103 protein-coding genes, 1 tRNA gene and 7 pseudogenes (2 of these 111 only partly in view) are annotated in these 114,784 nt (G+C 58.4%); 36 read left to right on the forward strand and 75 right to left on the reverse strand.

Annotated elements, in window-relative coordinates; translation table 11 throughout:
- The 11 genes from rimI to dnaK all read right to left on the reverse strand — a co-directional run.
- Positions 1-198 carry the beginning of a ribosomal protein S18-alanine N-acetyltransferase gene (rimI, locus tag B0E33_RS09590; RefSeq protein WP_022999124.1) on the reverse strand. 291 nt of this gene lie to the left of the window's left edge, so only the first 198 of its 489 coding nucleotides appear in the window; it begins with the start codon at positions 196-198; the stop codon falls past the left edge of the window.
- The gene (gene tsaB, locus B0E33_RS09595; protein ID WP_416384111.1) at positions 195-887 is read right to left on the reverse strand and encodes a tRNA (adenosine(37)-N6)-threonylcarbamoyltransferase complex dimerization subunit type 1 TsaB; all 693 of its coding nucleotides are present in this window, start codon (positions 885-887) and stop codon (positions 195-197) included. The genes rimI and tsaB overlap by 4 nt, the downstream gene beginning before the upstream one ends.
- A gap of 165 nt (positions 888-1,052) precedes the next feature.
- Positions 1,053-1,610: a NifU family protein gene (locus tag B0E33_RS09600; RefSeq protein WP_031268711.1), complete on the reverse strand. Its 558-nt coding sequence runs from the start codon at positions 1,608-1,610 to the stop codon at positions 1,053-1,055.
- A gap of 190 nt (positions 1,611-1,800) precedes the next feature.
- Positions 1,801-2,295 (reverse strand): universal stress protein, encoded by a 495-nt coding sequence (locus B0E33_RS09605; RefSeq protein ID WP_031268712.1) that lies wholly within the window; start codon positions 2,293-2,295, stop codon positions 1,801-1,803.
- Positions 2,296-2,384: 89 nt separating this feature from the next.
- Positions 2,385-3,689 (reverse strand): ATP-dependent protease ATPase subunit HslU, encoded by a 1,305-nt coding sequence (gene hslU / locus B0E33_RS09610; RefSeq protein ID WP_022999128.1) that lies wholly within the window; start codon positions 3,687-3,689, stop codon positions 2,385-2,387.
- Positions 3,690-3,692: 3 nt separating this feature from the next.
- Positions 3,693-4,211 carry a GNAT family N-acetyltransferase gene (locus B0E33_RS09615; protein ID WP_077291049.1) on the reverse strand — a complete coding sequence of 173 codons (519 nt, stop codon included), beginning with the start codon at positions 4,209-4,211 and terminating at the stop codon, positions 3,693-3,695.
- 6 nt (positions 4,212-4,217) lie between these two features.
- Complete coding sequence (gene hslV / locus B0E33_RS09620; RefSeq protein ID WP_006935406.1) at positions 4,218-4,778, reverse strand: ATP-dependent protease subunit HslV; 561 nt, start codon at positions 4,776-4,778, stop codon at positions 4,218-4,220.
- 174 nt (positions 4,779-4,952) lie between these two features.
- A complete protein-coding gene (locus B0E33_RS09625; RefSeq protein ID WP_055657064.1) occupies positions 4,953-5,528 on the reverse strand; it encodes an NADPH-dependent FMN reductase in 576 nt (191 codons plus the stop codon).
- A gap of 125 nt (positions 5,529-5,653) precedes the next feature.
- The gene (locus B0E33_RS09630; protein ID WP_077291050.1) at positions 5,654-6,319 is read right to left on the reverse strand and encodes a class I SAM-dependent methyltransferase; all 666 of its coding nucleotides are present in this window, start codon (positions 6,317-6,319) and stop codon (positions 5,654-5,656) included.
- 105 nt (positions 6,320-6,424) lie between these two features.
- Positions 6,425-7,555 carry a molecular chaperone DnaJ gene (gene dnaJ, locus B0E33_RS09635; RefSeq protein ID WP_022999133.1) on the reverse strand — a complete coding sequence of 377 codons (1,131 nt, stop codon included), beginning with the start codon at positions 7,553-7,555 and terminating at the stop codon, positions 6,425-6,427.
- 161 nt (positions 7,556-7,716) lie between these two features.
- On the reverse strand, positions 7,717-9,639 hold the full coding sequence (gene dnaK / locus B0E33_RS09640) for a molecular chaperone DnaK (RefSeq protein ID WP_022999135.1): 1,923 nt from the start codon (positions 9,637-9,639) through the stop codon (positions 7,717-7,719).
- Positions 9,640-9,994: 355 nt separating this feature from the next.
- Here dnaK and B0E33_RS09645 point away from each other — a divergent pair, with 355 nt between their 5' ends.
- The 3 genes from B0E33_RS09645 (at position 9,995) to B0E33_RS09655 (ending at position 11,880) form a co-directional block, all read left to right on the forward strand.
- A complete protein-coding gene (locus B0E33_RS09645) occupies positions 9,995-10,828 on the forward strand; it encodes a glycine-rich domain-containing protein (RefSeq protein WP_077291051.1) in 834 nt (277 codons plus the stop codon).
- 19 nt (positions 10,829-10,847) lie between these two features.
- Positions 10,848-11,471: an alpha-ketoglutarate-dependent dioxygenase AlkB family protein gene (locus B0E33_RS09650; protein ID WP_077293213.1), complete on the forward strand. Its 624-nt coding sequence runs from the start codon at positions 10,848-10,850 to the stop codon at positions 11,469-11,471.
- A gap of 97 nt (positions 11,472-11,568) precedes the next feature.
- Positions 11,569-11,880 carry a hypothetical protein gene (locus B0E33_RS09655; protein ID WP_077291052.1) on the forward strand — a complete coding sequence of 104 codons (312 nt, stop codon included), beginning with the start codon at positions 11,569-11,571 and terminating at the stop codon, positions 11,878-11,880.
- Between the two features lie 61 nt (positions 11,881-11,941).
- On the opposite strand, the gene B0E33_RS09660 is transcribed toward B0E33_RS09655, so the two are convergent.
- Positions 11,942-12,412, reverse strand: a complete 471-nt coding sequence (locus B0E33_RS09660; protein ID WP_077291053.1) for an OsmC family protein — start codon at positions 12,410-12,412, stop codon at positions 11,942-11,944.
- Positions 12,413-12,493: 81 nt separating this feature from the next.
- On the opposite strand from B0E33_RS09660, the gene B0E33_RS09665 reads away from it, so the two are divergent.
- Positions 12,494-13,114: a GntR family transcriptional regulator gene (locus tag B0E33_RS09665; protein ID WP_077291054.1), complete on the forward strand. Its 621-nt coding sequence runs from the start codon at positions 12,494-12,496 to the stop codon at positions 13,112-13,114.
- A gap of 23 nt (positions 13,115-13,137) precedes the next feature.
- Here B0E33_RS09665 and ubiB read toward each other — a convergent pair whose 3' ends face one another.
- Both ubiB and ubiE read right to left on the reverse strand, forming a co-directional pair.
- Positions 13,138-14,718, reverse strand: coding sequence for a 2-polyprenylphenol 6-hydroxylase (gene ubiB, locus B0E33_RS09670; RefSeq protein WP_077291055.1), 1,581 nt, complete (start codon positions 14,716-14,718; stop codon positions 13,138-13,140).
- Between the two features lie 3 nt (positions 14,719-14,721).
- On the reverse strand, positions 14,722-15,525 hold the full coding sequence (gene ubiE / locus B0E33_RS09675; RefSeq protein WP_077291056.1) for a bifunctional demethylmenaquinone methyltransferase/2-methoxy-6-polyprenyl-1,4-benzoquinol methylase UbiE: 804 nt from the start codon (positions 15,523-15,525) through the stop codon (positions 14,722-14,724).
- A 241-nt stretch (positions 15,526-15,766) separates the two neighbouring features.
- On the opposite strand from ubiE, the gene mutM reads away from it, so the two are divergent.
- From mutM to gyrB, 8 genes are all read left to right on the forward strand, one after another.
- On the forward strand, positions 15,767-16,660 hold the full coding sequence (mutM, locus tag B0E33_RS09680) for a bifunctional DNA-formamidopyrimidine glycosylase/DNA-(apurinic or apyrimidinic site) lyase (RefSeq protein WP_077291057.1): 894 nt from the start codon (positions 15,767-15,769) through the stop codon (positions 16,658-16,660).
- A gap of 155 nt (positions 16,661-16,815) precedes the next feature.
- On the forward strand, positions 16,816-17,589 hold the full coding sequence (locus B0E33_RS09685; RefSeq protein WP_022999145.1) for an enoyl-CoA hydratase: 774 nt from the start codon (positions 16,816-16,818) through the stop codon (positions 17,587-17,589).
- Between the two features lie 175 nt (positions 17,590-17,764).
- Positions 17,765-18,031, forward strand: a complete 267-nt coding sequence (rpsT, locus tag B0E33_RS09690; protein ID WP_022999146.1) for a 30S ribosomal protein S20 — start codon at positions 17,765-17,767, stop codon at positions 18,029-18,031.
- Between the two features lie 674 nt (positions 18,032-18,705).
- Positions 18,706-19,116, forward strand: coding sequence for a rhodanese-like domain-containing protein (locus B0E33_RS09695; protein WP_077293214.1), 411 nt, complete (start codon positions 18,706-18,708; stop codon positions 19,114-19,116).
- 154 nt (positions 19,117-19,270) lie between these two features.
- Positions 19,271-20,746 carry a chromosomal replication initiator protein DnaA gene (dnaA, locus tag B0E33_RS09700; protein ID WP_077291058.1) on the forward strand — a complete coding sequence of 492 codons (1,476 nt, stop codon included), beginning with the start codon at positions 19,271-19,273 and terminating at the stop codon, positions 20,744-20,746.
- Positions 20,747-21,006: 260 nt separating this feature from the next.
- The gene (gene dnaN / locus B0E33_RS09705; protein ID WP_077291059.1) at positions 21,007-22,125 is read left to right on the forward strand and encodes a DNA polymerase III subunit beta; all 1,119 of its coding nucleotides are present in this window, start codon (positions 21,007-21,009) and stop codon (positions 22,123-22,125) included.
- Between the two features lie 38 nt (positions 22,126-22,163).
- Entirely contained in the window at positions 22,164-23,312 is a 1,149-nt protein-coding gene (gene recF, locus B0E33_RS09710; protein ID WP_077291060.1) for a DNA replication/repair protein RecF, read from the forward strand.
- Positions 23,313-23,444: 132 nt separating this feature from the next.
- Entirely contained in the window at positions 23,445-25,898 is a 2,454-nt protein-coding gene (gene gyrB, locus B0E33_RS09715) for a DNA topoisomerase (ATP-hydrolyzing) subunit B (protein WP_055657055.1), read from the forward strand.
- A 62-nt stretch (positions 25,899-25,960) separates the two neighbouring features.
- Here gyrB and B0E33_RS09720 read toward each other — a convergent pair whose 3' ends face one another.
- A complete protein-coding gene (locus B0E33_RS09720) occupies positions 25,961-28,054 on the reverse strand; it encodes a putative bifunctional diguanylate cyclase/phosphodiesterase (protein WP_077291061.1) in 2,094 nt (697 codons plus the stop codon).
- A gap of 341 nt (positions 28,055-28,395) precedes the next feature.
- Here B0E33_RS09720 and B0E33_RS09725 point away from each other — a divergent pair, with 341 nt between their 5' ends.
- Positions 28,396-28,812, forward strand: coding sequence for a septal ring lytic transglycosylase RlpA family protein (locus B0E33_RS09725; RefSeq protein WP_075281742.1), 417 nt, complete (start codon positions 28,396-28,398; stop codon positions 28,810-28,812).
- Between the two features lie 357 nt (positions 28,813-29,169).
- Here B0E33_RS09725 and B0E33_RS09730 read toward each other — a convergent pair whose 3' ends face one another.
- The gene (locus B0E33_RS09730) at positions 29,170-30,726 is read right to left on the reverse strand and encodes a cryptochrome/photolyase family protein (protein ID WP_077291062.1); all 1,557 of its coding nucleotides are present in this window, start codon (positions 30,724-30,726) and stop codon (positions 29,170-29,172) included.
- A gap of 311 nt (positions 30,727-31,037) precedes the next feature.
- Here B0E33_RS09730 and B0E33_RS09735 point away from each other — a divergent pair.
- Positions 31,038-31,114 (forward strand) — tRNA-Arg (locus B0E33_RS09735).
- A gap of 275 nt (positions 31,115-31,389) precedes the next feature.
- On the opposite strand, the pseudogene B0E33_RS09740 reads toward B0E33_RS09735, so the two are convergent.
- Positions 31,390-31,575: pseudogene (locus tag B0E33_RS09740) on the reverse strand (integrase core domain-containing protein); the annotation flags it as partial.
- A 100-nt stretch (positions 31,576-31,675) separates the two neighbouring features.
- Positions 31,676-32,608: pseudogene (locus B0E33_RS09745) on the reverse strand (IS630 family transposase).
- A gap of 95 nt (positions 32,609-32,703) precedes the next feature.
- Between B0E33_RS09745 and B0E33_RS31365 the strand changes: the two are divergent.
- Positions 32,704-32,936, forward strand: a pseudogene (locus B0E33_RS31365) (IS3 family transposase); the annotation flags it as partial.
- A gap of 345 nt (positions 32,937-33,281) precedes the next feature.
- Here the strand turns inward: B0E33_RS31365 and B0E33_RS09750 are convergent.
- The 4 genes from B0E33_RS09750 to dctP form a co-directional block, all read right to left on the reverse strand.
- Positions 33,282-34,127, reverse strand: a complete 846-nt coding sequence (locus B0E33_RS09750; RefSeq protein ID WP_077291064.1) for a beta-keto acid cleavage family enzyme — start codon at positions 34,125-34,127, stop codon at positions 33,282-33,284.
- Positions 34,128-35,104: 977 nt separating this feature from the next.
- Positions 35,105-36,379 carry a TRAP transporter large permease gene (locus B0E33_RS09760; protein WP_077291065.1) on the reverse strand — a complete coding sequence of 425 codons (1,275 nt, stop codon included), beginning with the start codon at positions 36,377-36,379 and terminating at the stop codon, positions 35,105-35,107.
- A gap of 1 nt (position 36,380) precedes the next feature.
- A complete protein-coding gene (locus tag B0E33_RS09765; RefSeq protein ID WP_077291066.1) occupies positions 36,381-36,878 on the reverse strand; it encodes a TRAP transporter small permease in 498 nt (165 codons plus the stop codon).
- Positions 36,879-36,939: 61 nt separating this feature from the next.
- A complete protein-coding gene (gene dctP, locus B0E33_RS09770; protein ID WP_077291067.1) occupies positions 36,940-37,950 on the reverse strand; it encodes a TRAP transporter substrate-binding protein DctP in 1,011 nt (336 codons plus the stop codon).
- Positions 37,951-38,096: 146 nt separating this feature from the next.
- Here dctP and B0E33_RS09775 point away from each other — a divergent pair, with 146 nt between their 5' ends.
- From B0E33_RS09775 to B0E33_RS09795, 5 genes are all read left to right on the forward strand, one after another.
- A complete protein-coding gene (locus B0E33_RS09775) occupies positions 38,097-38,960 on the forward strand; it encodes a TRAP transporter substrate-binding protein (protein ID WP_156912371.1) in 864 nt (287 codons plus the stop codon).
- A gap of 708 nt (positions 38,961-39,668) precedes the next feature.
- Positions 39,669-40,607, forward strand: a complete 939-nt coding sequence (locus tag B0E33_RS09780) for a phosphotransferase family protein (protein ID WP_167579516.1) — start codon at positions 39,669-39,671, stop codon at positions 40,605-40,607.
- Between the two features lie 12 nt (positions 40,608-40,619).
- Positions 40,620-41,792, forward strand: a complete 1,173-nt coding sequence (locus tag B0E33_RS09785) for an acyl-CoA dehydrogenase family protein (protein WP_077291070.1) — start codon at positions 40,620-40,622, stop codon at positions 41,790-41,792.
- 23 nt (positions 41,793-41,815) lie between these two features.
- A complete protein-coding gene (locus B0E33_RS09790) occupies positions 41,816-43,426 on the forward strand; it encodes an acetate--CoA ligase (protein ID WP_206051423.1) in 1,611 nt (536 codons plus the stop codon).
- Positions 43,423-44,115 (forward strand): nitroreductase, encoded by a 693-nt coding sequence (locus tag B0E33_RS09795; RefSeq protein ID WP_077291071.1) that lies wholly within the window; start codon positions 43,423-43,425, stop codon positions 44,113-44,115. The genes B0E33_RS09790 and B0E33_RS09795 overlap by 4 nt, the downstream gene beginning before the upstream one ends.
- Positions 44,116-44,234: 119 nt before the next feature.
- Here B0E33_RS09795 and B0E33_RS09800 read toward each other — a convergent pair whose 3' ends face one another.
- From B0E33_RS09800 to B0E33_RS09820, 5 genes are all read right to left on the reverse strand, one after another.
- A complete protein-coding gene (locus tag B0E33_RS09800) occupies positions 44,235-45,329 on the reverse strand; it encodes a CaiB/BaiF CoA transferase family protein (protein WP_077291072.1) in 1,095 nt (364 codons plus the stop codon).
- Complete coding sequence (locus B0E33_RS09805) at positions 45,329-46,078, reverse strand: SDR family NAD(P)-dependent oxidoreductase (protein ID WP_077291073.1); 750 nt, start codon at positions 46,076-46,078, stop codon at positions 45,329-45,331. Before B0E33_RS09805 ends, B0E33_RS09800 begins: the two co-directional genes overlap by 1 nt.
- A gap of 79 nt (positions 46,079-46,157) precedes the next feature.
- A complete protein-coding gene (locus tag B0E33_RS09810) occupies positions 46,158-47,042 on the reverse strand; it encodes an enoyl-CoA hydratase/isomerase family protein (protein ID WP_077291074.1) in 885 nt (294 codons plus the stop codon).
- A complete protein-coding gene (locus B0E33_RS09815; RefSeq protein ID WP_077291075.1) occupies positions 47,039-48,265 on the reverse strand; it encodes an acetyl-CoA C-acetyltransferase in 1,227 nt (408 codons plus the stop codon). The genes B0E33_RS09810 and B0E33_RS09815 overlap by 4 nt, the downstream gene beginning before the upstream one ends.
- Before the next feature lie 9 nt (positions 48,266-48,274).
- Positions 48,275-49,027: an SDR family NAD(P)-dependent oxidoreductase gene (locus B0E33_RS09820; protein ID WP_077291076.1), complete on the reverse strand. Its 753-nt coding sequence runs from the start codon at positions 49,025-49,027 to the stop codon at positions 48,275-48,277.
- Between the two features lie 101 nt (positions 49,028-49,128).
- Between B0E33_RS09820 and B0E33_RS09825 the strand changes: the two genes are divergently transcribed.
- Positions 49,129-50,130: an AraC family transcriptional regulator gene (locus tag B0E33_RS09825; RefSeq protein ID WP_077291077.1), complete on the forward strand. Its 1,002-nt coding sequence runs from the start codon at positions 49,129-49,131 to the stop codon at positions 50,128-50,130.
- Between the two features lie 86 nt (positions 50,131-50,216).
- Positions 50,217-50,963 carry a FadR/GntR family transcriptional regulator gene (locus B0E33_RS09830; protein ID WP_077291078.1) on the forward strand — a complete coding sequence of 249 codons (747 nt, stop codon included), beginning with the start codon at positions 50,217-50,219 and terminating at the stop codon, positions 50,961-50,963.
- Between the two features lie 3 nt (positions 50,964-50,966).
- On the opposite strand, the gene B0E33_RS09835 is transcribed toward B0E33_RS09830, so the two are convergent.
- From B0E33_RS09835 to B0E33_RS31280, 8 genes and pseudogenes are all read right to left on the reverse strand, one after another.
- Positions 50,967-52,109 carry an iron-containing alcohol dehydrogenase gene (locus tag B0E33_RS09835; RefSeq protein WP_077291079.1) on the reverse strand — a complete coding sequence of 381 codons (1,143 nt, stop codon included), beginning with the start codon at positions 52,107-52,109 and terminating at the stop codon, positions 50,967-50,969.
- A gap of 57 nt (positions 52,110-52,166) precedes the next feature.
- Entirely contained in the window at positions 52,167-53,303 is a 1,137-nt protein-coding gene (locus B0E33_RS09840; protein ID WP_206051425.1) for an ABC transporter substrate-binding protein, read from the reverse strand.
- A gap of 77 nt (positions 53,304-53,380) precedes the next feature.
- Entirely contained in the window at positions 53,381-54,394 is a 1,014-nt protein-coding gene (locus tag B0E33_RS09845) for a branched-chain amino acid ABC transporter permease (protein WP_077291081.1), read from the reverse strand.
- A gap of 1 nt (position 54,395) precedes the next feature.
- Positions 54,396-55,277: a branched-chain amino acid ABC transporter permease gene (locus tag B0E33_RS09850; protein WP_077291082.1), complete on the reverse strand. Its 882-nt coding sequence runs from the start codon at positions 55,275-55,277 to the stop codon at positions 54,396-54,398.
- Complete coding sequence (locus tag B0E33_RS09855; RefSeq protein WP_077291083.1) at positions 55,274-56,011, reverse strand: ABC transporter ATP-binding protein; 738 nt, start codon at positions 56,009-56,011, stop codon at positions 55,274-55,276. Before B0E33_RS09855 ends, B0E33_RS09850 begins: the two co-directional genes overlap by 4 nt.
- Positions 56,008-56,760, reverse strand: a complete 753-nt coding sequence (locus B0E33_RS09860) for an ABC transporter ATP-binding protein (RefSeq protein WP_228148073.1) — start codon at positions 56,758-56,760, stop codon at positions 56,008-56,010. The genes B0E33_RS09855 and B0E33_RS09860 overlap by 4 nt, the downstream gene beginning before the upstream one ends.
- A gap of 345 nt (positions 56,761-57,105) precedes the next feature.
- Positions 57,106-57,752 (reverse strand): annotated as a pseudogene (locus B0E33_RS09865) (transposase).
- A 473-nt stretch (positions 57,753-58,225) separates the two neighbouring features.
- Positions 58,226-58,807, reverse strand: a complete 582-nt coding sequence (locus tag B0E33_RS31280; RefSeq protein ID WP_208997794.1) for an ISAs1 family transposase — start codon at positions 58,805-58,807, stop codon at positions 58,226-58,228.
- 712 nt (positions 58,808-59,519) lie between these two features.
- Between B0E33_RS31280 and B0E33_RS09875 the strand changes: the two genes are divergently transcribed.
- The 5 genes from B0E33_RS09875 (at position 59,520) to B0E33_RS09890 (ending at position 61,333) form a co-directional block, all read left to right on the forward strand.
- Positions 59,520-60,014, forward strand: coding sequence for a nuclear transport factor 2 family protein (locus B0E33_RS09875; RefSeq protein WP_077291085.1), 495 nt, complete (start codon positions 59,520-59,522; stop codon positions 60,012-60,014).
- Between the two features lie 324 nt (positions 60,015-60,338).
- A complete protein-coding gene (locus B0E33_RS09880; RefSeq protein ID WP_077291086.1) occupies positions 60,339-60,572 on the forward strand; it encodes a hypothetical protein in 234 nt (77 codons plus the stop codon).
- Entirely contained in the window at positions 60,562-60,762 is a 201-nt protein-coding gene (locus B0E33_RS31370) for a hypothetical protein (protein ID WP_228148146.1), read from the forward strand. Before B0E33_RS09880 ends, B0E33_RS31370 begins: the two co-directional genes overlap by 11 nt.
- On the forward strand, positions 60,735-60,959 hold the full coding sequence (locus B0E33_RS09885; RefSeq protein ID WP_265733547.1) for a hypothetical protein: 225 nt from the start codon (positions 60,735-60,737) through the stop codon (positions 60,957-60,959). Before B0E33_RS31370 ends, B0E33_RS09885 begins: the two co-directional genes overlap by 28 nt.
- 38 nt (positions 60,960-60,997) lie before the next feature.
- Entirely contained in the window at positions 60,998-61,333 is a 336-nt protein-coding gene (locus B0E33_RS09890) for a transposase (RefSeq protein ID WP_077291087.1), read from the forward strand.
- A 13-nt stretch (positions 61,334-61,346) separates the two neighbouring features.
- Here B0E33_RS09890 and B0E33_RS09895 read toward each other — a convergent pair whose 3' ends face one another.
- The 3 genes from B0E33_RS09895 to B0E33_RS09905 are packed head-to-tail and all read right to left on the reverse strand — an operon-like array spanning position 61,347 to position 65,352.
- Positions 61,347-62,375: a carbon-nitrogen hydrolase family protein gene (locus B0E33_RS09895; RefSeq protein ID WP_167579517.1), complete on the reverse strand. Its 1,029-nt coding sequence runs from the start codon at positions 62,373-62,375 to the stop codon at positions 61,347-61,349.
- Positions 62,376-62,388: 13 nt separating this feature from the next.
- Positions 62,389-64,296: a TRAP transporter permease gene (locus B0E33_RS09900; RefSeq protein WP_077291089.1), complete on the reverse strand. Its 1,908-nt coding sequence runs from the start codon at positions 64,294-64,296 to the stop codon at positions 62,389-62,391.
- Positions 64,297-64,332: 36 nt separating this feature from the next.
- Positions 64,333-65,352, reverse strand: coding sequence for a TAXI family TRAP transporter solute-binding subunit (locus B0E33_RS09905; protein WP_077291090.1), 1,020 nt, complete (start codon positions 65,350-65,352; stop codon positions 64,333-64,335).
- 94 nt (positions 65,353-65,446) lie between these two features.
- Between B0E33_RS09905 and B0E33_RS09910 the strand changes: the two genes are divergently transcribed.
- Entirely contained in the window at positions 65,447-66,358 is a 912-nt protein-coding gene (locus tag B0E33_RS09910; RefSeq protein WP_077291091.1) for a LysR family transcriptional regulator, read from the forward strand.
- Between the two features lie 39 nt (positions 66,359-66,397).
- On the opposite strand, the gene B0E33_RS09915 is transcribed toward B0E33_RS09910, so the two are convergent.
- Positions 66,398-67,138: a sulfite exporter TauE/SafE family protein gene (locus B0E33_RS09915; protein WP_077291092.1), complete on the reverse strand. Its 741-nt coding sequence runs from the start codon at positions 67,136-67,138 to the stop codon at positions 66,398-66,400.
- Between the two features lie 557 nt (positions 67,139-67,695).
- On the opposite strand from B0E33_RS09915, the pseudogene B0E33_RS09925 reads away from it, so the two are divergent.
- Positions 67,696-68,277: pseudogene (locus tag B0E33_RS09925) on the forward strand (DDE-type integrase/transposase/recombinase).
- Between the two features lie 94 nt (positions 68,278-68,371).
- Here B0E33_RS09925 and B0E33_RS09930 read toward each other — a convergent pair.
- The 3 genes from B0E33_RS09930 to B0E33_RS09940 form a co-directional block, all read right to left on the reverse strand.
- Entirely contained in the window at positions 68,372-69,181 is an 810-nt protein-coding gene (locus B0E33_RS09930; protein ID WP_077291094.1) for an RNA polymerase sigma factor, read from the reverse strand.
- Complete coding sequence (locus B0E33_RS09935; RefSeq protein WP_077291095.1) at positions 69,178-69,579, reverse strand: SRPBCC family protein; 402 nt, start codon at positions 69,577-69,579, stop codon at positions 69,178-69,180. Before B0E33_RS09935 ends, B0E33_RS09930 begins: the two co-directional genes overlap by 4 nt.
- Positions 69,580-69,699: 120 nt before the next feature.
- The gene (locus tag B0E33_RS09940) at positions 69,700-70,323 is read right to left on the reverse strand and encodes a CGNR zinc finger domain-containing protein (RefSeq protein WP_167579518.1); all 624 of its coding nucleotides are present in this window, start codon (positions 70,321-70,323) and stop codon (positions 69,700-69,702) included.
- Between the two features lie 462 nt (positions 70,324-70,785).
- Here B0E33_RS09940 and B0E33_RS09945 point away from each other — a divergent pair, with 462 nt between their 5' ends.
- On the forward strand, positions 70,786-71,415 hold the full coding sequence (locus B0E33_RS09945) for an FMN-dependent NADH-azoreductase (RefSeq protein ID WP_077291097.1): 630 nt from the start codon (positions 70,786-70,788) through the stop codon (positions 71,413-71,415).
- A gap of 204 nt (positions 71,416-71,619) precedes the next feature.
- Here the strand turns inward: B0E33_RS09945 and B0E33_RS09950 are convergent, their stop codons facing one another.
- On the reverse strand, positions 71,620-72,009 hold the full coding sequence (locus B0E33_RS09950) for a MerR family transcriptional regulator (protein ID WP_077291098.1): 390 nt from the start codon (positions 72,007-72,009) through the stop codon (positions 71,620-71,622).
- Between the two features lie 97 nt (positions 72,010-72,106).
- Here B0E33_RS09950 and B0E33_RS09955 point away from each other — a divergent pair, with 97 nt between their 5' ends.
- The 3 genes and pseudogenes from B0E33_RS09955 (at position 72,107) to B0E33_RS09965 (ending at position 73,750) form a co-directional block, all read left to right on the forward strand.
- Positions 72,107-72,430, forward strand: a complete 324-nt coding sequence (locus B0E33_RS09955) for a hypothetical protein (RefSeq protein ID WP_077291099.1) — start codon at positions 72,107-72,109, stop codon at positions 72,428-72,430.
- 76 nt (positions 72,431-72,506) lie between these two features.
- Entirely contained in the window at positions 72,507-72,653 is a 147-nt protein-coding gene (locus B0E33_RS31555) for a GDCCVxC domain-containing (seleno)protein (RefSeq protein WP_322853565.1), read from the forward strand.
- Between the two features lie 340 nt (positions 72,654-72,993).
- Positions 72,994-73,750: pseudogene (locus B0E33_RS09965) on the forward strand (IS5 family transposase).
- 237 nt (positions 73,751-73,987) lie between these two features.
- Here the strand turns inward: B0E33_RS09965 and B0E33_RS09970 are convergent.
- The 6 genes from B0E33_RS09970 to B0E33_RS09995 all read right to left on the reverse strand — a co-directional run bounded on the left by B0E33_RS09970 (position 73,988) and on the right by B0E33_RS09995 (position 80,414).
- A complete protein-coding gene (locus tag B0E33_RS09970) occupies positions 73,988-74,962 on the reverse strand; it encodes an acetamidase/formamidase family protein (protein ID WP_077291101.1) in 975 nt (324 codons plus the stop codon).
- A gap of 19 nt (positions 74,963-74,981) precedes the next feature.
- A complete protein-coding gene (urtE, locus tag B0E33_RS09975; protein ID WP_077291102.1) occupies positions 74,982-75,677 on the reverse strand; it encodes an urea ABC transporter ATP-binding subunit UrtE in 696 nt (231 codons plus the stop codon).
- A gap of 3 nt (positions 75,678-75,680) precedes the next feature.
- Positions 75,681-76,424, reverse strand: a complete 744-nt coding sequence (gene urtD / locus B0E33_RS09980; protein WP_077291103.1) for an urea ABC transporter ATP-binding protein UrtD — start codon at positions 76,422-76,424, stop codon at positions 75,681-75,683.
- The gene (gene urtC, locus B0E33_RS09985) at positions 76,421-77,515 is read right to left on the reverse strand and encodes an urea ABC transporter permease subunit UrtC (protein WP_077291104.1); all 1,095 of its coding nucleotides are present in this window, start codon (positions 77,513-77,515) and stop codon (positions 76,421-76,423) included. The genes urtD and urtC overlap by 4 nt, the downstream gene beginning before the upstream one ends.
- Positions 77,516-77,518: 3 nt before the next feature.
- Positions 77,519-79,102, reverse strand: coding sequence for an urea ABC transporter permease subunit UrtB (gene urtB, locus B0E33_RS09990; protein WP_156912372.1), 1,584 nt, complete (start codon positions 79,100-79,102; stop codon positions 77,519-77,521).
- Positions 79,103-79,181: 79 nt separating this feature from the next.
- Complete coding sequence (locus tag B0E33_RS09995; RefSeq protein ID WP_077291106.1) at positions 79,182-80,414, reverse strand: urea ABC transporter substrate-binding protein; 1,233 nt, start codon at positions 80,412-80,414, stop codon at positions 79,182-79,184.
- A gap of 309 nt (positions 80,415-80,723) precedes the next feature.
- Between B0E33_RS09995 and B0E33_RS10000 the strand changes: the two genes are divergently transcribed.
- Positions 80,724-81,899: an ROK family protein gene (locus tag B0E33_RS10000; RefSeq protein ID WP_077291107.1), complete on the forward strand. Its 1,176-nt coding sequence runs from the start codon at positions 80,724-80,726 to the stop codon at positions 81,897-81,899.
- Between the two features lie 974 nt (positions 81,900-82,873).
- Here the strand turns inward: B0E33_RS10000 and B0E33_RS10010 are convergent.
- The 9 genes and pseudogenes from B0E33_RS10010 to B0E33_RS10045 form a co-directional block, all read right to left on the reverse strand.
- Positions 82,874-84,388, reverse strand: coding sequence for an amidase (locus tag B0E33_RS10010; RefSeq protein ID WP_077291109.1), 1,515 nt, complete (start codon positions 84,386-84,388; stop codon positions 82,874-82,876).
- Between the two features lie 5 nt (positions 84,389-84,393).
- Positions 84,394-85,953, reverse strand: coding sequence for an amidase (locus B0E33_RS31285; RefSeq protein ID WP_208997858.1), 1,560 nt, complete (start codon positions 85,951-85,953; stop codon positions 84,394-84,396).
- A 438-nt stretch (positions 85,954-86,391) separates the two neighbouring features.
- Positions 86,392-86,829: pseudogene (locus B0E33_RS31290) on the reverse strand (ABC transporter ATP-binding protein); the annotation flags it as partial.
- Positions 86,829-87,548 carry an ATP-binding cassette domain-containing protein gene (locus tag B0E33_RS10020; protein WP_077291111.1) on the reverse strand — a complete coding sequence of 240 codons (720 nt, stop codon included), beginning with the start codon at positions 87,546-87,548 and terminating at the stop codon, positions 86,829-86,831. The pseudogene B0E33_RS31290 and the gene B0E33_RS10020, both read right to left, overlap by 1 nt.
- 4 nt (positions 87,549-87,552) lie before the next feature.
- Complete coding sequence (locus tag B0E33_RS10025) at positions 87,553-88,596, reverse strand: branched-chain amino acid ABC transporter permease (RefSeq protein ID WP_206051426.1); 1,044 nt, start codon at positions 88,594-88,596, stop codon at positions 87,553-87,555.
- Positions 88,593-89,462, reverse strand: a complete 870-nt coding sequence (locus tag B0E33_RS10030) for a branched-chain amino acid ABC transporter permease (RefSeq protein WP_077291112.1) — start codon at positions 89,460-89,462, stop codon at positions 88,593-88,595. The genes B0E33_RS10025 and B0E33_RS10030 overlap by 4 nt, the downstream gene beginning before the upstream one ends.
- Positions 89,463-89,515: 53 nt before the next feature.
- On the reverse strand, positions 89,516-90,769 hold the full coding sequence (locus B0E33_RS10035; RefSeq protein WP_077291113.1) for an urea ABC transporter substrate-binding protein: 1,254 nt from the start codon (positions 90,767-90,769) through the stop codon (positions 89,516-89,518).
- Positions 90,770-90,831: 62 nt separating this feature from the next.
- Positions 90,832-92,493 carry a flotillin family protein gene (locus tag B0E33_RS10040; RefSeq protein ID WP_156912373.1) on the reverse strand — a complete coding sequence of 554 codons (1,662 nt, stop codon included), beginning with the start codon at positions 92,491-92,493 and terminating at the stop codon, positions 90,832-90,834.
- 324 nt (positions 92,494-92,817) lie between these two features.
- Positions 92,818-93,705 carry a LysR substrate-binding domain-containing protein gene (locus tag B0E33_RS10045; RefSeq protein WP_077291115.1) on the reverse strand — a complete coding sequence of 296 codons (888 nt, stop codon included), beginning with the start codon at positions 93,703-93,705 and terminating at the stop codon, positions 92,818-92,820.
- A 175-nt stretch (positions 93,706-93,880) separates the two neighbouring features.
- Here B0E33_RS10045 and B0E33_RS10050 point away from each other — a divergent pair, with 175 nt between their 5' ends.
- On the forward strand, positions 93,881-94,630 hold the full coding sequence (locus B0E33_RS10050) for a haloacid dehalogenase type II (RefSeq protein WP_077291116.1): 750 nt from the start codon (positions 93,881-93,883) through the stop codon (positions 94,628-94,630).
- Between the two features lie 486 nt (positions 94,631-95,116).
- On the opposite strand, the gene B0E33_RS10060 is transcribed toward B0E33_RS10050, so the two are convergent.
- A complete protein-coding gene (locus B0E33_RS10060; protein ID WP_077293217.1) occupies positions 95,117-96,130 on the reverse strand; it encodes an IS110 family RNA-guided transposase in 1,014 nt (337 codons plus the stop codon).
- Between the two features lie 966 nt (positions 96,131-97,096).
- Between B0E33_RS10060 and B0E33_RS10070 the strand changes: the two genes are divergently transcribed.
- Positions 97,097-98,053 carry a LysR family transcriptional regulator gene (locus tag B0E33_RS10070; RefSeq protein WP_206051427.1) on the forward strand — a complete coding sequence of 319 codons (957 nt, stop codon included), beginning with the start codon at positions 97,097-97,099 and terminating at the stop codon, positions 98,051-98,053.
- On the opposite strand, the gene B0E33_RS10075 is transcribed toward B0E33_RS10070, so the two are convergent.
- From B0E33_RS10075 to B0E33_RS10150, 16 genes are all read right to left on the reverse strand, one after another.
- On the reverse strand, positions 97,965-98,225 hold the full coding sequence (locus B0E33_RS10075; protein WP_156912374.1) for a DUF2274 domain-containing protein: 261 nt from the start codon (positions 98,223-98,225) through the stop codon (positions 97,965-97,967). The two genes, B0E33_RS10070 and B0E33_RS10075, sit on opposite strands and share 89 nt — an antisense overlap.
- A 2-nt stretch (positions 98,226-98,227) precedes the next feature.
- Positions 98,228-99,394, reverse strand: a complete 1,167-nt coding sequence (locus B0E33_RS10080; protein WP_077291118.1) for a TraB/TrbI/VirB10 family type IV secretion system protein — start codon at positions 99,392-99,394, stop codon at positions 98,228-98,230.
- Positions 99,391-100,440 (reverse strand): P-type conjugative transfer protein TrbG, encoded by a 1,050-nt coding sequence (gene trbG / locus B0E33_RS10085; RefSeq protein ID WP_077291119.1) that lies wholly within the window; start codon positions 100,438-100,440, stop codon positions 99,391-99,393. Before trbG ends, B0E33_RS10080 begins: the two co-directional genes overlap by 4 nt.
- On the reverse strand, positions 100,437-101,126 hold the full coding sequence (gene trbF, locus B0E33_RS10090; protein ID WP_077291120.1) for a conjugal transfer protein TrbF: 690 nt from the start codon (positions 101,124-101,126) through the stop codon (positions 100,437-100,439). Before trbF ends, trbG begins: the two co-directional genes overlap by 4 nt.
- On the reverse strand, positions 101,123-102,481 hold the full coding sequence (trbL, locus tag B0E33_RS10095; RefSeq protein ID WP_077291121.1) for a P-type conjugative transfer protein TrbL: 1,359 nt from the start codon (positions 102,479-102,481) through the stop codon (positions 101,123-101,125). Before trbL ends, trbF begins: the two co-directional genes overlap by 4 nt.
- A 3-nt stretch (positions 102,482-102,484) precedes the next feature.
- Positions 102,485-102,757 carry a putative entry exclusion protein TrbK-alt gene (gene trbK-alt / locus B0E33_RS10100; protein WP_077291122.1) on the reverse strand — a complete coding sequence of 91 codons (273 nt, stop codon included), beginning with the start codon at positions 102,755-102,757 and terminating at the stop codon, positions 102,485-102,487.
- Positions 102,758-102,777: 20 nt separating this feature from the next.
- Positions 102,778-103,533 carry a P-type conjugative transfer protein TrbJ gene (gene trbJ, locus B0E33_RS10105; RefSeq protein ID WP_077291123.1) on the reverse strand — a complete coding sequence of 252 codons (756 nt, stop codon included), beginning with the start codon at positions 103,531-103,533 and terminating at the stop codon, positions 102,778-102,780.
- Positions 103,530-105,962: a conjugal transfer protein TrbE gene (gene trbE, locus B0E33_RS10110; RefSeq protein ID WP_077291124.1), complete on the reverse strand. Its 2,433-nt coding sequence runs from the start codon at positions 105,960-105,962 to the stop codon at positions 103,530-103,532. The genes trbJ and trbE overlap by 4 nt, the downstream gene beginning before the upstream one ends.
- A gap of 15 nt (positions 105,963-105,977) precedes the next feature.
- The gene (locus tag B0E33_RS10115) at positions 105,978-106,259 is read right to left on the reverse strand and encodes a VirB3 family type IV secretion system protein (RefSeq protein ID WP_077291125.1); all 282 of its coding nucleotides are present in this window, start codon (positions 106,257-106,259) and stop codon (positions 105,978-105,980) included.
- On the reverse strand, positions 106,259-106,591 hold the full coding sequence (locus tag B0E33_RS10120; protein ID WP_077291126.1) for a TrbC/VirB2 family type IV secretion system protein: 333 nt from the start codon (positions 106,589-106,591) through the stop codon (positions 106,259-106,261). Before B0E33_RS10120 ends, B0E33_RS10115 begins: the two co-directional genes overlap by 1 nt.
- Entirely contained in the window at positions 106,588-107,580 is a 993-nt protein-coding gene (gene trbB / locus B0E33_RS10125; protein WP_077291127.1) for a P-type conjugative transfer ATPase TrbB, read from the reverse strand. Before trbB ends, B0E33_RS10120 begins: the two co-directional genes overlap by 4 nt.
- 427 nt (positions 107,581-108,007) lie before the next feature.
- On the reverse strand, positions 108,008-109,546 hold the full coding sequence (locus B0E33_RS10130; RefSeq protein WP_077291128.1) for an SUMF1/EgtB/PvdO family nonheme iron enzyme: 1,539 nt from the start codon (positions 109,544-109,546) through the stop codon (positions 108,008-108,010).
- Positions 109,546-111,057 (reverse strand): esterase/lipase family protein, encoded by a 1,512-nt coding sequence (locus B0E33_RS10135; protein ID WP_077291129.1) that lies wholly within the window; start codon positions 111,055-111,057, stop codon positions 109,546-109,548. Before B0E33_RS10135 ends, B0E33_RS10130 begins: the two co-directional genes overlap by 1 nt.
- A 473-nt stretch (positions 111,058-111,530) precedes the next feature.
- Entirely contained in the window at positions 111,531-111,947 is a 417-nt protein-coding gene (locus tag B0E33_RS10140; protein ID WP_077291130.1) for a CopG family transcriptional regulator, read from the reverse strand.
- 5 nt (positions 111,948-111,952) lie between these two features.
- A complete protein-coding gene (locus tag B0E33_RS10145) occupies positions 111,953-113,938 on the reverse strand; it encodes a conjugal transfer protein TraG (protein ID WP_077291131.1) in 1,986 nt (661 codons plus the stop codon).
- Positions 113,939-113,963: 25 nt separating this feature from the next.
- Positions 113,964-114,784 carry the final stretch of a relaxase/mobilization nuclease domain-containing protein gene (locus B0E33_RS10150; protein WP_077291132.1) on the reverse strand. Its footprint extends 919 nt past the window's final position, so only the last 821 of its 1,740 coding nucleotides appear in the window; its start codon lies beyond the right edge, outside the window; its stop codon occupies positions 113,964-113,966.

A 114,784-nucleotide genomic window follows, 5' to 3' on the forward strand; every position in this document is an offset into this window, starting at 1 on the left:
CGGTGCGCGCGTGCCATAGGGGCTCGCCCGGCGTGCCACCAGAAACATCGTTCCCGCGTGCGCTTTCATCCGTGCAAGCTCGTCCGTATTCCATTTGTGCTTGAAACAAAGCGCGTGGATGTCGGCAATCTTCGGTAGATCCTCGTCCAGCGCCTCTTCTATCACCGGCGGCTGGGTCCAGAACCACCAAAAACTCATTGCCGTTCTATCCTTCCCTTCGTTTGCGGCGTCGCATCGGGCGGCCGCAAATAGAGTGGCGAAGGGGATGACCTCGAAGGATCGGCGGAGATCCCCAGTTCCGCGACATCCCGAATACCCGGGAAAGTGCTGCGGGACAATATCGCGCTTTCCGGAAGTCCAAGCTCCCTCGCGATTTTTTCCGATGCCGATCCTGCCAATCTTATGTCCTTGGGCAAGTTCGCCGCAAGATCTGCGATGGTACGGACACCGGCTTCATCGGCAGCGGTGCCGGACGCATGATAAAGCTGGCAGTAGACCTCGTCTGCCTTTCCCGTCAGTGCCACCAGCACGGGACCGCCGTCATCCCCTGGTACGGCGGAACGGGCAATGGCTGCCAGTGTCGTTACGCCGACAACCGGCTTTCCGAGCACGAGACCAAAGCCGCGGGCAACCGCCAGTCCGACGCGAAGGCCGGTAAAGCTGCCGGGTCCGATGGTCACGGCAACGCGGTCGAGCTCGGAAAAGGTGGTGGACGACTCGGCCATGACCTCACCGATCATGTCCATCAGCTTCTCGGCATGGCCGCGGCCGATCTCCTCGCCGCACGCCTCGAAACACGCGGTTTCGACACCGTCGTCGAGAACGGCGGCGGCGCAATTGGCAAGGGCTGTATCGATGGCGAGGACGCGCATTCCGGTTTGGCTCATGGTTTTCGTGTCCCACATGCCACTACCCCGCCCCGGCCCGCGAGTCGAGCGGGGCTTTGGACCTAAGTCCAAAGGGGGGCTTGCCTTCCACAAAGAATGGGAGTCGAAAATATTAAAGGCCCGGACAAGAGGCCGGGCCTTTGAAATTCTTCAGGAATGCTCCGATCAGATCGGGCGGACTTCCTCGACTTCCGGAACGAAGTGACGCAGCAGGTTCTGGATGCCGTGCTGCAGTGTTGCCGTGGATGACGGGCAGCCGGCGCAGGCACCGCGCATGGACAGATAGACCACGCCTTCCTTGAAGCCCTTGAAGGTGATGTCGCCACCATCCTGCGCCACAGCCGGACGCACCCGCGTTTCCAGGAGTTCCTTGATGGTGCTGACAGTGTCCGCGTCACCTGCCTCGAAGAATTCTCCTTCCTCGATATTTTCCGCTTCGCTGGTAGCCATGACCGGCTGTCCGGACATGAACTGCTCCATGATCACGCCCAGGATGGCGGGTTTCATGTGCTGCCAGTCGGTTTCGTCCTTGGTCACGGTCACGAAGTCGTGGCCGAAGAAGACCGCCACCACGCCCGGCACGTCAAACAGTTTCTGTGCAAGAGGCGACACCCCGGCGTCGGTCCTGGAGCGGAAATCGTAGGTTCCCTCCGGCAGGACAACCCGTCCCGGCAGGAATTTCAGTGTCGCCGGATTGGGAGTGGCTTCGGTTTGAATGAACATCTTGTCTCGTCCTTGCGCTTCAGGTCGCGCCCATGTTGCCGGCTTCGTTTTGCGCCTCACCTCCATCGCAAAACGCCGATGAATGTTTCTAACGTATCTCTCGGCAGTTTGGAACCGTTAAAAACTAGATAGGTGCAGATCCTGCCTGGTCAAGCCGTCTTCTTGAATCCGGCAGCCCTGCGATCGCTCGTCAAGCCAGAGCGGCGATGGAATCATCATCCAGGTTACCCGGCACGATCGTCACCGGAATGGGGAAGGTTCCCGCGGATTTTCCGGCGATCGACGACACCAGAGGTCCCGGCCCTTCAGAGCCCGTGCTGGCCGCCAGGATCAGGATCGCGATGTCGGCATCCGCCTCGATCAGCTCCATGATCTCCTCGGCCTTTGTCCCTTCCCGCACCACCGATTCCGGTTCGGTACGGGCAACGGACCGCACGCGCTCGGCGGCTTTCGCAAGCGCCGCCTCGGCTTCTTCCTGGGCTTCCGCCCGCATGATGTCTTCAACCCCCAGCCAATGCTGGAAGTCGCCAGGCGCAATGATGAAGACCAGCGTCACGACGCCGCCGGTCCGGGCCGCCCGTTTTGCGGCATATACGATCGCCCGGTCACATTCGGGCGTCTCGTCGACCACGACCAGAAACTTCCGGCGGTGGCCTTCCTCGTTGCTTTTTCTGATAGCTACCATGGGCCGCATGCTGCCACCGGTCCGCGCACTCCGCAAGCGGCGAAATCGCCGCGCACGGAGCGCTCAACCGGTGTCTTTCCGCATGCCTCCTAGAGGATGAACTTCGACAGGTCGACGTTCTTGGCAAGGTCGCCGATGTTGTCGCGAACGAATTTGCCCGTGATCTCCACCTCTTCACCCGGACGGTCCGGCGCCGTGAAAGAAATCTCGTCGAGAATGCGCTCCATCACCGTCTGCAGGCGGCGGGCACCGATGTTCTCGACAGAGGCATTGAGATCAACCGCAATCGAGGCGATCTCGTCGATGGCATCCTCTGTGAAGTTCAGTGTGACCTTTTCCGTTTCCATCAGCGCCACATACTGCTTGATGAGGCTGGCTTCCGGTTCGGTCAGGATCGCGCGGAAATCGTCCTTGTCGAGCGCACGCAGCTCGACCCGGATCGGCAGGCGGCCCTGCAGCTCCGGCAAAAGGTCCGAAGGCTTGGCGACGTGGAATGCACCGGAAGCGATGAACAGGATGTGGTCGGTCTTGACCGGTCCGTGCTTGGTGGAGACGACCGTGCCTTCGATCAGCGGCAGCAGGTCACGCTGCACGCCTTCACGAGAGACATCGGCTCCCGCACGGCCTTCACGGGCACAGATCTTGTCGATCTCGTCCAGAAAGACGATGCCGGAATTCTCGACAAGTGAAATTGCTTCTTCCACCACCTTGTCGTCGTCGAGCAGTTTGTCGGATTCCTCGTTGATCAGGAGCTGGTAGCTGTCGCGAACGGTGGTGCGTTTGGTCTTGGTCTGGCCGCCGAACGCCTTGCCCAATAGGTCGGAGACATTCATCACCCCGACGCTGGCACCCGGCATGCCCGGCAGATCAAAGCTCGGCATCTGTGCCTGGGCCCGGACCTCGACCTCGATTTCCTTCTCGTCCATCTCGCCATTGCGCAGCTTGGTGCGGAAGCTGTCCCGGGTCGCCGGGCTTGCATTCTTGCCGACCAGCGCATCCAGCACGCGTTCCTCGGCCAGCATGTGCGCCTTGGCCTTCACCGCTTCGCGCTTCTGGTCGCGCACCAGCGTGATGCCGGCTTCCACCAGATCACGGACAATCTGCTCCACGTCGCGGCCGACATAGCCGACCTCTGTGAACTTGGTGGCTTCCACCTTGGTGAAGGGGGCATTTGCGAGCTTTGCCAGACGGCGGGAAATCTCGGTCTTGCCGACGCCGGTCGGGCCGATCATCAGTATGTTCTTCGGCAGAACTTCCTCGCGCATCTGGCCTTGCAGCTGCTGGCGGCGCCAGCGGTTGCGCAATGCAATTGCGACCGCGCGCTTGGCATCTTTCTGGCCGACGATGTAGCGGTCGAGTTCGGAAACGATCTCACGCGGAGAAAAATCGGACATTGTTTAAGACACGCCTTCTTTACTTACGAGTTCCATCAGCAGGCAGTCGCCGGTGCGTCCCAGAAGCGCTTCGATCTCCTGAAAGCCCGCCTTGCGATAGGCCTTCAGGGCCCTGAGATTGGCCGGATCCGGATCAATGATGATCCGCTCGTGACCCTCCTCGCGCAACTGGTGGACAAACGCCTGCAAAGTTCTTGTTCCAAGTCCCCGGGACAGATCTTCCTCGAATGCAATCGAGAGGTCGACACCGACGGCCTCGGCCGGCAGCCGCTCCAGCCAGGGATAATCCGCCGCAAATGCGCTTCCCTGCTGATCGCCGACAAACCAGACCTGGATATAGCCCTTGTCGATACCGTCTTCCTGGAAGATGAAGGGCCGGGTCGTATCCCTGCCTTCGACCATGTCACGGATGTTGCTCAACTCTTCGTCCGGATCGCCCCACCATTGCCGCCAGTGCGGCCGCGCCAACCAATTCGCCAGCATGGGCAAATCGTCGGCGGTGACGGGGCGAAACGAAATCATCGGCCCTTACTCGGCCGTATCCAGCGACTCGACCGTCACGCTGGCGTTCGTGTAAACGCAGATTTCGGCTGCAACCGCCATCGCCTTGCGGGCTATGGTTTCTGCGTCATAGTCGGTATCTGCCAGGGCACGTCCGGCCGCAAGTGCATAGTTGCCGCCAGAACCGATACCCATGACACCCCCTTCGGGCTCCAGAACGTCGCCGGTACCGGTCAGCACCAGCGACACGTTCTTGTCGGCCACCAGCATCATCGCTTCCAGCCGGCGCAGATAGCGGTCGGTCCGCCAGTCCTTGGCAAGTTCCACGCAGGCGCGCATCAGCTGGCCGGGGTACTGTTCCAGCTTCGCTTCAAGGCGCTCGAACAGGGTGAAGGCATCGGCGGTTGCGCCGGCAAAACCGGCAATAACCTCGCCCTTGGCCAGCAGGCGTACCTTGCGGGCGGTGTGCTTGATCACGGTCTGGCCGAGGGAGACCTGGCCGTCACCGGCGATCACCACCTTGCCACCCTTGCGCACCATCATGATCGTCGTACCGTGCCACTGGGCCGGTTCGCGCGTTTCGCTCATTCAATCCTCTTGGCAATCTTCATGGTCATCTTGTCTGCCGCCCTATGTAGGCGGCAAATCCGGTATTTCCAAGCAGTCAATGGGATGCGGCCCTGTTAAGCCCGGCTATGGAGCCGGCCGAAATCGGCTCAAGACACACATTTTCAGGGCGATTTCTGCCGGCAATTCGAAGCCTCAGTGCGACATCTCGATCCGGGTTGCCCGCAAAAGTGCGTCCACCAGCTTGTCGAGCTGGCCGCCTGCCCGTTCATCGGAAAGTTCGCCCTTGTCGTCGAACGCGCCCGCCGCTTTCGGTACGGCCACCATCTGCGGCAGGACCATTGCTCCAAGGCCGACTTCCAAAATGGTGCGCATGCCGATCAGACCGCGCATGCCGCCGAACGCGCCGGTCGAAGCTGCACCGAGTGCAAAGACCTTGGTCTTGTAGGGATCGCCCGGTTCCTTCACGCGGCTGATCCAGTCCAGGGTGTTTTTCAGCAGCGGCGAGATGCCGGCGTTATATTCCGGACAGGACAGAAAAATACCATCCTGCGCCAGGAACAAGCGTTTGAGTTTCCTGGCATTTTCCGGAACGCCATTCGTATCTTCCAGATCGCCGTCGTAGATCGGCAACGGATAGTCCTTCAGCGACAGATGCGTCACCTGAGCATCCAGGATCGCAAGTTTCTTGGCGGCCAGCGCCGTCAGTCTGCCGTTGAAGGAACCGCTTCGGACCGAGCCCGAGCAAACGAGGATCTTCGGATTGCGCATCAGAACCTACCCTACAAATGTCCGGCTCGCGCGTAGCACCGCGGTGAACCGCCTGAGGGCAAGTTTAGGGCGCTTTTCGGGAAATGGGAGTGCTTCCTGCCCGCTGTCCCCTGCCGTCTGAGCCCTCAATGGGCCTTGCGGTAAACCCAGACGCGTGCCGGAGGCAGGTTTTTCCAGACCCAGTCCGAACTGAAGACGGAGACAGAGCGGTTGTCCGGCTTCACCGGAGCGACCAGCCCGTAGGAAAACTGGATGAAGGGCGCGCCCGGTTTCAGAATTTCCAGAGCTTCCGCCAGCAGCGCCTTGCGGACCGTTTCCGGTCGCGTCAGCAGCGGCAGGGACGAGACGATGCCATCAAGCGAATGGCGCTGGTCTTCCGCAGCCGACGACAGTGTATCGCCGGCGCGCGAAAGGGTCGCGCCAAGGGCGTAGGCATCACCCTGGACAATTTTCAACCCGGGGTATCTGCGGGTCAGCAGTTCGCAAAATTCCGGGCAATACTCGATGAGCCTGAGCTGCTGGGAGGAAAATCCACGGTCCAGAATCGCCTTCGTGACGACGCCGGTACCCGGCCCGAGTTCCACAACCCTTGAATGGGGACGCGGTGTCAGAAAGGACGCCATCTTGGCGGCGAGCTCTGGCCCGGAAGGGGCGACGGCACCGGTTCTAAGCGGGTTCTGAGCCCAGGAACGGATGAATTTGACTTCATCGAGCACCTTCGCCCGAACGGCACTTGCCTTCTCAAGCTTTTCCCGAAAAGCTTCCCGGCGCGAGCTATTGCGTTTCAGCATCTTTCCTCACTCACATCCCCCACGCGGGGAATATAGGAGTGATTGCAATAAGATGCCATGGGCAAGCGCACATATTGCACGCATACGTCACCCTTTGCAGACTGCTTATGCACCGAGATTATCGATGAAATCCTTCACCTTGGAGAAAAACCCAGCCGATTCCGGGTGGTTTTCACCGGAGGATTCCTTCTCGAATTCCGCCAGAAGCTCACGTTGGCGCCGGGTCAGATTGGTCGGTGTTTCGACCGTGACCTGAATATACATGTCGCCGTGCTGGCTGGAACGCATGATGGGCATGCCCTTGCCGCGCAACCGGAACTGCTTTCCGGTCTGGGTGCCTTCAGGCACCTTCACGCGGCTGGTCGACCCTTCTACCGTCGGCACGTCGAACTGACCACCCAGGGTCGCGGTCGACATGGAAATCGGCACGCGGCAGTAAAGATCGGCGCCATCGCGCTGGAAAAGCTCGTGCGGCCTTATGGAGAGGAAGATATAGAGATCGCCTGCGGGGCCACCGCGCACGCCTGCTTCACCTTCACCTGCCAGCCGAATACGGGTTCCGTCCTCGATACCGGCCGGAATGTTGACCGACAGCGTGCGCTCCTGGGTCTTGCGTCCGGAGCCGCTACAGCTTTCGCACGGATCGGTAATCACCTGGCCGCGTCCCTGACAGCTTGGACAGGTGCGTTCCAGCGTGAAGAAGCCCTGCGCGGCACGCACGCGGCCTGCCCCGCCACAGGTGCGGCAGGTCGTCGGGCTGGTTCCGGGCTTTGCGCCCGAACCGGAGCAATCGTCGCAGGTAACGCTGGTGGGAACCTCTATCTCCACCGTCTTTCCGGTGAAGGCATCCTCCAGCGTGATATCCAGATTGTAGCGCAGGTCCGCGCCACGTTCGCGTCCGCCCGACCGGCGGCCACCGCCGCCACCCATGCCGAAGAATTCCTCGAAGATATCGGACATGGTGGAGGAAAAGTCGTGAGCGCCGGCACCGCCGCCGCCAAAACCACCGTTTTCGAAGGCCGCATGGCCGAAACGGTCATAGGCCGCACGCTTCTGGCTGTCCTTCAGCGTGTCATAGGCCTCGTTGACTTCCTTGAACTTGGCTTCGGCGGCCTCGTCGCCCGGATTGCGGTCCGGGTGAAATTGCATGGCCATCTTGCGGTAGGCGCTTTTCAGCGCTTTTTCGTCCGCCTCACGCGAAACACCCAGCACCTCATAGAAATCACGTTTCGACATCAAGATCTTCCGGTCTTGTTGTTGCACCGCTGGCGGCCTGGCAAATGCCGGCGCCAATTACGGCGAAGGCGCCGCGCACAAGTGCCCTTTCATCAGGCAGTCGAGCGACCGGCGCCAGGATTGGACCAGCCAGCCGGAACCCGGCTGGCTGGTATTTTCGGTTATGCGGATTTTTTGTCGTCGTCTTCTTTGACTTCTTCAAAATCCGCATCAACGACATCGTCTTCGGCCTTGGCTTTCGGATCGGCTTCCTCGCCGTCTTCTGCCTGGGCGTCAGCCTGAGCTGCCTGATACATGGCTTCGCCAAGTTTCATGGAAGCTTCTGCCAGAGCCTGGGTCTTGGCCTTGATGTCTTCCAGGTCTTCACCTTCAAGAGCAGACTTCAGGGAGGCGAGCGCGGTCTCGATCGCGGACTTGTCGTCCTCGGAAACCTTGTCGCCGTAGTCCTTCAGGGACTTGTCGGTGGAATGGACCAGGGATTCACCCTGGTTCTTGGCTTCCACCAGTTCCTTCCGCTTCTTGTCCTCATCGGCGTGGGATTCAGCGTCCTTGATCATCTGGTCGATGTCGCTGTCGCTGAGGCCGCCGGAGGCCTGGATGCGGATCTGCTGTTCCTTGCCGGTGCCCTTGTCCTTCGCGGACACGTTGACGATACCGTTGGCGTCGATGTCGAAGGTGACTTCGATCTGCGGAACGCCGCGCGGTGCCGGCGGCAGGCCGACCAGGTCGAACTGACCGAGGATCTTGTTGTCCGCAGCCATTTCGCGCTCACCCTGGAAGACGCGGATGGTCACGGCCGTCTGATTGTCTTCAGCGGTCGAGAACACCTGGCTCTTCTTGGTCGGGATCGTCGTGTTGCGGTCGATCAGACGGGTGAAGACACCGCCAAGCGTTTCGATGCCGAGCGACAGCGGGGTCACGTCGAGCAGCAGCACGTCCTTGACGTCGCCCTGCAGAACGCCGGCCTGGATCGCAGCGCCCATGGCCACGACTTCGTCCGGGTTCACACCCTTGTGCGGGTCCTTGCCGAAGAAGGTCTTCACGGTTTCCTGGATCTTCGGCATGCGGGTCATGCCGCCGACCAGAACCACTTCGTCGATTTCACCGGGAGCAAGACCTGCGTCCTTCAGAGCGGCTTTCATCGGCTCGATGGTGCGCTTGACCAGATCCTCAACCAGCGACTCGAACTTGGCGCGGGTGAGTTTCAGCGTCAGGTGCTTCGGACCGGAAGCGTCCGCCGTGATGAACGGCAGGTTGATTTCGGTCTGGGAAGAGGACGACAGTTCGATCTTCGCCTTTTCCGCAGCTTCCTTCAGGCGCTGCAGGGCCAGCTTGTCGTTCTTCAGGTCGATGCCCTGGTCCTTCTTGAACTCGGACGCGAGGTAATCGACGAGAACCATGTCGAAGTCTTCACCGCCGAGGAAAGTATCGCCGTTGGTGGACTTCACTTCGAAGACACCGTCGCCGATTTCCAGGACGGAAACGTCGAACGTACCGCCACCAAGGTCGTAGACCGCAATGGTTTTACCGTCGTTCTTGTCGAGACCGTAGGCAAGCGCTGCTGCCGTCGGCTCGTTGATGATGCGCAGGACTTCAAGACCCGCGATCTTGCCGGCATCCTTGGTTGCCTGGCGCTGCGCGTCGTTGAAGTATGCCGGAACGGTGATCACCGCCTGGGTCACTTTTTCGCCGAGATAGCTCTCTGCGGTTTCCTTCATCTTCTGAAGGATGAAAGCGGACACCTGGGACGGGGAGTATTTGTCGCCGTTGGCTTCCACCCATGCGTCGCCATTGTCGGCCTTGACGATTTCGAACGGGACAAGCTTCTTGTCCTTGTCGACGGTCGGATCGCTGTACCGGCGACCGATCAGGCGCTTGACTGCAAAAAGGGTGTTGGTCGGGTTCGTGACCGCCTGGCGTTTTGCCGGCTGGCCGACGAGACGCTCGCCATCGTCGGAGAAGGCCACCATCGACGGGGTGGTGCGGGCGCCTTCTGCGTTTTCAATTACCTTGGAATCCTTGCCGTCCATGACGGCGACGCACGAGTTCGTCGTGCCGAGGTCGATACCAATGACCTTTGCCATATCTGCCTCTCTTTCTAGCAAACCGGATAGACCCAAAAAGGCGTCATTCCGGCTCCTCTCAGTTGGGTTCCGGGTTCCCCCGGACATCGCGCCAGAACGCTAGGCTCATGATTTGGCGCGAAGCTTGACCGCTATATAGGTGGATGAAACTTTGCCTGCAAGACATCTGTCCACTGACATTTCACAGACCTTCCGTTCTTCGCCGATATTTCTTCCCAGATCGTTACCAGCATTGTCAGCTTTGCGAATTCCACATGCAATCGGCACATGGAGGCGAGGTTTTGCTCAAACCTTGCGGACAATACGGTTAACATCGGCCCGTCACCGCAATGGCAACGCGGAAAGGAGACCCGAATTGCAAGACCCCAGCCTCTGGAATCGGCTTCAAGCCTGCCACCCAGACGATGTGGAAGCGGATTTCCCGTTCTCCTCGCGCCTTGCCCGTGACAATGGCTGGAGCAAAAGCTTCGCGGGACGGGTCGTTGTCGAATATCTACGGTTTGCCTATCTCAGCCGGCTTGGTGAAGGCATCGTGACGCCGAGCGATGAAGTGGACCAGGCCTGGCATCTGCACCTGACCTACACCAGACATTACTGGGGCCCATTCAAGGAAGCGCTCGAAGGTCCGCTGCACCACATGCCGACAAAAGGCGGCCCGGAACAGGAAGTCCGGTTCCGGCAGGCCTATGCAAGAACACTCCGGCTCTACCGGTCGGAATTCGGCGCCCCGCCTGTGGACATCTGGCCACCGGAGGAAATCCGGTTCGGCAAGGCGCCGGGCTTTGTCCGCGTGAATGCGCAGGATGTGTGGATCATCCGCAAGCCGGACTGGCCGAACCAGCTTACAAGACTTGCCGGGAAGGCTGCGAATGCGCCCACCGCCGTCCACTGCGCCCTGCTGGCCGCCATGTCACTTCTTCTGGGCACCAGGCTGGCCTTTGCCCATGGCGAGGCGCAAGGCGATACTCTCGTCGAGCGACTGCGCAACATGGTCTGGCACTGGGCCACCATGCACACGGCCGAATTCCTGATTTCCCTGTTCATCATCGCCGTGGTGCTGATCATCCTCTTCAAGAAATCGACCGGTGGAAATTCTTCCGGGTGCAGCTCAGGCTGCGGCACCAGCAGCAGCGGTGACGGAGGCGGCGGTGGCAGCTCCGGCTGCAGCGGTTGCGGCGGGGGCGACTGACGACCGGCGACAATTGACCATGCAGGAAATTCCCATAAACGGCCTGAGCGGGCTTTATTATCTGCCGGGTTATTTCGACCGCGAGGGCCAGGAACAGCTCCTGGCACATATCCGCGCGATCGTCGCCGAAGCGCCCTTGTTTCAGCCGGTGATGCCGAAAACCGGAAAGCCCTTTTCGGTGCGCATGAGCAACTGCGGGCCGCTCGGCTGGGTGTCGGATATCCGAGGCTATCGCTACCAGCCGGCGCACCCCGAAACCGGCCGGCCATGGCCGGCCATGCCTGATGCCTTGACGCACCTGTGGAAGGACGTTACCGGCACGGCGCCACCACCCGAAGCCTGCCTGATCAATTTCTATGATCACAGTGCCCGCATGGGCCTGCACCAGGACAGGGATGAACAGATGTTCGAAGCCCCGGTCGTCTCGGTTTCCCTGGGAGACACTGCGACCTTCCGTGTTGGCGGCGTGAACAGGAAGGATCCGACCAAATCCTTCCGCCTTCAATCCGGTGACGTCGTCGTACTCGGCGGCGAGGCTCGACTTGCCTTTCACGGTATCGATCGCGTGTTAAAGGGAACTTCGACGCTTCTGAAAAACGGCGGCCGTATCAACCTGACCCTTCGGCGCGTCACGGCGGAATAGAAATGCGGGATCAACCAGTCAGCCAACTCGAGACGGTTTTTATCGTTCTGCCAGGAAGTCCGGATTGCACCGCTGATTGTCTTGAAGGCACAAATTCATGAACGTGAACATTGCGCATTTGAAGACGCTCAAGCCGGTACCAATCGAGGAATTGGAAAAGATGCATACCGCCAGGCTTCTCAGCCGCTTGAAGCGCTTGAGAAGCTTGCACGCCACATTTGAAGCCAGCGACTGGCTGCTTGAGGAGCGCAATGCGGTCGAGCAAGCCGGACTGATTGCCTTCAAGAATACTGAACTTTGGTCAACCGCCTTTGAAGAAGTGAAGCGACTACTTGCACAACGGGAACACTTGCCTCGTGGCGGCAAGGCACGCAGGCAGAGCGCTGCCCACAAAAAGCAGAACAGATAGGTTTCCAACCTACGGGTTTGCTTGAAAATGGGCTTCTTCTGCGGCCTTTCGGCATGCGCCATCAGGCTTCACGATAAGTCGCCTCGAAGCTCACCGGAAAATTCACCGAGCGGGCAATGAAGCAGACCTTGTGGATCTCGTGGTGGATCGCGTCGGCCGTTGCCAGATCCGTACCCTTGGGCACGGTGATGACCGGCTTCAGCTCAGCGCGCAGAAAACGGCCAGCACCCGAGGGCTCTGTTTCCCCCATCGCTTCCGGCGCGTCCTCGTATCCCATGACGGCAATGCCCGCATCGCTTGCCAGATGCAGGTACCAGAGCATGTGGCAGCTCGCCAGGGAGGACAGGAGCAAGTCCTCCGGATTATGGAGCGTGGGATTTCCGCCCAGTAGCGGGTCGTTCGAACAGGAGACCGGAGGCTTTCCAGCCGTTCGTATCTCCCAGGTTCGGTCATAGGACCTGTAACTCTTCGTCCCCTCGCCCCGGTTTCCCGTCCAGTGGATGAGGGATGTGTAGCCGTGCTCTTTGCTCATGCTTCCTCCGAAATGTATACATTTATACATTTTTGATTTACAGGCTGCTGTCAAGGCTCTATTGAAATTTCGGGAGGCGCCATGTCCGCAGAAAAAATCGCAGCCACGCTCGAAACCGATATCGTCTCCGGGATCTTCCGGCCGGGTGAGGAACTGAAACAGGGAGAGCTTGCTGCTCGCTTTTCGGTCAGTCGCATTCCCGTGCGCGACGCCCTGCAGCTGATGGCCGCCCGGGGCCTGATCGACCTTGAGCGCAATCGACGGGCTCGAGTGATCAGTCTTACCCACGCGGAGATTGATGAGGTCTACCATCTGCGCGTGCTTCTGGAGACCGATTGCCTGCGGCAATCAATCCGGCGGCTGGAAGCAGACGATCTTGCGAAGATTGGAGCAGCCCTTGCCCACTCCAGCATCGACGCGGCAACCGACCGGTGGGCCGACGGCGACTGGGCCTTTCACAAGAGCCTTTACATGCCTGCAAGACGCCCAAGAGAGCTGGCAATGATCGAGGATCTTCGACGGACCTGCCGCATTCATATTGCCGGCTACGGCGTTCTGCCGACACTCACCGACAGGTGGCTGAAGGACCATGAAGACCTGGTGGCAGCGATGAAGTCACGCGCGGGGGACCAGGCGGCAGACATTCTGGCCCGCCATATCGCGGACGCGCGACAGACATTGCTGCAAGCAATGCCCGGCTGAACCTTCAAAGTGCCAGCCGAGCCTCAGAAAAGCATGTAGGTCGCCACGACCGCGCAGGCGGCAATGACCCACAAGGCAACCCGCCCCGAGCGGGTGTGACGTGCCTCTGCACGACCAATTGCTTCGGCTGTCTCGTCGTCGAACCTGAGGCCGCCCTGTGTCATCCTTTCCAGCTCTTCCGACATCCGACCGATCCTGTCGGCAAAGAGCGGCATGTCGTTGGCAATGCGCGCCAGTGCCGACAGCGCATCACCGGCATCACGCAGTTTGCCGACCGGGCCAAGGTTGTCCTTGATCCAGGTGCCGACAACGGGTTCAGCCGTCCGCCACATGTCCAGATTGGGATTGAGCGAACGCGCCACGCCTTCGACCACGACCATGGTCTTCTGCAACATGATCAGCTGGGTCTGGGTGCTCATCTCGAAGAGTTCCGTCACTTCAAACAGCTGGGTCAGCAGGCGGGCCATGGAGATTTCGCTGGCATCGTGACCGTGGATCGGCTCGCCGATGGCACGGATCGCCTGGGCGAACATGTCGACATCCTGATGCGCGGGCACATAGCCGGCCTCGAAATGCACCTCCGCCACCCGTCGGTAGTTGCGGGTGATGAAGCCGAACAGGATTTCTGCCAGAAACCGGCGCTCGCGCTTGTTGAGACGGCCGATGATGCCGAAGTCGACGGCAACCAGGGTGCCGTCGGGCTCAACGAAGAGATTGCCCTGGTGCATGTCTGCATGAAAGAAGCCGTCGCGCAGTGTGTGGCGCAGGAAGCTCTGGATGACGGCAGCCCCCAGCGCTTCCAGGTCATGGCCATCTTCCTTGAGACCCTCGACGTCCGACATCTTGCGGCCGTCGATCCATTCCATGGTCAACACGCCCTTGGCGGTGCGCAGCCACTCGACAGCCGGAACGCGGAACCCCGGATCGTCAGCGGTGTTCTCGGCCATTTCCGACAGGGCCGCGGCCTCCAGACGGAAGTCCATTTCCATCGCGACCGACTGGGCCAGCGTGTCCACGACCGCAACCGGCCGAAGGCGCCGCGAGGGCGGATGGAACCGTTCGGCCAGGCGGGCGACGAGGTAGTAGCTTTCGAGATCGCGCTGGAAGCGGCGGGAAACGCCCGGCCGCAGCACCTTGACCGCAACCTTTCGCTCCGTGCCGTCCTGATCGAGGATCACGGCCGGATGAACCTGGGCAATCGAGGCAGCGGCAACGGCTTCGCCGAAGGACACGAAGACCTCATCGAGCGGCTTGCCAAGCTGCTCGGCTACCGCGGCGCAGGCCGCATCATGATCGAACGCCGGCAACCGGTCCTGAAGGGCTGACAGTTCGCGTGCGGCTTCCTTGCCGACCACATCGGCCCGGGTCGCCAGGAACTGGCCAAGCTTCACATAGGACGGCCCAAGCTTGTTCAGCGCGTCGGACAGGCGAAGGTCTGCCCGCTTGTTGCGAACCGACCGACGCTCCAGAAGCCGCGCCATGGCAATGGCAAACCGAGGCCCGGCCGGCAGGTCCGGAAGCGAAACGAGGCCGAAAACGCCCTCGCGCGCCATCACGAAACCCGCCCGCGCCAGGCGGAGAAAAGGCATCACGGGAAGGGCCATGTATCAGAGTTTCCAGCCGTAATGCAGGGCGGCGATACCGCCGGAGTAGTTGCGGTAGCCGACACGCTCGAACCCGGCTTCGCGGATCATGTCCGCAAAACGTTCCTGGTTCGGGAAATTGCGGATCGATTCCACCAGATACTTGTAAGGGTCACCGTCCCCTGTCACCCAGCGGCCCATGGCCGGGATCGCGTTGAAGGAAAAGGTGTCATAGACCTTGTCAAGCATCGGCACGTCGACTTCGGAGAACTCCAGACACATGAAGCGGCCACCCCGCTTCAGAACCCTGCGCGCTTCCCGCAGCGCCTTGGGAATGTCCGGCACGTTGCGGATGCCGAAGGCGATCGTATAGGCATCGAAACTCTTGTCGGGAAACGGCAGCTCCTCGGCATTGCCCTGGCTGAAGGTGATGAGATCCGACAGACCGGCCTTTTCGGCCCGGTCGCGGCCGACGCCGAGCATGCTTTCGTTGATGTCGCACACCACGGCACGGGCCGTGTCGTTGGACCGGCGAACCACGCGGGTGGCGATGTCGCCGGTTCCGCCGGCCACATCCAGCAGCCGCCAGTTGGAGGCAGCTGTCTTGGGCGGTGCCAGGAACGAGACCATGGCATCCTTCCAGACCCGGTGAAGGCCGCCGGACATGAGGTCGTTCATGAGGTCGTAGCGCTCGGCAACCTTGTGAAACACATCGTCCACCAGTGCCTGCTTTTGCCCTTCGGCAACCTTGGTAAAGCCGAAACTGGTCGGCATTTCTTCCGGTGCGCGGTTCGACCTGACCGAATGCCCCTGTGCCTGTTGCGTCATGAAAGCGCCTCCAAGATCACCCCGCGCCGCGACAAGACTGCCGGGCGGCGGCGGGTTCGATCACTTCTTACCCGTTGGACAAGCCACCTGTTGAAAGAGCTGGCGGATTGCCGTTTCGAAACTATCTTCAAAGTGCGCCGGACCATAGTACAAGCCATTGGCGAGCGCTATCTGTGCCGGCCACCAAAAACCATATGCCGCAGGCCTATAGCCTGCCATGACAGCGGATACCAGACCTCTCATGCCCGAACTCCCGGAAGTCGAAACCGTCAAGCGCGGCCTAGCCCCCACTTTCGAAGGGGCTCTGATTGCCAAGGTCGACCAGAACCGGCCGGACCTGCGCTTTCCTTTTCCTGACGGTTTCGCCGATCGATTGACCGGACGAAGGCTGACCGTGCTTTCGCGCCGGTCGAAATACCTGTTGGGCGATGTCGACAGCGGCGATGTGCTGGTCATGCACCTTGGCATGTCTGGATCGTTCCGGATCGAAAACGATCTTTCCGCGGATACGCCGGGCGCCTTTGTCCATGCGCGCAGCAAGGACCCGAAACACGACCACGTCGTCTTCCATCTGGAGACCGTTGACGGCGGGCGAGCCCGGATCGTCTACAACGACCCGCGCCGGTTCGGCTTCATGGATCTCATTGCCCGTCCCGTGCTCGCAGACCATCCCTTTTTCCGTGAGCTCGGCCTGGAGCCTCTCGGCAACGATCTGGGCGGCGAAACACTGGCGCGGCTTTTCAATGGCCGGAAGACGCCGCTGAAGGCGGCCCTGCTCAACCAGAAACTGATTGCGGGCCTTGGCAACATATATGTGTGCGAAGCGCTCTGGCGCACCGGGCTCAGCCCGGAACGGGCTGCCGGCACGCTGGTGACGAAAACAGGCAAGCCGACAAAAAAGGCGGAAGAACTGGCCGCCAATATCCGCGCCACCCTGGAAGACGCCATCCGGGCGGGCGGGTCCTCGCTGCGCGATCACACCCAGGCAGACGGCACACTTGGCTACTTTCAGCACTCGTTTGCCGTCTACGACCGCGAAGGCCAAGCCTGCCGGACACCAGGCTGCAAGGGCACCGTCGCCCGGCTGGTCCAGTCCAACCGGTCAACCTTCCACTGCCCGGCCTGCCAGAGCTGACTTGTCCTATCGGTCAAGCTTGCCAGACCCGCCCGACCTCGGGTAGGCATTGCCGGTGAAGTACACGTCCAGGAAACCGCAGGCACCAGGAGCCGGGCTCGAGAAAGACCTGGTCATCCGGCCCGGCGCGGTTTCCAGCACTGGGAGCGGGCAACATGGGATATGAGAACATCCGCGTCGAAAAACGCGGAAAAGTCGGTCTGATCACTCTGGATCGGCCGAAAGCCTTGAATGCACTCAATTCGGCCCTGGTTGCCGAACTCGGCACGGCGCTTGACGGGTTCGATGCGGACGAGCGGATCGGCTGTATCGTCATCACCGGCTCGGAAAAGGCCTTTGCCGCCGGTGCCGACATCAAGGAAATGCAGCCGCACAATTTTTCGTCCGCCTATCAGACGGACCTGATCACGCCCTTCGACCGGGTTTCGCGCAACCGCAAGCCGATCATCGCCGCCGTGGCGGGCTATGCGCTTGGCGGCGGCTGCGAGCTGGCCATGCTGTGCGACTTCATCATTGCCGCGGACACGGCCAAGTTCGGCCAGCCGGAAATCACGCTCGGCGTTATTCCAGGTGCCGGCGGCACCCAGCGTCTGACGCGGTTCGTCGGCAAGTCCAAAGCCATGGAAATGGTCCTGACCGGCCGCATGATGGACGCTGAAGAAGCCGAGCGCAGCGGTCTCGTCAGCCGTATCGTTCCGGCGGATGACTTGCTTGAAGAAGCGCTGAAAGCGGCTGAAAAGATCGCCGATTTCTCTCTGCCTGTCGTCATGATGGCCAAGGAAAGTGTCGACCGGGCCTATGAAACCACCCTGTCGGAAGGCGTCCGCTTCGAACGGCGCGTGTTCCAGGCCCTGTTCGCCCTGGAAGACCAGAACGAAGGCATGAGCGCCTTCACCGAGAAACGTACGCCGCAGTTCCGGAACAAATAAACTACGGCGTTCAACGATAAAGCCGTTGACGGCGTCCGAAAGCGCGATTATAAGCAGCGCCCAATCGGTGGCGGTTTTCCGCCGCCGTTGTTTTTTGATCGGGTCTTGCAGCTTTGGCTCCCTTGTCCCGATCGCCACCGGACACTAGTCCCAATTACCGATCAGGATAGAGCCCATGGCCAACACACCATCGGCCAAGAAGGCGGCCCGCAAGATTGCCCGCCGGACGGCCACGAACAAAGACCGTCGCAGCCGCGTGCGCACGTTCCTGCGCAAGGTTGAGGAAGCAATTGCTTCCGGCGATCAGGCCGCTGCAAACGAAGCCTTCAAGGTTGCGCAGCCGGAAATCATGCGCGCTGCCGGCAAAGGCACGATGCATGCCAACACGGCCTCCCGGAAGGTTTCCCGCCTCAATGCCCGTATCAAGGCACTCAGCGCGTAACCGACCCGTCATACGACCGTTAAAAAGACCCGGCCACAGTGCCGGGTTTTTTTTAGCCACGCAATTTTGTGGATGACGAAATTTGACAACTCATACGCGCAATATTGCAATTTCTACCGAGTATAATAGTGTCAGGAAAAACGTTTATTTTTCAGATATTTACGCACATGTACCATTGAGAGAAGGCGATCAATCCGGATTCGATACGAGTCAAGCTATCAGTTCCGAAATTTTTTTTGAAATTGTTGTTTTTGAAATGTGACAGGGCGCTTCAGAGCGAAAAGTCATTGCGGTAAAACACATTTGCTCGCTCGCCAGCAGGGGCCAAAAACACAGTGACGCGGGGGGAGAAACCGGCACTTTCCGCCATTCGCAAAAACCCGCTGTTGCCCCTTCGGTCGCGGTCTGTATATTAACAATACGGCTGGCGGGTAAGACCAGCGACCAACTTAAAAACGGTGCTTGGAAAACAATGAAAAAGTTAAACCGAACCATCGCTGAGCACATCAAATCCAGTTCACGGAATGAATACGTTAGCGTATTCGAACACTCAGGCATTTAGCCTGAAGTAACCTACTTCTTTCTCAAGAAAATCTTGAAGAATACTTTTGATCAATAGCGTCACGCTATTGAAGGGGGCGGCTTTGCAATTTCAGGGTGGATATGCAGGAAACGTGACTGCGCAGGAGGCCTTTGACGGCCTTGCCGGGCAGCAGGAAGCAACTCTTATCGACGTGCGCACACAGGCCGAATGGTCCTTTGTCGGGGTGCCGGACCTTCGTCCGCTCGGCAAGGAGCCGATCCTGGCCGAATGGCAGAGCTTTCCGTCGACCGGACCCAATCCGGCATTCGCGGAATCGGTTTCTGATGTTCTGGTCAAAAAAGGACTTGACCGGAACGCGCCAATCTATTTCTTGTGCCGCTCCGGAGCACGGAGCCAGGCAGCTGCGATCGCCCTGACGCAGGCCGGCTTTACGCAGTGCTTCAATATCTCCGATGGTTTCGAGGGCCCACTCGGCCCGGATGGCCACCGTGGGACCCAGTCCGGCTGGAAGGCCGCCGGATTGCCCTGGATTCAAAGTTAGTTACCCTGCCCATCGACAGGGTCAGGTGAAGGGAGATTTTCCTTCGCCATATAAATAACCGTCCCAAAAGGGACATTATAATGCTGCAAAAGCAGCAAGGCGTCGAAGAACGGCTGTGGCGGACTGTTCTTCACATTTACAGGAGGCAGATAACATGCAGGTTCAGGAGGCAGGCGGCTCCGAACAGTGGAAACGGGTGAAGAAACAGCTTCGCGCAGAATTGGGCGATGATGTTTTTACCAGCTGGTTTGCACGTGTAGACCTCGAGGAGCACCAGGACGGCACCGTTCGTCTGTCTGTTCCGACCCGGTTTTTGAAACAGTGGATTCAGAACAACTACAACGACCAGCTGATGGGTCTCTGGCAGCGTGAATGTGACAACGTTCACCGCATCGAACTGACGGTACGCGGCGCAATCCGCCCACGTCAGACCCCGATTGCCAAGCCGAGCCTCGCAGCACCCCAGGGCAGCAAGCCGGCGACTGCAGAAACCCGTTCCGACGCACTTTCCGACGCGGCACAGGTAACCCGGGCCCAGGCGGCAACCGCGGCTCTCGGCCGAGGCGAGACCAGCTCGGACAACGCTCGTGACGTCCTGCAAGGTGCGGCGCTCGATCCGAAATACACATTCGAGACCTTTGTCGAAGGCGAGTCCAACAATCTGGCCCTGGCTGCGGCCCGGCAGGTTGCCGCCGGCGGCGCGGTCACATTCAATCCGCTTTACCTGCATGCCTCCGTCGGTCTGGGCAAGACCCACCTGATGCAGGCCGTGGCCGCAAAGGCCCGGGCGTCCGGCCGAAAGGTGCTCTACCTGACGGCCGAGCACTTCATGTACAAATTCGTTGCCGCCCTGAAGTCCCAGTCCGCACTGGCCTTCAAGGAGAACCTGCGCACGATCGATCTTCTGCTGATCGACGACATGCAGTTCCTGCACGGCAAGCAGGTGCAGCAGGAGTTCTGCCACACCCTCAACGCCCTCATCGACGGGGCCCGCCAGGTGATCGTGGCCGCAGACCGCGCGCCTTCCGAACTTGATACTCTCGACGACCGTGTCCGCTCACGCCTGTCCGGCGGTCTGGTGGTCGGTATTCAGGAACCGGATTTCGCACTGCGCCGGAACATCCTGGCCACGCGCGTCGATACGGCCCGCAAGACCTACCCGCAATTCGACGTTCCGGAAGGTGTGCTGGATTATGTCGCGCGTCATGTTGCCTCCTCGGGCCGCGACCTTGAAGGCGCGCTCAACCGGCTGATCGCGCACAACCAGCTGACCAACCAGCCGATCACGCAGGAAATGGCCGAGATGACCCTGCGCGACCTGGTTCGCTCCAGCGAGCCGCGCCGGGTGAAGATCGAGGACATCCAGCGGGTGGTCTCCAAGCATTATAATGTCACCAAGGCGGATCTGCTGTCGGCCCGGCGTACCCGGACCATCGTTCGCCCGCGCCAGATCGCCATGTATCTTGCCAAGGTGATGACCCCGCGCTCACTGCCGGAAATCGGTCGCCGGTTCGGCAACCGGGATCACACAACGGTTCTGCACGCTGTCCGCAAGATCGAGGAAATGGCGCGTGCCGACTATGCCCTGGCGCAGGAGCTGGAACTGCTCAAGCGCATGCTTGACGCCTGAGGCGGCAAGCTTCGGAAACGGGTCTTTTGCGGATGCCTGCCTGAATTCAAACGGGCATCCGCCAGCCTGATCCCGGATCGCGCTAAACCAAGGTTAAAATACACGATATTCTACCAAAATTGGGGGCGTTCGGGCAGAACGCCCCCTTGCTTTTGGAGCCGGTTAAGGGCAGTGTCGTCCACCCCGCTCCACACCGGAGCCAAGAATATTCAATCAGCCCGGCAGTTCAGCCAGGCGCTTCATGAGTACGGAACGAGAGTATGAAAGCGACCCTCGAGCGGACCGACCTCCTCAAGTCCTTGACCCATGTTCACCGCGTGGTCGAACGCCGGAATACCATTCCGATCCTGTCGAACGTTCTTCTGCGCGCCGATGGCGGCGCGATCAACCTGAAGGCAACGGACCTCGATCTGGAAATCGTCGAAAGCGTTCCGGCCATGATTGAATTGCCGGGCGCGACCACCGTTCCGGCACACATGTTCTACGACATCGTCCGCAAGCTGCCAGAAGGCTCGCAGGTGGTTCTGGAAACCACCAGCGACAACGCCACGCTGGAAATCCGCGCCGGCCGCTCGAAGTTCACCCTGCAGATGCTGCCGGAAACCGACTTCCCCGACCTGACCGCCGGCGACTTCAGCCACGGCTTTGCGCTGACAGGCGCCGATATCCGCAAGCTGATCGACGCGACCCAGTTCGCGATTTCGACCGAAGAGACCCGTTACTATCTGAACGGTATCTACCTGCACACGGTAGACGCGGGCTCCGGTCTCCAGTTCCGCGCCGTTGCCACAGATGGCCACCGTCTGGCCCAGGCAGAGGTACCGGCACCTTCCGGTTCGGCCGGCATGCCGGGTATCATCGTGCCGCGCAAGACCGTTGGCGAGATCCAGAAACTGCTCGAGAACCCGGAAGCCAATGTCCAGATCGAGCTTTCCGATACCAAGATCCGCCTCACGACCGGCTCCGTCATCCTGACGTCCAAGCTGATCGACGGCACCTTCCCGGACTACGGCCGGGTGATCCCGCAGAACAACGACAAGGAAATGCGCGTCGACCGGGACGAATTCAAGGAAGCTGTCGACCGCGTGTCGACGATCTCCTCCGAACGCGGCCGTGCCGTCAAGCTGTCGCTGACCGAAGGTCGCCTGGTGCTGACTGTAAACAACCCGGATTCGGGCAGCGCGACGGAAGAACTTGCCGTCGAATATGATGCCGATCCGTTGGAAATCGGCTTCAACTCCCGCTACCTGCTCGACATTGCCAACCAGCTGTCGAGCGATACGGCCCTGTTCCGTCTGGCGGACAGCGGCTCGCCGACCCTCATTCAGGACAACACGGTCGACGACTGCCTGTTCGTTCTCATGCCGATGCGGGTCTGATCTAGCCGGCACGCCCAAACAGTAGCGGAAGTGGGGTCATGACAGATTACCGGACGGCGCGGCTGACCCGTCTGTCGCTGACCGGCTTCCGCAACTACAGCACGCTGACATTGCCGATGGCGGCCAGGATGGTCGCCTTCGTCGGCCCCAATGGCGCCGGCAAGACCAATATTCTGGAAGCCATATCCTTTCTGACTGCCGGCCGCGGCCTGCGCCGGGCGGCCCTTGCCGACATTGCGCGCAAGGACGGCGATGGCAGCTGGAGCGTTGCCGCAACAGTTCTCTTGGATGGGTTCGAAACCAAAATCGGCACAGGTTTGGTGGCCGGCACCTCCGGGCGCAAGGTGCGTATCGACGGCGAGGAAGTTCGCGGCTCGGACAGTCTTCTGGACTACATGCGGGTGCTCTGGCTCGTGCCGTCGATGGACGGGCTGTTCACCGGCCCCGGCTCCGACCGTCGCCGTTTTCTTGACCGGCTGACGCTGGCGATCGACCCGACCCACGGCCGCCGGGTCAGCGACTTCGAAAACGCCCTTCGTCAACGCAACCGCCTTCTCGATCAGGGCGGCTCCGATGCCTTTCTCAGCGCGCTGGAACAGCAGGTCGCCGAGCTCGGCACCGCCGTCTCCATCGCCAGGGCAGAGACCGTCGACCTGCTCAGCCGGATGATTGCCGGCCAGGCAGCCCAGGACCTGCCGTTTCCCCATGCTTCGGTTTCCCTTGAAGGTGCCTTCGAGGCGGAAACCGCCGGTTTGAGCGCCTCCGACCGGGAGGATCGCTACCGCCAGATGCTGCAGGACGGCCGACACCGCGACCGGGCCGCCGGGCGCACGCTCAACGGACCGCATCTGAGTGATCTCACCGTTCATCACGCGGCCAAGGCGATGCCGGCTTCGCAATCCTCGACCGGGGAACAGAAAGCGCTGCTGATAGGCCTTATCCTTGCGCATGCCGAACTGACGGCAAAGGTGTCGGGGATGACGCCTGTCCTGCTGCTTGATGAGGTTGCCGCGCATCTCGATCCCGACCGTCGTTCAGCCCTGTTTTCGAAGCTGGATTCCCTTGGCGGACAGGTCTTCATGACCGGCACGGACGAGGCCCTTTTCGAGGCTTTGCCGGTAGAAGCCGAAGTGTTTGAGATCCGGGAGCACCAGGGCCGCCTGCTGAAGCGAGGCGAAGCCCCTTAAATCCGCCGGAATCTTATGGTTTTCCACCAGAATCCCTTCGCTGGCTTGGCTATGGCCGGCACGTGGTTGAACCCCCGCCGGAACCCCGTATAACGGGGGTGGAAAAGATAAATCGATTGGTGATTGATTCGCATGAGCGACACGTCCACGCCTGAGAGCAGCCCGACCCCCGAAACCAATGGCGGTGCCGAATATGGCGCCGACAGCATCAAGGTCCTCAAGGGCCTCGATGCCGTGCGCAAGCGGCCCGGCATGTATATCGGCGACACCGATGACGGCTCCGGTCTGCACCACATGGTCTACGAGGTGGTCGACAACGCCATCGACGAAGCGCTGGCCGGCCACGCCGACCATGTGACCGTGACGCTCAACCCGGACGGATCGGTTACGGTATCCGATAACGGCCGCGGAATTCCGACGGACCTGCACTCGGAAGAAGGCGTGTCGGCTGCCGAGGTCATCATGACCCAGCTGCACGCGGGCGGTAAGTTCGACCAGAACTCCTACAAGGTTTCCGGCGGCTTGCACGGCGTGGGCGTTTCCGTGGTCAATGCACTGTCGACGAAGCTGGAACTGCGCATCTGGCGCAACGGCGAAGAACACTCCATGACCTTCGCCCATGGCGATGCCCAGGCACCGCTCAAGGTGGTTGGGCCGGCCAACGGCAGAAAAGGGACCGAGGTGACCTTCCTGCCGTCACCGGAAACCTTCACCAAGACCGAGTTCGATTTCAGCACGCTGGAACACCGGCTGCGCGAGCTGGCCTTCCTGAACTCCGGCGTCCGCATCATCCTGACGGACAAGCGCGGCGTTGAGGACAAGGTCGAGGAGCTTTTCTACGAAGGTGGCCTGGAAGCGTTCGTGCGCTATCTGGACCGTGCCAAACATCCGTTGATCGAAGAGCCGATCAACATGCGGGCCGAGCGTGACGGCATCACGGTCGAAGCCGCCATGTGGTGGAACGACAGCTATCATGAGCATGTGCTGTGCTTCACCAACAACATTCCGCAGCGCGATGGCGGTACCCACCTTGCCGGTTTCCGGGCTGCGCTGACCAGGCAGGTTACCGGCTATGCGGAAGCAACCGGCCTGATGAAGAAGGAAAAGGTGAACCTTTCCGGCGATGACTGCCGTGAAGGCCTGACCTGCGTTCTTTCCGTCAAGGTGCCGGATCCGAAATTCTCGTCCCAGACCAAGGACAAACTGGTTTCCTCCGAAGTGCGTCCGGTGGTCGAAAACCTGATCTCGCAGATTCTGAGCGAATGGCTTGAGGAAAACCCCGCGCCGGCCAAGACGATCGTCTCCAAGGTGGTGGAAGCGGCTTCCGCGCGTGAAGCTGCCCGCAAGGCGCGCGAGCTGACGCGCCGCAAGGGCGCCCTCGACATTGCCTCCCTGCCCGGCAAGCTTGCCGATTGCCAGGAGCGCGACGCCTCCAAGGCCGAACTCTTCCTGGTGGAGGGTGATTCCGCAGGCGGCTCGGCCAAACAGGGCCGTCACCGCGAAAACCAGGCCGTGCTGCCTCTGCGCGGCAAGATCCTCAACGTCGAGCGGGCACGCTTCGACAAAATGCTGTCCTCGAACGAAATCGGCACGCTGATCACGGCGCTTGGAACCGGCATCGGCAAGGAAGAATTCAACGTCGAGAAGCTGCGCTATCACAAGATCATCATCATGACTGATGCTGACGTGGACGGCGCGCACATTCGCACCCTGCTGCTGACGTTCTTCTTCCGCCAGATGCCGGAGCTGATCGAAAACGGCTACATCTATATTGCGCAGCCACCGCTCTACAAGGTCAAGCGCGGCCAGTCCGAGCAGTACCTGAAAGACCAGAAGGCGCTGGAAGACTATCTGATCGGACAGGGTCTGGACGAAGCTTCGCTGACGCTTGCCAACGGCGAGGTTCGCACCGGCCAGGACCTTCGTGCCGTCGCCGAAACCGCACGGACCATTTCCGACATCTTCGACGGGTTGCATTCACGCTACAACCGCGATGTTGTCGAACAGGCCGCGATTGCAGGTGCGTTGACACCGGAAATCCTGGACGATCAGGGCAAGGCTGAGGAAGCTGCCGCCTATATCGCCCGCCGGATGGACATCCTGGCCGACGAATTCGAACGGGGCTGGACCGGCGAAGCGCGGGACGACGGCAGCCTAGTGTTCAAACGGATGGTTCGCGGCGTGCAGGAAGCCGCAACGATTGACGCTGCCCTGCTTGGCTCCACGGACGCACGCCGTCTTGCAGCACACGCAGCCCATCTGAACGAGATCTACGGCAAGGCCGCCGTCTTGCGGCGCAAGGATATCTCGACGGAAATTCGGGGGCCTCGCGCCTTGCTGAACCAGATCTACGCCGCTGGCCAGAAGGGTATCTCGCTGCAGCGCTACAAGGGTCTCGGCGAGATGAACCCGGAACAGCTCTGGGAAACGACGCTCGACCCGAATGTCCGCTCCCTGCTGCAGGTGAAGGTGCGCGAGGCGGACGACGCCGACGACATCTTCACCAAACTGATGGGAGACGAGGTCGATCCGCGGCGCGAATTCATCCAGGAAAACGCCCTGGCCGTGGCCAACCTCGACATCTAAGGCCCTGGCAAACAAATAAAAAAGCGGCGCTCTGCGCCGCTTTTTTACGTTTCAGGTTTCGCTCAACCGCCGGGCCAGGGTTCGGGCCGACCGAAGAAGTAGCCCTGTGCCGCCTCGATATCTAGCTCCCTCAGCAGACTGGCCTCTTCCGCCGTTTCCACATGTTTGGCGATCACCTTGATGCCGAGCTCGTGGGCGGCGCGTACCAGCCCGTTCAGGATGGCCGCCTTGGCGGGCTCTTCCACCACCTGCTGAGTGAGGCTCGATTCAAGCTTCAGCCATTCGACACGCAGGTTGGTCAATCGCGACAGGACCGGCCAGTGTCCGGCAAAATCGTCAATGGCGGTCTGGCACCCCAGTTCGTTCACGAACTTGAAAAACGCCTGAACACTCGCCGGCTCCCGTAGAAAATCCTTTTCCGCGATTTCGAGGCACAGCTTGGATGCCAGCAGCGGATTGACCGACAAACGATGATAGAGCCCGTCACGGAAGATCGGATCGCGGGCGGATTCAGCCGAGACGTTCATCGTCAGGATGGTACGGTCGGGATTGCGTTCTGCCGCGTCCAGCACCTTGTCCAGCGTCCAGGCATCCACCTGTGCAATGAAACCGGAGCGTTCCGCAGCCGAGATCCAGGCACGTGAAGACAGGCCCCGGGCACGATCTCCCTGCAGGCGCAGAAGGATTTCAGAACCGCAGGCCCTGTTCCGTTTCAGGCAGACGATGGGCATCGCATAGAGCGTCAGCTCGTTGCCGCGGAAACTTCCCGGCTCGGGTAGATCCGCCAGCTCACCACCCGCGCCTTCGCAATCCTGCGGCTGCACCGAATGAACCTGCACGGAACGGCCGCCAAATCGCTTGCCGCGCAAACATGCCCGATCGGCCAGCCCCAGAAGAGCTGCCGCATCACCTTCACGCAGCTTCACATTGCTGTCGAGGAACGCCACACCGATGGACCCGCCAATGGTGAACACCCGGTCCCCCACCTCCAGGCGGATACGGTCAAAACCGGCCAGAATTTCCTCGGCGATATCGAGAGCGGCTTCCTCGTTGACCACCGGCACCATGCCGGCAAATTCATCACCGCCGATCCTGGCGGCTGTCCCGAATTCACCCAAGGTCAGGCGCAGGCAAGCCGCGACGCGCTGGAGCATGTCGTCACCCGCGTCGTGGCCACCGAGATCATTGACCTTCTTGAACTCGTCGAGATCGATATAAAGAACGGCGAGGCCGATTTCGTCTTCTGCGGCAAGCCGGGTCAGCTCACGTTTCAAGGCCTTGGTAAAAGCACGGCGGTTTTCCAGGCCCGTCAGCGGGTCGAGATACGCCAGGCGCCTGTTTTCGGCAGTTTCCTGAGGGCAGTCGACATTGCGGCGGATAACCGCCATTGAGGCACCCATGCCCGGCTTACTCTTCACTGAACCGGGAATGGGAACGAGCCGCACTTCGCACATCTGGCGATCGGTCACGTACCCTGCTGCCTGGAAGCTTCGATTTTCCGGAATATAGAAAGTCTGCGGCAGTTCGCCCTCCAGATTTTCCAGGGCTTCGGCCAAGAGGTCCATTTCATAGTCGCTGTTGATCAGCTTCAGCAGCTTTCCCGCCATTTCATCGAGGCTTTCGGAACCGTCGAACACAAGAACGTCGTCCGGAAAATGCTCCAGAAGATCGAGATCCCTTGCGGACTTTGCGGAGCGGATTTCATTTCGCGCCGGCTCTGGCAGGGTAACGATCTCGTCCTGGCCGTGTTCTTCCAGATCGAACTGGACCAGGACAGCCTGGCGCTCGCCCGAGAGAGAGACAAAGGATGTGCAAATCATGTGGTGGCAGAAGGTTTCGCCCGACTGCAGCACGATGGCCCCGCTCGCCTGCGCGGGAACACCGCTGAAAGCCGCCGACAGAACCGCCTCGCACCGCCGCCAGCTTGTTTCCGACAAAAGCGACGGCAGGCTGACCGGCACCGGAAAGACGCCTTTTGCGGCGCAAAGCGCCTTCATCTGCTTGTTGTGAACAAGGACGCTGCCATCCTGCGCGACATAGGCCGCAGCATGGGGAAGAACCTCCAGCAGGGACGTGTGGAAGCCTGTAAGATTATTATTTTCCGCACGACCGGATTGTTCCAGCCGGTCGCTTAAGAACCGATGGCTGACTTGCACCAGACCGCCCTTTCAAATTGCCGTTAAAATGGCGCTAATCAATACACACATGCGCCGCTCCTATGTAAAAATTACTAACACAGTTCAGTTGGCAAAACCGAAACAGAAAAACTACCCACAACTCTTAGAATTTTTATAGTAAATCAAAAATTAATACGACTATTACAAATGTATTTAAAATTTTATGTTTATTTTATACTAGCGCCTCATTTGCCCCGAAAACTGCCACATTTTGATCACCCTCACGACGCAAAGGCGCCGCTGCGGAATGTTACCAGCGTCGTCACGAAACTGTGTTCAAGATCGATCGGGGCGGGCTCACTTGCCCCAGGGGGACTATCATGAAGAGAATTGTTCTCGCGCGGCATTTATCGCGCGTTGCCTTGGCGGGTGCCTTGCTTGCAGCAGCAGGTGTCGTCAGCGGTGCTCAGGCGGGCGTCTATCAACAATGCGGGAAAGCGTCCTGGTACAAGCTCGGCGGCACCACCGCCAGTGGTGAACGCGCAAACCCCAACCAACTGACCGCAGCCCACAGGAGCCTGCCCTTCGGTACGCTGGTGGATGTGACCAATCTTGCCAACGGAAAGACTGTCACGGTGCGTATCAACGACCGGGGCCCCTTTGCCAAGGGCCGTGTTATAGATGTGACCTGGGCGGCAGCAAAAGAGCTCGGTTTTGTCCGCAGAGGCATCACGCGCGTAAAACTTTCCAGCAAAGCCGGGAAAATTTCTTCCGAATATAAGCAAATTTGCCAATAAATTTGCGGCAGGAAAGACAACATTTCCTTGCCGCAACGGCGCTTCCAAATTGTATGACAAATTTAAAGCGCTGAATTTAATGAATTAATTTGTACGACACATTATTTCATATATGACTCAGTATGAATAACGATCAGTCGCATTACAGTGAATCAAAAAATAAAATATTTTACGGTAATGACAATCGAGAAAGATGCCGCTAGAGTTGCCGCCGTGGTCGATGGGGCCACGTGCACAGTAACTTTATTCGCGCAGTCTAACGGCTGCGCGTTTTTTTTGTAACATTCCTCTCCCGCCGTAACCGGCTCGAAACTGCCCTCGATAGCCTCTGCTTTTGCTTACGCGGACGCGCCAGTTTCAGACCTCCTCCCCCTCAAACAGACGTTTCAGGAAGTCCGCAGCACTTTCCTTGAGTAGCTGCTGTTTTTCCGGCCCCATCCTGTGCCAGGACGCGTAAGGCTGACCGAGCCGCGGATTGCCCTTGAGCACCTCCTTGTTGCGGTCCAGAAAGTCCCAGTAAAGCGCATTGAACGGACAGGCCTTTGGCCCCGTCTTCTGCTTCACGTCATAAGAGCATGCGCCGCAATAGTCCGACATCCGGTCGATATAGTTGCCGCTCGATACATAGGGTTTGGAGCTGAGGAGCCCACCATCGGCAAACTGGCTCATGCCGATGGTGTTGGGCGCTTCCACCCATTCATAAGCGTCGGCGTAGACCATCAGATACCATTCATGCACTTCCGTCGGCCTGACGCCCGCCAGAAGGGCGAAATTGCCTGTCACCATCAGTCTTTGAATGTGGTGGGCATAGGCTTCTTCCAAGGTCTGTCCGATCGCTTCCGACAGGCAGCGCATGCGTGTCTGTCCGGTCCAGTAGAAATCGGGCAACGGACGGTCGGCGCCAAGTGCGTTGCTGTCGACATAGTCCGGCATCTTTAGCCAGTAGATGCCGCGCACATATTCCCGCCAGCCAAGGATCTGCCGGATGAACCCTTCGGCGGCATTGAGCGGAACCTTGTCCGCTTTCCATGCCTCTTCCACCTTCCCACACAACACCTTGGCATCCAGCAGGCCGGCATTCAGATAGGCCGACAGCACCGAGTGGAACAGAAACTTCCGGCCGCTCAGCATGGCATCCTGATAGGTTCCGAAATCGGCCAGCATGTCGGCCAGGAACTGCTCACAGGCCTCTTCCGCGTCCTTGCGGGTCACTGCGAACCAGAATGGCTCAAGATCGCCTATGTGCCCGGAAAATCGACTGGCGACCAGGTCCAGCACCTCTTGCGTGATTGCGTCCGGCTTAAAGCGTTTCGGCTCTGGCATGAACAGGTCCGGCTGCGCGGGCTTGCGATTGTCCGCATCATAGTTCCATTTGCCCCCCGCAGGCTTGTCACCCTCCATCAGCAGGCCGGTGGAACGGCGCATCTCGCGGTAGAAATATTCCATGCGCAATTGCTTGCGTCCGTCCGCCCACGCCCGGAAGTCCGCCACCGTTGAGAAGAACCGCGTGTCGGTCAGGATCTCCACCGGCAGGCTGAAAGCGTCGGACCAGGAGCGCATGTCCTCCAAGATCCGCCACTCGCCGGGTTCGGTAACCACCATCCGCTGTGGCCGCAGGCGTTCGCAGGCCCGCTTCACCTCGCCCTTGAAGCTGCCGCTGTTGGCAGGGTCATCCAGCTTGACGTAATCCACCGTCCAGCCGGCTTCCTTCAGCTCTTCGGCGAAGTGGCGCATGGCGGAAAACAGGAAGGCAATCTTCTTCTTGTGATGGCGCACATAGGTGGCCTCCGCCATCACCTCGACCATCAGCACCCTGTCGTGGGCCGGATCGGCCCGCTTCAGGCTGGACAGGTCAAGGCTCAGCTGGTCTCCCAGCACAAGTACAAGCGAACGGCAGTGGTTGGTCTCGGTCATGGGGCTCTGTTTTTTCCGGTCCAGGCCTTCCTACGCACAAACCCCGCCGCCCTATCACCTCTGCGGCCATTTTTTCCTCGCGCTCCCGCGTCAAACGCGACCCGCCCTACTCTGTCCGGCGAGTTTCTCCCTAACCAGCCAGGCTCGATCCCCCAAAAAACCACCGGCGTGTGCGCAGATAACCCGACGTTCATCCAGCCCCGACAACCCCGCCGATATCTTGTCCAAAATTTCAGAAAGCGATTGCCCCGGATCGCTGGATCTTGTATCAGACCCCTCTATCCGCCGCGCAGCCCTTGCGCGCGCGAAGAGCACCCGTAGCTCAGCTGGATAGAGCGCTGCCCTCCGAAGGCAGAGGTCACAGGTTCGAATCCTGTCGGGTGCGCCATATTTTTCTCATGATTCCAGCTAGTTAACAACCCTCGTTCGCATTGGCTTAGCTTGTGCGTCCATCAACGGAAGCCTCACGGAAGCAAGAGCATCTAAATGCCACTCCACCCAGTGACATTCGCAAGTGTACCCGCCCCCCGTTGGTAACCATTCGCGAAACTTGATTTCTGTTGGATCCAACTCCAAGTTCGTTGGATAAAGTCCGTCCGGTTTGATGGATATGCACTGAGACCCAACCTTGGATCGCCGGAGGTTGGAGTTTTCCGGCTTCTCTCACGGTGACGGGCCGGGGATACCACCGTGATTATGTGGCCCGATCGGAACGTTGTACCCGATCGCCGAATGAGGACGATCCTCATTATAGTGTCTACGCCAATCCTCCATCTGTTCGCGGGCATCCGCAAGCGTCAGGAACCAGTGCATACTCAGGCACTCCGCCCTGAAGTACCCGTTAAATGCCTAGATGTTGGCGTTACCTTGCATGAAGTCGTCGGTGCTTCGTTCACCGAACATCGCAATCTGGCATACTTGGGGGACCCAGACCTAGAGCGCATCCACATTATGTTGGCTCGTGTCCGGCCGCAGCAATGTAGTTGGCGAATTCTTCCGGTCCGAATTGGGCGATGAGATCTCCATCGGAGTGCCACAGGGCGCCGACAGTTCGCTCCGCCTTGGCACATGGCAGCGCTTTGAGCTCCGAAAACGCCATCTCGATCGGGTTAAAGTCGGGACTGTAGGTCCGCAGATAGCGCAGCTGAGCACCGGCGCTTTCAATGGTTTCCCAGACACCGGCAAGTGGGCTGGCGGGTCGTCGTTGTCCATCACGACGATGTCGCCGGGTGAGAGAACAGGTACGAGGGCCTGCTCGACATAGGCCAGGAATGCCACACCGTTCATGGCACCATCGGCGCAGTCATGCGGGTCTGGCATAAGGCTCCGGTGAAGGAGCTCGTTTTCCGGCGCCCATGGAGAACGTCTTTCCGGCAACGCTCTCCCTTCAGAGACCGTCCCCGCAGACGCGCCATCCTCGTATTCAAGCCGGTCTCGTCTATGAAGACGGTTTGGCTGGATCAAGATCTAGCTGACTGTCGAACCAGGCCTGCCGCTGCATCATCAGCCGTGGGTGCTACTGCTCCGATGCATGTGCGGTCTTTTTTTGTATTTGAACACGCGTGAGCGCAGCCATTTGCTCAACATGTTCCGGCCGAACTTCATGTCGCGCACTTCAGCCAGCTGAAAAACCATCTTATCAAGCGTGATTTCCATCTTGTCCTCGATCAGGGCGACTATGAACTCTCGCGCGAATCAAGGTGGGAAGTCGTCTTGTGTCCTGGTTTACGGGGCGCCGTCTCGCCCTGTCCGGCGCAACTAATCCAGTGAATCGCACCGGAAGCACTTGCTCCAAATCGTGCCGCTGTCAGACTGCGGAACTACCGTCTTGCCGGGCTTTCAATACCCGTCCTCGAAGATCGCCGCTCGATGCCCGGCCCATCAAGTAGCCCTTCGCTAATGGAAAGCTTGAATCAGCCTGCCACTAACATGTCACTTGACATTCGGTTCATCGAAAATCGGATCCACTCTGAGGATCAGCATGGGTTCCAGGTATCGATGAGCGGCAAGGGAAACTGCTATGACAACTCTGCCGTCGAGACCTTCTTCAAACGATCAGGGCAGAGCTGATCAGGAAAAGGTTCTGGTGGATGCACAGAGAAACAGAGTTGGCTATCATCCAGTGCATCAACGGCTTCTACAGCTCGCAGTGTAGGCACCCAGCACTGGGTTGGAAAAGCCCAGTCGCCTTCAAACGGAAAGTGCAGTAACGAGCACTTAGGTGGCGGACATCGCTGCTCGACCATCCGCACGATGGAATGAACGGACTGATCACATGATCGCCCTTAGGTTCAATTTTTGGCCGTACATCATGAAAGGCGACCCAAGGATATGGCTGCGCTGTCTTGCCTTGTTTTCTAGTGACCAAGATTAGCGCCTTAGGCGAGTGGGAAGCATTGTACACGAAACAAGCCAGGAGTTTTGGTTCGTCACCGATCGAGACCTTGCTGGGCCAGCGCGCACTCAGTGCGTTACAGATATAGTTGCGAATGCAATAGAATATCAGACCGAGTTGATTAGTTGTGGACTATTGGTACAAACTGGAACCCATTATCCTAATGGCAAATGCCCAATTGCGCGCGAAGTTCGTCGGGCGTGACAAGTGGCCTCCCCCACGTTTGAGCTGTTTTGACCCACTGTGCAACAAGATCCGCGTTTGACTTTGCCAGTTCGCCAGGGCCTGCGTAGATTACATCTTCCATGCCAGTTCGGATGTGGCCACCCCGCAAAAACGTGTAGAGCATCATCTCTCGCCACACCGAGTAATCGTCGGATTGACAACAAGTGCTCCAGTGACAATCTGCGGGTAGATCTAGGAGTAATTGATCTAAAATGCCAATTCTAGCAGGCAGCCCACCAGATACACCGAAAACAAATTGGACGGAAGGGGAAGGGGAGATTAACCGGTTTGCCATAAGTCGTTTCATCTCTGCCAGTTGGCCAGTATCGAATATCTCTATTTCAGGCGATACGTTATGGTCACTCAGGCTCTTCAACATCGCGTCGATGTAATTGGGTGCATTGTTATATAATCGACCGTTTGCGTTGAAAGAACCCGCTCCAATGGTAACCATTTCAGCGCCGGTTTTAGCTATTCCCAAACGTTCAGTATGGGAGGCTCGGCCACCATTGTCGCCAGCACTAAAGTTGATGATAACGTTACTTCCCTCCGCCCTAATATCGTTCGCTAGATTTCGATAGACGTCTGGCGACATCGTCGCTATCCCGTCTTCATTTCTCGCATGCAAGTGGACAATGGCCGCACCGGCTTTTCCGCAGGCGACGGCTTCTTTAACCAGTTCGTCATGAGTTACTGGATGGTAGGGCGTTCTCTTTCGCGCGGGCCCTCCTCCAGTGATCGCTGCGGAAATTACCAGTGGTTCATCAATAGTACCGCTCATATCGCCTCTGCTTTTCCTCACCCAACGAGAAATATTCTGAAAATAAAGCTTTTTAACTTCAACCCCTACGTCATTCCTTCAGATATTCTTCTGAATATTAATTAATTAAGATATTCTCCTTGTGCTGAACAAGACTTGAAAAATCTAAGCTAGTCTTTGCACCGGCTGGTCGTGGTTAGTGGTTCCGTTTCGCTGGCAGCAGATCACACCAAGATGCCGTACAGCGCCAACCTAGCGAACGCTCGACCAGTGTTTAAATCAAACCACCTGACAACTGGCACCCATCAAGTGACTATCCATATTCATGACTTCGGGCGGACTAAACTAGTGAATGACATCGTCCAGTGCCTCGATGCAGAGCGCGGCTTCCAGCGTGTTCTAGGTGCGTCACACTAGAACCTTTCGCGCGTGCCAATCCAGGACTGGCCACCAGAAAAAAACCCACACCGCATAGGCAAAAAAGTGAAGTCTGCGCACCAGACCTGATTTCGTGGGCTCACCTGAAGACCGAACGGAAAATAAGGTCAAATTTTATGCTCTTTCGAAGACTTGTCGGCCCACGGCTCGATATTTTTTTCCAGGAAATCGTTGACGACAGCCAACTCCCCCATACTGGCATCCACGTCTTTTACCAGTTCCTCATCGGCTTACGGGGTCTTCCATCAGCCGAGTGTGAGAAACCCCATACCCCTTTCAAGAAGGTAACGTTTCCGTCATTGGGCCATCTGCGGATACACGCCGAACTGACTGGCTAGTTTCCTGACCGATTTGTGCCTTCAGCGCTTCAGAGGCGACCTTGACCTTAAACATCAGGGTGATGTTGCTTCAGGCAGAACATCCCGTTCTCCTTTGAGTTAGAGATCGGAATACCACAAGTCGCAATGTCAGCAATTGTCCAAATTCCGTGGGTACTTCGGTATAAAGCCGCGACCTGGTTTTTTGATGCTTCTTAGGTTTTGTGAATTCGCATTGGTTCGCTACAACAGTGTTACGGGGAAGAGGACGATTTGTTCAAACACTGTGATCAGGTAAACCGACAAGAGCATTAGCAACAAAAACGGAAGTACCCCCATAGCGACGTCGCGCATTGATGCCTTACCTACGGATTGGATCACAAAAAGATTGAGTCCGACCGGTGGCGTTATGAGCGCACATTCGATCATGATAACAAAAAATATACCGAACCAAATGACATCAATGCCCAGAACCGTGAGAGAACCTGCAAGAACCGGCACCATGATCAACATCATGGAAAGCGCCTCTAGGAACAATCCAATCACCAACAAGACCAGGGCAATAATGAAGATGAAAGTAAGCGGTTCGTGCACGTTAGTCGAAATCAGTTCGCTGATGTTCTGCGGCACGCGCCACAATGCAATCGCCTTGCCGAAAACCTTGGCCCCCGCGACGATCAACAGAATAGACACTGACGTGACCATAGCCCGATAGACAGCCGCCTTGAAACCCGTCCATGTTATACTGCGAAGCACAACAGAAGTAACGAAAATAGCACCAGCAAAACCAATTGCAGCCGCTTCGGTGGGTGTGAACCAACCGCTATAGATCCCGGCCAAGACGAACAAAGCGAGGACTGCGGTTGGTCCCGCACGTAGCGCCGTCGATTTTCTGACGGCCCAACTGGCCGGTTCGGATGGCTCGTAATCTTTGGAGCGAAGTGCATAAATCACTGAGTAAAGAATGAAGAGCCCGACAATCAAAAATCCTGGACCGATTCCTGCAGTGAACAGCTTGAGTACGGAACTTTCAGTGATCACACCATAGATAATCAGAACGATAGACGGGGGTATGAGAATCCCGAGAGTGCCGCCTGCGGCTAACAACCCCAGAACGAACCGGCGTGGATAACCCCGCGCAGTCATCTCAGGGATGGCGACAGTTCCGACAGTCGCAGCTGTGGCCACAGACGATCCGGAGATCGCCGCAAAGATCGCGCAACTGATCACGGTCGCGACCGCGACCCCACCCGACCAATGTCCGACCCAAGCTTGCACCGCCGCGAACAGATCCTGACCGACTCTACCTTCCAATAGAATATTTGACATGAGCAAGAACAGGGGCACCGCCAAAAGGACGAAAGAATCCATCGATGAAAAAAGCCCGAGAGGAACAAGCGTGATCGAGAAATCTCCAAGGACGAGCAGAATGAGCCCGAAGCCCAAGAGCGCGAAAGCGACAGGAATTCCACATAACAACAGGATCAACAGGCCTGCTACAATCAAGAGTGTCGTCATATCAATGTTCCGGAGTGTCAGATTTTAAGGGTAAGTCGCCGCCACTGAGGCACTTACCGAGTTCTATGATCGTGCGAACGACGACAAGAAACATCGCAATCGGCAACGCTAAATCAAATGGCCACGAAGGCATATCCAGCATGCTGCCGGTGGTCTTACCGCTCGACAGAGACGAAACTGCCAGTGGGACGGACGCATACAACGTCACGGAAGCAGAAAACATCACGAACAACAACGAAAGCAGATAGAACACTTTTCGCTTCGGATGGTCCAGGTTGTCTGTCAGGATAGTGACAGAGATGTGGTCACCATCTCGAAACAGGAATGCAGCACCGCTGAAGACTGACCAAACAAATAGCAGCCGGGCCACTTCTTCGACCCAAATCGTAGGCGAATTGAAAAAATAGCGGGCAACGACTTCGATCACCAATATTACACCCAGTGCAAAGAACGCCCACGTTGCGCAATATGCGACCCAACGGTCGAGTTTAGTAAACATTACGGCGGCTCTCCCCCGAATTTATGTCGGGCGGCGGCTTGGCTGCCGCCCGGGATCGGTTTTAGTTCAGCGCTTGCGCTGCTTCGAGAACCTGCTTGCCGAGTTCACCCACACCTGACGCCCAATCCGAGATGACAGGGCTTGACACTTCGCTCCAAGCGGCAAGGTCTTCTTTGGTTGGCTGGTAGACAGTCATTCCATGGGTTTGTGCGTCAGCCAGAATTTCGCTGTGTAACGCGGAAGCCGATGTGCGCATCTCTTCCTCTGCCACCCGGGCCGCCGAAGTTACATGTGATCGCTGTTCATCTGTCAATCCTTGCCAAAATGCTTCATTTATTACGACGACGAATTCAACGTTCGCATGATTAGTCAAAGTAACATGGTCCATCACTTCCCAGAGAGATCGGGACCGGATCGAACCGATACCAGTCATCCCCACATCGACGGTGCCACGCTGATATGCCAGGAACTGCTCGGACCCCGAAATGACCGTCGGCACACCACCAACCTGCGCAATCCATTTCCCGAGGATCTTGCTGAATACCCTTACCTTACTGCCTGCGATGTCGCCGGGCTGTGCAATCGGCGCACCGTTGGACAACAGCACTACAGGGCCATTTGTTTGCCACCAGAGAACGCGTGAACCGGTTTTCAAAATCGCCTCATCCAGAAGACGGCGAACCTCTCCATTCGGGCCGACTGCAGTTGCCTGTTTTTCTTGTGTTGGAAAGAGGAAAGGCATGTAGAAAACATCAACCGCCGGAATTTCACCCCCGTAGGTGGTCAACGAGGCCACACCCATTTCCAATGCACCTCGTCCAATGGCTTCTGGTACTTCTTTGTCGCGGAAAAGCTGCGCGGAATCGTAAATTTCTACGTTTATATCGGATGTCGCTTCCAAGGCTTTCTGAAACACGAGCAAATTCTGGCCAAAGTTGCTTTTCAATGGCGTCTGCATCGTAATCCGAAGCGTGGTGTCTGCGCTTACCGCGTTGGCAGAGCACAATATCATCGCACCAGCACACAAGGTTCGGGCCGATTTCACAATCCCCCTAAAATCATCCAGCTTCATCCAGTTTTCCTCCCTACAACAAATTACGACCATCAATATTTTTAGGTTACTGCCGTTTTTCCAATTTGTGTCCGACACTATTGATCTAGGTCAAAATCTATGTCAAGATTTTTTTACGATAGGAACAACCAACCGAAGGTCGAACAGTGCTGCCATCAAAGAAAGCGATTTCAATCGGATACGATTTTCCCTCCAACCACCCACGCGCAAGATTCCTTGAAAAGGCTGTAGCTCTCAGCCAAAAATCGGTCGACATCGTGATGAATCCACACGACCGGATATTCCCAGGGGCCGACACCATTGACGCTGTCCGCTCCGGCAAGCTCGACTTCGGCTGGATCAACTTTGCTCACCTCGAGCAGATCGCACCGGATCTTGCCGCGATGCATGCACCTTTCACCCTATCGGACACAACGATGCACACGACAGAGCAACGACAACAGTATTTGGCCGAGGTAAATTCAAAATTGGGCGGGACCGACCTTTGCATCGCGGCTGTGATGCGCGGAGCAGATCAAATCATCTGTACCGGGCGGCCAATCGAGCTTGCCGGTGCACGTTTTTCCAAGCTTCCACTTAGGGTTCCAGGATCTGGAGTTTACGAAAACATTATTGGAGCACTCGGGGCCAAACCGATTTTGGCCACCATCTCCACAGCTTTAGCACTTATCGAATCTGGAAAAGTCAAAGGCGCAATCACATCGCCAGGTGCGTGGCTAACACTATTCAAAGTCCATTACCCGCATGTTTATCACATGAAAGGACTAATGATGATAAACTATGTACTGCTTTCGCGGCGTGCAGACGCTGATGCTGAATGGGCAAGATTGATTAAATCCGCAAATACACAATGCGTAACGGAAAATTGGGATGCAATGAGGATGCAAGATGAAGAGATTCTTGCCGCCATCAAAAGCTCTAACGAATGCACGTATCAGGTGATCGAACCTACAGATCACGAAGTTCGTTCCTTAGGCTCAGAGCCCGTTAATATTGGGCAGTTGCCGTAATTCAGTCTGCACGAGCAGACGTTGAACATTCGCAATCATTTCCAGCGAACCGACACGCAGATTGAACGTCGACGGTTCGTTTTTGACAACGAGCCATGGCCCCGCCCTCGCGTCGAAGATCGACTTGTTCGAGCGGGATTAACTTCGTCAGTCGCCATGGCTCAGGATGGGCGAAGCATCGGTATTCAATAGCATACACAAGACGCTTTACAAGCGGTGAATGCGGTGAAGCGACGGGAAAATAATGCTGCCGAAGCAACTGTCATCGCAGCGCGTCAGTCTGACGTATGGTTCGTTGAGGCCTAAACCGTCGGGTAGGAAATATGCGTATGTCTGCAAATTTTTTCGCGGATCGCAGCACCGAGATCAATTCCTACGACAGCGACATCCATCAAAATACTCCGGACTTAGAAACTCAACGCGAAGCCTGAGACCGCTCGAACGCTCCTAAAACGGGACAACCTGAGCTGCGAACCGTTTAATGTACGTCCATATTATAATTTACCTTGACATTTCGTCTTTATTACATCTTTTTGTCGGACCATAACTTAGGAGAAGACGATGGTACCGGCAGGTTTGCAACACACTCCTTCTCGGGAATCGACACCCGGATTGAACTTGGAGCGCTTGCGGACGTACTTGATGCGATATGGGCTTACTCTAGATCAGTCAATTGCCCCCAAAAGGTTTTCTGCTGGCTACGGAAACATGAATTTCCTACTTAATACAAAAGAAAAACCGTTGGTTTTGCGGCGCCCACCGCTCGGTCCGGTGCCCCGAGGCGCCAACGATATGAGCCGCGAATACCGTTTGCTCTCGGGCCTCCACCCCACGCTGCCACTGGTTCCGAAAGCCGAACTGTTATGCGATGACTTGTCGGTGATTGGGGCGCCGTTCCTAGTGATGGAGTACCGTCCGGGCCTAGTCATCGGCGCGGAGATATCGTCCGACACTGTTGAGAAATGGTCAGGGACCGAACCAATTGGCCACGCTCTTGGCGGCCGCATTATTGATGTGCTGGCCCGACTGCATGCAGTCGACTTTCAGGCCTGTGGTCTGGGAGATCTCGGCCGCCCAGAGGGGTTCGTCGCCCGGACATTGCGCGGCTGGAGCAAGCGGGCGCACCTCAGCTGGGACGGCGATGCGCCCGGCGATCTCACCGCTTTGGCGGAGTGGCTCGAGGCGCATCAACCCGAGGCCATAGGCCCCTCAACCCTGATCCACAACGATTTCAAACTCGACAATATCATCCTCGACCCAGAGAGACTTGAGCCCCGCACGTTGATCGACTGGGACATGGGCACATTGGGAGACCCGCTCTACGATCTCGCCGTATTGCTCAGCTACTGGACCGAGGCAGATGACCCCGAGCCCATGCACCAGCTGCGCCAGATGCCCACCGCGCGCCATGGTTTTCCTACGCGTGAAGAGGCGGCGACGCTCTATGCAAAAGCCTGCGGCCGTGCCTTGCATGAGTTCACCTTTTACCGGGTGTTGGCCACGCTGCGTATCGCCGTCGTCTTTCAACAGCTTTACCGTCGGTACGAGAGCGGCGGCACTGATGACCCGGGTTTCGCCCGGTTCGATGACCTTGCGCGTGGCCTACTGCATTTTGGCCTGCAGGTCGCCCGTGAACACTACTACTGACAGGAACAGCTCATGATCGCCTTCGACCCGACCCCAGAACAGGATGCGCTGCGCCAGCGGATCGAAACCTTCGTCATGGAGCAGATTGTTCCTTTCGAGAAAGACCCGCGGTGTGCCTCGCACGGCCCCACCGAAGAGTTGAGGATCGAGCTGAACGCGCTGGCCCGCGAAGCAGGGCTGTTCGCACCGCAGGTGCCCAAGGAATGGGGCGGCATGGGGCTCGACCACGTCAGCATGGCGATTGCCTTCGAGGCCAGCGGGTTGTCGCCTCTTGGCCCGACGGCGATGCATTGTGCGGCGCCGGATGAGGGCAATATGAACCTGCTCCACAAGGTCGCCACCGAAGCGCAGAAACAGCGCTGGCTGAAGCCCTTCGCCGCCGGCGAGTTTCGGTCCTGCTTCTCGATGACCGAGCCTTGGGGCGCGGGGTCCGACCCGTCAGAGATGAAAACCAAGGCGCATTATGACGGCGACGATTTTGTAGTCAGTGGCCTCAAATGGCTGATCACCGGAGCGCAGGGCGCGGGCTTTACCATCATTTTCTGCGACGTGGAAGCCGAAGGCGACAAGCCCGGCGGCCCGACCATGTTGATCTCGGACATGGACGCAGAGGGCATCACCTTGACACGACAGCTCGATACGCTCGACAGCTCTTTCACCGGAGGACACTGGGAAGTGACCTTCGATAACTTGGCAATCCCGGCCGAGAACGTGCTGGGCAAGGTGGGCGAGGGCTTTCGCTATGTGCAGGTTCGGCTCGCCCCGGCAAGGCTCACCCACTGTATGCGCTGGCTGGGTGGTGCTGTGCGGGCGCAGGGAATCGCGCTCGACTATGCACGCAAGCGCGAGGCCTTTGGCAAGCCCATTGGGTTGCACGGAGAGATCGGCGCGATGCTGGCCGAGAACGAGATGGAATTGCAGCAGTGTCGATTGATGGTCTGGTGGGTCTGCGCGCTGCTCGACAAAGGTGAGCGCGGACGGCACGAAAGTTCGATGGTCAAGACAGCGGTGTCAGAGGCGCTATTCCGCGTGGCCGACCGCTGCGTGCAGGTGCTAGGTGGCATGGGGGTGACAGGCGACACGGTGGTCGAGCAGATCTTCCGCGAGACTCGCGCTTTCCGCATCTATGACGGTCCATCCGAGGTACACAAGTGGGCAATCTCGCGTCGGATGATGAAGGGCTGAGACGCTTCAGGGGAGGAGCAAGTATGGAACGAGTGGAGATGACGAGCTACGAGGCAGCCTGTGAGCGCTTCGAATGGCAAGTGCCGGAGACTTTCAATTACGGCGGTGACGTGGTGGATGCCTGGGCAGAGGATCCGTCGCGCATGGCACTGATCTGGGTCGACGATGCGGGCGAAGAGCGGCAGTTCACTTATGCCGACATCCGCGATCTGACCAATCGATTCGCCAACTACTTGACGGCCAAGGGAGTCCAAAAGGGCGATCGCGTGCTGATCATGTTGCCGCGTATTCCCGAGTGGCAAATTGCGATGGTCGGCTGCAACAAGATCGGCGCGATTCCGATCCCCTGCGTCACCATGCTGACCGAAAAGGACGTGACCTACCGGATGGAGCATTCAGGCGCGGTGGCGGTGGTGACGACGGCGGCCGAGACGCACAAGCTTGCTAGCCCAGCCAATATCCAGCTCTCCGTCGGGGCAGCGCCCGCATGGGACGATTACGAGACCGAGATGGCGCGGCAGAGCGCCAGTTTCGCCCCCGTCCGAGTGGAGGCCGAAGACCCGGCAATCATGTTCTATACCTCCGGCTCAACCGGGTTGCCGAAGGGCGTGCTTCACGCCAGCCGGGGGCTGTTTTCCTGGCGCGTATCGGCTTGGTATTGGCTGACGTTGACCGAGGCGGACGTGATGTGGTGTACCGCTGATACCGGCTGGTCAAAAGCCGGCACTTCAATCCTCTATGGCCCATGGAGCTGCGGTGCGACGGTGTTGCTCTATGACGGGCCATTCGATCTCGAAAAACGCCTCGATCTGCTCGAGCGCTACAAGGTTAGTGTCTATTGCGCTGCGGCTACCGAGATCCGGCAGTTGGTGCAGATGGACATTGAGGAGTACGATCTCTCGGCGTTGCGGCTCTCGGTATCGGCGGGCGAGTCGGTGAACCCCGAAATCGTGCGCACCTGGTCTGACAAGACCGGCGCGCTGCTGCTCGACGGTTACGGCCAGACCGAAACGCTGATGACCGTGCTGAACTATCCGGTGATGGACGTAAAGCCCGGCGCCATGGGCAAGCCGTTGCCTGGAACCGAGGTCGCGATCCTAACCGAAAGGGGACACGCAGCCTCCACTGGCACGCCCGGCCAATTGGCTATCCGTTGCCCGCACCCGCAACTGATGCTGGGCTATTGGAATGACGCCGAAAAGACGGCTGAGAGCTTTCTAACGGTGGATGGCGTGACATGGTTCCTAACCGGCGACACCGCCAGCATAGACACGGATGGCTACCTGTTCTACGGTGGGCGCGATGACGACGTGATCAACTCGTCAGGCTATCGCATTGGCCCGATAGAGGTAGAAAACGCGTTGATGGAGCACGAGGCCGTGCTCGAATGCGCCGCCGTTGCCAGCCCCGACGAGACCCGCGGCGAGGTGGTGAAGGCGTTCATCATCCTGAAAGCCGGACATGCGCCGAGTGAGGTGCTGGCAAAGGAGTTGCAAGACTTCACCAAGGCCTTGACCGCGCCCTACAAGTATCCCCGACGAATTGCCTTTGTCGACGACCTGCCCAAGACGCCTACCGGCAAGATCCAGAGACGGCTATTGAAATTGCAGGAGCTGGAGGATCAGTCGGCATGAACTATCTGGACCGGCCTGAGGCCCGCACTGTGAACGAGGCGATCACCTCGCGCCGCTCAATACGGGCCTTCCTGCCTGATCCGGTGCCTCGCGAGATGATCACGCGCATCCTCGAGGTCGCCGGGCGCACGCCCAGCGGATCGAATATCCAGCCGTGGAATGTGGACGTGGTTTTGGGGGAGGCTCTCGATCAGTTGACCACCGCGATCAGCGATCGTTTTGACGCGGGGGATGCCGGCGACGAAGCCTATCAGTATTACCCTGCTCCGTGGCGGGAGCCTTATCTGGCGCGGCGGCGCGAGACCGGCTGGGGGCTTTACTCTGCCCTGGGAATCGAAAAGCATGAGAAAGACCGGATGCGTGCTCAACACCGGCGCAACTTCCTATTCTTCGACGCACCTGTTGGGTTGATTTTTACCATCGACGGCGATCTTCCGGTGGGAAGCTGGCTCGATACGGGCATGTTCCTGCAAAGCATCATGGTTGCTGCGCGAGGCCTCGGGCTGGACACCTGCCCGCAACAGGCCTTTGCCGCCTATCACCAGACCATCCGCGAGATGCTTGATTTGCCCGAGGACCGGACCGTGATCTGCGGGATGGCACTGGGGCTGGCCGATTGGTCCGATCCGGCGAACGGGTTCGAGGCCAGGCGGGTGCCGGTAGAGGAATTTACACAGTTTCATGACTGATGCAGCGATCCATGTTTCGCACCCATATCTGGAAGCGGAGCCTAGACAAAAAAGTCAGTTGTAGTTAGATGCCGCTGATCAGTTCGTGGCGACTGTAGCCGACGGTCAATAGCTCAATCTCAATCGTACCCTTCTCCCTGCTGCTCGCCCACTTCCGGCGCACGTCGCAACGGCGCATTGTCATAGGCTGAAAACTTTACGGGTTGCCGCAAAACCTGCTGCACTGTCCCGTCCTGCCGCGTAACCTCGTCGAACAGTCCACGCGCCTGGAGCTGCGGATCCTTAACCAACTCCTCACGTCGCAGCGCCGGCCCCCACATCTGACCCGAAGCCTCGAAGAGCGCTTCCCAGTGTGTGAAAGGCTTTTCGCGGATGCGCGCGCCGACCTTACCCACCAGCTCATCGCGCCGCGCCACGCGCTCTGGACGGGTAAGGCCCACGCCCTCTTCCAGACCGATATCGCGGCAGAGGCGATCCCAGAAGCTATCCTCATGCGCCACCGAGGTCGTCAGCCATCGGCCATCGGCAGTCTCATAGAGCGCATAGCCAGGGTCGCGCTGGGGGAGGGTGGTGTCCTCGGCCGCATCGACGGCGATGAACGGCGTCTGCAAAGCCAGCACAGCGTCGCTCATGGCTATGTCGACATAGGTGCCTTGCCCGGTCCGTTCCCGCGCCAGAAGCGCCGAGAGAATGCCCGCAACTGCATAGAGCGCCGAGACGGAATCGCCCAAGAGAACCGCCGGAGGCAGACCGTCGACCACGCCGTTAATGCGTTCATCCAGCGCTCCGCCAATCCCTTGAAACGTCAGGTCATGCGCAGGCCGCATCCGGTAAGGGCCATCCTGCCCGTAGCCCGAGATAGACACGTAGATCAGCCGAGGGTTCACCGCTTTCAGGTCATCATAGCCAAGCCCCAGCTTCGCCAGTTTGCCCGGCCGGAAACCTTCCAGGAACACATCGGCCTGTTCGACCAGCTTCAGCAGGTCCGCCTTCTGCTCGGGTTGTCGTGCATCCAGAGCCACCGAGCGCTTGTTGCGGTTCAGCCCCTCGTAGAAGGACGGCAGGAACCGCGAGGGATCGCCACCAGGCCGCTCAACCTGGATCACGTCAGCGCCCATGTCCGAGAGCGTCAGCGTGCAGAACGGGCCGGGGTATTGCTCGGCCATCGAAACAATTTTCAGCCCTTCAAGAGCTCCGGGTTTGCGCTCTGCCATCAAATCGCCCAGCTTTGTGCGTCGTCCACCGTCAATGCCTCGCCATTGACGAACTGGCTGCGCGGATCGACGAGGAAGAGCAGCGCGCTGTCGAGGTCCTTTGGCTTGCCCACGCGTCGGCGCGGTAGTTTGGCCAGTTCGGCTTTGCCCTGTTCGGTTTCCCAGAATTCATCGTTTATCGAGGTCCGGATATAGCCCGGGCAGAGCGCGTTAACGCGGATGCCGTGCGGCCCCCATTCGAGCGCATGGCCGGCGGTCAGATGCCGGATCGCGGCCTTCGACATGGTGTAGAGCGACACGCCTTTGGCAACACGAGTCGACAGCATAGAAGAGACATTGACGATACAGCCTTCGCGGCCTTCGTCGATCCAGTGCTCTGCGCAGAGCTGCGACAACCGCCAAGGCGCGCGGACGTTGACCGCCATGGTCTGCTCGAAGTCCTCAAACGTGGCCTTGTGTGCGCGAGCCGGTCTGCTAATACCTGCGTTGTTGATGAGGATATCCGGGCTCCCCATCCGCTCGGCAATGGCGCTAATCAGCGCATCTGGCGCGGCGGAGTTGGTGGCGTCAAATGCAAAGGCCTGCGCCTTGCCGCCCTCGGCCTCTATCTTGGCAACCAGCTCATCCAGCTTGCCGGTGCTGCGAGCGGCCACTGCAACGGCTGCCCCCTCCCCGGCCAACGTCAGAGCGAATTGATAGCCCAACCCAGACGACGCCCCCGTCACGATCGCGATCTTGCCTACAAGCATGGCTTTCCCTTTCCTCCCAGAGCCCGATTTCCGTCACGCTATCACGCGGCATACTGTCGGACAATAATGAAAGCATCTGTCAGGCAACTTTGCCGAAGAACCGCCTCTGCATGGTCTCTTTCACCGAGGGAATTTGAACAAGTTCGATGAACCGGCGCACCTCGAGCCGCAGAGCGGGCTCGATCGGCATCTGCAGCCCGTGATAAACCGCTTCGGCGATCAACCTCTGTTCGGGCCGCCCTTCGACACCATCGCGGATCAACCCGGCGTTCAGCTTGTGAAAGAACCGCTCGAAGGTTGCCCCGCCCGGCCCCCGATAGCCGCGCACCATCCACGGCTGCTGCGCCTCGGGGTTTGCGAGCAGCCATGCGTGGGCAGTATCGCGAAGTGCGTCCGGTGAAACCACCTCCCTCACCAGCCCCAAAGATTTCGCCGTTGTCACGTCATATGTCGCCCCCGCGAGCATATCCTCGACCGCCCGCTGCCACGGTGCCAACCGCGTCATGCGTTGCGTCCCACCAAAGCCCGGCATCAGGCCGAGACCGGCCTCGGGCAGGCCAATCTTAGCCGCCGGAACATCCACCGCGAAACGCGCGTGTGCTGCTAGCGCCATCTCGAAGCCACCACCGAGGCAATGGCCGTTGATCGCTGCCGCCACCGGCTTGCCGCAAGTCTCCAGCCGGTAGAAGCTGTCCTTGATGCGGGCCATGACGGACCACAGATCCTTGGGCGTCATATCGAAGAACCCTCCGATCATCCGCAGATCGGCCCCGGCGTGGAACATGCTCTTGCCGGAGGTGAGCAGCACGCCGTGGATCGTATCATCCACGGCGACGCGTTCGACCAGCGTCACCCATTCCTGAATAGCCTCGGCGGAAAATACGTTGACCTTACGCTGCGGGTCGTCCCAGTACAGCTCGGCGATGCCGTAGGCGTCGGTGCTCAGGGTGATGATCTGGGTCATGTTGTGTCTCCGTCGATGCGTTCGATCACCATGGCGATAGCCTGGCCGGTCGCGGCGCAGAGCGTGGCGCAACCGAACTGCTTGTCCGCCCGCTCCAATTCGTCGAGCAAAGTGCCGAGGATCATCGCGCCCGTCGCCCCCAAAGGGTGGCCCATGGCGATGGCGCCGCCGTTGACATTCATCCGGTCGTGGCCAATGCCGGTTTCTTCTTGGAAATACAACACCACCGACGCGAAAGCTTCGTTCAGCTCCCAGAGATCGATGTCTGAGTAGCTCAGCCCGGCCTGTTTCAGCGCCCGATCACAGGCGGCTTTGGGACCGGTCAACATGATCGTCGGTTCTGAGCCAACCGAGGCCAGCCCAAGAATGCGCGCCCGAGCGGTCAGCCCCTGAGCCTTGCCCGCCGCCAGTGAGCCAACAAGCAACGCAGCAGCGCCATCGACGATCTGCGAGGAATTTCCGGCATGGTGGACGTATTTCAGCGAGCCAATCTCCGGGTATTTCTGTTCCACGACCGCGTCATAGCCCATCTTTTTGGCGTATCCCTCAAACGACGGGTTGAGCGATCCCAAAGACTGCATATCGGCCTTGGGCCGCATTGCCTCGTCCCGGTCGAGCACGGTTAGCCCGTTGCGGTCCTTGACCGGCACGATGGACCGCGAGAACCGCCCTTCGTTCCAGGCTTGGGCTGCGCGCTTTTGGCTCTCCATCGCCAGCGCATCCACGTCATCGCGGCTGTAGCCCCGGAGCGTCGCGATAAGGTCGGCCGAGATGCCCTGAGGCACAGATTTGCGCGGAATGGCGATGCCCGGATCGGCCAGCACCGGCATTCCCGAGGACAGTATGGGCACCCGACTCATCATCTCCACCCCGCCGGCAACCACCAACCCGGCTTCGCCGCTAGCGACCTTACCGGCGGCGATGGCACAGGCCTCGAGCCCTGAGGCGCAGAAGCGGTTAACCTGCACGCCTGGCACTGCCTCGTCATAGCCCGCTTCGAGCGCCGCCGTACGCGCGATGTCGCCGCCCTGATCGGCCACAGGATCGACGCAACCCAGCACCACGTCCCCCACCGCCGAGGTGTCGAGAGTTGACCGTTCTTTCAGCGCCTTGAGCGGCACCGTTGCCAGCTCCACCGGGCTCAACTCTGCCATGGCGCCGACCGAGGCCTTGCCCTTGCCACGCGGCGTGCGAACGGCGTCGAATATTTGTACATGTTGCATTGAATACTCCTATTTGGCGGTCATCCGCAGCGCGCCATCCAGCCGAATAACCTCGCCATTCAGCATCGGGTTGCGGAAAATCGAAACCACGAGGTCGGCGAATTCCGAGGCCTTCCCGAGCCGCGGCGGAAACGGTACTTTAGCCCCGAGCGAGTCCTGCACCTCTTGCGACAGACCAGACATCATCGGCGTCTCGAATATTCCCGGCGCGATCGCCATCACCCGGATGCCTGACCGCGCCAGTTCGCGCGCCGCTGGCAGGGTCAGGCTAACAACGCCGCCTTTTGAGGCGGCATAGGCTGCCTGTCCGATCTGCCCGTCGAACGCCGCGACCGAGGCCGTGTTGACGATCACGCCGCGTTCGCCATCCGGTCCCGGTTCGCCCTCGGCCATCGCCTCGGCGGCGAGACGCATGGTGTTGAAGGTGCCGATGAGGTTGATCGTCACAGCCCGCGAAAAGGCCTCGAGTTCATGCGGCCCGTCACGGCCCATGATCTTTTGGCCCGGCGCGATCCCGGCGCAATTAACCAGCCCGTGGACGCCGTCAAAGCGGGTCTTGGCAGTCTCGATTGCCTGGGTCACCTGCTCGGGCGAAGTCACGTCAGTCTTGACCATCGCCAGATTATCGCGTTCGGCCACGCCGTCGACATTGATGTCGAGCCCGACCAAGTTAGCGCCGCTCCATAGCAGCCTCGCCATCACGCCGGCGCCAAGCCCTGAGCCCGCGCCGGTGACCAGTATCGTCTTACCTTCGATGTCCATGCTTTCCTCCCCGATCGATCATTCGATCTGTAGTTCGTACTTAAGTGGCAAACAATGACATTCGGGTTCCATTCTCTGATCGAAAATGCAACTATTCATCTATGTCCAAACTCGACGCCCCGATCGCTGAGATCTTTATGGAAGAGGCTTTTGCGTGCGCCCGCAGCGTTGCCCTCGACGTCGCGCCTATCGCGCGCCGGATCGCCCCTGACGGGCAGATGACGCTGGCACGATACGGAGAACTCTGGTTCGCCCTCGCGCAGGAAATGCAGGACGAAATGCTGGGCATGACCACACATCCGATGCGGCCGGGAAGCTTTGCCTTGATGTGCCACGCGATCCGTAGTGCGCCCAGCTTGGAAAAGGCTTCGGAGCGCGCGCTTTGGGCGCTGAACCTGATGATAGGCGCGCCGAGGGGGGAGCTGATTTTGCGCAACGGGCAGGCTCGTATCAGCTTTACCGATGACGGACCTCCCGCCTCGGCTTTTGCTTATCGCACGCTGCTGATTGTCCTGCTGGGGCCGATTTGCTGGCTGGCGCGGCGGCGTCTACCGTTGATACAGGTAGCCTTCCGCTGCGTCACGCCCGAGGGGGCAGAGGCCTATTCGCGGCTATTCGGAACCCAGGTACAGTTCGGCGCGGCCACCACTCAGGTGGTGATCGACGCTGCGCATTTCGCTTTGCCCATCAATCGCAGTGAAGCGGCGTTGAAACGGTATCTGAAGCAGGCTCCCGGCAACCTGCTGGTCGGCTATCGCGGCATGGATGACACGATTGGCCAAATCCGGGCCTTATTGACCCGGCAGCCACCTCGGGACTGGCCGAATTTCGACAGTGTCGCGCGACAGTTCCGCATGTCACCCAGCACCTTACGGCGGCAATTCAAGGATCAGGGACAGAGTTATCGAGGGCTCAAGTCCGAGCTGCGAGTTGCCCGTGCCAAACATCTGCTGGCCGAGACCGACACGTCAGTCGCGGAGGTCGCCGACCTTCTGGGATATGCCGAACCGAGCGCCTTTTTTCGAGCTTTTCAGAGCTGGGTGGCCACCTCCCCGGCGCAGTATCGGGCATCGATCCGGAGCAATGCATCTTTGCTGGACTAAAGTATGTGCAAAAAAGAAAATACTCGCCTTAGTGCCGGTCACTGTGTAAACATTGCCCTCAATGTAGAGCGCCGCGAAAGTAACCCATGAAACTAAACCTAGACAATACCGCCGAATTGCCTGTTTTTCGGCAACTCGCCTTGGCCTTGCAACGGAAGATCCTGTCTGGCGAATTACAGCCTGGAGAGCGCATGCCCGCCGAAACTGCGCTGGCTAGCGAGAACGGCATCCATCGCTCGACCGTCCGTGAGGCGATCCGCTCACTGGAACAACAGGGGTTGCTTTACCGCGAAGAGGGCAAGCGCAAGCTGTTTGTGTCACGTCCCGATACCGAAGAGCTCTCGCGCCGGTTAGTCACGCCGATGGTGATGAACGGAGTGACATTCGAAGAGATCTGGGAAGCGATCCGCGCGCTCGATCCCGTGGCAGCCGAGGCCGCGGCGAATCGGCGCGATGTCGATAATCTTGCTGCACTTGAGGATAACATCATCAAGACCAAAGCGGCAATGAATGACCCAGACGCACTGGTGAAGCTAGATATCGAGTTCCACGAACTGATTGCGCTGGCCGCCAACAACCGGGTGATCCAGTCGCTCAGACTGCCGATCAGCGACCTTTTTTATCCGTCGTTTCAAACGGTGATGACCAGCCTAAATGCCAGCGAACGACTGCTGACCGCGCATGAGAAAATTCTGAAGGCGATCAAGTGGGGCGACGCGGCAGAGGCCAAGGAGTGGATGATCAAACACCTCAACGACTTCCGTAAGGGCTATGAGCTGGCCAGCCTCGATATCACCGGACCGGCCGTGCTTCCCAAGGCGCAGGACGATTAAGGCTTAGGCCGCTAGTTCGAGGATCTGCAGGACGTCTTCCGCGCCGTTGATCGGGCGCGGGTTCTTCGGCACCCAGAGGGTGTGTAGCGCGGCCTCGGCGATTTCAGGAAAGGCGTCACGGGAAATCCCATTCGCGAACAAGCCACGTGGCTGCCCCAATCCTTCAATCAAACTGTGAAGAAGGTCTGCGGCGGGCGCTGCCACATCGCCCAGGGCCTCAGCCACCAGCGCCTGACGGCCCTCATTTACCGATATATTCCATTTCATCACCGCAGGCAGAATCAAGCATGAGGTATGACCATGCGGCACACCGTATTTCGCACCCAGCACGTATCCGATCCCGTGGCTCGCCCCCATTGGCACACCGCTGGTGAGCGGCCCCATCGACAACCAAGCACCAAGCAAACAATCCTGACGCGCCTGCTGGTCTGCGGCATTGGCCTTGACCCTGCGCAAACCACCCGCCAGCAACCGCAACCCGTGCAGCGCTTGGGCGTCCCCAAAGGGGTTGGCGTCTTGCGAGCAGATGCCCTCGACACAGTGGTCGATGGCGCGCACTCCTGTTGACAATAACAGCCATTCCGGCGTGTGCCGCGCAACCTTGGCATCCAATATCACGACATGAGGCATAAGGCTCGTATGACGCAAAATGTCTTTGGTACCGCTCGCCTCGTTGGTGACACCGGTGATGGCGCTGAACTCGCCAGCAGAGAGCGTGGTGGGAATGGAGATTTGCGGAACAGTCGGTGCGGCAATCTCAACGTCGCCACAAAGTTGGTCGATGCTTTTAGCATCCCGAATGTCGTTGGCGAGACAAAGCGCCACCGCCTTGGCCCCGTCTGTAGGTGACCCCCCGCCGATGGTCACGATAAGATCAGCTCCAACCTCTCGCGCCACTTCAGTTGCTGCAATGACGTCGCTACGCGGCACATGCGCGCGCATCCGGTCAAAAATCCCGGCACTGCGATTGCCCAAGGCGGCGGTTAGCTTGTCAACCTCATCGGTTTCGCGGCAGAGTGTGCCGCTGGCGATGATAAAGACACGACGCGCGTCCAGCCGTTCCGCTTCTTCCGCAAGCGCCGTCGCGGCAGGGCCGCCGTGAACCACGGCTTTCATCGGGGTAAGCTCTATCCGGGGCATTGGCATCTCCGCTCATCCCGGCAGCGCACCCTGGGAGTTGGGGCCCGCTGCCGTTTGGGCATATTAATCGACAGCGATTACATCGCCGAACAATCCCCAGTTTTCGCCGTCGAATTTCATCAACGACATCGCTTCGATCGGTGCAAAATCATCCGCTGCGGTGTTCACTGTGATGCCGGGAAGCAACATCGGCGCTTCGAACCCGTCAAGGTTGGATGCCACCTTCATCAGGTTCTCGCGCGTAAGTTCTTCACCCGCTTCCTTCAGAACATGTTCAATCGTGTAGGCCGTGGAATAGCATGACCAATCCCACCAGTTGCCCTCTGACGCCTTGGGGAAATAGTTGGCCTTAAATTCCTGCCAAGCCTGTACGTCCGCATCCTCGGCATAGGCCGGGTTGGTCGGCTCTTTCAGATACTGAGTCGAGATGATGTCGGTCGAATGATCCAGCCCCGCAGGGTCCAGCACCGCAGATTTGGCATTGGAAACCGAGACGAGAAATTGTGTCGGTTTCCACCCAATCTCACCCGCGCGGCGGATGGCCTGTGCGGCGAACTTCGGGGAAGCTATGTTAAAGAACACGTCTGCGCCGCTATCTTTCAGTGTCGACATTTGGCTGTCGACCGTGGCGGCGGAGGTGTCGTAGCTCACTGACGAAACGATCAAGCTTTCATCTTCCAACTGGTCGATGAAAGCATCCATATAGTCGCGGCCGAAATCGTCATTTTGATAGAGAATACCAATTTTGGCGTCGGGCATGTTTTCCTTGATGTACCTAGCATAGATCCGACCCTCAGCTGCGTAACTAGGGGTAAAGGCCATGGTCCAGGGAAAGTTATCAGGATCGTCCCACTTTGATGCTCCTGTGTTTAGGAAGAGGTGCGGCACCTTGCGCTGATTCATGTAGCGGTGGATCGCGGAATTGGTAGGTGTGCCAAGGTTCCCTGCAACAAAAAGCACACCTTCGCGTTCGACAAGGCGACGTGCCTGGTCAACCGTCTTAGCTGGATTGTAGCCGTCATCCTGTACAGAGACAGTAACCCTACGGCCATTGATTCCGCCTCTGTCGTTCACCATGTCAAAATAGGCCGCAATGCAGGTACCGGCGGTGCCATAGGCCGAGAGCGGACCGCTGAGCGGCACGATAATGCCGAACTTAATCTCGGCGTCGGACGCTCCTCGGTCATAGTCTGCAGCCATGGCTCCACTCGCGAGGGTGAAGCCCAAAGCGAGGGCAGTAGTTAATTTTAGCATTTTCGGTTCCTCCCTGTCTGCTGTTAGTCGTTCGTATGAGTTGCAAGTTTGTTCCAGGTCCAGCCGAGCATTCCGGCCAGCCCGCGGGGCTGGATCGCCATGATCGCGATGATCACGCCGCCGTAGACAGCCCAGCTTCCGCCCTGCCAGATTTCCTCGGTCATATTGGGAACCAGGACGATAAAGACCGCACCGAGAAGCGGACCGATCAGAGGCGAGCACAGCCCACCCACGACGACCGCAGTGAAGAGCGAAATTGACAGAAAGAAAGGAAAGCTGTCAGGCGCTACGAATTGCACCGCCACCGCCTGAAGCGCGCCGCCGACTGAGCAGGCCAGCACCGAGAAGACGAATGCGCGGGTCTTGGCGCGGGTGATGTCGAAGCCCATAGCGCGGGCCGCAATCGGGTTGTCACGCGTGGCGATCCACGCCTTGCCGTTCAGTCCGCGCACCAATCGAAGTGTTAGGAAGGAAAAGAGCACAAAATAGCCCACCACGGCGAGATAGATCGACTGGTCTAGGTCCAGGCTGGTCCAGTCGGGGGCGGGGTTGATCTGCAGGAAGATCCCCTGAACGCCACCCGTCCATTCCGAAAAAAGATCCGATCGCAGGACTGTCGGCGTGGCGATCGCCAGCCCGAAGGTCGCAAGCGCCAAGTAGACCCCTTCCAACCTCAACGCGGGCTTGCCAATCAACCACCCTGCCACCATGCCGACGGTACCTGCAATCACCGGCGTCCATGCGAAAGGTACCCCAAAATGATCGATGCAAATCGATGCAGTATAGGCTCCGATCGCAAAGAAGGCTCCATGGCCCAGTGAAATCTGACCATTGTAGCCCATCAGCACGTTCAGCCCCATCGCAGCGATGGCATAAGACAGGATCGAGGAGGCGAGGAACAGCTCGTAACCTTCCAGCACCCCGGTCGCGGCCAGTAGGGCCAGCGCGGCGGTTCCATATCCAAGCCGCGCCAATGGAACCGACGCCTTCCGGGAGGCTCTCAAGGCTTGAGTAATGTCTGTGCTCTCCGTGGTCATTTCACACCCTCCGCGTCATGAATTCACCGAAGAACCCTGCGGGTCGCACCAGCAGAACCGACAGGATCAGCATCAGCGCGATCAACTCGCGAAACTCGATACCGTAGGGGACATAGGCCGAGACCATTGCCTCCAACACGCCCACGATCAGCCCGCCTAGGGCGGCGCCAAAGGGGCTCGTGATGCCGCCCAGAAGCGCGCCCGCCAGGGCAAAGATCAGCGGCGCGAGGCCCATCCCGGGATCAAGAAATGTCACCGGTGCAATCATCACGCCAGCCACCGCGCCAATTCCTGCCGCCAACCCCCATCCGAGTGCCAGCATGACTGACACGTTAATGCCCACAAGGCGGCTGCTCACGTGATTGTCCGCAGCAGCCCGCAGTGCGAGGCCGAGGCGGGTGTAGCGAAAGAAGAACCAAACCGCCGTCAACACCGCGCCGGTGGCCAGCAAAGACCCTAACGTATGCACACGGATAGACAAATCCGCCATCAGGTTGATCGAGCCATCAGAGAAGGCGCTTGGAAAGGGTTTGACCTCGTAGTTCCAGATGGCGCCAGCAAGGCTGTGGACGCTGAGAAACAGCCCCACGAAAACCGCCACTAGCACCAGGTCATCGGCCTTGGCAAAGGGTCGGATAACGACCCGCTCCAGCACGATGGCACCGATAAAAGAGACCGCCACGGTCAGTAGTATCGCGGGCCAGATCGACACGCCCATCTGTACTAGGGTCCAGGCAATGAATGTTGAGAATACCGCCATCTCGCCTTGGGCAAGGTTCACGTGGCCGGTGGATTTGTAGATCATCACCAACGCCAGTGCCATGATCGCATAGATGCCGCCGGATGACAGGCCGATGATGAGTTGCTCAAGGAAAAATGTCATGCCCCCGCTTCCTCTGACGTGATGTTGCCCAGATAGGCCCGTGCGATCTCCTGGTTCTGTGAAAGCTCTTCGGTGCTGCCACGCGCCACGAGGTTGCCGACCTCCAGAAGCGCGGCATTTGAGGCCAGTTTCAGAGCGAGATTGGAATTTTGCTCGACCAAAAGCATGGACACACCGGCATCACCGGCGATTTGGTCGAGAATCTCGAACAGCTGCTTCACAATCACCGGCGCCAGACCGATTGAGGGTTCGTCCAATAGGATCAGCCGCGGCTCCGCCATCAGCGCCCGGCCAATCGCCAGCATCTGCTGCTCGCCGCCCGAAAGCGTACCGGCATGTTGACCCACGCGCTCTTTCAGTCGTGGGAAGTAGTCGAACACTCGGTCGAGCGATCGCCGGAAATTGCCGCGCTCTTCCGCGGTGAAGGCCCCGAGCCGCAGGTTGTCCATGACCGTCAGGCTCGTGAAGGTGCCGCGTCCGTCCGGAACATGGGCGACCCCCATTCGAGCGATGACCTCGGTGCTCTTGCCTTTGATGTCCTCGCCGAAAAGCCGCACTTCACCATGTGTTTCGATCATGCCGCAGATTGCGCGTAGCGTGGTTGTCTTGCCCGCACCGTTGGCACCCAGAAGCGCCGTCACCTCGCCTTCGGGTACCTCGAGATCGATGCCATGCAGGATGCTGCCGTGGCCGTAAGACGCCGTGACGTTGTTGAGTTCCAAGGCAAGTTTCATGCCGTCTCCTCCCCGAGATAGGCCTGAAGCACCTGCGGATGTGTCCGCACCTCATGCGGCAGCCCGTCGGCGATCTTCTGCCCGAAGTCCATCGCCACGACGCGGTCGGAGACCTTCATGACGAGGTTGAGATGATGTTCAACCAGCAGCACCGCAACCTTGAACTCGTCGCGCACTTGCCGGATCAAATCCTCCAGATGCGCCACCTCTTCGCGGTTCAACCCGCCAGCAGGTTCGTCTAGCATCAAGAGGCTCGGTTCGGCGGCCAGCGCACGAGCGAACTCGATCCGCTTGCGCACCGCAAAGTTCTGGTCGGCGATGGTGTGGTCGGAGATATCGGCCAGATGGAGCAACGACAGCAGATGCATGATTCGGTCGCGCGTCTCGGCGCGTTCGCGGCGCACTTTCGGACCGCCAAGGATATCCGCCGTCAGGCCGCCGCTCATTGCGAATTGGGCGCCGGTCAAAACGTTCTCGTAGACCGTCATTGTCTCGAAGAGCGCGGTGTTCTGAAAGGTGCGGCCAATCCCACGCGCTGCCATGTCCTCGGGCTCGAGCGGCGTGGTGCTTTCACCATACACAAAGATATCGCCCGAGTTTTGGCGATAGAGCCGGCTAAGACAGTTAAACAGTGTGGTCTTGCCGGCGCCATTCGGGCCGATCAACCCGAGGATCTCTTGTTCGTAGATCTCGAGACAGATTTTTTTGAGCGCAATAACTCCACCAAATTGGATAGTGAGGTCGCGCACCTCGAGAAGCAAGACTCCATATTGCCGCACATTAAATCCTCCACTCAGTCTATTAGGCCATTTTTCTATTTATAGTCCGACATTGTTGTTATTTTGTTGAGCTGTCAAGTGACTATTGTGTAGTGTATGGCAATTTCGTGGGCGCCGCTGCATTGGACAACTATCGCGATCGCAAGTGCTTCTGTAGATTAGTACGGCTCTCGCTGAACAACTGATCCCTCAAATGTCGTTCATGTCGACCGCCTGGACTCGAACGAAGCGATAGCAGCAAGCGCGCAGCGCTTTAGGGGAGGCGTTGTTGCGAAACTGATGCTTGAGGCATGAGAGCCCCTTAGACCTATGATGTCATGCCACGCGAACGACTTCTGCGTTGCCGAGGGCGTTGAAGCGGTTCACGAGCTCGACGCGGCCGCGGGCGTGGCATCCTGTCCATCGCGTCCAGAAGGCTCGGACATAGTGGCGATGTCTTCGGTCTCGGGGATCTGGCCCAGCAGGTCTGGCAGGACGGAGTGTCGCCGTCTCGGCTGAGGGTGAACTCCACCGCATGGATGTCGGACGTGGTGGTGTCCATGACCAGGTGGACTTGCGTCATTGGCGTCGGTCCTTCACAACGCGCTTGCGAGCTTGCCACGCGCAGTCACCGAGGGCCTTGATCCCGGCGCTGCCCACGAGCAAATTGAGCGACCCATCGGCGCGCCGATACAGGATCTGGACCTTCAGGGTCTTTGGCCTTCGGCACAGGGTTAAATAGTCCGGGATGGGCCAGTCCAGGCCGGCCAGGCACAACAAGCAGGCGAAATTCCAGCGATCTGCCTGGGCGGAAGCTGGAACAGCACGTTGATCGACAGGCAGAACTGGATCGCTGCGTTCGAAAAGACTGGCGGCCGCCCTGATCGCCCCTCATGCGGCACGTGCTAGGTCGTCTCCTTGTCCAGCCAGATCCGCAACGAGCCGTTTGTCGTGCAGTAGCGCGCAGGCGCCGGCTTCGTCATGCCGCCCGTCTAAGCGCATCGATTTGTAAAGTGAATCTCTCACCGGCAGAGTTCTGCAACAACGCCACGCCGATGTTTCTTAATCGCGTGCACCCTTCATCTTGGGTTCCCAAATAGGCTGTCGCCTAAGGGTTAATACAATCGAACGCTGCTCTGCAAAAGCCTATGTCCTTTGTACCGTGATGGCCATGTGCACCCGTCGGGTGGATGATGCACAACGCACCGCAATCTTTGGTGACAAAAATGACATGATCCAGTGTCCGAATACCCCCCCCCACAGTTTGATCAACTTGTCATTTCCGAATGAACACTTGACTGCCTACTAAATCTAAATCATTGTCGGACAGTATGTAGCAAAATAAGATTGAATGGCTTCTCATGGATTTATTGTACGACAATGGAAGAGCTTGCTTCTCAAAACTCACTCCCCCGCCAGGCAAATTGGTCAGGGCAATCGCATTTGGCTCATGTTCCTACGCCATTGAGTACGTTGCGGAGGAAGGCGTCGTCCCAACTCGCTCGCTTGAGCTTGACCCCTGCGATGTGTCGTGGCGCACGACGTTAAGGGCAGGTTGTCGCAGGATGGCGACACTACCAGAACTGTTATCATTGCGGTTGCGTGCGGCATCTTCGCGGAAGGACAGGACTAGTTGCCAGTGGAGGTTGTCCCCGATGGCTCGATGGGTACGTACGGTCGCGAGCAGGACGTCCAGTGTAGGCACACAGGACAGGGCAAAATATCTTGTCTCAGAAGTTGTGCCGTCGGCTGTCTTGCGGGTGACCTCAACCCGTGCAAAGGCCTTCAGGTCCAGGAAATCATGATGATCAGTCAACCGCTTGCTGGATACGACAACTGCTCTCCGGTTCTCTGTCCGACCTTGGCCAACGTCCTCGGTGATGGCCGTAGGATGAGCGTCCTTCTGCGTCCCGAAGCAGGACCGGGCATCGAACAGGAGCGGGTACTGATTGGCCTCGAGCACCAGGCACCAGTCGCCACCGCCGGAGTTGATCGCCGCAACCATACGGCAATTGCAGTGGAGCGCATCGGTGGTCACCACCTAGCCATTGAGCGTGATCAGGCCGTGTGCGTCGATCGCGGCCTCCAGTTCCGAGACCCGATCGGCCGGCACGGTGGCCAGTGGCAGATGCAGCCGGACCGCATGGTTCGAGACCATACTTCGCGTCGGGCGCTCTCGCCTGCATGGCGAGCGCCGCGCAACGCATTACCGTCGATGGCAATCACATCGCCGTCCCGAACGAGAGTAGCAACCTTGGACAGAACGCGCCCGAAGGCCGTCATCTCAGCGCAGGAGGTTGCGCCGCAAAGCACAGAATCGAAGGCGATGACAAGTAACTCCCGAGACCATGTCGGGTGTTCTCTGCGCCGGAATCAGGAACGTCTTCGAAGGAGGGCAGAAACATATACATGACAGTGATGGGCTCCAGGGTAAGGACCCAACTCAAGAATTCACCCGCGCGTTGGCCACAAGACACGCCGTCCAACACGTCACAGCCATATGCGATTTCCCTGGCAAATTGGTGGCGTCATTGCGCTTAACGGGATGCCGCTCGATTTACATAAACAAAAAACCCTTGGTCCAACTGGACGTATTTGGCACGGGCATGAGGCCGATGCTGACCACTATTCACGCCCAAGATCGGTTGGGATGCGGCACGATCCCTTATCTAGGATTTTAAAACCAAATCAACTGAAAACGGGATTGGCCTGAAGGCAAAACACCAACAATCGCTCAGGAGAAAATTAATATGGCAATGACTGACTCACAGAAACTCGAAAAGCTGAATTCTATTGATGAGATTCTCCGGCTGAAGCACATCTATTGGATGTATAACGATGTCGGCTTTCAAGGAGATAAGATTGCAGAGTTGTTCGCCGAGGACGGTGTTTGGTCAAATGACGGTGCGTGGTCGAAAAAGCAACTGGGTTACTATAAGGGCCGCGAGGCAATTCGTGATTTCTTTAATGGTTTGTCCGGCGCAGTTCCGTTTTGTGCGCACATAGGAATGAATCCGATTATCGAAGTCAATGGCGATACCGCCGTTGGGAAATGGCGCGCTCTTTTGTTGGGGACCACTGTCAATGATGAAAATCCCAGAGCCGACTTCATTCTAATCGACTATCTTGATGAGTTTGTACGTGTCAATGGTGTTTGGCAGATCAAAAAGATGGACATTCTTTTCAACTTTAACGTGCCATTCGGTTCATCCTGGGCCGGACTGGAAGTCGTTAGGAAAGACTGATGTGATGATCATGGTGATCCAATACACTACAAACGGCCCGTTCATTTCTCGAGACCATTGACCGGTGCTCTGAGACCGAAGTCTGGATCGCCAGAGGTTGGAGTTTTCCGGCTACTTTCACGGTGACGGGCTGGGGATGCCACCGTGATTATGCAGCGCGATCGGCACCTAGTTGCCAATGGATCCGTGAGGTCTTTGTTCGTTGTACAACTTGACGACGGAACACCCACGGGGCCGGTGATGACCGCGAGCTTCTTTATCCTTGGCATCCCTGGGCTGGGCGGCAGGTTCATGTCCATGAGATAATCGAGAAGTCCGGCCTGGATGTTCGACCGGACCGCCAGCACGAACTGGCATGTGACGGCAACGCCGCATGTCACTTTCACGGCACTTCGCGTCCTGGACGAGCTTCTCCGGGACGTGGGTACCCCCTCGCATCGGCAGGTACTGCCCGCCGAGACGCGTCAATCCGTGACGAGGCTGATGACGCGCCTGATCCTGAGCCACATCGACGGCGAGCGCGTCGTACAGCGGGAAGGCCAGGATCATGATGCATGAGAAGATCGATGACGATCTTGGTCGTTCTGCCGCCGGCGGTGTCGCACGCGCCCTTTTCGACCGGATGGTCGCTGAGGTCTGCCTTGGCAAGATCGGCGCGGTCGCCGCGCGGGAGTGTCTCGGTTTGCTCGCAACAGGCGCGAGTGGCAGCAACTCATCGAGATGTACCGGGTCGTCGACACGGTACTGATTGGTCCAGAGACGGTCTATGCGCCGCGCCAGAGCAATGACCGTCTGCTTTTGGGGCTGAAGGGAAGCCTCGATAAGTTTGAACTCGATCTCTTGCGCCAGCGTTCGCTCTCGGCCCGCTACGAGAAGGCCAAGCGCGGCGAACTCATCGTCGCTGCGCCCGTCGGCTCGGTGAAAGTCATGCACACGCCCTTGTAGAACTCGCCGACTTCCGTTTTGCCGATGCCGGAAGAACCATGCTGGTTCAGGACAACTTGAACGCCCACAACCCCGCTTCACTTTGTGCTACCTTCGAACCGGCCAAGCCCAAACTCATCACCGAAAAGATCGAGCGGAATCATACGCCCAAACACTGTCCTTGGCGCAACATGGCCGAAGCGGAACTGCCAATCCTGTCGCGTCAGTGTCTAAGAAAACGAGCCGACAGTCAGAAAGACTTGGCGCGAGACGTTTGCGCTTGGGCCGAGGATGCCACAGCAAAAATAGCATCGTCGACTGGCAGTTCACAAATGAAGCCCATGCATGAAATTCAGAAAACTATAACTATCAGTGTGACTGAATCAGAGGACTGACCGCAAAACACCCTTAATCAAGGAGAGTGAAGCTTTCGTCTTGCATGGTAAGTAGAACCTCGGTGCGATTTTGCGTTTTATCAGCCCAGTACAAAGGCTTTTGACGCTTGAAGTCCACTTCGAGCCGGAAGATATCGTGGCGGTTATAATAGCCAGCCATGTCATGGTGCTGTTTGAGCTCGGTCAGGGCGCTGATATCGACATCGGCGATCACCAGCCCCTCTTCGCCATAAAGAACGCCACCGGGCGTCGAACCGTCCGGTGCGACAATCATCGCACCACCGCCTCGGCAGGCGCTCAGCATGGCCCGCATGTCCGTATCGCCACCGCAGACGGTCTGCATTGACTGGTCGTCGAACATAGAAGTCGAGACCACCGTGTAAACCTTAGCCTCAAAGCTATGAGCCGCGGCGCGGATCCGTGTCGCCTCGGACATATCGTAGGCTGCCGATGTCCGCGGATCGCGAAACGGCCACACCGAGGGGTAGCTCGCGCAGTGAATCTGTTCTCCCTGCGCCATCAGTGCATATCGAGCCAGAGGGTTACCGTTTTCCCCGCAAATCAGCCCACCGACCTTTCCAAATGACATCTGACAAACTCTCAACCCCGCGCCATCACCGCGATTCCATGTCAGTTTCTCATAAAACGTTGGCACAAGCTTGCGGTGATGAACGCATAGTTCACCGTCCGGGCCGATCAGTACGGCGCTGTTCCATAGGCAACCGCTCGAATAAGTCGCGCGCTCCGAAAAGGCAAACCAGACTGCAATCCCAGCGGAGCGCGCTGCATCGCGTATGGCGGCGATCTCGGGCCCATCTACTGTTAAGGACGCATCAGCAAAACGCGCAAACAAATCATGTCCGTCAGTCGGCCGCAAATAACTGTTCCAAACCGGAAATCCGGGAACAAAGCTTTCTGGGAAGACGATCAGATCGACTTGCTGGGCTGCGGCCTGCTTGATGAGGCCGATACTCTTGCGGATTCCTGCGTCGGGATCGAAGAATTCAGATGGGGCGTGCACCGCAGCGAGCCGGGCTTTCATGTCAGTCATCCTTTCAGGCGAGCGAATGGGTGTGTTTGCGCAACCGGGTGACGGCGATTGCCACAAGCGTCGCAATGGAAACGAGTCCGAAGGCATACCAGCCAGTCACCGCCATTACCGCACAGGAACCAATGGCAAATGTCGCCAGAATGACGCGTTCGAGGGGTTCGACCGACTTGAACAAGTGGCCATATATCGCGCCCGAAAGCAGTATGGCGCTGGCGGCATAGGAAAGAGCTATCAGCACGGCCTGCAGTGTAAGGCTTTGTGATTGCAGCAATTCAGGAAAGGAAACAAACATGAAAGGCAGGCCAAGTGCGGCAAAGCCCATTTTACCGGATTCAAATGCAGTGCGCAGAAAATCGGCCTTTGCGATACGCGCGCCCACCAATATGCCAACGGCGACCGGAGGCGTGAGGGCGGAGAAGATCGCGAAATAGAATCCAAACATGTTGGCAGCCATTGGTGTGATACCTGCGTCGATCAGACTTGGAACGACTATGATTGCAATCAGCGAATAGGCCGCCGGCGTCGGCAAGCCCATTCCCACAATCAGGCAGACGAACATCCCGATAAGCAGCGTCAGAAACAAATTGCCCTGGCCCAAATCGGAAATCAGTTCACCGGCGCTGATCCCAAGGCCCGTGGTAGTGAGGGTCTGGACGACGAGACCTATAGCAGCCAGGATGACCGCAAGTTGCACGGCAGTGTCGACGCCGATCTTGAAACCGCCAGCAATGTCCTTGAAACTGGGGCGTAAGTGTTTGGGGCGCAGGACTGATATGCCCAGGGCGATGGCACATCCCCAAAACCCCGCCATGGCTGGAGAGTAACGTAACACAAGTAGGACAATAAGCGTGCTGAAAGATAACAGGAAGCTCGGGGTGATCCAGTAAATCCTTGATAGATCAACCTCTTGCCGAACCCTCTCCAATCGTTTGTGCCCCCCGATCATGGCGGCAACACTGGCGAGAATTGCGGCCATGTAGAGGAGACCTGGTATCAACCCGGCCAAGACGACATCGAAATAGGAGATCCCGAGGATAACCGCCATCATGAAAGCTCCAAGTCCCATGATCGGCGGCAAGAGTTGGCTACCGGTCGAGGCCATAATCTCGACCGAGGCCGCCTCCGAAGCGCTGAAGTTACTCTTTTTCATTGCGGGTATAGTGATCACACCGGAAAGCGCAATATTAGATACAGCTTGGCCGGTTACCATTCCAACAAGAGTGCTGGCCAGCACGGCGCTGTAGGCCATACCGCCACGCATTTTGTTGCCGATTAGCGCGCCGATGTCCCCGAAAATGCCGATAACACCTACGGCATGCAACACGCCACCATAAACAAGCAGCATGAAAATCATGTCTGCGGACAAGGGAGCGTATGACAATACCCCGCGCGGACCGCCAATCCCGGAAAGGAAGGTAATGGCGACGTTGAACGGTGGCATTCGTGCTTCAAGAATGTCGGGTAAATAGCGACCGAATATCATATAAAGTGTAAGCGACAGGCAGATCAGCGCGATAGCGGTTCCCCATATGCGCCACACCGACAGTAGTACCGTCGTAATGAGTATGCCGCCTGCCGCAAGCGCAGCTGGAGATACGAAGGGCTGCATGATCTCTAAAGTTTCGGCGTTGGCCGTCAAATATGTGCCGGAGCCACCGCTGCCAGCAAGAATAAGGGCTCCGCTGATTCGGTCGACAAGACGGCCCTGTGAGCCTGCTGGATTATCCTCGCGACCGAGAAGGTAGATAGCGGCATAAACAAGCACCATGACTGTAAAGATCGTATAGTGTTGCATGGTGCCGAAAAGGTTCTGCCAAACCGACAGAGCACTATAGGCCAAAAGAACCACGCCCAGTACAATGCCAGAACCTTCCACAAAGCGTCTGGTGGGAGTAGATATCGCACTGGACATCGGGGTTCCTCGCAAAGAACTTCAGATTGCGGAATATCAGTCGACCAAACCAGTTTCCTTGTAGGCGCGCATAGCCCCGGGATGTATGAGCTCGGGATTAGTGCGCGCAATCTCGGAGATTGTTTTGGGTTCCCAAATTTTTGCGATGGCGCTGTATTTGCCGATCTCAGGACCGGACTCGATCCAGAGCTTGACGAACTCGTAGGCAAGATCTTCGGGAAAAGACTTGTGCGCGGATATCAGCGTAACATTGCCGAAACTTGTGACAGGCCCGCCTTGACCAGTCAGCGTGCCTGCCGGAACTTGTTGGATTTTAAACGGAGCGCCGGTACTATCGATATAGGTTTGGATCTGTTCTGAAGGTATGTTGATATAGTGGAAAGGGCGACCGGAGCTTTCCAAAGTTTTGAATGGCGCGGCTTCAAGCGTATAGGAAAAATCGAAGTTGGAATGAGCTACAAGTGTGCCGATGTCCGAGCGCCCATCGAGCAAAGCATCGATATTTTGGCCGGGACCCAATGCATCGAACGATTTGAGATTACCGGTAATACCCCAATTGTCGAGTAACATGCGCTGGTGCATACCCCATTCATTCTGGGTCAAAAGTCCAACCGCGACACGTTTCCCATCGAAATCGTCCAAGGTGTTAATCTCATCATCGAGAGCGACGAAAAGGTTAGTGGAATTGCTCATCGCGCCAAGCACGCGAAAATCTTTGACGGCATCCATGGCTTCCGGAAAAAATGGTGCGATACCCTCTACAGCAGCCCATTCCACAACCTGTCCGGAGCCGATTAGCGTCGTCTCCCATAGGTCAGGCTGAGACGCGAGATAGCGCACGTTGTAAGTAAAGCCAGGTGTTTCAACGGCCTTCGGCGCAATGGCGTCTGTAAAGTCCGAGGCGTAGTTCTGCATCGTCGCTACCGCGAGATACGGGCCTGAACCCGCGGGTGATACGAGTATGTCGACGCTGACGGGTTCAGCGTGTGCGGACAAACACGCGACAGACACCATCGCAACGGTAGAAAAAGCATTTAACATATTGAAACGCGTCATCGGAATCCCCTGTTGCAATTACCTGTGCTGAGCTTAAGGATGGCGAAAGACCAAGGAAACGATATTCTTTAAGTAGAGTATATAGGAAAATTCTATGGATATTAGTCTACGCGCCCTACGCTATTTCGTGGCGACGGCCGAGGCCGGGAAGATCTCTGAGGCGGCAGTCCGGCTTAACATTTCACAGCCCAGTGTGTCGGCGGCAATCCATCAGATAGAAGAGAAATTCGGGCTCCAGTTGTTCCTCCGTCTGCCAGCGAAGGGAATCCAGCTGACAAGCGATGGCGCAAGGTTTCTAGAGCGCGCACGCTATCTTTTGGCTCAGGCGGAGGAGTTTCAGCATGACGCCAGCGCCATCAGTCAGGGTATCGATGGGGAAATAACCGTGGCGTCATTTGTCAATCTTTCGCCAACGATAATGGCCGAGCTGCTCGGTATTTTTCGCGAAAAGTACCCGATGGTACGCGTAAATTTCCGTGACGCAAATCAACATGACATCATCAGCGGCCTGATGACTGGCCAAATCGAGATCGCAGTCACATTCGATCTGGCACTGCAAAGCGGTTTTTCCTCATCGGTGCTGGCCACTCTGCAGCCGCGTGCAGTACTTTCGCCCGACGACCCGTTGGCTCTGGAGCGCTCAATAAGCCTTCACGACCTGTGCACGCGCCCATTTGTGCTGATGGATTTGCCACATACGCGTGATTATTTTCACAGTCTCTTCTCCGACCAGCGTATCGCACCTGCTATTGCCTATCGCTGTATTTCATTCGAGGCTGTGCGATCATTCGTTGCCAGCGGTCTGGGAGTCTCTTTGCTTAACATCAGCCCAGCCACTGATGTTGCACTTTGTGGCCGACCTGTTGTGCTTAGACCAATCACCGAAGCGGTCCGTCCACTACGGATCGTACTTTTGCGCAGCAAACGGCTCAAGATGCGTCCAGCACTGAACGTGTTTCAAGAAGTCGCCACGCAAGTGTTGCCAGCGCTGGCCGGCCCACTTTAACTAATACATTTGGCTAATTTTAGTAGTACTGCTCACAGCTCAGGCGGCCAGAGCACTTATCCCCCGGACGAAGCATATCGATCCGGCCATGAAAATCACAAAAAGTCCGAGCTTTTGCACCGAGGTTTGCGGGAGGCGGCGATAAATGCGTTCACCCACATAGCCGCCCAGAAACAGCACCGGTATAAGTGCGACGGCCCGCAAGGTGATCTCCCAAGTGACGAGGTCGGTGAAATAAGCCGGGATGAAAGCCAGCAGTGCGACAAGCGTAAATGTATTGATGAGCATGGCCCGTTGCTGTTCTAACGAGATATCGGCGCATTTTGCAAAATAGATCGCTAGAGGCGGTCCGGGCAAAGCGAAGGCGGAGCCAAGCATAGCCGAGAGGACGCCGACCACCAGATAGCCACTGCGGGAGGCGTTGGTAGTTTTAGCCTGGCGGAACTGCTGCAAAACAGCACTACCGCAAATCAGAAGTCCGATAAGCATCAGCATGATCGGTTCGGGCGCAACTCGCAACAAAAGCGTTCCCAACGGAGCGCCTGCCACACCGCCGGCAAGCAAAATCCCCAACACACTCCAATTAACCAGCTTGTGAAACTCAATCGCTGCCGGAATGCCGAGAAAGATCTGCAGCAGCAACACCGTGACGACCATGGATTGCGGCGGCAGTCCCAGCGAGAGAACCGGAGCAGCAATCATAGCAAAGCCAAAGCCTGTCAGCCGCCGCAACAATGCCGCAAAGAATGCGCCGGCGACGATAATTACGAACGCGGCCAAGTCTGTAAGACTCCCCGATGCGTGCTCCGTGCCGAGTGCAGAAGGAGCAACGGTCTACACTTTCGCAACTTTAAAAATGAGACTCACGCATTCCAATTAATAAATGCGAATGATGCGCATAGGCATTTCTTATGAATGGACAATTGATTTTACAGCATTTTTCATGCCAACGTCGACGTATCGGGGTTACTTACAAACAACCCCAGATGATCGACGTCTCTTGCTGAGGCCTATGAAAAAATACTGACAAAATGAAGTATAGCTTGCGGCAACTGGACTACCGGGTGGCAGTTGCCGAGCACGGCTGTAAGTCGGTCGCGGCGGACGGCCTGCATGTGGCACAACTTTTCGCACACAAACAAATCCAAAATATCGCCCTTACCCACGTCAGCGATCAGCTATACTCAGACACCAAGATCTATATTAAGCATCTATAGTATTCGACGATTTCATTATCAAGAATAAATCGTACATCGAGCTATTTTCGAAATAACTGGAGTAATCGTTTCTTGAAAAGTGACATTTGAAAGAGCGCTTCAGTTTTTAAGTACTGCGTCATGAATCTCACAGCCATTGCCTTCGAGCTGAAGCGCCGGTCGAAAAAAGACTTCAAAGGCAAACAGTTCGAAGCGTGGCTGCTCAATCGGACGGTATCTGTATAGATACCATCGACATGCACGGCAATCAGGTCCAATTTTTGCTGAAAGCAAAGCGCAATCTCGATGCAACTAGAGCCCCCCCTCCTTAAAATGTTGCCGGGTGCCCGGTTGCGATCATTTGGTAAAATTTGCACTGTTGGTGCTGCCACTTTTCTTTCGGGCGTCGCGGAGCAGTTAACTGCGGTTTGCTTGCTCCGGATCTAGCGCACTAAGTAACCAGGGATTTGCAACAAGGCATCGAGAGTGATCATTTCAGGCTGAAGAGGGACACGCGAAAAAACGGTAGGTTTCACTCGTTAACGGTTAGCTAAAAATACAATCGCCGGCTTTGAAGCTTTCCTTTGGCCCCGAACGGGTTTCGACTTTGTCGGTCAGCGAAGCGTCTGCGAACAGAATGAGTTGTTTGCAAGGCTCTTTGGAATTGAAAACGTTAACGAAACCTCAAAATCGCAGATGAAACTGGAGAGATTTGCCTGCTGACAAAACTTGCGACAGCCCCCGTAAGAGGATGTCACGGCGCCGACCGCCGTGGCTGCGGTCAGTGCCGTGGGGAGACGCGAAGTTCGGAGAGCTATTAAATGACCTCCATGATCAAATCGCCGACATTGGTCGGAAATGACGGGTTCGACCGCATCAGTGCGGCAGCCCGCCTTCCCTCTTCCAATGCCCTGATCTGGCGACGCAGATTGGAGATATCAGTGGCCGGGGCACCCAGCCCGAATGCCGGAGCACCCAAGGTGACACGACCGCTGTCCTGTGCCGCAGTCAGGCGCTTTTCGCATCGGCACGCGGCGCTTTGCGACACCACCCCGCAAGAAGTTTTCACGAAGCTGGTAACCTCCCGCCGAGCGCGGCTCAGCCTTTGCCGGTAGGCGGCGGCGGATATCTCAAGCGCCTCCGCCGCCTCGCTGTCGGACATCTCGAAGATGTCGCCCAGCACATAGGCAATACGTTGGCTGCGGTTGAGGCAGGTCAGCATCGCCAGCGTGCAGCCGATCTTGATCTCTTCGATCGCGATGGCCGTGATCACACTGTCGGTCTGATCGTCGTCCGATGCGGCAAGCCCGGTTTCCAGATCATCGGCGAAATCCCTGAAATTCATCCGCATCGCCTCCACCCGGCTGCGCATGCGCATTCCGACAAGGTGCCGGGAGGCGGTTTTCAGCGCCCATCCCCCGGCGGCCCGGTCGTCGCGGACTGTCCCGAGATGGGTGATGATCTTGATGAGAATTTCTTGCGTGGCGTCCTCGGCATCGGCGGGATGCGCCAGCATCCGCATGGCAAGCCCATAGACCGGGCGTTGCAAGGACCGCACCAACGATGCCAGCGCCGCGCGGTCCCCTTGCCGAGCGGCGCTCACCTGTTCTGGATCCAGATGAATCATGCCTCGAGCCGCGCCCGAAGCGACACGAGCTCTTTGGCCAGCGTCTTTTTCTGCTCTTCCAAGGCGCCCTCAAGCATTTCGAGTGGCACCGGCGGCGCCATCAGAACGAAGGAATAGATCGACGTGTCGTCGGTATCCTCTGTCACCCGGGAATAGGCCGCGCCCTTGGAACCATCGGGAAAGGTCATGATCCAGTCGACCGTCCCGTGCTCGGCGGAGGTGCGGGTTTCAAGGCGGATCGGAACGGCACCATTCGGGGTGACCAGCTCCGCGCTCTCGGCATCGGCTGATTTGAACGCGTTGGTCCATTCGGGCAAGTTCGCCGGATTGGCGATATAGGCAAACACCTCAGAGTGGGGTTTAGCGATGTTGATGGATTGCACGTCATGGGTTTTCATTTTGTCATCCTCGTTAAACTGCGCCGGGCCAGTCCTGGGCGCATACTTAGAAAGAGGCGGTGGCCGTTGAGACTGTGACAAAGAAAGTTGGAAAAAATCAGCGACGAGGTGCGCGGCCGATCAGCGCTTGCGATAGGCGGCGGCCTTGGCTCTGTTGCCACAGACCTCCATCGAGCACCAACGCCGCTTGTGGTTCTTGCTGATGTCGAGGAAATAAAGCGTGCAGGTCGGCCCCTCACAATTGCGCACATAGCGGAAATCAGCCTCGGTAATCAGGCGTGCGGCGGCAATCGCGATCCTGGTGATCAGCTCGCGTGGATCTGTCAGCGGGTGCCTGTCGACAAGGATAAGGGGTAGCGCGGTGGGGTCGTCCAATTCCGTGGCGGGTGTGATCTGCAAGAAACACGCCCCCCGCGCGAGGATCGTATTGATCTCGGTAATGACGGGATGGCCCGCATCCGTTAACTGACTGCCGCGGACGTCTTCTATGAAGGGCCGGAACCTCTCGCGGAAGGCAACGATCTCTTGCCGTGCCTCTTCAAGCGCGGGCGCGGCGGCAGCTATTCGGAAAGGAGCCAGCTCAACCTCCGAGGCAAGCTCCGCGGCAATCAGCCAGTCCAGCAGATCCGGGCCTGTCTCCAGCCAGTCGTAGCACATGGTTCGCGGCATCGCGACACTGTTCAGGAAATCCAGTGCGGGGTTTTCTCCGACGAAGAACGGCGCAGGCCTAGTGTTCTGTGTCATCTGGTTCTCCGTCTGCGTGCAAAGGGGACGATCCTCCCTGGTAACCATTCTTCTCAAGTTTCACAAGTTACATTTCTTCACGCACACTCACGATAATGTAACTATCAAAAATAATTTTTAATGGTTAGTTAGTAACCGTCAAACCGCCTTTGACTGGTTATCAGCGGTGCAGCATGAACCGATCATCATTATGCCAACCCTTAGTCACGACGACCCTCGCACCTGGTATGCACGCTTCCGCATCCTTCGCTGGCAGCCCGCAGGCCTGGGTCAGCGATCAAGCAAGGCTGGAACGGCCCGGTGGTCAGGTCACCCAGCTTGGGCAACCGCGACAGCGTTGCATCTAAAGCCGCGTTTAAGGCTCACCAGGTTCGTGAACGGCCCCGGAAATCAGCACCACCATCCACGGCATCTATGACCCCTCACCTCAACCAACCGACCCCAATCGAAAGGAACAACGCCATGACCAAAATTCTCTATATCGCGGCATCGCCGCGCGGCCCTATGTCGCAATCCGGCAAGCTTGCGGAGGCTTATCTTGCGGCGCGGCAGGCGGACCAACCGGACGTTGCCATTGATCGGCTCGAGCTGTGGAACGCTGATCTGCCCGAGTTCGACGGCGACAAGGCGGCAGCGAAGATGACTTTCTTTGGCGTGGGCGACATGGACGCGCCGCGCCAGAGCGCCTGGGACCAGGTGGTTGCCGTTACCAACCGCTTCATCGGCGCGGATGAATATGTGCTGTCAGTGCCGATGTGGAACGGCGGCATCCCCTACAAGCTCAAGCAGTATATCGACATCATCACCCAGCCCGGCCTGCTGTTCGGCTTCGATCCCGAAGCAGGCTACAGCGGGCTGCTGAGCGGCAAGTTGGCGAGGGTCTTCTATACCTCCGGGGTCTATGCGCCGGGTGCGCCTGCCTATTACGGCACAGATCATCATTCAACCTATCTGGGCTGGTGGCTCGACTTCATCGGCGTGAGAGAGATCGAAACAGTCCGGTTCCAGCCTTCACTGCTGACCGCGGACCCGGCAGGTGACCAGCTGAAGGCGCTTGAGTGCGCACAGGGCCTTCACCTGCAACAGGCCTAATGGCATAGGTTCCGCGCCCCGGCCTACAACGACGCCGGGGCGGCAGAGCGTTACAGATCGGACAAATGTGCACTCGAAACCTGATCGTAATCACCAAAAAAACTCTTGCAAACAAGGAGTGTTCCCAGATGGGATTGCCTCACCAGGTCGTTTGAGTTTGATTAATGATCCGAAATACAACTATAGGCGGCGAAATAATGGCTTCTACTCGGTTCGAAGCCGGCTGAGCATTGGGCAATCGACATTGCCCCGTGAGCAGTTGGAGATAAGCTGCTTCAGCGCGATTTCGAGCTTCTTCAGTTCGGCGATTTTTGTTTCCACATTGGCGATATGAACTTCCGCCAGTTCCTTCACAGCCTCACAATCCGAAGCCCGGTTCTCGGAGAGGTCCAGCAGCATCTTCGCTTCGGCAAGGGGAAAACCAAGATCGCGCAGCCTTTTCAGGAGGTGCAACCGGCCGACATCATCCGCCGTGTAAAACCGCCGATTGTTGGTTGCCCGCCCCGGTTTCGGAACAATCCCTTCCCGTTCGTAGTAGCGGATTGTCTCGATACTGACGCCGCTATGTTTCGATGCTTCTCCAATCGCGATCATGTGATGTCATCCGGCTTGATCCTGTAGTGACTACAGGAGGTATGTCTGCGGGCACCGAAAGTCACTACGCAATGCCGTGATTGTCCGGGAGATCTAAATGCAGAAATTTTTAAGTCTGAGCTATCTGAGTTCGATTTCGTCGCTGGGAGTCGCGACCTGCTGTGTCCTGCCGATGGCGATGATGTTGCTGGGACTGGGAGGAAGTTGGTTGGCAGTGTTCGGGAAGATCGCCGCTGCGAGCTATTACGTTCTTGCGATTTCTTCAGTCCTTGTTGCCGTGTCCTGGTTCTTCACGTTTCGACGACAGACGCTTGCAAGGTTGAAGTGGTGGTTGTCGGGGAGCACGGCGATGACGGTTTTGGCCTGGGTTGTTGTCTTCAACGAGAACCGGATAAACGACTATCTGATTATGTGGATGTGAGACGATTGCTGCTCAAGAAGTAGTTTTGGAAAGCACGCTGACTTGTCCCGTGTGCGGCCATGTCGAGACGGAAACCATGCCCACCGATTCCTGCCAGTGGTTCTATGAGTGCAAGGCATGTCATGAAGTGCTGAAGCCCAAAGCAGGCGACTGCTGCGTTTTCTGTTCCTACGCGACCGTTCCGTGCCCGCCAATTCAACTGGGCAAAGCCCATTGTAGCTGAAGTCGTCGTTCCTCGTCCCCACAAGGCCCGGTTCACGGCCCTGTCGTGACCATCCTAGCTAGTAACAATATAGCTGCGGCACATTCTATACCGAACTGCAAAAAAGGCGCTAAGCTCAGAAGGGAGCCAGTCTGCAATCGACACCAACATTACATCAGGCTGAGCGGCCGTGACGTCAACGGCGCCATACAGTTCATCGACAAGATGCTCAGGAAAACCGGATTGCCACGACTGCGGTAAAGATCGCGCTCTGGGATGGTCACGACCAGGCTTCAGACCCATAAAATGGGTATGCAAATCAGTTGAAATTTGAATCAAGCTCCTTAACAGGAGTTTGGTGATGTCTTGTGGTTTTTTCTGGCTCAACGATGAGCAGTTTTCGAAGTTTCAACCGCTTTTTCCGACCGTTACACGCGGCAAGGCCCGTGTGGATGACCGGCGGGTAATAAGCGGTATCATTCATGTGCTGAAGTCGGGCGGCCGCTGAGTCGATGCGCCGGACGTCCACTAGCCGAGGAAAACCTTCTACAATCGCTTTGTCCGTTGGTCCGAGAAGGGTGTCTGGACAGGGATCTTCGACATACTGTCCCAAACCGGGGAGCCATCTTTAGAAGTGATGATCGACAGCACGGTCGTTCGAGCTCACCCGGTTGCCCATGGTGGCAAAGGGGGGCTCAGCCCATGCCCCGGGCAGAGCTCGTGGTGGTCCAGGAACCAATATCCACGCCCTGAGCGACAACAGGGAACGGCCAATCGCCTTCCACCTCACGGGAGCCAATGTCTCGGACTTCACAGAGGCAGAGGCACTCTTACCACTCGCTCCGGCAAATGGCGTTCTGCATGGCGACAAAGGCTATGTCAGTGGCCGTATCCACCGGATCGTGGAGGAACGTGGCTCGCTGCGAAACATCCCGCCGCGCAAAACACATAACTGGAAAAACTGTTTCTTGCCATACCCTTACCAGAGCAGAGCCGTTATCGGGAGGATGCTCGGCAGGCTCAAGGAGTTTCGCAGGATCGCAACATGCCATGACCGCAACGCCAGGAACTTTCTGTGGTCCCTCTGCCTCGCGGCAACCGTATGCTACTGGTTATGAGCCTGAGGCCTAGGGCTTGCCTGTTCACGAAAAAGTTGGAGCGCGGACCGTTCATTTGACCGTCGGCAGTGGACAGAACAGTGTCCACTGCCCCGGCCCGGCTCTAAAACCTGTGGTAAGGCATCGATTGGCGGATGCCGCAAAAATACTTGGTGGCCAAGCTCGACCGGATAGCGAAAGGCGCTGGTGTAGCGGGAGCGCAGCTAATCAAACTGTAACGTTCCTCCTTTTTTCCCGTCACTTTTCTGTAGCCAACAGGTGCTTTTTTTCCAGCACGGCATGAACGCCTTTGTTGATGTCGACGAGCTGCGTCACATGCAGGTCGGCCACCAGGGAGCACAGCATATAGGCCTGGTTGCTGGACAATTCGCTGCGATTGCATACAAGGTGGATCATCTCCCGCACTGCTTGTCGCGCGGCTTCGTCAAGGTCGGTATTGAAGCCCATGGCAATGAGCTTGTCCGGCGTTTCTGCGAAAGGCTGGCTCAGGCTCATGTCCTTGCGTACCGTCAGACGGAACTTCCCGTCCAGTGCCGTCTCGAGTGCCGTGATACAAACCTCGCCGTGGCCTTGGCATCCATGACCATCGCCCGCGCCGAAAAGCGCCCCCTCGTTGAAGACCGGGAAATAAATGGTGCTGCCCGGACGCAGGTCCTTGTTGTCCATGTTGCCGCCAAAGGCCCGCGGTTCCGGCGTACCCACACGCCCCCATTCCTTCGGTGGAGCGACACCAATGATGCCGAAGAAGGGATCGAGGGGGATCTCTAGTCCCCAGGGCAATTCCGCCATCTGGGTCGCCCGATCGATCATGATGTGCATACGTTCGTAGTTGGTGAATTCTTCCGGCAGCGTTCCAAGCAACGGCTGGATGGCGCAGAAACCCCAATCCTGACGCGGTTTGGCTTCCAGAATATCAACCTGCAGCACGTCGCCCGGCATAGCGCCTTCGACGTAAATGGGTCCGGTCACCATATGTGGCCCGACCGGACCGGCGACCACCTTGCCGTCGTTGCCGCCTGGAATTAGCGTATCAAGAGCGGTGCGATGATCCGGCGTCACAAGGTTGGGATCCTCCGGTACGTCCGCCTCGAAGCAGGCGGGCAAAGTATGCATAATGACCTCTGAACCGGACGGCACCGTCAACACCGGTTTCGTCTCGGCGTCGAAATAACCCCAAAACACATTTTCGGGAGTTGCCTTTACTTCAAACATCTAGTGTCCTCTTCGGGTTTTAAACAGCCAGGAATTGCCGAACCGCATGATCGTCCATCTCGGAGACATCGCCGGACAAGGCAACCTCACCGCGGGATAGAACGACGTAGCGATCAGCAATGGATCGGGCGAATTCGAAATACTGCTCAACAAGCAGAATGGAGAGACGGCCGCCGAGTTCAGCGATGACTTCCTCAATCCGGCTGACGATCGAGGGCTGCACGCCCTCGGTTGGTTCGTCCAGAATGAGCAAATCGGGGCGGGTAACCAGCGCCCTTGCGATACTGAGCTGCTGCTGCTGGCCGCCGGACAGGTCGCCCCCCCGGCGGCGCCACATCTCGCCGATCACGGGAAACAAAGAGACAGCTTCGGCGACAGCCTCTTCCGGATCGTCAATCCTTGTAGCGGCTGCGGCAAGTTCGAGGTTCTGCCCGACCGAAAGGTCCGCGAAAATCTCTCGCCCCTGCGGAACGTAGCCGAACCCCGCGCGAACGCGGCGATACGGAGCCATGTCGGTGAGGGTCTGCCCGTTCCAGGAGATCTTCCCCGAACTGGTCGGCAGAACGCCCATAAGGCATTTCAAAAGCGTGGTCTTGCCCGCCCCATTGCGCCCCAGGACTGCGGTGCAGCCCTTGTCGGCGATGTTGAACGAGACGTCCCGCAGCGTATGGCTGCTGCCATAGTGCTGGTTCAATTGTTCGACGTTAAGTCCCATGTTTCATCGCCCCAGATAGACTTCAACGACACGCGGGTTCACCTTGACGGCTTCCATTTGGCCTTCCACCAAGAGCTGTCCTTCATGGAGAACGGTCACGCGGTCCGCGATCCGTTCGACGAAGCCCATGTCATGCTCGATCACCACGATCGCGCGTTCAGGCGTTCGAAGCGCCATGATGAGTTCGGCCGTACGATCGGTTTCCTCGTCGCTCATGCCGGCAACCGGCTCGTCGAGCAGAAGCACACGCGGTTCCTGCATCAGCAACATTCCGATTTCGAGCCACTGTTTCTGGCCATGACTGAGAATTCCGGCGGAGCGGTCTCCCCAACCGGCCATTCCGATTGTCTCCAGGACGGTCTGGATACGGGCCAGCTCCTCGCTCCCCGGGCGGTGGAACATCTCGGCAATGCTGCTACGGCTTGCAGACCGCAACGCGAGTGCGAGGTTCTGTTCAAGCGTCAAAGCTTCGAAGATGCTCGGCTTCTGGAACTTGCGGCCGACGCCTGCCAGCACGATTTCAGGCTCCTTGAGCTCGGTCAGCTCGGTACGGCCATCGAGAATGATCCGCCCCTTGGTCGCCGGACTCTTTCCGGTGACCGCGTCGAGCAAGGTGGTCTTGCCGGCGCCATTCGGCCCGATGACGGCACGAACGGTACCATAGTCGATGTACAGGCTGAGCTCATTGATCGCCTTGAACGAACCAAAAGTGACAGAGAGGTTATCGATCAGAAGTGCTTCGCTCATCGGCCCCTCCCTTTCAGACGAGCCGCCATTGCAGCAGGCAGATCCGTCAAGCCATTCGGCAGGAGCACGACGACGAGCAGAACGAGGCCGGACAGAATGAATGGCCAAAGGTCAGGCACGACCGCAGTCAGCACGAATTTGAAGGCGCTGATAAGAACGGCTCCGAAGAAGGCGCCCGACAGTGAACCACGGCCACCGATCGCGACCCAGACGGCGATCTCAAGAGACAAATCCGGCGCCAGAACGCGTGGATTGATGATGCCCACCTGAGGCACGTAAAGCATGCCCGCTACTGCAGCGATGACGGCGGATAAGCCCCATACGGCGAGCTTGATCCAGAGCGTTTCGTGGCCGAGAAAACGCAACCTCGCCTCATCATCGCGGATGGCAATCAGCAATTGTCCGAAGCGCGACGTCACGAGACGCGCCAGGACGGCCAACACCAAAGCGACGGTCAGGATCGAAACCGCGCTGAGCAAGGCTACCGATTTCCGCTCGGCCAGCGGCAGGCCGAACAGCTCGGTAAAGCCGGTCATTCCGTTGTTGCCACCGAACCCGGTGTCGTTACGAAACATCAGCAGCATCGCGACGTAGACGAATGCCTGGGTAAGGATCGCGAAATAAACGCCGACAACCCGGGACCGAAACGCAGTAAAGCCGATGACGAAGGCAAGGATCGCAGCCAGCACGACACCAAGAATGATCGCATAGCCTGAATACTCCAGACCCCGGTAGTAGGACGGCAGAGCATCCCACCCCATGAAGAGCATGAAGTCAGGTGGCGTGCCGGTGGCAATGTAGCTGACCTTGACCATGTGCATGGCGATGACATAGCCACCGACGGCAAAGAACAGGCCATGCCCCAGGCTGAGAATACCTGCGTAACCCCAGATGAGATCCAGCGCGATGGCCAACATTCCAAACGTCGCAATTTGCCCGATGAGGTTGAGAAAATAGGAAGAAGGGCCGGTGCCGGTCAGTCCGGAAATCAACACGGACAACCCGACCACCGCCAGAACGATCGAAAGAAGATCCGTGATCCGGCGACCCGGCACCTTACGGCCCTGATTGAAGAGCAAGGCATCAGTCATGGATCATCGCCGCCCTTTGATTGCGATCAGCCCCTCGGGCCGGAACTGGATGAAAACGATGATCATCAGCAGAACGATCACCTTGGCCGCGACAGCACCGTAAAGAGGTTCGATAATTACGTTGATCATGCCGATCCCCAGGGCCGCTGCGGCCGTCCCGATGAGACTGCCGACCCCGCCCAGAACAACGATCATGAAAGCGTCCACGATGAAGCTGGCGCCCATGCCCGGATTGACGGTGTAGATTGGTGAAAGAGCCAGCCCCGCGAGACCGGCAAGTCCCGAACCGATACCAAAGGCAACCATGTCGACACGCCGCACCGAAACGCCGACGCACCCTGCCATGTCCCGGTTCTCGGTAACCGCACGAATGAACATGCCGAGCTTGGTGTAACGCAGGACGAAGAGCGCGCCGCCCAGGACGACCAGGGCAAAACAGATCGCAAAAAGTCGGTTCCAGGTCACGATAAAGTCAGCGAAGAGGTGAACTCCACCACTGAGGAAGCCTGGAACGACGAATTCCAGGTTCTGCGTCCCGAAGACGACACGGGTGGCGTTGATCAGGAATAGGCTGATGGCCCAGGTCGCCAGCAAGGTCATCAACGGACGCCGGTAGAGATGGCGGATAACCGTCACCTCCATGGTAACGCCGACACCAGCCGTCACTACGAAAGCAAAGGGAATAGCCAGAAGAAGATAGTATTCGAGCAAGCCGGGAGCCACGACCTTGAGCGCTTCCTGGACAAGGAATGTCACATAGGCTCCGATCATGATGAGCTCACCCTGAGCCAGGTTGATCACCCCCATCAGACCGAAAATCACCGCAAGGCCGAGTGCCGCCATGAAAAGAATGCTGGCGTAGCTGAGACCGCTGTAGATCGTTGCGGATACCTCGCCGACCTCAAGCCAAAACCGTATTTTATTGATCCCCGAAGAGAGCTCGCCCTTGATGGCCCCGTCTTCAGCATCCGACAGGCCGTCGCGCAAATTGAGCAGCAAGGTCAGGTTCCGCGCCGAAGGGGCCTCGGCAAGACGCTTGATTGCGGAAATCCGTTGCGCCGGATCGGGATCCTCCAGAGCTGCAACGGCAAGAATGTCTCTGAGGCCTTCGGCGACAGCCTCGTTGCCCGGCATTGCCACCGCTCGCTCGATGAGCGCCACGGGTGCAATTTCCGCACGCTTTCGCAATTGCTCAAGATCGGCCGCAGAAGTCGGGCCGCCCGGTTCGGACAGCAGGCGCAAAATCGCAACGCCCATGTCAAGCTGTGAACGCAAGCGCAGATTGACAAAGGCTCCCTGTTTCTTCTCCGGCGAGCGCTTCGTCGGCTCCAATGTCGTCGCCAGGCGGACCGTGTCTTCACTCACGATCAGCGGAGTATCGCCGCCACAAATCAGGGCCCGGTCGCCCAAGGCCTGAAAGATCTCGACACCCCAGGACGGGTCGACCTGGCCGGCATCGACACTTGCCAGAAGGTTGGTGATGCCTTTGACTTGATTGCTGACGCCCTTTGCGCAAAGCTCACCGAGAACCCGCTTTTGCACAGGTGCTTGAGCCAGCACGGGGTTGGCACTCGCCACGATCAGCATTGTGACAGCCCCGAGGCCCCGCCAAAACCTGGCGAGGCCGCCCGGCTGCGTGAGCGGCCGGAGAGCTAAGGAAACGAGGTCACGCATAGGGGCTAAACGGTACCGGCTTCGGCGTATCCTCTGACTGCCAGAGGATATCGAACGCCTGCTGATCGTTGACAGACCCGATAAAGACACCGCGAGAAACGTAATTGTTTTCGTCGGTCATCTTGATGGAATAGCCGGACGGACAATCGAAGCTTAGTCCGGCAGAAGCCGCACGGACCGCATCCGGGTCCGCCATCCCCGCCTTTTCAACTGCTTTTGCCCAAAGGTGCACACCGTCATAGGCCGAGACCATCGGATCGATGACGGTGTCCGGCGAGTAGGGAAGATTGCCCTTCTCGACGAAGCTCTTCCAGTTGTCTTTGAAGGCGTCATTTGCTGGCGCTTCGGCATTCTGCAGGTAAGCCCAGCAATTCAAGTGACCTACCATAGGCGCGGTGTCGAGACCTTCCAGGTCAGCTTCGAGAACATCGAGACCCAGCACGGGAATATCGGTAGCACCGATGCCCTGGTTGATGATTTCCTTGAAGAAGTCTGGGATCGAAGATCCGACAACCGTCAGGACAATGATCGGCTGGCCGCCGGGTTCGCTGGCGAACTGGCGGATTTCGTTGACCAGGGTCTGGAAGTTCGAGAAACCGAAAGGCACGTAATGCTCACGCCAGGAGCTTTCGTCAAAGCCCTTGGATTCCCAGTAGCCCTTACAGATCTTGTTGATGGTGCGCGGCCAGACGTAGTCAGAGCCAAGCATGAAGAAACGCTTGGCTTCACCGCCATCCGGGCTCATCAGATATTCGAGAGCCGGCAGGACGGAACTCGCAGGAGGAGAGTTCAGATAGACGACGTTCTTCGAGTTTTCCTCGCCTTCGAAATGAAGCGGATAATACAGCAGGCCGTTGTTCTGCTCGACGACCGGCAGAACCGACTTGCGGGAAACAGAGGTCCAGCAGCCGAACAGGGCCGAACACTGGTCCTGCAGAAGCAACTGACGGCCCATTTGTGCGTAAAGCGGCCAGTCGGAGGCCGGATCCGTAACCATCACTTCAACCTGCTTGCCAAGGACACCGCCCTTCGCGTTCAGTTCAGCTGCCGCCATCTGCACAACCGAGTTCAGCCGGCCTTCGATATTGGCCATCGTTCCGGATGAAGAGAACAGGCAACCCAGTTTCAAGATATCTGCCGCCCGAGAACGGCTGGAGATGAGCGACGGCGCCGCAAGCGCTGCACCTGCGACTGCAGAATTTCTCAGAAAACTTCGACGATCCATGTTTATGCTCCAATGCGAGAGGCGGCGCTGCCGCGTAACGTCATAAGGATGGAGCAAATGCCATGCCAATTTGTTTGCAATGTGCAAATATATATATATTATTGATTTTTATAATTTTTTAATTCTTGTCTTCAGAAAACCCATACCAGCGAAAGGAATAAAATTTGGCACGCGCAAAAAAGAGGCTCGTAATGCCCGCAATTTAACCTGCCAGGGAAGGTCGACTGTCAAACGGCCGCAACTTCCTATTGATCTTCGGGCCCTAGTACCGCACAAGATCTTGCACCCTGTCGTAAAAAATCGCCAAAGATGATCGTTACCTCATCGCGTCTAAAACTGTTCAACATGTCTCGCGTTCTCTGGGAGGTTCGCCGTACTCCGGGAATCTCTCGCCGGGAGCTTTCGAGACTGCTGAACAGCACCGACTCGAAGCTGTCCCGCATTACCCGCGATCTGATCGCCGACAATTTGCTGGTGGAACGTGCGACTGCTCGCTCCGCAATGCGTGGACGGCCGCACGTAGGGCTTTATCTTAACCCCCCTGGATTGCATGTACTCAGCATTGTGCTCACACGCTACGAACAAAAGATATCGATCGTCGATCTTACCGGCCAGCGAGTGGCCGAGGATGAAATCGACGGCGGCGTCGAGGAATGCAACAATAACATTCTTGATTGTGCACGCAGGCAGATCACCCGTTTATCGGAACGGCCTGACATGCGCTTCGAGTGCTTGGCTGGCATTAGCTTGATCGTTTCTCCCGATATAGAACTCCACGGAGACCAAGATCAGCGAGTGTGGCTCAACGCGCTGCAAAACGATCTTCATATGGCATTCGATATACCTGTTGCCCGTTCGGGGATCGCCGAAGCTCTCCATATTGCAGAGACACACCAGACGATTGAGTTGCCGACCCTTCCAAGCGTTATGGTTCACGCAGGTTTCGCTCTGGATGCCAGCATGATTGTATCGACCGACACTTCTGCGACCACACTGTTTGAGGGAAATCTCAACGACGTCCTCGCGCGTTTCGATCGCGGCACGAATAGCTGGCTTTCTCTCAAAGACGTTGCTTCGGCCGGAGCTGTGATGCATCGGCTTGGTCATGTGGAACAAGTGGACACTTCGAGAAATACCGGTCTGAGACTTGGGGTTCCTCACGCGGTACGTCAGGCGAACTCCGGAGACCGGCGCGCGACCACGGCATTTCGGGACGCCGGTGAGGCTGTCGGCATCGCTATCGCGGCTCTAGTTTCTATGCTTGTCCCTGCGCGCGTGATCCTTGCTGGACCGTTGGCCTCTGCCGTTCCCTTCGTAGAAGGCTTTCGCTACATTATTCAGAAAACGTCGGCATGCGACAGCGACGCGATTATCAGGTCCACACTCAGTGACCTACAAGCTGCCGAGGCAGCAGGCCTCGAGTGGTTCGCATTCTCGGAAATGACTCTGGATCACAGTGAACCTCAGGCGCCGAATAGAAAATAAGGTTCGCCATCGCATCACTGTGATGACCTGTTTCTGACATATGTTCACCCGTAGAAGAGATTCTGGCTTGTCAATTATAATGTTCACAGTATCGTTTTCTTAATTTGATGCGGGTCTGCATACATTCCAATCTAATTGCAGCAATCCAAGGAAGTTCAACTTATATTTGAGCAACCCAACACCCTTAACCCCAAACAGACGAGAGTCGGGCGCGTGCCATGTTTTCATGACATCCTAACACAGCGTAGTTTATTCCTATCGATAACTTCTATTCGACTATATCACGCCGCCTCCTCACCTTTGGTTACTAGGCTTTCACACGGGCATTGCCTGCATCCGACAAATGTATCTCCGACCAAGAACGCCGTAAACTACAGAAACCGCCTGCCAGTGAGCCCCGCCAGCTCCGGCGTGGGTGACTGTCCCATCATCACATTCTCCGCCAAGCAACCGGTGATACCGCTCAGGGCCGGACCGAGACGCTAATGATCGAAGGCATGAAGATACGACCAGAATCATGTGATGGACCGATAGCTGGTAGGGCGCCCGGCATTTGTTCCCTTGGATAACTTGCTGCGGGTCCTGGCGGACACGACGAAATGCGCAGCGGTCCGTTCCCGTTCGTTTGACAGCCGCAAGTTTATACCATCGTCAACGGGGCGCCCGAATGCGCAATAAAGCCACCGTTTCGCCGCTATTCTTCGCAAACCGGTCATGCTTCCGCTCTGCCAGCTATTGCGGGTTCAACACAAAACGTGTTCCCCGAAGGGGCATCCCACGATGGATGGGAAGCTTCACGGCCAGTTCGAGTGTACGGACATCATCCGGACCGAGCTCTTCCATCCCCACGCCTTCCGGTTCCCGGAGGCGACTGCCGCTCGCAGCCTCTTCGGGTAACTCCATCTGCCCGCGCTCCAAAGTTTGGTCTTAAAGCTACGAGTTCGACCGTTTAAAATAAACGGCGGCCTCTGCGTCTATGCTTTTGGCTCATAGAGCGCTTCCAACACCGCCGCGACCTGATAGAGGGTCATTTCGTCATAATGGCGTGCGATGAGCATTGCACCTATCGGACGGCCATCCGACGCGGAACCAACCGGAACGGAAATTGCCGGATGGCCTGTGAGACAGGTCGGTGCGGTGTTGCCGACCATCTCAAAGGCTCGGGCAATGACTTCCTCGCGAGGGGCATTGGAGGGGGGCAAGGGCGTCGCCGCCATCGGGGTCGTCGGCATGAGCAGAACATCCGCCTTTTCCAGGGCTTTGTCGTAGTCGGCAGTGAGCAGGCGATTGAGGTTTTGGGCCTTTCCGTAATAGCGGCCACGATGGCGTGAGGACATATAGTGACCGGTCAGGATGCCGAGCTTCATTGTCTCGGACCACTCATCCGCGCGGTCGCGCCACCGGTACTGCGCGTCGAGCAGGCTTTCCAGGAAAACACCTTTCATATTTGTGCCGTAAGCGTTGTGACGCATCATCAATTCAGTGGCGCCTTCCAGAAAAACGGGGGTCCAGATCGCTGCCCCGGCCTTGTGCAGCGCGACTGAGGTCTCCGTGATCTGCGCGCCCGCTCCAGCGAGCCGGTCCGCCGCCTCGAGCACGCGGGCGTCGACCTCGGCCTCGGCGCCGGCCATGCCGAAGCCCTCCGGCACAATGCCGATCTTGAGCCCGTGAACTCCTTTGGCAAGCGCTCGTGTGTAAGGCTGGGCGGGCGCCCCGGTCTGGCGTGGATCGAGACCGTCGGGGCCGGCAATCACCTCTAGCATGAGGGCGTTATCGGCGACCGTACGCGTTATTGGTCCCGCGTGATCAACCGTAAGTTCCACCGCGAAAACACCCGTATACGGGACGAGACCATGAGTGGGCTTGAGTCCAACCGCCCCGCAATAAGACGCCGGAATGCGGATAGAACCGCCCTGATCGCCGCCGGTTGCCATGTCTACCGCGCCGGAAACAACGAGAGCGGTCGAGCCTGAAGACGAGCCGCCGGCGTTGTATCCCGGCACGACCGGGTTTTCCACCGCGCCGTTGGCTGAGGTGTGACTGCCACCGGAGGCACAGTAATACTCACAAACGGCCTTGCCGAGAATGACGGCGCCCTCATCGAGCATTCGGGTCACGATCGTCGCGTCGATTTCAGGAACGTATCCCTCGAGAATCGTTGCTCCGTTCATCATCGGCACGCCGGCTACGCAGACGTTGTCCTTGATTGCGACGCGCTTGCCGGAGAGCCGACCGGTCCGCGCACCGGCGATCGTCGTCTTGACGGCCCAGGCATTGTAGGGATTGTCTTCCGGTTCGGGCCGAATGCCCGGAGTGCGCGGATAGGCCACTTCCGGCAGGGGCTCGACCATCGAATCCACCAGATCGTACGCGTCGAGCTGCGATTGTATCAGGCCATGGAAGGATTGAGCGTCCGCTTCGCTGAAATGCAACCCGATCTCAAGAGCGGCCTCGCGAAGTTCTTCCGGTGTCGGGCGATAAACTGCCATTTTTCTTACATCTCCTTCCAATCGCCGGCCGCCTCGAAGGCGGAGGCTGCCTGATAAATAGTCGCTTCGCCGTAGTAACGCGCAACAAGCATGCAGCCGATCGGCAATCCGTCGGACATGCCGCAGGGAATGGACATGGCCGGATGGCCCGTTACATCAAAGGGTGCCGTATTTTCCAGCATCTCGAAGGCACGTTGCAGGATCAGTGCCAACGGGGCGTCTTGCGGTGGGAGGGGAGTTGCCTTCATCGCCGTCGTCGGCATTAGAAGTAGGTCATAAGCGCCAAGCATCCGATCGTAGGCTGCGCCCAGCTTTCGCGCGAGATTCTGGGCCTTGGCATAGTAACGGCCATGATAATGGCGCAGGAAATATTCTCCGGTCAGCATCGTGGCCGTCAGGCTTTCCGACAACTCGTCGGCCCGGTTTGGCCAAGCCGCGTGATGATCGAGCAGCGATGTGGTGTAGAGACCTTTCCAGCCCGTTCCCATGCCGTTGCCTTTCATCATCTGGTTGGTCGAGCCTTCTCCGGCGATGGCAAGCCAGATGGGCATCGCATCGTTGTGCATGGGGATCGACACCTCATCGACGGTGGCGCCCATAGTGCGAAAGACATTGGCGGAGCGGCGAACGGAGGCATCGACGTCCGCTTCGGATTCCGGACGGCCAAATCCTTCGCGCACAACGGCAATGCGCAGCCCCGCTACGCCGCGCCCAAGCGCTGCCGTGTACCGATCGGGCTCGGGAGCGTATTGGCGCGGATCAAGCCCATCCGCTCCGGCCAGCACTTCCAGAAACAGGGCGTTGTCGGCAACATTCGCGGTCATCGGCCCGGTATGGTCGATAGTGTTTTCGATGGGCATCACGCCGGAATACGGAACCAGCCCATGGGTGGCCTTCATGCCGTAGAGGCCACTGAAGGAAGCGGGCATGCGAACGGAGCCGCCCTGGTCGCCGCCGATTGCCATGTCGGCTTCGCCGGTCACGACCACCACTGCCGAGCCCGACGAGGATCCTCCTGCAGAGTACCCGTGGCGACGGGGATTGTGGACATGGCCGGTGGAATTGGTGTGACTGCCGCCCGACAGGCAGAAATGCTCGCAATGGGTTTTGCCGACAATCGTGCCTCCCGCATCCAGTATGCGTGTAACGATCGTCGCATCGACGTCGGGCGTGTAGCCTTTCATGGTCGAGGACCCATTCATCATCGGCACGCCGGCGACGCAGACATTGTCCTTGATCGCGATCCGTTTGCCGGCGAGAGGCCCGCGCGGAGCACCCCGGATGTCGGTCTTCACGTACCAAGCGTTATTCGGGTTTTCCTGTGCAGTCGGCCGGTAGCCTGCAGTGCGCGGATAATCCACCTGAGGCAAATAATCCGGCATCGCATCAAGCGCGTCGTAGTGGTTCAAAGTTCCGTCTATTGCATTGAGATATTCGGACAGCCGTGTAGCGGAGTGGCTCATGCCGAAATCGCGGGCTATGGTGAGCATGTCGTCGAGGCTCGGGCGTTTCACCGAGCGCCGCAATTGGCGGGCGGGCGGATCACTCAAGACGGTATCAGGCATGGAAAGAGGCCTTTCAGCAAACTGTGTTGTGGCCGCGGTGGAAGGGCTGGGCCGCGCAGGCACCGACTGAAAGGTCCGGCCGCCAGAGCCTGCGCTGGCGGGAGGTGCAGGTTCACCGGCGGCGGAAGCGGATTCCTCGACTTTTTCAGTAGAAACGCTCCTGAAGCCCGTGAATTCGGCAATAAGCCCGTCGTCAACGCTACCGGGTTCTTCAACAACTCCGGCGATACGTCCCTTCTGAAGCACGACGATACGGTCGGCGAGCGTCGTGATGAATTCCAGGTTTTGTTCAACGAGAATGATCGCGAGACCGTGCTCGTGAGCGAGCTGCGCGAGTTTCTCCTCCATCATATCGACGATAGAAGGCTGGATTCCTTCGGTCGGTTCGTCGAGCAAAAGAAGGCTCGGATCGCTGATGAGCGCGCGGGCAAGTGCGAGAAGCTGCTGCTCGCCCCCGGAGAGCGCTCCACCCGGACGGTCGAGCAGCGGTTCCAGGTTTGGAAACTCTTCCAGAATTGCCGCCAAGTCGCCCTGGTCGTCCCCGGCGCCGTGAGCCGCTATGCCCATCATCAGATTGTCGCGCACCGAGAGCGCCGGAAAAATTCCCCGCCCCTGCGGAACGTATCCGATCCCGAGACGCGCGCGCATGTGGCTCGGCGCCCTGGTCACGTCCTTGCCGTCGAAACGAACATGACCGCCTGTCGCCGGCACAAGCCCCATCAACGTGTTTAACAGTGTCGTCTTGCCCATGCCGTTGTGGCCCAGCACACCGACGATTTCGCCTTCCCCGACCGAGAAGTCGAGACCGTGTAAAATGGGCACGCGGCCGTAACCTGACCGCAGACCCTTGATTTCGAGAAGCTGCGAATGCGCCATCAATGCTTATGTCCCAGGTAGACGTCGCGAACGACCGGGTCAGCGGATATCACCTCCATCGTGTCCTCCATCAGAATACGGCCGCGGTGAAAGACGGTGACCTTTTCGGCGATGGCACGGATGAAGTTCATGTCGTGCTCGACAATGATCAGGCTCGCGGTCCGGTTGATTTCACGAATGAGTTCCGCAGTGAAGAGGGTCTCCTCGTCGGTCATCCCGGCGGCAGGCTCGTCGAGCAACACCAGTCTGGGCTCGGCGGCCATTACCATGGCAAGTTCCACCCATTGACGCTGACCGTGCGCAAGCGCTCCGACCGAACGGGACCGCAGCGAGCCCAGGCGTACCCGCTCCAGCGTTTCGCGGGTAATCGCCCGCGCACGGTCTGCAGAATGCCAGCGGCGGGCTGAAAGCCACACGTTTTCCTGAATCGAGAGACCGTCGAATACATTCGGCGTCTGGGTCTTGATGCCGACCCCGAGGCGCGCGACCTCATGCGGCTCGAAATTGGTGGTATCGGTATCGCCGATCATGACCGAGCCTTCGGTGGGCGTAAGCTGGCCCGTGAGGCACTTGAAAAACGTGCTCTTACCTGCGCCATTCGGTCCGATCAGACAGCGTAGCTCGCCTGTTTCGAGTGTAAAGCTCACCGCTTCATTGGCGATGACCCCGCCGAAATGCATTGCAAGGTCACGGGTTTCGACGAGAATCTCGCGGCTCATGCCATTACTCCGCCGGTACGGACGCACGGGGGCGCCGGCGTCCACGTGCCCGTTCGCGTTTCGTCTGTCGCTGGCTGCCGCGGGCAAGTTTCTGCAGCGTGGGAACGACGCCGCGTGGCAGCAGCAGCACAAAAACGATGAGGACGAGTCCGAGAACGATATTACTGTTGAACATCGACTGGGTTCCAAGCCATGAGGTGAGCCAGAAAACCGCGAAGGCTCCGAAGATCGGACCGAGCAGCGTGCCTCGGCCACCGACGATCACCCAGATGATCGCCTGTGCGGCATAGGAAAGATTGAAGAGATCCGGCGTGACACGGCCGATACCATTGGCGATCAGCATGCCGGCAAGACCGGCAAGACCGCCGCCGACTGCAAAGAGACCGAGCTTGTAGAGCCGGCTGTCGTACCCAAGCAGTTCCGCGCGCGTTTCGTTTTCGCGGATCGCTGCGCAGACCCGGCCGAAATGGCTCCGCACCAGCAAGGCACAACCGACATAGGCAAGGATCAGCGCGCCCATGGCGACATAGAAGACATCCTGCGGCAGCAACATGGCCCCGGTGTCCCACGGCATGTGCAGGGGCGGCGCGGAGGTACCGTTGAATCCGCCGAGAAGCGCATTGCCGATCCTGTATTCGGGGCCGGAGGTGCGCCTGAAGAGATTGAACAGGATCAGCGTTACGGTGAGCGTGGTCACGCCAAGATAGACATCGCTGATCCGGCCCCAGAACATGAAATAACCAAGCAGCCCGGCAAAGGCGGCACCTGCGGCTATAGCGAAAAGCGTGGCAAGCGTGGTGTCGCCGAAATTCTGCGCCGTCACCGCATAGACATAGGCCCCGAGACCGAAAAAGGCTGTCTGGCCGAAACAGAGGATACCGCCGCTGCCCCAGACAAGGCCAAGGCTGAGGCCCAGAAGCGCCAGTGCAATCGCCGTTGTCAGGTTAATGATGGTGAAGAGCGCCAACACGTGCGGCGCGACAAGCATGACTACGACACCCGCAAGCGCTACGGCCCATGTCGCCGTCAGGTCGGATTTCTCACTCACAGGCTTCTCCGGAAAAAATGGCCCGTGATGCCGTTCGGCATCAAACGCAGAAGGATGATCGCTGCGGCGAGCAGCGCGACTTCGCCAATGGTCGGACCGGTGAGGAATGTGACGATATTGTTGATAGCGCCCAGCAACACCGCGGCCGAGGCCGTTCCAGCGAGGATGGCCGTGCCGCCGCTGATGACGGTGATGAAGGCTTTTGCGATATAGGTTGCACCAATTGTCGGAACGACCCCGGTGACGGGAGCGAGCAAGCCACCGGCAAGCCCGGCCACGGCCGAACCGATGCCGAAGGTGATCATGTAGACCCGATCTGTTGAGACACCGAGGGCGGCCGCCACATCCGCCCGCTGCATCGTCCCCCGGGCCGTCAGACCGAGTTTGGTATGACGAAAGAGGACAAAGACCAGTCCGAAAAGTGCAATGGTCACAAGAATCAGAAAGATCTCATAACCGCTCGTGCCAAAACCGCCGATCTGTATCGCATCGATCGGGGGCGACAGTGTCGTTGCCGTCTGCGGTCCGAAAATTGCGGTGACCAGACCGACAAGGAGCAAGCTCAGGCCCCAGGTCGCGAGCAGCGTGTCGACCGTGCGCCCGTAGAGGAAACGGATCAACACCCGTTCCACCACAACTCCGATAATACCGACCACGAGCGGTGCAAGAACCAGCATCGCCAACCAGATGTCGATGCCGGCGTTGGTTGCGGTCACCACCGTATAGCCGCCCAACATCAGGAACTCGCCATGGGCGAGATTAATGACCCTCATCATGCCGAAGATGATCGCAAGGCCAAGGCCGATCAGCGCAAGATTGGCGATGCCATAGAGGATCTGTAGCAGGAAAACGACGGCTAAATCCATCGGGAGGTCGACTCCTTAAAGAGAGCGGATGCAGGTCTGGAAGATCAGCGGGACTACTGGATACCCGCCGCCTCCAGGCCGTTTTCGAAATAGAAGGTCTGCTGGTCGGGAGTGGCTACGAGATCACAGACCAGACGGGTATCGGTCGGTGGCTGCGCGGCGAAACTTTCGACGATATTGATCTTTCGATCGCGTATCTCGGCGATGTAGATGTTCTGACTGAGGTGGTTGGTCTGCGTGTCGATGGTGAGCGTGCCGCTCGGTCCCTCGATACTCACAGGGGTCTGCAAAGCCTTGAGTACCTCGACACGGTCGACACTGCCGGCCTTGCGGACAGCTTCAGCCCACAAAAGCACACCTTCATAGGAGCGGGCGGTAACTTCCGCGACATAGTTGATCGGCTTCGAGGCATTCGCTCTCAGATCTTTCAGAAACTTGGCGTTCTTCGGAGTGTCGATTTCCTCGAAGTAGGCGAAAGAAACCAGCATGCCTTCCGTCTCTTCCGCGCCCAGCAGCGTCTGCTCGCCCCCGGCGGAAAAGACTGTCGAAGCCAATGGAATTTTGGCCTTCAGGCCAGCCGCAGCATATTGCTTGTAAAAGGAGATATGCGCAGCTCCGACCAGAGCGGAGACGACGAAATCAGGTTTTGCTGCCTCGATTTTCTTGATCGTCGGACCGAAATTGGTCACGTCCAGAGGGAAGAACTCGATCTCCTGGACCTCGCCGCCATTGTCCCCGACATATTTTTTCACCCATTGCGAGGTGATCTGGCCATAGTTGTAGTCGGCGGCGAGAACGTAGACCTTGCTGCCCCACTTTTTCATCGCATAGGGGATCAGCTTCTCCACTGTCTGCGCTGGTGTGGAGCCGGTACACACATTGTTGAAGTCACAAACGCCACCCTCATAGAAGGTGTTGTAGAAATATAGCTTCTGGAAGCGGTTTAAGACCGGACGGATGGCCTCGCGCGACGCGGAGGTGATGCCGCCCTGGACCACGTCGACCTGATCTCCGGCTGCCAACTGGGTTGCATATTGGGTGTAGAACTGGATTGTCGTCTGCGGGTCGTAGGCGATGATCTCGACAGGCCGGTCCAACAGACCCCCCGAGTCATTAATCTCCTTTACCGCGAGCCTTGTCGCCTCGAGCATCGGAGAGCCGAGCAGTTCGATGCCGCCCGATTGATCGAGCAAGACGCCCATTTTAATGGGATCGGCGGCAAACGCTGAGCGGACTAGCGAGGGAGCAGCAAGCGCGAGCGGTGCAGCGGCAACACTCTTCAACAACGAACGACGGCTGACAGACATGGCTAAATTCCCCTTTTCGATTGACTGAGAGCAAGCGGATTGCTGGGTGTATGAATTTCCGGTCAAGCGTTCCTGGCGTCGGGCTCGGCCGAGGACGGTTGGGGCTCGGGCCGGTCGGCGTCCGTCATCGCGACGTTGGCGAAACCGAACGATGTTCGTTCGAGACCGCCACCGACATTGAGGCCGATCTCTTCCCCGAGTTTCTGGATCGCGGGAAGCTGAAGCGCCATGGACAGCACACTGTCGACGACCTGATTAACGGGAGCGCCCCCGCTATTCTGACCCAAGGGCGCAGAGCTGCCGCCAAATCCGGTGACATGATTGATCCGGATTGAGTCGATCTTCTCGGCCGGACGCACCATTTCCCTGACGACTTCGGGAAGTGTCTGGATACGAGCGACATCGACCTTCATCTTCATAACTGCATCCGACTGGTCGTTCTGTGCGGCAACGAGAGCCGCCTCACCTTCCGCCTTGGCAAGCTGCTCGGCGCGGATACCGCGAGCCCTGGTCTCGCTTGCCTCAGCCTCGGCGGCGGCAAGTGTCCGGATGGTGTCGGCCTGCGAGGCGGTTCGGGCATCTTCCACGGAAGTTTCCTCCTCCGCTTTGATGAGTGCGACCGCCCGCAGACGTTCGGCCGCTGCGGTCGCACGCGACGTCTCGACCGTCTCGCGGGCCTTTGCTTCGTCGGCGAGCCGCTCTTGCGCAACGACTTCCGCGGCCGACTCTTCCGCCCGCTTTTCGGCAAGCCGGATGGCAACATCGTGCTTGGCCGCAGTGATCGCGAGTTCCGATTGCAGCTCCTGCTCGCGCACGGCCTTGTCGCGTTCGATCTTCTCGGCGCGCACATCGGCCTCGCGCTGGATCGAAGCGCGTTCGCGCCGTCCCTCGGCAAGCGCTTGCGCTTCGGCGGTTTCAGCCTCGCTCAGGGCTTGATAGGTGCTCACCTGCTGTCTGCGCGCGAGTTCCGCCTGCTCTTCTTCCTGCTCGATCAGAAGCCGGCGCTTGGCGGCATCGAGATGGCTCTGCCGCACCGCGATATCGGCGCTGTCTTCGATTTCGGCGCGCTCGCGCCGGTTGGTGGCGATTACCTCGGCAAGACGGCGCATGCCGACTGCATTGAAGGCGTTGTTCTGATCGAGCGCACTGAAGGGGGTCTGATCGAGACGGGTGAGCGAAACAGCCTCAAGCATCAGTCCGTTGGAGCCGACCCGCTCGCTCAAGGCGGCCGCGACCTCCGCTACATACTCGCCGCGTCGGTCCTGCAGCCCGTCCATCGTGTAACGGGCTGCGACACTTAAAAGCGCATCCACGAGCTTGCCTTCAAGTATCCCTGTGAGGTCGGCGGCGCGGGAGGCCTTGCTGCCAAGCGCCTGGGCGGCGGTCGCCACCCCCTCCGCTGTCGGCTCGACCCGCACATAGAACTCGACGGTGACGTCGATGCGCAGACGGTCCTGGGTAATGATCGAACGTTCGCCAGCGCGCACCACCTCGAGCCGTACCGTCCGCATGCTGATTTCCGCAACTCGGTGGAGAATCGGCAGACTGACGAGGCCACCGTCCAATATAACACGCTGACCACCGAGGCCTGTCCGCACCAGGGCCACCTCGCGACTCGCCTTGACGAAGAATCGGCTGAGAAAAAGCACAATGATCAGAATTGCGAGGAGAACGAGCAGAGCCGAAAAAAGGATCAAGATGCCATACTCCATTTTCGGCAGCATCCGGCCTGCGCCGATCACGCCTCAAGCGGGCCTGACAACGCGGATGCGTCCTGAGATTTGCGCTGTCCCGTGAGGCCGGGCTTGAAGCCACACCAGGGTCGTGATGCGATAATAGGCACGCCCATGTTTTCACCAAAATGAGTTTGTGCGATGCTTATAATCGTATTTTCCGATAGAGAGGGATTGGACTACTGCAAAAGTCCGATACCCAAGTCGGAAAATACCCACAAACCGCCATGCCTCGCGCTTGTCGAGACATGGCACGGCATGACCGCGACGCACCTGGCGCATCGCGGGGGACTGGTCACCAATAGTTTACGGACATCACGCGTCGGCCGGCGCGGACATTCCTTCCAGCAGGCGATCGTTGATAAAGTCGGCCAGTTCGGTGACGACGCGCGAGTTGCTGTGCTTGCGGAAGGAATAGACGAGTTCAACGACCGGGAGCTGTGGCAGACCTGCATCACGCTGGATGATACGCAGCGGCGGCGTGACAAGCGTGCGCGCCAGAACAGAGATGCCGAGCCCCCCGGCGAGCGCGGACTTCAGACAATCGAAGCTCGGCCCGACGAAGCTTATATGCCAGGGACGCTGACGCTCCTCGAGGGCCCCGATGGCGAAACGCCTGTAGGCGCAGCCTTCGGGAAAGAGAATCATCGGAGCGGACTCGTCAGCTGCCGGGACGTAATTCGGACCGGCGACCCAGACGAGTTGCTCGGTGAGTGCGACGACCCCTTTGGAAGCGCCTGCTTCCTGTTTGAAAAACGCGAGATCGAACTCCCCGCGTTCACTGCGCCGCATCAGATTGTCCGATTGGTTGGCCTCTACCTCGAGAGCCACCATCGGGTGCCGCTGCTTAAAACGCGCCAGCCAGATGGCGATATCCCGGCCGAAAAAATCCAGCGGCACACCCAGGCGAACCGAGCCGGAGAGCACGTCGTCGGACATTGACGAATAAGCCTCATCGTTGAGTTGTAGCATTCGGCGAGCGTATTGCGCCAATCGCTTGCCTTCGCCGGTGAGCTCAAGGACGCGGCCTTTCCGGCGCATCAGTAGCTCCTTGCCGACCTGCATCTCCAGCTTGGCAATCTGCTGGCTGATCGTCGATTGAGCCCGCCCGACAATCTCGGCCGTACGGGAGAAACTCATGGTGTCTGCGACAACCAGAAAAGAGCGTAGGCAGTCGATGTCGAAATTGACGTGTCGGGTCATTATCGTGAAATCCGATTAAGTGGATCATTATAATTCATTTTGTCACTCGATTGTCCTTCCGTAAACAGCAATCTTGAGCGGCATGAATGATCCGCCGTTTCGGCGATGGCGGAACACCTCCGGGGAACACCGGGCCGCTGTCGAGCCATCTCCTCCAGAGTCAAGAGAGGTCAAAGTGCCGGTCAAAGCTGTCGTCTTCGATGCCTACGGAACTCTTTACGATCCACAATCCGTCGCAACCGTGACGGATCGGGCCTATCCGGGTTATGGCGAAATGATCACGCAGGTCTGGCGGATCAAGCAGCTCGAATACACGTGGCTGCGTTCGCTGATGCAGAAATACGAAGACTTCGAAAGCATCACCTCTGCCTCGCTCAGATACACGCTCAAATTGCTCGGTCTGCCGTTGATAGACAGCGTGTTCACATCGATCCTCGAGAAATACAGGTGGCTAGACCCCTATCCCGAGGCGCATGACGCTCTGGAAGGACTGGCCGGGCACGACCTTGCGATACTTTCGAACGGCAGCCCGAACATGTTGAACGAGCTTGTGCGGAACACCGGCTTCGACCGGCAAATCAACCACGTTATCAGCGTCGACCCGATGCGCATTTACAAGCCCAGCCCACTAGCCTACGCACTTATCGAGACACGGCTGGGCGTTCAGCCTTCGGAAGTGATGTTCGTTTCATCGAACCCGTTCGACGCCTGCGGCGCCAAGGCTTTCGGCCTTAAGGTCGCATGGATCGACCGCGTTCCGTCGGACGCCATGGTCGAGGCGTGCAAACGCAGCGACCGGATAGCGCCGGTCACAATGTTCCGCGCCGTTCGCCAGCAGATGGACGAACTCGGCTTCGATCCGGACCACAGGATTTCCTCGCTCACCGGGTTGGCCGATCTGCTTCAGTCGGAATTGTTAGGCTAGGCCCACATGTTAGCTGATACGCGGGCCAGACAGCGCATATGCGAATGACGGCAGTCATTCGTTTGTCCTGACCTGCACGCCCGAAAACCCCGCGCTTTGAGGTTAGCCTGTTCCCAATTGAAAGAAGCAGACGATGAAGCGATCCCGGTTCTTCGAAGAACATATCATTGGTATTTTGAAGGAGCATCAGGCTAGCATTTTTGCCGCCGAGCTATGCCGTAAAACTGGCGTCAGAGATGCGATCTTCTACATTTTTGGACAACTCTCCCGATGCAAGGTTTTTGAGATCTGATCGAAGCCGGTATCTGGGTGCCAACATCTATTCGGCGTCACCAGAACGCTGCTAGCGCGCCCAAATGGGAAATCCGAGTGTGAAGGCCTCGACAAGTGGCCAGCTTCGATAAGTCATTAAAATACTCAGGTTCCCTTCAAACCGGTCGTCACATTTCTCGCAGTCTTGCACCTCTCTGCCGTACCACTTCTGTTTTAGGCGGTACCGAACTCCGTGTTTTGTCGCAACATGGCAAATATGATCCGCGCGTTCTTGTTGGCGATTGCGACGATCGCTTTAGCAGCCCCCCGTCGCTCCTGGAGACCAATGGCCCACTGACTAACCGCATCGTGGTGCTTTGGTGCCGTTCGCAAAACCGCACGTGCCCCGTGAACCAGCAGTGCTCTAAGGTGTCGGTCACCACGTTTTGATATGCCCTGGAGCATTTGCCTGTTCCCACTCGAATGTTGTTTTGGAACCAAACCAAGCCACGCGGCCAGATGACGGCCGTTATTGAACTCGGCTCCGTCTACGATCGCCGCGACAATAGCAGTCGCTGTTTTGGGACCCACGCCACGGATCTTTGCGATACGCTGACAGGCCTCATTGCTGCGGAAAACCCGATTGATCTCACGATCAAACCAGACGACACGTCGGTCCAGTTCACATAGCATCTCAAAGAGCTGCTCTGGCAGTGAGGTGAAAAGATCACCAAGCCTGTCCCGCTCCATGGTCAACAAACGCAGGACCACGCGTCTGGCGCGAGTAATTGAGAGACCGAAGGCAAGGCCACGGTCCAGAAGCAATCCACGCGTCTGAGAGACAAGGGCAGTTCGACGATTGACGAGTCGTTGGCGTACACGATGTAATGCTTGAATGTCCTGCTGACCAAGCGATTTGGGTGGAACGAACCGCATGTTCGGCTGACGCAGTGCCGTACAGATAGCAGCTGCATCGTTTTGAACATTCTTTTGATGACGGGCGAAAGGTTTGAGGTATTGTGGGGCGATGATCCGAACCGAGTGGCCGAGCGCTTCAAATTCTCTTTGCCAATAGAATGCGCCAGTACAGGCCTCGATACCGATCTGACAACCCGCCAATCGACCGATATCGTTGAGAAACCGCGCACGCCCAAGGCGTTTGCGATAGACAATGTTGCCCTCGGCATCTTCACCGTGCAGCTGAAACACGTTCTTCGCCAGATCAACCCCAAGATAGTGCAGTCTCATGATCTTCTCCTCCATATTCACGGCTTCCAGCCCTGAGTGTAGAGGGAGAGCTGTCCGTCCCATCAAGTGGCGCTCAATGTATGGCAGCATGGACGCTTCGATGATGAGCCAGATGAAGGCACCTTCTGGGCAGACATCTCCCGAGCGCCACTGCTCTCACAAGAGCTGCTACAATCAATTTGTAAGCTGGCGTCGATCTGGTTACATGGGACGGTCCCGTGACGGACTAACCAGCAAGTTCCACGCGCTCGCGAACCCCTGCGGCTTACCCACCAAACTGAGCTTGAGCGAAGGCCAAGCCTACGATGGCCTGGCCATCAGGCCATGCCACTTCTTTCCGGCCTGCCCGAAAACGCCGTTGTCCTAGCTGATCGGGCTTACGATGCCGAAGTCATTCGCGATCTCATCAAAGACCAGAATGCTTTCCCGAACATCCCACCCAAGCCGCAACGCCGCCACCGCCCAGCTTTCTCCAAGCCCTCTAAGAGATGCGTAATCCGGTCGAGAGGCTCTTAAACAAGTTCAAGCATTTCAGAGCCGTAGCCACTCGATACGAGAAGGACCCACACAACTACATGGCTGGTGTCAAACTCGCTTCAGCAAGAATATGGATCAGGTTCAATAAATCCAAGTCCGAGTATTCCTGAGACACCAATAGTCGATAAGTTTTCCCTGTCACCCTCTCGAAACGAGTGCCAAACGCATTGCGCACACCAAAGTGTCTTGCTTCTATTAGAATACGTTCATACTCTTATTGGTGCGTATCGTTTCCCAATTTGGAGGACCGTGAATGCATTCACTGCAAGGCTTCACTGGCATTCACCCGCTACATTTAGGCAGGCCAAGGTAATATATTTACTGCCATGTGAAATAACCATCGTCGCAATTAGCCACCTCTAGGTAAAGGATCGTATATTGACTCATAAATACATTCCTTTTAGGTCGCAGGGGAATAAAACAGGCCCCATGAAAACACAGATCGAGGTCAGGCACATGCGTTATGCTATTGTGGTTGCGAAATTAGGAAGTTTTCGCAAAGCTGCTTTAGCATTACATGTGAAGCAATCAACGATCAGCCGAACAATGGCACAGCTAGAAGAATATCTTGGATTAAAATTATTTAGACGAACCACCGGAGGCGTATACGTCACGAGACCCGGCCAACAGGTTGTTCGAATTTTTTACCACTTAATTAACTCGGTCGACGATATGTCGATTAACGCCCGAGACCTTGCACTGGGCCAATCTGGTCAACTGACAATTGGACACTATATTTCGCTAACTTCAGGCAACCTCCGTTCGATTTTAACTGAGTTTTCAGATCAATTTCCCAACGTGGAACTTCGCACAGTTGAGGAAACACGATTAAACCTGCTTTCTGAACTGGCGAGTGGTTTCATCGACATTGCGGTTGTTTCTGGCTACCCAGCGAGTGGAGAAGAGTCCGCTTTGGCGGTTTGGACGGAACGCATTTTGGTCGCGTTACCCATGTCGCATCCCATAGCAAATAAGGAAATTGTGTACTGGACTGATTTAAAAGAAGAAACGTTCCTTGTCAGCGAACGAGATCCCGATTTAGAAATTCAGAAAATTCTCCATTCAAAACTAACATTTACCGAAGGGCGCGCTAAGATTGTTCGTCACAAAGCCAGCACAGAGAATATCAGAAGCTTGGTTGGCGCGGGTTTTGGCGTCAGCCTAATTGTCGAATGCAGTTCTGGTGCTCACTATCCTGGAGTTATCTACCAAGAACTGCAGGATGGAAACGGCCCAACTCGTATCAACTATGTTGCCTATTGGCGTGGTGACAGCTACAATCCTGTTCTTCACAACTTTATCGACTTATTGGAACAGCGTTTTCCCCGGTCAAATCTCGACCGGCACCCCGCCGCGCCTTCGCAAATCCGCGATCCGTCGCAATAAACCTCTCCAGCATCGGCACAATCAGCCTGGCAGGCTCCTCAACAACCTGCCCACTCTGCCGCCCAAGAATCTCGGCATAATCCACCAGATCCCGATGCAGCTTTGCGGGCAATTCCACACTCACCTTGACCGGCTTGTCGTCCGGTAGCGGCCCCAGTTTCAGTTTCACCACAATCAACCTCCGTAAGGTTCCAGCACAAGATCACGCATGACGATCACCCGCACCGGGAACCCCGGCCGGATCGTCAGCGTTGGCGCGACCTGTAGCTGGCGCTGGATTATCTGCTGGCCGGCATCATCGATCGTGTCTTGCGCGCCTTCACGGATCGCCTGAACCAGACGATCGTCGTCACTTGCGGCGAGTTCCGCACCGACGCTGAACAGCGTCGACAGTCCGGCCGCCTTGGCGAGATCCCACCAGTGGTAATCGACGCCATCCTCCAGGCCGGCATATCCAAGCGTGTCCGCTCCCGGCTGGCGCTCAAGCACGATGGAGTGGCCGTTGGGGAAGATCAGCCGGTTCCAGACGAGCAGGACACGACGCTGGCCGAAACCGACATCGTTGGAATATTCGCCGATGATGCGGGTGCCCTGTGGGATGAGAAGAAGCCTCCCGGTCGGACTGTCATAAACATGCTGAGTGACCTGGGCGGTGATCTGCCCGGGCAGGTCGGAGCGGATCCCGGTGATGAGGGCAGCAGGGATGACGGATCCGGCCTGCAGCACATAAGGCGATGCCGGTGCCGTAACGCGATCGGATACCGTGGTCCGTCGGTCCACGGACGCATTCAAAAACGCAAGATTGCTGTCTTGTGCCGTAATTCCACCTGGAGCAGTGCCGCCGATCGACGGCACTGCGCCCAGACCTGTTCCGCCCGATGTGACCTGTCCCGTCTGGAAAAAGACCCGGCTGGTGCGGGCAGCCTCTTCCTCCGCAAGGCGCCGCTGTTCCTGCTCGTCAAGCGTGGGCGTCTGGATCACCGGCGGCACGACCGGCTGGCCACGCTCCTGCGCCTTGAGGATCGGCCGGCCAAGATCTCCCGGCAAGGGCGGTCCGAGAACCGGGCCGGTATAGTCGCTCGGCAGCGTGCTCAACCCGTCAGCGGTGTTGCGGTTCTCCGTCGAGAACAGCTCCTCGCCCCCGCCGCTCCGGTCCGGCGCTTGAAGTGCATAGATCAAGGCGGTACCGATACCGAGCAAGGCGACGAACCCGACCCCTGCCAGCGCCTTGCGGGAGAGACGCGTCACGCGTGGTGGATCTGGCCTCAGTCGCATTGCCGCTTTGACCCCTGATTTTGCATACGGATCGCTGTCTTCCCTTTTTTGCTCCGGACCGCTCATGCCCCCTCACCTCCAGTACCGATCTTTGTTGACCTGGAAGGGGGACCGCTTCCTTGTCCTTCTGTCGGCCCCACGCGTCGGTCTTCCCTCCGAACGATCCTGACCGTCTGCTGGTGTTTGCCGCTGCCGAGGCGCAGTTCTGCGGCTCCAAAAATCCGGTCGACGATCAGGATGTTTCTGTAGACGCGGCTGTTGACGATTTGCGGGTTTCCGTCGGGCCCGAGAACGAAAATCGGCGGCATCTCCCCCTGGACAATTCCGCCCGGGAACTCGACATAGACCCGTCTGCCGTCGTCGTAGACGGCGACCGGACGCCAAGGTGGGGTGTCACCGGTCAGCCCATACCGGTAGTTCCGTGCCGCGGGCGCCGGAATGCGCGGCGTAGCCGGAACGACGGGTCGCTGAGAGCTTGGTGACCGCGGATAGTTCCAGGTGACCGCGGGCATATAGGAACCCTCGGCCGCGCGCAGTTCGATCCTGTAGACTCTGCGGTCGGTAGTGACCACCAGATTGGTCTCAATGTCCGGGCGGGTCGGTTTGACGAGGATGTGGACCTGGGGCTCTTCACCGGAGCCGCTGGTGGTGTCGCCGATGATCCAGCGGGCCGTATCGCCAGCCGCGATCGGGCCGGCGCCGGTCAGGGCTTCGCCCGGTTCCAGCGCAATGTCGGTGATTTTGCCGGGAGCAGTGTAGACCTGATAGAGCGCCCCCTCCGACCAGGGATAGACCTGGATGGCATTGTAATAGCCCTCCCGGTGCGGCTCGATGCGCGCGGCCGCATTGGCATTCTCGATCCTGCCGGCTGATGTTTTTGCCGCCTTGCCTCCTTTCGCCGGCGTCCAGACTGGCGGTGTATGCAGGGGTTTTGGCCGCTCATCGCCCACCGTTCTGGGTACCGCCGGCAGCGGCGGCACAGTCTGATCGTAGCTGATCTGCGGCGGCGTGTAGGTGGCGCAGCCCGCCAGGGTCGTTGCGCAGAGAAGCAAAGCCGCACTTGCGGAGATCCGGAAGGCCGGAAACGCGGGTTTACGGAAAACCATCCTCATTGCCCCATCTCCCGAGACCAACTGATGGCGTTGACATAAATGCCGAGCGGATTGGCCCGCAGCCTCTCGGCATCGCGGGGCGGCTGGATGACGATGGTCAGGATCGCCGTCCAGCGTTCTGTCGCGGATAACTGTCCGTTCTCGTAGTGCCGCTCTGTCCAGGCGACGCGGAAGCTTCCCGGCGAGGCCCGGATGACACTGGAGACTTCGACCGCGACCTGCTGCTTGCCGACCCGGGCAAAAGGATCGTTTGAGCGTGCATAATCGTTGAGCACGAGTGCTCCTCGGTCGGTGGTGAACTCGTAGGCCCGGAGCCAGTTCTGCCGGACGATGATGGCATCGGCCGGAATGCTGCGGACCTTCTCGATGAACCGCGCCAGATGGAACGCGATCTGCGGATCCGACGGTTCATAATCGGCGGTGGCGGCCGCAACAACTTGCGCCTCGCCCAGCTTGTCCACCTGCACCACCCAGGGAACGACGGAGCCGTTGACGGACTGCCAGATGAGCGCCGCGGCAAAGCCACCGGAGAGAATGAGAGAGCCGAACGCCATCAGCCGCCAGTTCGTTGCCTGGACGCGGGCCGAGCCGATGCGTTCGTCCCAGACCTGGGCCGCCTTCTGGTAGGGCGTTTCGGGCTCCGGGGATTTGCCGTAGTGAACGGTAGATCGTTTGAAGAGGCTCATGAGCGGTCGCTTGTCTGGAGATTGATGGAGGCGCCGCCACCGTGGCTGTCGCCCGAACGAACGGCATGGGCAGCAGCGGACACACCGTGGGAAAGCTGCTGGGAACGCTTCATGCGCCTTGCCCAGGCAGGCGGGCCATCGGCAGGCAATGCGGGCGCAGGAACTGCAGACGGACCGTCCGAACCGCCTCCGTCGCCAATTGTGCCGCCCGTTGCTTCAAAGGCTGTTCGAGATCCGGATTGTTGGCTCGCCTGAAAACTCTCCGATGCCTTTGACTGCAACCGTTTGAGCGGTGACGCCGCGGCCCGAGCCCCGGCACTTGCCAAAGCACTGATGCCGGAAGCGACACCACTTGTGCCCGACTGACCGGCCGATCCGAGGCTGTAGGCAGTCGAGGCACCACCTGCGATGGCCGCCCCGCCGCGTGCGGTAGCTGCGGTCCCCGACAAGGCGAGAGCGCCTCCGCGGGCCGCCAGTCCGGCGGCTCCAATTCCGGCAACAGCCGCACCACCGACCGCAAGGCCGGTACCGACGGCCGACCCGGCGCCCAGTTGCGGTCCACCGGAGACGAGACCGTTCGCAATGCCCGGACCGAAAATCCCGAGACCGAGCAGCGACAGGGCTGCAAGCACCACGGCCATCGCCTCGTCGATTGTCGGCGTGACACCACCGAAGCCGGCAGTGAACTGCGCGAACAGCGTCGAACCGATGCCGATGATGACGGCCAGCACCAGCACCTTGATGCCGGAGGAGATGACATTGCCGAGGACACGCTCGGCCAGAAAGGCGGTCTTGCCGAAGAGGCCGAAGGGAATGAGCACAAAGCCTGCCAGGGTCGTCAGCTTGAACTCGATCAGGGTGACGAAGAGCTGAATGGAGAGAATGAAGAAGGCGAGGATGACGAGCGCCCATGCAAAGAGTAGGCAGGCGATCTGAATGAAGTTCTCGAAGAAGGCGACCCAGCCCATCAGGTCGGAGATCGATTCAAGCAATGGCCTTCCGGCATCAAGGCCGACCTGTGCCACCTTGCCCGGGCGCACCAGATTGGCAGCGGAAAACCCGGTGCCCGACGCCATCAGACCGAGACCGGCAAAGCTCTCGAAGACGATCCGGGCCAAGTTATTCCAGTTGCCGATGAGATAGGCGAAGACGCCGACAAACAGCGTCTTCTTCACGAGACGGGCGATGATGTTGTCATCGGCACCCCAGGACCAGAAGAGTGCGGCCAGCGTCACATCGATGACAATGAGCGTTGTCGCGATGAAGGCCACCTCACCGCCAAGCAGACCGAAGCCGCTGTCGATGTAGCTGGTGAAGACCCCGAGAAAACTGTCGATGACTCCCGTCCCGCCCATGGATCACCGCTCCTCGCCAGTACGAGGCTCGCGGCCGAGAAAGCGGTCCCGGGTATGCTGCCAGGTTGTGAGACAGTCTTCGTCCTCGAGTGCAGACCTGCCCATCTGCTGACAGCGGCGCAGATCGGCACGCACAGGATCGTCGGAAGGCTGTGCGGCCGGCGCAGTCCGTACTGGCACCGGCTCGTCCTTGCGGGACATCTCGATCAGGCTTGCGGTAATGGCGATTGCCACGAATACGATTGCGGCCAGCCGCGCCAGCATCCTGCCGTCCATGAGGACTTTCTCCTAAAAAATCAATTGTTGAACATGCGCGCGTTGCCGGGTCGGTAACCGGAGCCCGGTGTCAAGAAGCGCTGGCGCTGGATTCGGCCCTGTTCGACCGCGGCTGTTCGTTCCGCTTCGCTCAAGGCAATCGCCCGGCCGTTGGCGGCGACCACAGCCGTGAGATCGGAAAGCTGCTGGGCCTGGAGGGCCAGAAGCTGGTTGCCGGCCTGGGCGGTCTGAAGCGCGCCTGAGGCCCCTTGGCTCTGTCCGATCAACGCGGACATCTGAGCCCGGTTGGTCTCGATATTGCCGACGACGCCCGCCTGCACGCGCAAGGCGTCCTGGAGGCCTCCGACCGTGTTCTGCCAGCGACTGCGCGCTCCGGCAATCAACTGCTGCTCTGTCGTACTCAGATCGATGTTGCCATACTGCTGCTGGAACAGTTGGTCGATCTGCTGGACGTCGAAGGCGATGTTCTGAGCTTCCTGGAGTAGCTGCTGAGTCCTCTGCACCGACTGCTGAAGCTGCTGCAGAGCCGAATAGGGAAGACTGGTGAGATTGCGGGCCTGGTTGATCAGCATCTGCGCTTCGTTCTGAAGCTGGACGATCTGGTTGTTGATCTGCTCCAGCGTCCGGGCCGCCGTCAGCACATTCTGGGCGTAGTTCGACGGATCGAACACGACCCGCCAGGCATGCGCCGGCGGGGCAAAGGCGACGGAGCCCAATGTGGGAATGGTGAGGAGTGCGGCGGCTGCAACAAGCGCGCGGGATCGGCGGAAACTCATGACGAGGTCTCCAGGTTGGTGAGGTTGGGGACGAGATCGGCCGCCCAGGCAAGACCGCGGTGGCGCAGCCAGGCATCGAGGAAACCTTCGCGGCTGTGTTCCGCGAGGATGCCGGCAATGGCCGTCTGGTCGGTCTTCGAGGAGGTCGCACAGAGGGCCAGCGCGACTTCTGAAAGGCCCAGTTCAAAGAGCCGGTTGCCGCGCCGGGACTGGCAGTAGTAGTCGCGTTTGGGTGTCGCCCGCGCGAGGATCTCGATCTGGCGGTCGTTGAGACCGAAGCGGTGATAAATAGCGGCAATCTGCGGTTCGATTGCGCGCTCGTTCGGCAGCAGGAGCCGTGTCGGGCAGCTCTCGATGATCGCCGGTGCAATGGCCGAGCCATCGATGTCGGACAGAGACTGCGTGGCGAAGATGACGGAGGCGTTCTTCTTCCGAAGCGTCTTCAGCCATTCCCGGAGCTGGCCCGCAAACCCCTCGTCGTCGAGCGCCAGCCAGCCTTCATCGATGATGATCAGGGTCGGCGATCCGTCGAGCCGGTCCTCTATCCGGTGAAACAGATAGGCGAGCACGGCGGGCGCCGCACCGGTGCCGATCAATCCCTCGGTCTCGAAGGCCTGAACGCTGCTTGAGCCCAGGTGCTCGCTTTCCGCGTCGAGCAGGCGGCCATGGGCACCACCGATGCAGTAGGGACGCAGGGCCTGTTTGAGATCGTTGGACTGAAGCAGCACCGACAGTCCGGTAAGCGTCCGCTCTGCTATCGGCGCGGAGGCAAGCGAGGTCAGCGCCGTCCAGATATGGTCCTTCACCTCAGGGTTGACGGTAACGCCTTCACGCATGAGGATGGCAGCGATCCAGTCGGCGGACCAGGAGCGCTCGGCGGCGGCATCGATCCGGGCAAGAGGCTGCAGCGACACGTCTCCGCCTTCGGTGAGGCCGCCGCCGAGATCATGCCAGTCTCCGCCCATGGCAAGGCACGCCGCGCGGATCGATCCCCCGAAGTCGAAGGCGAACACCCGGGAGTTCCGATAGCGCCGGAATTGCAGCGCCATGAGCGCCAGAAGGACAGACTTGCCCGCCCCTGTCGGGCCGACGACGAGCGTGTGGCCGACATCGCCGACATGAAGGGAAAACCGGAACGGGGTCGAGCCTTCCGTCTTGCCATAGAGCAAGGGAGGAGACGAAAGATGCTCGTCCCGCTCCGGCCCCGCCCACACCGCACTTGAGGGGATCATGTGGGCGAGATTGAGGGTGGAGACCGGAGGCTGGCGGACATTGGCATAGACGTGCCCCGGCAGACTGCCGAGCCAGGCATCGACCGCATTGAGGGACTCCGGCAGACAAGTGAAATCACGGCCCTGAATGACCTTTTCGACGAGCCTCAGCTTCTCGTCGGCGATCTTGCTTTCAACATCCCAGGCAGTCACGGTCGCTGTGACATAGGCGATGCCGGCATGATCCGCGCCGAGCTCCTGAAGTGCCAGATCGGCATCGGCCGCCTTGTTGGCGGCATCGGTATCGACCAGCACCGACTGCTCGTTGGTCATCACCTCCTTCAGGATCGCGGCAATGGATTTGCGCTTGGCGAACCACTGACGGCGGACCCGGGTGAGAAGCCGTGTCGCATCCGTCTTGTCCATCAGGATCGCCCTAGTCGACCAGCGATAGGGAAAGGCCAGCCGGTTGAGGTCGTCGAGCAGGCCTGGCGTCGTCACCGTCGGAAACCCGGTAATGGTCAGGACCCGCAGGTGCTTGTCTCCGAGTCGCGGCTCCAGGCCTCCGGCGAGCGGCTGGTCCGCAAGCAGCGCATCCAGATAGACCGGCGTCTCTGGCACGCGAACATGGTGCCGGTTGGTCGAGACCGTCGAATGCAGATAGGTCAGCGTCCCGGCGTCATCGAGCCAGACACATTCAGGCATGAAGGCGTCGATCAAATGGAGGATCCGGTCGGTGCGATCGATGAAACCGGTCAACACCTCATGCGGGTTCAGCCCATTGGTCTCCCGGCCTTCGAACAGCCAGCGTTCCGCACGAGCGGCTTCTTCGGCCGGCGGCAGATAGGTGAATGTGAGAAAATAACTCGACTCGAAATGCGCGCCGGCTTCCTCAAAACTGGCCTTGCGTTCCGCGTCGACGAGTGCGGAGGCCGCATCCGGAAAGGTACTGTCAGGATAGTGATTGGCAGCATGACGCTGTGCCTCGACGAAGATGGCCCAGCCGGACCCGAGACGGCGGAAGGCATTGTTGAGACGGCCGGTGACGGCAACGAGTTCAGCCGGAACGGCGCTGTCGAGGTCCGGTCCACGGAAACGGGCCGTTCGCTGGAAGCTGCCGTCCTTGTTCAGCACCACGCCCTTCTCCACCAGCGCGGCCCAGGGCAGATAATCGGCAAGACGATTGTTGCGCGTGCGGTATTCGGCAAGGTTCATCATCAACCGGTTCCCCGCTCAAACAGTCAAATGCGCGGGAAAGCGCAAATGCCTGCGGCCAACTTCAACAAAGAGCGGATCGTGTTTTGCGGCCCAGACAGCGGCGAGATGCCCGATCAGCCAGATGGCAAGTCCAACCAGCCAGAGACGCAGGCCGAGCCCGACAGCGCCGGCGAGCGTTCCGTTCAGGATCGCAATGGCGCGGGGCGCGCCGCCGAGCAGGATCGGTTCACTCAACGACCGGTGCACCACGACGGTGAAACCTGGCACCACATCACGATGTTCGAAGTTCTCCGCCATCAGACCAGCGCCCCGCCGCCGAAGGAGAAGAACGACAGGAAGAAGGAACTGGCGGCAAAGGCGATGGACAGGCCGAAGACGATCTGGATCAGACGGCGAAACCCACCGGATGTATCGCCGAAGGCCAGCGACAGGCCGGTCACGATGATGATGATCACCGCGACGATCTTGGCGACCGGTCCTTCGATGGATTCCAAAATAGACTGAAGCGGCGCTTCCCAGGGCATGGAGGATCCCGCAGCGAGCGCAGCTGAAATGGACAACAGGCTGACATGAGCGACACCTACGGCAGTGGCGACAGGACGGCGCACATGAAGGATGGTTCGGATCATGAAGGCTCTCCTGATTGGGAGGGAGTTGCGGGAACGGTAGAAGAAACGCGATAGTCACCCTCGGGACCAAGGCCTTCGACGCGAGCCAGTTCCACGAGACGCCGCTGAGAACCGCTGCCGGCGAGCACGGCGATGATGTCGATCGTTTCCGCGATCAGGACACGGGGAACGGTGACGACGGCTTCCTGGATGAGTTGCTCGAGCCGGCGCAGCGCCCCTATCGCGGAGCCGGCGTGGATCGTGCCGATGCCGCCGGGATGGCCCGTTCCCCACGCCTTCAGGAGGTCAAGGGCTTCCGGTCCATGCACCTCGCCGATCGGGATGCGATCCGGGCGCAGACGCAAGGAAGAGCGGACGAGATCGGACAGTGAGGCGACGCCGTCCTTGGTGCGCATGGCAACGAGGTTGGGGGCTGCACACTGAAGTTCGCGGGTGTCCTCGATGAGGATCACACGTTCGGAGGTCCTGGCGACTTCGGACAGCAGCGCGTTGGTCAGCGTGGTCTTGCCGGTGCTGGTCCCGCCGGCGACGAGAATGTTGGCACGTGTCACGACGCCTGAGCGGAGTGCTTCGGCTTGTGCCGGCATCATGATCCTGGCGGCAACGTAGTCCTCAAGGGTAAAAACAGCGACGGCGGGCTTGCGGATGGCAAAGCTCGGAGCGGCAACGACAGGGGGAAGAAGGCCCTCGAACCGTTCACCCGTCTCTGGGAGTTCAGCCGAAACTCGCGGCGCACCGCTATGGACTTCCATGCCGACATGGTGTGCGACCAGGCGCACGATGCGATCACCGTCGGCCGGAGACAACCGCTCTCCGGTTCCGGTGAGGCCTTCGGAGAGGCGGTCGATCCAGATGCGCCCGTCCGGGTTCAGCATCACTTCGATCACGGCAGGATCTTCCAGAAGACGGGTGATCGTGGGACCGAGTGCTGTTCGGAGCATCCGCGCGCTGCGTACCTGGCCTTCCGGAGCTTGATGTAACGTCGCCATGGAATCCCCGTTAATGCCGGGGACGACAGGAACGGTCCCGGGCGGGGATGATTAAAAGGACGTGATTTTGGAGGAGTTCAATAGCTATTTGGCGGCGTCGTGCTATGGCGTACAAAGACAGGAACTGGGCGGTTGTATCAACGCTGAAAACGCCAATTTAGAGTTCAACGGTACGACCAATTCGGGGTCGTCTCCGGACGGTCCGGTTTTGGCCGAGCGACTGAGAAAGCCGACCTGCAGCGAACGACCCAATTCCCACCTTACAGTGACTTGATCTGCACGTCTGCAAATGGACATACTACAAATTTGAAACTTGTCGCAACTTACCAGCGCCCCCTCCGCAAAGCGTTGGGATCTGCATTCCGCCCCAATTAAGTCGATATATTTGTCGGTTCGAGTACCCAAGAAACACCCGAGAGCACTCCTGTCAGCCGTCTGGCAAATCCCTTGCTATTCTAAACCCTATCGATTCCGATCTGTCTGACCCTCCAACATAGATTCTTCGGGCGAAGAGGCGCAATGACATCGGGTCGTCAAGAAATGACCCGCCCCTTACGACCCGGTCTGAGCAACCCTCATACAGACGAGCGCGTCCGTCACTGGGCGCATCCTGGTGATTGCTGAACCAGCAGTCTTCGACGAGCTCCGAGACGTTTCCGGACATGTCGTACAACTTGAAGCCGTTTTGCGGAAACTGCCCGACCGGAAAGGCCTTCCTCGACACGCTTGTGTCACCCCTTCCCGGACACCCCCAACAGGCAGCAAGATCGTCCGCCATGGCGTCGCCCCAGTGGAAGATGGAGTTGCGCCCGCCTCTCGCTGCATATTCCCACTCCGCTTCGGTGAGCAATCTGTAGTTTTGTCCCGTCTTCAACGACAGCCAACGCACAAAATCGAGCGCATCTTGACGGTTTACGAAATGGATCGGATAGCGCGTATGTGGATCGATATCGCCCCCGGCATCTTTGCTGCATCCTCCCCCCCGCACACATTCGAGCCACTGCTGATTAGTGACCTCGGTTCGCCCGATAGCAAACGACGACGAAATCGTAACGGTGCGGATCGGCTCCGAGGCATCATCCGGAAACGGGGTGTTGGGCGCACTCCCCATCTGAAATTCGCCCGGGGGGATCACAACCATATTCGGGCATTCTTCGCAGTCGCGAAACGCTTCCAGCGGAGGCGGAGGTGGAACGCCGGTAGCACAGAGGTTGTAGGGAAATCGTTCCTTCAGCATGTGAAGCGGTGTGACGAAGGTTTCGGTGCTTCCAGGAACAAGTCGGCCGTCTCTGCCGGAGGTCACCAAGGCACTGACAACTGCCGTGCCGGTCTTGAATATGGCGCCGCCACTATGCCCGTCGTCAACGCGCATGCCTACGATACGAAGCCGCTCGCCGTCGGCAGGGTCGGGGGCGTTGACTAGACCGGGGACAATGGTGTCGATGGCGCTGCGACCTTTTCTCCAGCCAGCGCCCCGCACCTGAGTATCTACGGCCAACCTATCGAACGAGCAGCGCGCGGCCGGGAAGCTGGACCCGGCGATCTTCAGAATCGCGACATCAAGCTCCACCAAGCTCGCACTGTCGACCATTTGAACCGCGCCATTGTAGGTAACAACGTCCCCGTTCGGCCCAAGATACTCGATGGTGAAGAAGCGCAGCGGCACGCCGTCTTCCATTTTCCAGTCGACCAACTCCCCCGTGAACTTGTCTTTTCCGACCACATGGAATGCTGTCGCGATGTAACCGTCCGGGGTGAGGAAGAAGCCGGTTCCGTACTGGTTGATGGTCAGGTCACTCGAGTTCTGGCCGTGCACGCGCACTCTGACCATCGACCCCTGAATTCTTTCGATAGACGACTGAGCCTGTGCGAAGGATGGCGCAAAGGTGCACAAGGAGAGAGCGACGAGCAGTATTGCCTTGAAGACTCTTCGAAGGATTCTGAAATCTTCGTATGGGTTCGGCATCAGCGCGGACCCTCAATAATGACGACGTAATCTCGAATTGTAGCTCGCAGTCCCGAAATTGCTGCTCGCACCTCCACAGCCCCGGCCGACTCGAACGGACCTATGGTGCTTCTGTATCTGACGACGGGCCGAGGCGCGCTTGCGTCCACTTCCTGAATCGCTTCCAGAGGAATTGTCCGTCCCTCCGGATCCGACAACTCCAGGCTCACCGGGACGGTTTCGACTGCCGCACCGCTGGCATTCGCGGTGAGTTCGACTGTGACGACCGTGCTTTGTCCCTCTTCCAAGATCGAGGATTCGGCCTCAATCCCGATCCGGTGCAGTTCGACCACGTCACTCGGCGAAGCTGCAGAAAGGGCAACGGAGTTTCTATCCTCGGGCGTGCGCACGCCGGTGAGTATTCGCGTCAATGTCGTCCGCGCGGCGTCATCATTGAACAATGTCGAATGCTGCGCGAGAGACACAAAAGCCAGTTGCGAGTTCTGGTTTGTGGCGCTGATCTCCGCCACGGTCCCGTCACCCGCGCCGCTTGAAAACGCCGAAACGCTTTCGGCGCCCTCCTGGATGTAGGATTGCCATCTCGTCGTGAACCCGCTCCCTGCAACAAAGAATGGCGTGACGTTCGCCGGGAAAGGCTCCTCGCTCAACCGCCGCAGTTCCCGCGCTCTTCGAATGGCTTGGTCGACGGGCACATCGTTTAGCGGGTCAGGTAGCCAAGCAACCTTCTTCCAGCCGTTGAAAGTCAGAAGATCGTAGTTTGTAGACTGTCCTGGTTCTCCGAGCCGGCAGCAATTCGTGTATGTCGGCAACAACTCGTAGAATGAAGGCATGGACAGCGCAAAGCGCCGCACTGTGTTCAAACCGCCCGCCATCCAGTTCTGGACCGAACCCCATCCGTCGGTCAGCGTCGCAAGCGTGTCCGTGGATCCCTTGAATGGTGTGCCCATAAAGATCACGCGTCGAACTTGGCGCTTTGCATCCTCCCGCTTGATGTAGATGTCAGCGACCAATCCGCCCATGCTGTGGGCGACGATATCAAAATCCCGATCCTTCAGCTCGGGGGTTGAGTCAACAAATTCGGCCAACCGTTTGGCGGACGTAAAATTGCTCTGCCGCCAATCGTAGGGAAACTCAAAGAAGTCCTCCTGATATGTGTATCCAAGGGCTGCAAGGTGATTTCGCAAGGTCGAATATTGCTGCGTCTTCCAGACCCCAAAAACCGATACCTCCTGGATTGTACCGTCGACGACGACGCCGTCGTCTGGAGATGGGTCTCTGGGGCCATTAGAAAGCACCAGTCTGTCCAGACGCCGAAGGCTTGCTGCACTTCCCCAAAGGAGGTCGCCGTTTGAGCTGTCGATCAGCCTAGTTCCCAATACTCCTGGGATCAGCACAATCGGGCGGAGCGGCTCGGACGAGGCGGCCAAGGGCACGAGAAAAGTCAATGCTGCTACGATGATCCAAATGCCCGCTCTTATACCAGCCGAGATTTTTTGTAGCTTAGCAGACATGCCCAACAGACGCTCCCCTCGACCGCTTTCGACCCGAAGTGGCCTGACCGTGCCACGAGCGAGGCTAAACCTCAAGAACAACCATTGCCAGGAAATCTATTGCACTAGATTTAGGCGCATTTTCACTCTTTTCGCAAGCACTTCTACCGCGATACAAATCCCAGTTAGACATCAACCCGCAACTTCCAATTCTCATATGGACGACCGCTTTGAAAGTACCGTCACCAAAAGGCGGTCGGGCCGATGTCACCCCAATGCGGTCACAGCACCGGCCAAAGCAGATAGTCTGCTTTTCGTATTCAGCCAAAGCAAAGTGAACGACCGAGATGGGGCCGCTTTGCTGCCCGTCAGCTTAAGCATCGTCTCCTCCGTAAGTTGGTACACTAGCCTGCTGCGAGGACGTCCCTAAATCAATACACAAACCCTGCGGACACAGATAAGTCTCGCCTTATCTCACTGTCCTAATCTGGTTCTCATGGAACATCCTCGGAAATCTCCTGCCTCAGCTTCGGTCCATTCGCCAATCGTCTCCCCAGCGCGGTGACGAACGCATCATACCGTTCACCGGCTTTGGCACGCGCTGCCTGCGCAGCCGGTTCCGGAAGTGCTGGTGTCGTCGCAAGCCAGAAGCGAACGAAGATGGCCAGGGTCTCGACGGATATCCCGAGATCGCGTTCAAGCCGCGTCATCCGCCGATCGATCTGGTCGAGGCGTTTGGTGATAACTGCTTCGCGTCGCTCATCAGCGTCTGGCGACAGAAAGGAGGCGATGGCGGCCTCGACGACCAGTGACTGCGAAAGATCCCGGCGCTCGGCGTAATCGGAGAGCATCTTCATAACGTCCTGGTCGAGATAGGCAGAAATCTGAGCCTTCTTCTTGCGAGCCCTCATCGTCGTCACAGCTCCATGCCATCGCCGGAATCGAGCGAGACTTGCCGCGCTACACCTTGCATGACCCGGGTCATCCGGCTGGTCCGGGCGGTGTCATCCTCACTGTCGTCAGTCAGATCGACCTCGAATTCGTTTTCGCTCGGGGCCTTCTCTTTGACAGGCTCAACTCTGTTGAGTTCCAGTTGGTGCCGGCGTTCAGACCCCGTTGGATCCTCGTCCTGTGCAGCCATCTCCGACGCTTTTGGGCTGATTTCGGGAATCGCAGGAAGTGACAGGTCGCTCCAATCATCGCACTGCCTTTGGATGGCCGAAGCTGGCTCGGGCGGCGGTAGGATACGTTCGCTGAACCGCTTGTCCTCATAGTAGCGAGCCTTTTTTGCCCGGATTGGCGGCGTGCCCGCAACCATGACAATCTCGTCGGTTGGCGGAAGCTGCATGATCTCGCCTGGGGTAAGCAACTGGCGCGCGGTCTCGGATCGGGAGACCATGAGATGACCGAGCCACGGGCTCAGCCGGTGACCGGCATAGTTCTTCATAGCCTTCATCTCTGTCGCGGTGCCTAAAGCATCGGAAACACGCTTGGCGGTCCGCTCGTCGTTCGTTGCGAAGCTGACGCGAACGTGGCAATTGTCGAGGATCGAATTGTTCGGCCCGTAAGCCTTTTCGATCTGGTTCAATGATTGAGCAATCAGGAAGCTCTTGAGGCCATAGCCGGCCATGAATGCGAGGGCCGACTCGAAGAAATCCAATCGCCCCAGAGCCGGAAACTCATCGAGCATCAGAAGCAACCGGTGCCGGTCGGAATTTTCCCGAAGATCTTCTGCCAAACGGCGGCCGATCTGATTGAGGATCAGGCGGATCAGCGGCTTGGTACGATTAATGTCCGACGGCGGTACCACGAGATAAAGCGTCGTTGGGCGCGTGCCACCCACCATGTCGGCAATCCGCCAGTCGCAACCGCGCGTGACTTCGGCCACGACGGGATCCCGGTAAAGTCCCAGGAACGACATGGCTGTCGATAGGACTCCGGAGCGCTCATTCTCGGATTTGTTGAGTAGCTCCCGTGCCGCGCTGGCAATCACCGGATGCGGCCTGTTATCGCCCAGATGGGCGGTCTTCATCATCGCAGCCAAGGTCGACTCGATCGGTCTTTTCGGGTCGGACAGGAAAGCCGCGACACCTGCGAGTGTCTTGTCCTCCTCGGCATAGAGAACATGCAGGATCGCGCCAACGAGAAGCGCATGGGACGTCTTCTCCCAGTGGTTCCGCTTTTCGAGGGACCCTTCCGGATCCACCAGGATGTCGGCGATGTTCTGAACATCGCGCACTTCCCATTCGCCGCGGCGGACTTCGAGCAACGGATTGTAGGCGGCCGATTTCGGATTGGTGGGATCGAACAGAAGGATCCGGCCGTGCTGTGCGCGGAAGCCGGCGGTCAACTGCCAGTTTTCTCCCTTGATATCGTGGACGATGGCCGAGCCCGGCCAGGTAAGCAGCGAAGGGACGACCAGACCGACGCCCTTGCCAGAGCGGGTGGGCGCAAAACAGAGCACATGTTCCGGACCATCATGGCGGAGATAGTCTTCCTCGTAGCAGCCAAGAATGACGCCATCAGAAGTCAGAAGATTCGCCGCCCTCACCTCTTTCTTGTCGGCCCAACGGGCAGACCCGTAGGTCTCAACGCGTTTTGCTTCGCGCGCCCGCCAGACTGACATGCCGATGGCAACGGCAATGGATAGAAATCCGCCGGAAGCAGCAATAACGGCGCCGTGCAGAAAGACGTTCGGCGCATACGCATCATAGAAGTACCACCACCAGAAGAAGGCCGGCGGAAAGTAGATTGGCCAACTGGCCACTTCGAACCAAGAAGGACCAAGTTGCGCCTGAAAGCCCAGTTTCCAGGCAACGTATTGCGTTGCGCCCCAAGAGGTGAGCATCACAATGAGAGAGACCACCAAAAGCTGGCCCCAGAGGATTTTTGTCGCAGACATTGTGGCGCTCCTAATCGTTCAGATTTTAAAACCCGAGCCCTCGCCTGCGCCCGAAGCTCCAGTCCACACCGCCATCGGAACGGGTGATGCCGGATACATGACTGCCGCGGTATTTTTCGAGTGAGGGTGTCCAGGGCACAAGCTGGAAGCCGAGACCGTCATCGATCATGGCGAATCGTCCGGAGGCGAGGTCGAAGCGTTGGCGGTAGGTGCCAGCTACATACTCACCGGAACCAGCACGGCTGAATGGCTCCCCGGTGTTGGCTGCCAGCCTCTCGCCAAGCGCTTCTAACTCGTTGCGGCGCAGTGTCTCGATGAGGTTCCGGGCAAAGATGACACGCCGTCCCTTGCGCTCAGCGAGCCCCTCTTCAATCAGATGCTCTGCCCGGCGCTCAAGAGCGTCTCTGACCTCAGCACCAAAACCACCCTCTGAGAGAGCAACAGGTTCACGTGCAATGTTCTGCCGGTCGAGCCAGGTGGCTCCTGCAGCGGTGACTTGCCGTTCGATGTCGAGATCGGAGCGGATGGCGAGCGCCACGCGGCGCTGCCCGCGTGCATCGTTGAATTTCCGGAGCTCAACGATCGACCCCGGCGCGCTGTCGCCAGCTGCATCAATATCGTGAAGCCTGACGTGATGTGTCCGGCCATCAACACCGTCGACGACAGCATAAGCAGATCCTTTCAGCTCATCGTCGAGACCGCGCTCGACCAGCCGGCCGATGATGGGCGTGTCCAGACTTTCGGCCGCAAGGACGTAACTTGCCGACCCGCGTTCGATCCCCCGATCGGACAACGCCCGGTGCATCCGCTTGATGATGTCGCCGCGCTCGCCGAGTTCTCGCAGTG

Origin of the sequence: Roseibium algicola, from assembly GCF_001999245.1 — a bacterium.
GTDB lineage: Bacteria > Pseudomonadota > Alphaproteobacteria > Rhizobiales > Stappiaceae > Roseibium > Roseibium algicola.

What these genes read in the sequence shown, in the direction of transcription:
- tsaB (WP_416384111.1), bottom strand. Translation starts at nt 887, where the DNA reads ATGAGCCAAACCGGAATGCGCGTCCTCGCCATCGATACAGCCCTTGCC.
- B0E33_RS09600 (WP_031268711.1), bottom strand. Translation starts at nt 1,610, where the DNA reads ATGTTCATTCAAACCGAAGCCACTCCCAATCCGGCGACACTGAAATTC.
- B0E33_RS09605 (WP_031268712.1), bottom strand. Translation starts at nt 2,295, where the DNA reads ATGGTAGCTATCAGAAAAAGCAACGAGGAAGGCCACCGCCGGAAGTTT.
- hslU (WP_022999128.1), bottom strand. Translation starts at nt 3,689, where the DNA reads ATGTCCGATTTTTCTCCGCGTGAGATCGTTTCCGAACTCGACCGCTAC.
- B0E33_RS09615 (WP_077291049.1), bottom strand. Translation starts at nt 4,211, where the DNA reads ATGATTTCGTTTCGCCCCGTCACCGCCGACGATTTGCCCATGCTGGCG.
- hslV (WP_006935406.1), bottom strand. Translation starts at nt 4,778, where the DNA reads ATGAGCGAAACGCGCGAACCGGCCCAGTGGCACGGTACGACGATCATG.
- B0E33_RS09625 (WP_055657064.1), bottom strand. Translation starts at nt 5,528, where the DNA reads ATGCGCAATCCGAAGATCCTCGTTTGCTCGGGCTCGGTCCGAAGCGGT.
- B0E33_RS09630 (WP_077291050.1), bottom strand. Translation starts at nt 6,319, where the DNA reads ATGCTGAAACGCAATAGCTCGCGCCGGGAAGCTTTTCGGGAAAAGCTT.
- dnaJ (WP_022999133.1), bottom strand. Translation starts at nt 7,555, where the DNA reads ATGTCGAAACGTGATTTCTATGAGGTGCTGGGTGTTTCGCGTGAGGCG.
- dnaK (WP_022999135.1), bottom strand. Translation starts at nt 9,639, where the DNA reads ATGGCAAAGGTCATTGGTATCGACCTCGGCACGACGAACTCGTGCGTC.
- B0E33_RS09650 (WP_077293213.1), top strand. Translation starts at nt 10,848, where the DNA reads ATGCAGGAAATTCCCATAAACGGCCTGAGCGGGCTTTATTATCTGCCG.
- B0E33_RS09655 (WP_077291052.1), top strand. Translation starts at nt 11,569, where the DNA reads ATGAACGTGAACATTGCGCATTTGAAGACGCTCAAGCCGGTACCAATC.
- B0E33_RS09660 (WP_077291053.1), bottom strand. Translation starts at nt 12,412, where the DNA reads ATGAGCAAAGAGCACGGCTACACATCCCTCATCCACTGGACGGGAAAC.
- B0E33_RS09665 (WP_077291054.1), top strand. Translation starts at nt 12,494, where the DNA reads ATGTCCGCAGAAAAAATCGCAGCCACGCTCGAAACCGATATCGTCTCC.
- ubiB (WP_077291055.1), bottom strand. Translation starts at nt 14,718, where the DNA reads ATGGCCCTTCCCGTGATGCCTTTTCTCCGCCTGGCGCGGGCGGGTTTC.
- ubiE (WP_077291056.1), bottom strand. Translation starts at nt 15,525, where the DNA reads ATGACGCAACAGGCACAGGGGCATTCGGTCAGGTCGAACCGCGCACCG.
- mutM (WP_077291057.1), top strand. Translation starts at nt 15,767, where the DNA reads ATGCCCGAACTCCCGGAAGTCGAAACCGTCAAGCGCGGCCTAGCCCCC.
- B0E33_RS09685 (WP_022999145.1), top strand. Translation starts at nt 16,816, where the DNA reads ATGGGATATGAGAACATCCGCGTCGAAAAACGCGGAAAAGTCGGTCTG.
- rpsT (WP_022999146.1), top strand. Translation starts at nt 17,765, where the DNA reads ATGGCCAACACACCATCGGCCAAGAAGGCGGCCCGCAAGATTGCCCGC.
- dnaA (WP_077291058.1), top strand. Translation starts at nt 19,271, where the DNA reads ATGCAGGTTCAGGAGGCAGGCGGCTCCGAACAGTGGAAACGGGTGAAG.
- dnaN (WP_077291059.1), top strand. Translation starts at nt 21,007, where the DNA reads ATGAAAGCGACCCTCGAGCGGACCGACCTCCTCAAGTCCTTGACCCAT.
- recF (WP_077291060.1), top strand. Translation starts at nt 22,164, where the DNA reads ATGACAGATTACCGGACGGCGCGGCTGACCCGTCTGTCGCTGACCGGC.
- gyrB (WP_055657055.1), top strand. Translation starts at nt 23,445, where the DNA reads ATGAGCGACACGTCCACGCCTGAGAGCAGCCCGACCCCCGAAACCAAT.
- B0E33_RS09725 (WP_075281742.1), top strand. Translation starts at nt 28,396, where the DNA reads ATGAAGAGAATTGTTCTCGCGCGGCATTTATCGCGCGTTGCCTTGGCG.
- B0E33_RS09730 (WP_077291062.1), bottom strand. Translation starts at nt 30,726, where the DNA reads ATGACCGAGACCAACCACTGCCGTTCGCTTGTACTTGTGCTGGGAGAC.
- B0E33_RS09750 (WP_077291064.1), bottom strand. Translation starts at nt 34,127, where the DNA reads ATGAGCGGTACTATTGATGAACCACTGGTAATTTCCGCAGCGATCACT.
- B0E33_RS09760 (WP_077291065.1), bottom strand. Translation starts at nt 36,379, where the DNA reads ATGACGACACTCTTGATTGTAGCAGGCCTGTTGATCCTGTTGTTATGT.
- B0E33_RS09765 (WP_077291066.1), bottom strand. Translation starts at nt 36,878, where the DNA reads ATGTTTACTAAACTCGACCGTTGGGTCGCATATTGCGCAACGTGGGCG.
- dctP (WP_077291067.1), bottom strand. Translation starts at nt 37,950, where the DNA reads ATGAAGCTGGATGATTTTAGGGGGATTGTGAAATCGGCCCGAACCTTG.
- B0E33_RS09780 (WP_167579516.1), top strand. Translation starts at nt 39,669, where the DNA reads ATGAATTTCCTACTTAATACAAAAGAAAAACCGTTGGTTTTGCGGCGC.
- B0E33_RS09785 (WP_077291070.1), top strand. Translation starts at nt 40,620, where the DNA reads ATGATCGCCTTCGACCCGACCCCAGAACAGGATGCGCTGCGCCAGCGG.
- B0E33_RS09790 (WP_206051423.1), top strand. Translation starts at nt 41,816, where the DNA reads ATGGAACGAGTGGAGATGACGAGCTACGAGGCAGCCTGTGAGCGCTTC.
- B0E33_RS09795 (WP_077291071.1), top strand. Translation starts at nt 43,423, where the DNA reads ATGAACTATCTGGACCGGCCTGAGGCCCGCACTGTGAACGAGGCGATC.
- B0E33_RS09800 (WP_077291072.1), bottom strand. Translation starts at nt 45,329, where the DNA reads ATGGCAGAGCGCAAACCCGGAGCTCTTGAAGGGCTGAAAATTGTTTCG.
- B0E33_RS09805 (WP_077291073.1), bottom strand. Translation starts at nt 46,078, where the DNA reads ATGCTTGTAGGCAAGATCGCGATCGTGACGGGGGCGTCGTCTGGGTTG.
- B0E33_RS09810 (WP_077291074.1), bottom strand. Translation starts at nt 47,042, where the DNA reads ATGACCCAGATCATCACCCTGAGCACCGACGCCTACGGCATCGCCGAG.
- B0E33_RS09815 (WP_077291075.1), bottom strand. Translation starts at nt 48,265, where the DNA reads ATGCAACATGTACAAATATTCGACGCCGTTCGCACGCCGCGTGGCAAG.
- B0E33_RS09820 (WP_077291076.1), bottom strand. Translation starts at nt 49,027, where the DNA reads ATGGACATCGAAGGTAAGACGATACTGGTCACCGGCGCGGGCTCAGGG.
- B0E33_RS09825 (WP_077291077.1), top strand. Translation starts at nt 49,129, where the DNA reads ATGTCCAAACTCGACGCCCCGATCGCTGAGATCTTTATGGAAGAGGCT.
- B0E33_RS09830 (WP_077291078.1), top strand. Translation starts at nt 50,217, where the DNA reads ATGAAACTAAACCTAGACAATACCGCCGAATTGCCTGTTTTTCGGCAA.
- B0E33_RS09835 (WP_077291079.1), bottom strand. Translation starts at nt 52,109, where the DNA reads ATGCCAATGCCCCGGATAGAGCTTACCCCGATGAAAGCCGTGGTTCAC.
- B0E33_RS09840 (WP_206051425.1), bottom strand. Translation starts at nt 53,303, where the DNA reads ATGGCTGCAGACTATGACCGAGGAGCGTCCGACGCCGAGATTAAGTTC.
- B0E33_RS09845 (WP_077291081.1), bottom strand. Translation starts at nt 54,394, where the DNA reads ATGACCACGGAGAGCACAGACATTACTCAAGCCTTGAGAGCCTCCCGG.
- B0E33_RS09850 (WP_077291082.1), bottom strand. Translation starts at nt 55,277, where the DNA reads ATGACATTTTTCCTTGAGCAACTCATCATCGGCCTGTCATCCGGCGGC.
- B0E33_RS09855 (WP_077291083.1), bottom strand. Translation starts at nt 56,011, where the DNA reads ATGAAACTTGCCTTGGAACTCAACAACGTCACGGCGTCTTACGGCCAC.
- B0E33_RS09875 (WP_077291085.1), top strand. Translation starts at nt 59,520, where the DNA reads ATGGCAATGACTGACTCACAGAAACTCGAAAAGCTGAATTCTATTGAT.
- B0E33_RS09880 (WP_077291086.1), top strand. Translation starts at nt 60,339, where the DNA reads ATGTTCGACCGGACCGCCAGCACGAACTGGCATGTGACGGCAACGCCG.
- B0E33_RS31370 (WP_228148146.1), top strand. Translation starts at nt 60,562, where the DNA reads ATGATGCATGAGAAGATCGATGACGATCTTGGTCGTTCTGCCGCCGGC.
- B0E33_RS09885 (WP_265733547.1), top strand. Translation starts at nt 60,735, where the DNA reads ATGTACCGGGTCGTCGACACGGTACTGATTGGTCCAGAGACGGTCTAT.
- B0E33_RS09890 (WP_077291087.1), top strand. Translation starts at nt 60,998, where the DNA reads ATGCTGGTTCAGGACAACTTGAACGCCCACAACCCCGCTTCACTTTGT.
- B0E33_RS09895 (WP_167579517.1), bottom strand. Translation starts at nt 62,375, where the DNA reads ATGAAAGCCCGGCTCGCTGCGGTGCACGCCCCATCTGAATTCTTCGAT.
- B0E33_RS09900 (WP_077291089.1), bottom strand. Translation starts at nt 64,296, where the DNA reads ATGTCCAGTGCGATATCTACTCCCACCAGACGCTTTGTGGAAGGTTCT.
- B0E33_RS09905 (WP_077291090.1), bottom strand. Translation starts at nt 65,352, where the DNA reads ATGACGCGTTTCAATATGTTAAATGCTTTTTCTACCGTTGCGATGGTG.
- B0E33_RS09910 (WP_077291091.1), top strand. Translation starts at nt 65,447, where the DNA reads ATGGATATTAGTCTACGCGCCCTACGCTATTTCGTGGCGACGGCCGAG.
- B0E33_RS09930 (WP_077291094.1), bottom strand. Translation starts at nt 69,181, where the DNA reads ATGATTCATCTGGATCCAGAACAGGTGAGCGCCGCTCGGCAAGGGGAC.
- B0E33_RS09935 (WP_077291095.1), bottom strand. Translation starts at nt 69,579, where the DNA reads ATGAAAACCCATGACGTGCAATCCATCAACATCGCTAAACCCCACTCT.
- B0E33_RS09940 (WP_167579518.1), bottom strand. Translation starts at nt 70,323, where the DNA reads ATGACACAGAACACTAGGCCTGCGCCGTTCTTCGTCGGAGAAAACCCC.
- B0E33_RS09945 (WP_077291097.1), top strand. Translation starts at nt 70,786, where the DNA reads ATGACCAAAATTCTCTATATCGCGGCATCGCCGCGCGGCCCTATGTCG.
- B0E33_RS09950 (WP_077291098.1), bottom strand. Translation starts at nt 72,009, where the DNA reads ATGATCGCGATTGGAGAAGCATCGAAACATAGCGGCGTCAGTATCGAG.
- B0E33_RS09955 (WP_077291099.1), top strand. Translation starts at nt 72,107, where the DNA reads ATGCAGAAATTTTTAAGTCTGAGCTATCTGAGTTCGATTTCGTCGCTG.
- B0E33_RS31555 (WP_322853565.1), top strand. Translation starts at nt 72,507, where the DNA reads ATGCCCACCGATTCCTGCCAGTGGTTCTATGAGTGCAAGGCATGTCAT.
- B0E33_RS09970 (WP_077291101.1), bottom strand. Translation starts at nt 74,962, where the DNA reads ATGTTTGAAGTAAAGGCAACTCCCGAAAATGTGTTTTGGGGTTATTTC.
- urtE (WP_077291102.1), bottom strand. Translation starts at nt 75,677, where the DNA reads ATGGGACTTAACGTCGAACAATTGAACCAGCACTATGGCAGCAGCCAT.
- urtD (WP_077291103.1), bottom strand. Translation starts at nt 76,424, where the DNA reads ATGAGCGAAGCACTTCTGATCGATAACCTCTCTGTCACTTTTGGTTCG.
- urtC (WP_077291104.1), bottom strand. Translation starts at nt 77,515, where the DNA reads ATGACTGATGCCTTGCTCTTCAATCAGGGCCGTAAGGTGCCGGGTCGC.
- urtB (WP_156912372.1), bottom strand. Translation starts at nt 79,102, where the DNA reads ATGCTGATCGTGGCGAGTGCCAACCCCGTGCTGGCTCAAGCACCTGTG.
- B0E33_RS09995 (WP_077291106.1), bottom strand. Translation starts at nt 80,414, where the DNA reads ATGGATCGTCGAAGTTTTCTGAGAAATTCTGCAGTCGCAGGTGCAGCG.
- B0E33_RS10000 (WP_077291107.1), top strand. Translation starts at nt 80,724, where the DNA reads ATGATCGTTACCTCATCGCGTCTAAAACTGTTCAACATGTCTCGCGTT.
- B0E33_RS10010 (WP_077291109.1), bottom strand. Translation starts at nt 84,388, where the DNA reads ATGGCAGTTTATCGCCCGACACCGGAAGAACTTCGCGAGGCCGCTCTT.
- B0E33_RS31285 (WP_208997858.1), bottom strand. Translation starts at nt 85,953, where the DNA reads ATGCCTGATACCGTCTTGAGTGATCCGCCCGCCCGCCAATTGCGGCGC.
- B0E33_RS10020 (WP_077291111.1), bottom strand. Translation starts at nt 87,548, where the DNA reads ATGAGCCGCGAGATTCTCGTCGAAACCCGTGACCTTGCAATGCATTTC.
- B0E33_RS10030 (WP_077291112.1), bottom strand. Translation starts at nt 89,462, where the DNA reads ATGGATTTAGCCGTCGTTTTCCTGCTACAGATCCTCTATGGCATCGCC.
- B0E33_RS10035 (WP_077291113.1), bottom strand. Translation starts at nt 90,769, where the DNA reads ATGTCTGTCAGCCGTCGTTCGTTGTTGAAGAGTGTTGCCGCTGCACCG.
- B0E33_RS10040 (WP_156912373.1), bottom strand. Translation starts at nt 92,493, where the DNA reads ATGCTGCCGAAAATGGAGTATGGCATCTTGATCCTTTTTTCGGCTCTG.
- B0E33_RS10045 (WP_077291115.1), bottom strand. Translation starts at nt 93,705, where the DNA reads ATGACCCGACACGTCAATTTCGACATCGACTGCCTACGCTCTTTTCTG.
- B0E33_RS10060 (WP_077293217.1), bottom strand. Translation starts at nt 96,130, where the DNA reads ATGAGACTGCACTATCTTGGGGTTGATCTGGCGAAGAACGTGTTTCAG.
- B0E33_RS10070 (WP_206051427.1), top strand. Translation starts at nt 97,097, where the DNA reads ATGAAAACACAGATCGAGGTCAGGCACATGCGTTATGCTATTGTGGTT.
- B0E33_RS10080 (WP_077291118.1), bottom strand. Translation starts at nt 99,394, where the DNA reads ATGAGCGGTCCGGAGCAAAAAAGGGAAGACAGCGATCCGTATGCAAAA.
- trbG (WP_077291119.1), bottom strand. Translation starts at nt 100,440, where the DNA reads ATGAGGATGGTTTTCCGTAAACCCGCGTTTCCGGCCTTCCGGATCTCC.
- trbF (WP_077291120.1), bottom strand. Translation starts at nt 101,126, where the DNA reads ATGAGCCTCTTCAAACGATCTACCGTTCACTACGGCAAATCCCCGGAG.
- trbL (WP_077291121.1), bottom strand. Translation starts at nt 102,481, where the DNA reads ATGGGCGGGACGGGAGTCATCGACAGTTTTCTCGGGGTCTTCACCAGC.
- trbK-alt (WP_077291122.1), bottom strand. Translation starts at nt 102,757, where the DNA reads ATGGACGGCAGGATGCTGGCGCGGCTGGCCGCAATCGTATTCGTGGCA.
- trbJ (WP_077291123.1), bottom strand. Translation starts at nt 103,533, where the DNA reads ATGAGTTTCCGCCGATCCCGCGCGCTTGTTGCAGCCGCCGCACTCCTC.
- trbE (WP_077291124.1), bottom strand. Translation starts at nt 105,962, where the DNA reads ATGATGAACCTTGCCGAATACCGCACGCGCAACAATCGTCTTGCCGAT.
- B0E33_RS10115 (WP_077291125.1), bottom strand. Translation starts at nt 106,259, where the DNA reads ATGGCGGAGAACTTCGAACATCGTGATGTGGTGCCAGGTTTCACCGTC.
- B0E33_RS10120 (WP_077291126.1), bottom strand. Translation starts at nt 106,591, where the DNA reads ATGATCCGAACCATCCTTCATGTGCGCCGTCCTGTCGCCACTGCCGTA.
- trbB (WP_077291127.1), bottom strand. Translation starts at nt 107,580, where the DNA reads ATGGCGACGTTACATCAAGCTCCGGAAGGCCAGGTACGCAGCGCGCGG.
- B0E33_RS10130 (WP_077291128.1), bottom strand. Translation starts at nt 109,546, where the DNA reads ATGCCGAACCCATACGAAGATTTCAGAATCCTTCGAAGAGTCTTCAAG.
- B0E33_RS10135 (WP_077291129.1), bottom strand. Translation starts at nt 111,057, where the DNA reads ATGTCTGCTAAGCTACAAAAAATCTCGGCTGGTATAAGAGCGGGCATT.
- B0E33_RS10140 (WP_077291130.1), bottom strand. Translation starts at nt 111,947, where the DNA reads ATGAGGGCTCGCAAGAAGAAGGCTCAGATTTCTGCCTATCTCGACCAG.
- B0E33_RS10145 (WP_077291131.1), bottom strand. Translation starts at nt 113,938, where the DNA reads ATGTCTGCGACAAAAATCCTCTGGGGCCAGCTTTTGGTGGTCTCTCTC.